Below are 112527 nucleotides of genomic sequence, written 5' to 3'. Positions count from 1 at the left end.
ATTGCTCGAGCCGTGCCTGGCGAGCAGATCCTTCAGCGCGAACATCTCCTCGACACCGGCAAGGTCGCCGGCGATCGCGCCGATGCGCTTGCCGTCGGTGCGCGCCGCCTTGGCGGCAATCGCAGCAAAGGCCTCGGGCCAGCTTGCCGCGCGCAGCTTGCCGGCCTCGCGGATATAGGGCCGGTCGAGCCGCTGGGTGCGCAGCCCGTCGACGACGTGACGGGTCTTGTCGGAGATCCACTCCTCGTTCACGGCCTCGTTGATGCGCGGCAGAATACGCATCACCTCACGGCCGCGCGTATCGACGCGGATCGCCGATCCCAGGCCGTCCATGACGTCGATCGACTGGGTCTTGCCGAGCTCCCACGGGCGTGCCGCGAACGCATAGGGCTTCGAGGTCAGCGCGCCGACCGGGCAGATGTCGACAAGGTTGCCCTGCAACTCCGACGTCAGCGCGTGCTCGAGATAGGTCGTGATCTCCATGTCCTCGCCGCGGCCGGTGGCGCCCATCTCGGGCGCGCCGGCAACTTCCGCCGAGAAGCGGACGCAGCGCGTGCACTGGATGCAGCGGTTCATCGAGGTCTTGACCAGCGCGCCGAGATATTTGTCCTCGACCGCGCGCTTGTTCTCGGCGAAGCGGCTGGTGTCGACACCATAGCCCATCGCCTGGTCCTGGAGGTCGCACTCGCCGCCCTGGTCGCAGATCGGGCAGTCCAGCGGATGGTTGATGAGAAGGAACTCCATCACGCCTTCGCGTGCCTTCTTCACCATCGGCGAACGCGTGGAGATTTCCGGCGGCTCGCCCTTGGGGCCCGGACGGCAGTCGCGCACACCCCAGGCGCAGCTCGCGACCGGCTTCGGTCCGCCCTTCACCTCGACGAGGCACATCCGGCAATTGCCGGCGATCGACAGCCGCTCGTGATAGCAGAAGCGCGGAATCTCGGCGCCGGCCGCCTCGCATGCCTGAAGCAGCGTGTATTCGGCGGGGACATCGATCTCTTTGCCGTCGATGATGAGCTTGGTCATGTCTCTTACTCCGCCGCGACCATGTTCACGGGATCGCGGACGCCGATATCGTCGATATCGGCCTTGTGCGAATACTGGTCGATGCGCGCTTCGATCTCGTGACGGAAATGCGCGATCAGGCCCTGGATCGGCCAGGCCGCCGCGTCGCCGAGCGCGCAGATGGTGTGGCCTTCGACCTGCTTCGTCACCTCGAGCAGCATGTCGATCTCGCGCTTGTGGGCGCGGCCCTCGGCCATGCGGGTCAAGACCCGCCACATCCAGCCTGTGCCCTCGCGGCACGGCGTGCACTGGCCGCAGCTCTCGTGCTTGTAGAAATAGGAGATGCGGGCGATGGCGCGGATCAGATCGGTCGACTTGTCCATCACGATCACCGCCGCGGTGCCGAGACCCGAGCGCAGCTTGCTCAAGCTGTCGAAATCCATCGGCGTGTCGATGATCTGCTCGGCCGGCACCATGCGCACCGACGAGCCGCCGGGGATCACGGCCTTGAGGTTGTCCCAGCCGCCGCGGATGCCGCCGCAATGCTTTTCGATCAGCTCACGGAACGGAATGCCCATGGCCTCTTCGACGTTGCAGGGCCGCTCGACATGGCCGGAGATGCAGAACAGCTTGGTGCCGACATTGTTCGGACGGCCGATGCCGGCGAACCAGGCCGCGCCGCGACGCAGGATGTCGGGAGCAACGGCGATCGACTCGACGTTGTTGACGGTGGTCGGGCAGCCGAACAGACCAACGTTCGCCGGGAACGGCGGCTTCAGCCGCGGCTGGCCCTTCTTGCCCTCGAGGCTTTCGAGCAGCGCGGTCTCCTCGCCGCAGATATAGGCGCCGGCGCCGTGGGCGACGTAGATGTCGAACGGCCAGCCATTGACGTTGTCCTTGCCGACCAGCTTGGCCTCATAGGCCTGGTCGATCGCGGCCTGGAGGTGCTCGCGCTCGCGGATGAACTCGCCGCGGACATAGATGTAACAGGCGTGCGCGTTCATCGCGCAGCTGGCGATCAGGCAACCCTCGATCAGGAGATGCGGATCATGCCGCATGATCTCGCGGTCCTTGCAGGTGCCGGGCTCGGATTCGTCGGCGTTGACGACGAGATAGCTCGGCCTGCCGTCGGTCGATTCCTTCGGCATGAAGGACCATTTCAGACCGGTCGGGAAGCCGGCGCCGCCGCGCCCGCGCAGGCCCGACGCCTTCATCTCGTTGATGATCCAGTCGCGCCCCTTGTCGATGATGGTCTTGGTGCCGTCCCAGGCGCCGCGGCGCCGCGCGCCCTCCAGCCCCCAGTCGTGGAGGCCGTAGAGGTTCTTGAAGATGCGGTCCTTGTCCTCGAGCATGTCAGTGCTTTCCGATCAACGATTGGACTGCTTGTAGGCAAGTCCGGCGGCGCAGATACCAAACGTCAGCGCCCAGAGCAGACTGGATTCCAGCGACGCATTCAGGCTGAAGCGTTGCAGGAGAAAGATGAAGGCAGCCGCCACGGCGGCATGCATCGCGATGAAGCCCCACTTCTTCATGGCACCGCTTCCCTCTCGTGCCGGCGACGAAAGATCACGCATCAGGTGATCTCCTTCAGCGTGGTCGGCCCTGATATCGGCGCCGAGAACTGGCGGCCGTTCTGGGGACCCGGCTTGGGCGGATTGCCCGAGGCGAAGCCGTCGAGCACCTTGCCGAAGCTTTCCTTGGTCAGGTCCTCGTAAGTGTCCTTGCCGATCAGCACCATCGGCGCGTTCACGCAGGCGCCCAGGCACTCCACCTCTTCCCAGCTGAAATTGCCGTCCTTGGACAGATGGAACGGCTCATGATGGATGCGGTGCTCGCAGACGTGGATCAGATCCTCGGCGCCGCGCAGGCGGCACGGCGTGGTGCCGCAGACCTGGACATGGGCCTTCTTGCCGACCGGCGCGAGCTGGAACATCGTGTAGAAGGTCGCGACCTCCAGCACGCGGATATAGGGCATGTCGAGCATGTCGGCGATGACGCGGATCGCGGCTTCCGACACCCAGCCCTCGTTCTGCTCCTGCGCCCGCCAGAGGATGGCGATGACGGCCGAGGCCTGGCGGCCGGCCGGATATTTCGCGATCTGCTGCCTGGCGAATGCGAGGTTCTCCTCCGTGAACGCAAAGCTCGCGGGCTGGACTTCCTTCGGTGCTAATCGGCGAACGGACATCTCTAATCTCTCACTGCATGCGGCGCGCGGACTTCGCATTCAAGTTCTTGGCATTCATGGCTTCGATCCTGTCCTGCCAGAATGCGCTTGCGGTGCCGAAAACGTTGTAGCCGACGTGGGTCGAGACCTTGATGCGGTCGAGGATCGACAGCTCGGTCACGGTCTCCATCCGGTTGCTGCGCGGATCGAACACGATCAGCTTCAGCGGGGTCTGCTCGAGGATGAAGCGCGACACGGCATGAGAGCGGTCGCTGCCGTGCTCCTCGCACATGATGACGCTGTCCGCCTGCAGCAGCCGGACGCCACCCTTGATCGCCTCGATCTCGACGCCCTCGACATCGAGCTTGATCAGATATTTCCCGGTGCTGGCGACCTTGCCGTCGTCGATCAGATCGTCGAGCGCAATGACCGGCACGTCCTCACCGCCCACCGACGAATCGCCGGCAATGCTGAAGGCCTCGTGCTTGGTGCCGGACAGCCGCGCAGTGCCGCGGGCTGCGCCGATGGCGCACTTCAAGGTCTCGAAGCGGCCACCGTTGACCCGCGCATTGTTGGCGAGTTTCGTATAGTTCTGCCCCGACGGCTCGATTGCGATCGCCTTGTGCGCGCCGAACGGCTTGCTCGACACCAGCACCGACCAGTAGCCGTAATTGGCGCCGCAATCGAGCAACGTGTAGTCGACGTCGATGGAGTCGGCGAACAGCAGCTCGAGTTCGTCCTCGTAGTTGTAGGAGCGGTTGAGCAGCTTGCTCCAATAGCCGTCGCCGTAGGGGAATTCGAACACGGCGTCGGGATTGAGCCTGATCGCGATGTTGCGCTCCGGCAGCGTCCTGCGCAGCAAATTGGCGCAGGCGATGTAACCCATGTGCGAGAAGTGGGACGAAATCTTCGATCCCGTCACCAGCGCCAAGGCAGCCGTCCGCTCCCACAGGCTGGCCCCTTCAAGGGCCCCCGAGGCGCGGTCAAACTGGATTGGCGCCTGCGCCATCACCGATCGACCTCTCCGAACACGATGTCGAGCGAGCCGAGGATCGCCGAAACGTCGGCGAGCAGATGGCCGCGACAGATGTGATCCATGGCCTGCAGATGGGCAAAGCCCGGCGCGCGGATCTTGCACTTGTAGGGCTTGTTGGTGCCGTCGGAGACGAGATAGACGCCGAACTCGCCCTTGGGCGCTTCGACCGCGGCGTAGACTTCGCCGGCCGGCACGTGAACGCCTTCGGTGTAGAGCTTGAAGTGGTGGATCAGCGCTTCCATCGAGCGCTTCATCTCGCCACGGCGCGGCGGCGCCACCTTGTTGTCGGCGACGACGACGGGCCCCTTCCCGTCAGGCGCGTTCAGCTTCTCGATGCACTGCTTCATGATGCGCACGGACTGGCGCATCTCTTCCATGCGGATCAGGTAGCGGTCGTAGCAGTCGCCGTTCTTGCCGATCGGAATGTCGAAATCCATCTCGGCGTAGCACTCATAGGGCTGCGACTTGCGCAGGTCCCAGGCCGCGCCCGAGCCGCGTACCATCACGCCGGAGAAGCCCCACTCCCAGGCTTCCTTGAGCGGCACCACGCCGATGTCGACGTTGCGCTGCTTGAAGATGCGGTTGGCGGTAAGCAGGCGGTCGAGGTCGTCCACCACTTTCAGGAACGGATCGCACCAGGCTTCGATGTCGTCGACCAGCTTCTGCGGCAGGTCCTGATGCACGCCGCCGACGCGGAAGAAGGCTGCGTGCATGCGGCTGCCCGAGGCGCGCTCGTAGAACACCATCAGCTTCTCGCGCTCTTCGAAGCCCCACAGCGGCGGGGTCAGCGCGCCGACGTCCATCGCCTGCGTGGTGACGTTGAGCAGATGCGACAGGATGCGGCCGATCTCGCAATAGAGCACGCGGATCAGCTGGCCACGGCGCGGCACCTCGATGCCGAGCAGTCTTTCGGCCGCGAGGCAAAAGGCGTGCTCCTGGTTCATCGGCGCGACGTAGTCGAGCCGGTCGAAATAAGGGATCGCCTGCAGATAGGTCTTCTGCTCGATCAGCTTCTCGGTGCCGCGATGAAGCAGGCCGATATGCGGATCGACGCGCTCGACGACTTCACCGTCGAGCTCCAGCACCAGCCGCAACACGCCGTGCGCAGCCGGATGCTGCGGGCCGAAATTGATGGTGAAGTTTCTGAGGTTCTCAGGTTGTTCATTCATGATCAGACCTTCGGCCCCGCCTTTTCGTCGCCAGGCAGCGGATAGTCCGCACCCTCCCACGGCGACAAGAAATCGAACTTGCGGAATTCCTGGTTGAGCCGGACAGGCTCATACACCACGCGCTTCTCCTGGTCGTCGTAGCGGACCTCGACGAAACCGGTCGTCGGGAAGTCCTTGCGCAGCGGATGGCCCTCGAAGCCGTAGTCGGTAAGGAGGCGGCGCATGTCGGGATGACCGACGAAGAACACGCCATAGAGGTCGTAGGCTTCGCGCTCGAACCAGTCTGCGCCCGGGAATACGTCGATCAGCGATGGCACCTGCGTGGTCTCATCCGCCTGGGCCCGGAGCCGGATCCGCGTGTTCAGCGTCGGCGACAGGAAGTGATAGATCACGTCGAAACGCTTCTCACGATCGGGATAGTCCACCGCCGTGATGTCGGTGATGTTGACGAAACGGCAATTCGGGTCATCGCGGAGGTACTTGACCACCTCGACGATCTTGACGGCCTCGACATCAACCGTGAGCTGGTTGAAGGCCACCGAATGACCGGTGGCGGCGCCCGGAAGCGCGCTAACGATCGTCTGCCCCAGTGCGTCGAGCTTGGCGTCGTCCATGACGTAAAACCTTAGCGTTCGATGGTGCCGGTGCGCCGGATCTTCTTCTGCAGCAGCAGCACGCCATAGAGCAGCGCTTCCGCCGTGGGCGGACAGCCCGGCACGTAGATGTCGATCGGCACGATGCGGTCGCAGCCGCGCACGACCGAGTAGGAATAGTGGTAGTAGCCGCCGCCATTGGCGCAGGAGCCCATCGAGATGACGTAGCGCGGCTCGGGCATCTGGTCGTAGACCTTGCGCAGCGCCGGGGCCATCTTGTTGGTCAGGGTTCCCGCGACGATCATCACGTCGGACTGGCGCGGCGAGGCACGCGGCGCGAAGCCGAAGCGTTCGACGTCGTAGCGCGGCATCGACACCTGCATCATCTCGACCGCGCAGCAGGCGAGACCGAAGGTCATCCACATCAGGGAGCCGGTGCGCGCCCAGGTGATGAGATCGTCGGTCGCGGCCACGAAGAAGCCCTTGTCGGACAGCTCCGAATTGACCTCGAGGAAGAACGGATCATTGGACCCGACCGGCTTGCCGGTCGACGGATCAAGGATGCCCTTGGGGGCCGGCGCGACAACCGGGCCGGCGGACGGTGCAGGGTTCAATCCCATTCCAGTGCTCCCTTCTTCCACTCATAGGCGAACCCGACCGTCAGCACGGCGAGGAACACCACCATGGACCAGAAGCCGGTCGCGCCAAGCTTGCCGAACGCCACCGCCCAGGGAAACAGGAACGCCACTTCGAGGTCGAAGATGATGAAGAGGATGGCGACCAGATAGAAGCGGACGTCGAACTTCATGCGGGCGTCGTCGAAGGCGTTGAAACCGCACTCATACGCCGACAGCTTTTCCGGGTCCGGCTGCTGAAACGCCACGATGAAGGGCGCAATCAGCAGCACCAGGCCAATGAGGCCCGCTACCCCTATAAAGACGACGAGTGGTAGATAGTTCTGAAGAATGCCGCTCATTGACGAGCCCTTTTTCCCGCAGCCTCGGGACAGCCACGGATTCGTCCGATTTGGAATTATTCTGAGCCTTAGCGCAGTGCACCAATGGGCGCAAGACACGCTCTTTTCAGGCCCTTTGCCGCTCCCAGAACGGTGGAAATCCCGGAATCGCCCCGCGCTGGTATGGAGCAGATCAGCTGACCCAGCAAGGGCGCTCCCGATCAGTCCAGGCGCGCTCGGCCGTGACGTCCGCTGTTGGGAAGCCGCACTTTATCTAGGCTGAGGCGCAGCAAAGTCCAGATTACGACCAGGACAGGCGCTCCCACCGTCACCCAGGCGACATATTGGCCGGCCTTGCCCCAGAGCAACGCGGCCAGCAAGCCGGTGATGGTCGCAGCCGAGAGCAGGATAGGTGCGGCAAAGACACGTATCCACAGCCGCGAGCGGTCGGGCGAGCCATGCATCACGACGGGACCGGGGCTCGTCTGGCGAATGCGTCGGCGCGGGCGGAGGTCCGCTTCCGCCACCGCGCCAGCCAGAGATAGAGGCCGCTGCCGATCACGACGATCGTGAGCACGTCGAGCGCGGCCCAGATCACCTTGAGCGGCATGCCGCCGTAGTCGCCGAAATGCAGCGGCTGCGAGATCAACAGGGCCTGGAGATAGAGCGGCAATGCCCGGCTGTCGGCCACCTCCCCGCTTTCGCCATCGAGGAGGACGGGCTTGAGCAGCCGCGCCGTCAGCGCCGTGTCACCGCGCATGAAGGCGGCAAAGTGATGCGAGGAGGTGAATGGCGTGCCCGGGAATGCGATGAAGGCGACGTCCATGCCGGGTGCCGCCCTCTTCGCGCGCACGACCACATCGTCGAGCGAGGCCAGGTGCACGGGCGGCGGCTTGCCGACATAGGGCGCGACCATGCTGGCAAGCTCCGTCGTCTTCCACTGGTTCAGCATCAGCTCGGCCCAGGTGTTGACGACGCCGGTCAGTCCGGCCACCAGCGCCCAGGCCACCGTGACCACCCCGATCAGATTGTGCCAGTCGAGCCAGCGCACGCGACGGGACGCATGATCGCGGATGGTGGCAAAGCGCAGGCGGCGCGTGAACGGCCAATACAGCACCACGCCCGAGACGATGGCGACGGCAAAGAGCAGACCCATCGCACCGAGAAACAATTTTCCGGCCTGGCCAGCGAACATGTCGGTGTGCAGCTTGAGCACGATCAGCATCGGCCCGACGCCGACCGGCCCGAGCAGTTTTGCCGAGACCGCGTCGAAGGCCCGCACCGTCGCATTGTCGGGCAACCCGTCACGCGCGTCGTTGGTGAAGGCCGTCACGATCCCGGGCTCGTCCCTGTCCCAGGAGATATATTGCATGACCCGGCCGGGATCGGCGGCGAGCGCGGCGTCGGCGACGGCTTGTGGCGTCGCGCGCGCCGCGCTCGCATGAGCTTCGGGCTGGGGGGCATAGCCCAGGAGCTCATCGATCTCGTGATGGAAGACCAGCGGCAGGCCGGTCAGGCAGAGCAGCAGCAGGAACACGGACGAGACCAGGCTGGTCCAGGTGTGGACCACGGACCAGAGCCTGACCGTGCGCGCCTTCACGACCGCCTCCCCTCGCCTGCGCTTACCATTTGTAGGAGACGCTGGCGGTCACGCGCCGGCGGTCGCCGTAGAAGCAGGACGTGGCCGTCGCGCAGCTCGCGACGTACATCTTATCTGTCACGTTGATTACGTTGAGCGCCGTGCGCCAGTTCTGCCATTCATAGTGGACCGCGAGATCGCCGAGCACTACTGCGGGAACTTCGAGGGTATTGGCCTGGTCGGCCCAGGACGCGCCGATGTAGCGTACGCCGCCGCCGAAGCCGAACCCTGCGAGCGGCCCGTCCTTGAATGTGTAGTCGGCCCAGCCCGAGACCAGGAGTTCAGGCGTGTTGGTCGGCGTCTTGCCGACCAGCGCCGGATCGAGGTCCTTGCTGTTGAAGAGATGATAGGCCGTGAAGGAGCCAATCAGCTTCAGCTCCCTTGTGGCATTGGCCACCGCTTCGAGCTCGATGCCGCGCGAGGTCACCTCGCCGGTCTGGTTTTGCAGCACGGGCACGCTGCCCGGCAATGTCGTCACGACATTCTGCCGGACCAGATCGAAAGCCGAGACCGTGAAATAGCCGTCGAAGCCTTTTGGCGCAACCTTCACGCCGATTTCGGCCTGCTTGCCGATCTCCGGCAGAAACAGCTGGTTCTGGGCGTTGAGGCCAATGATCGGATTGTAGCTTGTCGAATAGGAGATGTAGGGCGCGATGCCATTGTCGAAATTGTAGATCAGCCCGGCGCGGCCGCTGAACCTGCTGTCGTCGCGGCTGGCGACCAGAGCGCCGGTGTCGCGCGCTTCCTGCGTCGTCTCGACCCAATCATTGCGGCCACTCAGCACCAGCGTGAAGTTGCCGAGCTTCATCTGGTCCTGAAGATACGTGCCCGCCTGCTTCTGCGTGATCAGGAAGTTCCGGAACGGAGCGCTCGGTAATGGAACCTCGGCTGATCCATAGACGGGATTGAAGACGTTGATCGCAGGCACGCCGCCCCCGAAGGCCTGATAGTCGTCGATCTGGTAACCCCTCAGGTCGACCCCGAAGAGCATCGTGTGCCTCACCGGGCCGGTGTCGAAGCGGTACTCAAGCTGGTTGTCGAGATTGGCCTGATTGGCAGTATTCTTCGCATACCAATTGTACCGATTGAGAGTGGCCGTGTTGATGTCGGCCCAACCGTTGCCAACATAACCGCGGTAGGTGATGTCGACATGTGCAAAGCGGGCGTTCTGACGGAACGTCAGGTCGTCGGTGAGATTGCGCTCGAACTGGTAGCCGAGCATCTCTTGCTCGCGCGTGAACTTGTCGACGCTGGGATCGCCGACGAAGAAGCTGGTCGGGATCTTGCCGAAGGGCGCGCTGGTCACCGTGCCCTGATAAGGCAGGAAGTTGATGCCGCGAGTGTCCTGCTTCGAGGCCGAGGCCAGCACTGTCAAGGTCGTGTCGGCATCGGGCTTCCAGGTGACCGACGGCGCGATGAAATAGTTGTTGTCCGGCGTGAAGTTGACCTGCGTGGGGCCGTTCTGGACCTGGCCGACCACGCGGGCGAACAGCTTGCCGTTCTCCGGGCTCGTCGCGACCGGTCCGCCGAAATCGAAGCCGACATAGGCATTGCCGAAATTGTTGACCCCGGTCTCGATGTAGCGGATCGGCTCGGCCGGCGGCATCTTGCTGATGACGTTGACGATACCGCTCGGGCTCGATCCGCCGTAAAGCACGGCCGAGGGACCGCGCAGCACCTCGACGCGCTCCATGTTGAACGGCTGCAGCTTCCAGCTCGCATAGGACGTGTAGAACAGTTGCATGCCGTCGAGGAACAGTCCGATGTCCTCGGACTTGAAGCCGCGGATCAACCACCAGTCGTTGCGGGTATCTGTGCCAAACGTTCCGGCGCGCACGCCGGCCGTGTAGCGCAGCACCTCGTCGAGCTTGTTCGGCTTCTGGTCGCGTATCTGCTCGGCACCGATCACCGACACGGCCTGCGGCGTCTCCATGATCGGCGTGTTGGTCTTGGTGCCCGAGGAACTGCGGCCGGCGACATAGCCGTTCACCGGACCGAGCGGCGTCTCGACGAAGCCGACGTTGCGCTGCGGCTGCGGTCTATTCCTGTTGGCGGTCTGCACGGACGATCCAGGCGCACGGCGCCGAGGGGTCGCGGCCGCGCGGCGCCGAGCTTCCGGCGCGGTGACGGTCACCGACGGCAGGTTCTGCGCGCCACTCTGCGCGGAAGATTGTGCGAGCGATGCCTGCGGCATCAAGACCCAAGCGGATGCGGTCGCCAACACCGCCGACCGCAGCATTCCAAGACTGTTCAACGCGCACCCCAAAGCTGCATGTATCGATGCATCATGCCGCCCGTCCCGGAACGGCATGCGCTTGAAGGTGACGCTTATGTGAGGGCGCGCGATTTCCCTAATTGAAGGCTTCTTAGAAAGACTCTTGGAAGCGTTCCAACGTTTCCGCTGTTGCAGCGAGATCAGCTTCTCGCGGCCGTATTCGGATTTACAGATTTTGCATGAGCTTGCGCGACAACCGATTGCGAACGCGCGGCTGATCTGTTCGCTGTCCTGATCGACGGCCTCGGCGCCGCGCCGCGCTGTTCGTCCGGGCCGTCGCACAATCCGGATCGACTTCGACCGGGGACCGCCTCAGGCCGGCCGCTTCCGTCCCCGGACGAAATCCGCCGGGCGGGGAGATGAAACCATTTTGCGGAACCCGCGAAACCATCCGGAAACAGATGGTCCTTAAGACAACAGCCCATAGACGGCGGCAAAGCCCGTCGGGAGGCTCAGATGAACCACTCAATCCACTCTGCCGATCGTGCGACCCACCTGAAGATCGTGGTGGTGGCGCTGGTGGCCGGCATCATGGTGGCCGGCTTCGGAATCGCAGCCCGCACCAATGCCGACTACAATCAGACGGCCCAATCGACGCATGTGATCAAGGCCGGCAAGCCGGTGGCGGTGACGAGCGCGGCTGGGTCGGAGATTCGCTGATGGGCCCTCTTCCGGGCTGACCAATGGCCGCCTCCGGCGGCCGTTTTTTTTTCCAAAGCAATGCTTGGCCGGGACAGACTGGCAACGCGCAACGTCCTTGACTTCACCAAGCCCCGCCTTTAAGTCCCCCCTCGTTCCGCGCGCGTCGAGCGAACCACGCGGGAGTAGCTCAGTTGGTTAGAGCGCCGGCCTGTCACGCCGGAGGTCGCGGGTTCGAGCCCCGTCTCTCGCGCCACTTTTGGCAACAATCTCAAACACTTCTAGATCCTCTCCCGCCGCAGCTTCTTGCCGTTCCAACTTTCATGGCCGGCGCGTTCCAACTTTTGCGCCTGTTTCGTTCAGTCACCGAAGCACCCTCCGGCCCTGCTTTCGAGCCTCAAATACCGCCTGAATCGTCGCAATGTTGACCGGGACATAGGTCGCGAACAGCGCGTTCGAGGCGTCCAGGGTATTGCCCATCGCATGGGCAAGGGCGGCCGGCTCGGCCTTACCGGTGATCGCCTCTACGGCGCCCGAGCGGCGGAAATCGTGCCCGAGCATCCGTCGCTCCAAGGGGCCGAATTCGGCCGCCCTGACGGTCCTGAAGTCGTCTCCAAGGGTGTCCTTGCTGTAGGGCTGGCCGGACCGGTTGCGAAAAATGTAAGCGTCCCTGGTCAGCTCGATCCCCAGCTTTTCCAGATAGGCCGCCAGGAGCCGCAGAGAGCGGGCGCTGAGGACGCCGCCGACCGGGACGCCCGTCTTACCGCGTTCGGTGAAACAAAGCTGACGCTGGTCAACCCTGGCCATCTGCGATGCCCTCAGCCCGCGAACGTCGCCAGGGCTGAGCTGCGTATCCCACGCAACCCCGATCACCGCGGCCAGGCCGTGGAAGCCCATTCGCCAAGCGCGCTTGGCGAGCCGCGCAGCCTCGCCCTCGTGCCAGGTTGCCGATCGGCCCTTGGCAGCCGAGTTGCGCACTGCCAGCGACGGATCATTGTCGCGGACGCAATAGCCGAGCGCCGCCGCGACTTTCCACATCGCACGCCAGATCTTGAGGGCGCGATGGGCCTCGCGGAGCGAGACGTCTTCCTCAATCGCCTGGCGCCAAGTGGACAGATCGTCGAGCCGCACCGTCTTTGGATCACAATCTCCGAAGATCGGCTTGATTCGCTTCCAGCCTCGCCACCAATCCTCTCGCGTCCGAGGCGCCTTTCGGCGCCATTCCTCGGTCTGTCGATATCGACGGAAGGCTTCGCCAAGCGATCGGGGTGGATAGACCGTCAGCTCTTCGCTCCGATCGATCGAGAGATTGCTCGCGGCGACCATTGCCGGCGCAGGAGCCGCCCCCGTCCGGGTCGCGTCCCACCGTCTATTCCACTGCTCGGCAATCGCCCATGCTGACGGTCCATCGACACCGCACGGCACGTTCGCAAATCCGAGATCGCGCATCTTCTTTGTCGGCTCCCAAAAGCCGCGGCCGTTGCGGCGAACCGAATAGTGCCTGATGGTGCGCTTGCTCATGGCTTGCGCTGCCTCATCGCTTCAATGCGATCTTTGGCAACCGTAGAGGCATCGATGGGACCAAACTCGCCACCGGCAGTGAACAGATGCGGATGCCGGCGCCGCCGCCATGCGTCGATCGCCTCAAGGTCGATATTGCCGGTGTCAGGATCTGGCTTGGGGAAGCCGCGCACGATGAGGTTCGGGAGGGCCTTGTCGAAGTCTTCCAGCGACAGCCCCAGCCGGCGCGCGGCGTACTCGCGCGGCACATCGCCGGGGATGACGTGGAAACGGGGCATCGGTCCCTACAGACTTCCTTCGTCGGGCGCTCGGCCGGCCAGGCCACAGCGCGAGTGGTTCGCTATTTTTTGCGAAACCGAGGCCCGACGAAGAGGCAAAATCTGTTTCGCGCTTACCCCGCTGGCCGCGCGGGGGAATGCCAGTCGTTAAGAAACTTGGGACAAACCTTGGCAAAGCAAAGGCAGAGTGCCAAAGCCGCAGAGGAAAGGTCACACAAGGTTCTCGCCTAAGGTGTCTCGCCTCCGGATTCAAGGGATTGCCGGCCCTCATTCAAAAATGAAAAGCCCGGCACTAGGCCGGGCTTTGATGTCATGCCGCAACTAGGATGCGACCTTCGTGTTTTGGCTTGCTTGGTTTGACCTTAATTTCGATGTCGGACCCTAGAGCCCGCACGAACTTGAAAAGTCGTTCAAGGGAAATTCCCTCAAAGCGCCCTCTAAGGAGCTTGGAAACATCGGGTTGGCGTAGCCCCATTGCGGCGGCTGCCTGTGCCTGAGTGAGGCCCTGAGCCTCGATCATCTTGGTAATAAGAATTACGAGGTGGGCCTTCACATTGTGCTCTTCGGGAAGGTCGAGCCCCAAATCGGCAAAAATGTTCCCGCTGCTCTGTGTTATTCTTGCTTTCTTCGCCATCTCTCCACCTCGACTCTCATGACTTCTTTTTTGGCGCGTAGTTCTTTTTGTAGTGCTCCTCAGCTTCCTTTAGCCGCTTAACGATCATCTCCATATCGCGCGGAGGCGTTTTCGATCCCACCTTGGATTTCTTTTTGAAGGCGTGCAGAACATAAACCATGCTACCGAACTTTACGGTGTAGACGGCCCGGTACGCGTCTCCATCTAAGTCCTCCACGACCTCTACGACGCCCGCGCCCCCAAACCCAGTTAGGGGCTTCGCATCTGGATGCCTCATCCCGTTCTCGGCTAGAAGGAACGCAAAGCCGAAAACGGCTCTTGCGCCCTTCGGAAGGGACTTTACATCCTTACGACTAGTTCCAAGGAAATGGATGCTCTTTGGGCGTTTTGGCTTCGAGGGTTTGACCACCCTTCATCTCCATAGTAGAATTACTATACGCTTCATTGGTTCAAATTCAAGTAGACAAATTGCCGTGATAGACCACCCGGCCTGCGGGTGGCCTAAATCTTTGCAAATACAGGTTTAGACTTAGGTCTAAGGTTTTCCGCCCTGAATTACGGTGAGCATCCGGCGCTGGCCGCCGCGCTGCCTTACGGAGACCTAAAACTGGCGTTCATTCCGCCCTCCGCAGACCCTGTGAAAATAGGCTCTTCAGAGCGCTTTCCGATTCCCAAAGATTGATAAATTGAACTCTCGGCGGCGCTGCGCTTCGATGCCGGCATGCCTCGCCCTCCTCGACGCCACACACCCACGCACCCCAACGGCCGGCCGCTCAAGATCACGTTCGGCGAGATGCGCGAGATGGGGCTGCGGGGCGTCCTCGTCTTTTGCGCCGACTATCGGTGCAGCCATAGCCTCCGGCTGCCGGCCGATCGCTGGGCTGATGAGGTCCGGCTTTCCGATATCGAGCCACGCTTCGTCTGCGCCGGTTGCGGCAGCCGCGGAGCCGATGTCAGGCCGGACTTCGCGAGCGGCAAGCCACCGCAATTTGCGAAAGCGGCCGCCAACTGAGGCGGCCTTACAGTTGCGAAACCAAGAGGGTGACGCACGCGATCAGCGTTGCCGTACTGAGGGTCACCACGACAAGGGCTTGTTCACTGTGGGCCTTGAGCTCTTCGTCATCCATTGTGCCCAACGCCAGTACCGACCTCCGGTTTCGGTCTGAGCCGAACGTTTTGCCGGTAATTGGCGAGATGCGCGAGATTGGGGCTGCGCGGCGTCCTGGTCTACTGCCAACTGCGGGCACCATATCGCCCTAGATCGCTGGTCTGTTTCCGACTTAGTGGCCTAGTTTGAAAATATGCAGTGGCCTAATTAGCAACTTGAGCACTTTGAGCGGTTCCCAATGAGTTCCGCGCCTATGGGGAAACAAAGGACTCACTAACCTTTCCCACTCGGCGCACAATACGGAACATCACAGAACGGACCGTGGCTTTTATCTGTGACGAGAACGCCCATCACGCGCTCCCGCCTTCCTCTAAATGAAAGGAGCGCGCCATGGCGAAGCATCGGCGTCGTTTCAAACAATCGCAACCATTGAAAGCCCGTCTCGCCGCAGAGGCTGAGCGGCTTCGTGAGAAGGCCAAGAAGGCCGCCGCAGGTATCGAGCGGCAAACGCTGCTACGAAAAGCTGAGCAGTGCGAAACCGGCCTGCACATGAGCGAGTGGCTGCGGACGCCCGGCGCTGAGCTGGCGCCATGATGATCGAAGACCCTCAGGTCCAGGCCTACGCGTTCCAAGCTCGCGTCTGCCTTTGGATCGCGGCCGCTGGCTTCGTGATCTTCCTCGCCGGGCTGGCGATCAGTCTTTTCTAAGGCCGCCTCAGTTGGCGCCAAGGCCACCACGCTTTAAACTGGACCAATGATCTCCAAGGAACAGCCAGAGAAGCCAATCCCGCCGCCCGATCTAGATCGCGCTGAGGAGATTCGCCAGATGGTCCGCGAGGACATCGAGGAACAGCACAAGTTCATCGAGAAACTAAAGCGCAAGATGAATTGAGGCTGGGCACACGAAGGCCGCAGCGGAGGTTCATTCGCTGCGGCCCGCGTAGGTCAAACGATCCGGGTGAAAAGTTCTAAGTGAAGTATGAAGCCAGCCCCGGTGACATGAGCCTAATCGGGAAAAACCGGCAAAGCGAATCATTTCGCGAGTTCCGAAAATGAAACTCGCGTCTGCTGTAATATAGATTAAGTGCAAGCCGACTGCTGATGGCCGCGGCACTAGACGGTCTTTGACTTTTCGCAAAGCGGACGTGCTCACGTCGTCTAAAACCGCAAATGTAACCGAGCGGCAAGCCAGCCCGCCGTTGAGGTTATGGGCCCGGCCTCCTAGGCACACCGGGCCCACTCTGTTTTTAGAAGACAGGCCCGGCTTCAGGGGGGCCTTTGGGGACGCCGGAGCAGAAAGCCAATCCGTCAATTTGCCACTTGTTCCTGACTCGTAAAGCCAGCGAAAAGTCCTATCTTTTGGACCATGCTTATGGCGTACGAGCTTTGCCTGGCTACCACCGGCAAGCAGGTGCCGAACGGGCCCGACTGGATCCATGAAGTAAAGCACGACGGCTACCGAATGCTGGTCATCCGGGAGAACGAGCGCGTGCGTCTCCTCTCGCGCAACGGCACCGATTGGACCAAGCGCTACCCATGGATAGCCGAGGCGGCGCTGAAGAACGGACAGAAGCGCTTTGTGATCGATGGCGAGGCTGTGATCCTCGGGGTGGACGGCATTAGCGACTTCAACGCGCTGCATAGCCGGCGATACGATCACGAAGTGCAGCTTTACGCCTTCGATATTCTCGCGACGGGCGGCGATGATCTCCGTTCCCTACCCCTTCATATGCGGAAGGCGAGCCTTGAGCAGCTATTGGCTCACCGCCCCGACGGGATCAGCGTGGCGCCGTTCGAACGCGGCGAGATCGGGCCCGACCTATTTCAAGCGGCCTGCCGGATGGGGCTTGAGGGGCTCGTTTCCAAGCACCGCGATCGGCCGTACCGCGGAGGGCGCCAGAAGCATTGGATCAAGATAAAGAACCGGAGGCATCCCGCGATGGAGCGCGAGCTATAGCGCGAACCTGTTTACTGGCTTCGTCCCTGTTGTCCGCGGATGTGGTGCCTGGCGACGCAGACCAGGTCTTATAAGAGCGCGGGATGGAAGCCGCCTCCCTAGCGCGGTACTTTGTCTCTCGTCGCCTTTAGGTCAGACTTCACCTCTGGGACTATCCCTCGATCGACTGGCTCCCGACTTGGCGGCCTCTCATTGAGATCGCGAGCCCACGGTGCCCCGGACGGGCTCGCTGAAGATGACTGGTGACTTGCGCATGCGGAGATCAGAAGACCGAGGACGGTCAGCGAGCCTGCTGCCCATGTCATCGCCTGGATGCGCATTTCGGTCCAACTGATTGCCTTGAGAATGGATCCCGAATTATCGCAGCCTTTGGTGCCTACCTGCGTCGTCGGCGCCCATGAAAAAAGCCCGGCGCTAGGCCGGGCCTTGTCATGGGATAGGGGGATGCGGATCAGTCCCGCCCCGCGGTGTGCTCCAGCCTGTCGATGCGTTCGATCATGTCGTGCAGGCAGAAGGCCAGCGCCTCGGATGATTCTGCGTGGGATAGGTGGAATTGCTCGTCCATCCCTTCCAGCACTCGAATGCCGAGAATGGCCATGTGCCGAAGTTCGTACAGAAAGTCCGTGTCCGGTTGCCGGGTCTGGTTCTTGTTGATGCCGCCCTCGGGGATGTCCGCCTCGTCGACCGTCCCAGCGTCCGGCCCCGCCTCCAGGTTGGCCCTCAGTTTCCCGATCCGGTCCAGGACGTCGTGAACGCTGAACAACAGTATCGACGTCTCCTGCTCTGGCAGACGGTAGCAGCCGGAATCGTCTTCACAGAGCTGGAGATTCTGCGCTGCTCGGATCGCGACTTGTCCCATCACCTGAATGTCGGCGAGGCTTCGGTCGATCTCCTCAAGATGTTGATGTTTATTCATCAGACCCTCCCCTCCTGCCAGAGTTGCGGCAGCACCTCCGAGAGGTACTCCAGCAAGTCGCTGTTCCAGTACTCCGGCCAGCTGTGGAGGTCAGCTTCGGGCGCGATGGCGTGCTTGAGGAGGGCAAACAAGCCCTCTCTTGTGGTGGGGACGACTTCCAGGAGTGCGTATGCTGCGTCGAACTCCGCATCGCTGGTTAGGTCAACCTTTCGTTCCGCCTCGATCCAGCGAGGGTCATCCGTCGCGACGATGGTCTCTCCCCAGGCGCAGATGGAGGAGCGACGCTTTTCCTGCGGCAGCAAGGTTTCAAGTTCGCAGTAACGGGCGAGCCATGTCGATGTCATGGCGCGGGCGGCCTTGTGGGCCTCGATTGCGGCAAACATCGGATCCGTTGCCAGATCGGCGCCCTTGGCCGATCCGGGCAGCGGAAGTGCCGCGCCAAGGGCGACACCTCCAGCGGTGACGGCCGCAGCTTGGGCAAGGAATCGGCGTCGAGATGAGGTCTCGACGGGATCAATGGTTGTCGCCCTGGCGACATTGTTTGAGGACGAGTCTAGGTGTGGCGTGCTACGCACGCGGTCAGCTTCGGTCATGGGGTAACTGCCTCTCTTGATCGGGGTTAGAGCCGGCCAGGAGCTTCCACCTCTTGGTCGGCTCGCGAATTTATGCTAGCCATTATTTATGGAACGTCAAGAAAAAAGGCTAGCCAAAAAGAGCCGTGGTCGGCCCGCGACCGGCCGCGGCACTACCATTGGTGTTCGGTGTCACGACGAGATGCTGGCGGAAATCGATGATTGGCGCCGTAAGCAGCCAGACCTGCCAACTAGGGCCACGGCCATCCGTCGACTTGCCGAGATCGGGCTGAAGGTGAAGCGCCCATGAGATGCTTTTTTGGGCTGGCATCGCCCATAGCGGGATTACTCGCCCTCGGGTCAATGGTCTGGGCAGATTCCGTGCGGGCCGCCGAAGGCAAGATAACCTACGGCGCGGGCATGGTAAGCTGTGCCGAGTGGCAACAATCTCGATCGAAGGACAACAAATCTGCTGAGCTTCAACTTCAGGCTTGGCTAGATGGATTTTTCTCCGCTTATAACCTCGTCAGCGACGAACCCGATTTTCTTGCACCCAAACCACAGTCAGTTGCTTATTACGCTTGGATTGACAATTACTGCGCGCAGAACCCGCTCAATCCCGTTGTTCAAGCTGCCTTTGCGCTTCAGAAAGAATTGGTATCCAGGGCGCGGCGATGACGGAGCGACCATGTGAGCCGCCCGCGGCGAATTGAGTTTGTGATTGCAGCCGTGCTGCTGGCCGGTTGGGGGCTTTATCGCTGGCTTTGCTAAGGAACGCAGTCGCAATGCGGAAGGCCGCGCCTGAGTCGCGGCGGGTCAAAGGCTAAGCCGCGGCTATCCACTGGCTGTGAATAGGTGGGATAAGCGGGAGGCCTCGATCGAGCGCGCTCCCAACGTGTCATCCTCCTCGCATTTCCGAATCACGGAGAGGTGTGATGCCTGTCGAATGGTGGGTAGTTTTTGCAACTCTGGTCGGGCCAATTTTGGCCGTTCAGACACAGAAGTTCATCGAGAGGGCTGGAGATCGCAAGAAGCGAAGGGAAGCGATTTTCGTCGCCCTGATGGCGAATCGCGCGACGCGGATATCTCCCGAATTCGTGAAGGCGCTGAACCTGATCGATATTGAATTTCTGCCTGGGCGCATATCCGCAGCGAAGGACCGCAAAGTCATAGATGCTTGGCACGAATTTCTGGGCGAATTAACACATGGTGCTGGACCCGGCGCGGACCAGGCAGCAATCGCTGCATGGAATCAGCGATGCGAAGACAAGGTCGTCGACCTACTGGCCGCCATGTCGACTGCGCTCGGCTTTTCACTCACACGCGAGCAACTGCGGCGAGGCATTTACCATCCTCAAGGAGCGGTTGAGCGCGAGCAGGCACAGCTTGAGATCCTGCACGGGTTGAGGAGGCTTCTCAACGGATCGTCGATACCCATGGCAGTCAAAGAATTCCCCGCGAGTCCCGAGCTCGTTCAGGCTCAGGCCGATCTTGCGCGAAAAGCAGCTGGGGCCTACGACGAAAAGAACGGCGCCCTTCGCATCAAGGAGGTGAAGTAGCATGCCGCCGCTCGGCCGCGGCGTCGGCGTGGTCCAGACTGGTCCACGACCGCGGCAGCGAGGTCCTGGAACTGGCAAGTCCGTGGCCGGCGCCCTATGGGGCGATCTCCGCCCCCTCAAGCGCAAATTCATGCTGCGGGCTACCACCCTAGCCCAAGCGTCGGCAGGCCGCACGCAGACCCTATGAAAATAGGCATTTCAGGGCGCCTCGTCGGCGACCGAGGAAGGCGGCCCCCTTGATGCCCTGCACGCTCGAAAATCCCCGGGTAGCGGACCGGGGATTTCAGTCTGTCCACACCTACTAGCGGCCGTAGCTCGCGCGAGTCCCGAGCCACCAGGAATCGATAATTTGCGAGCTGCTTACAATGCCGCTTTGATGGCGGCATGTCTCGTTCTCCTCGACGCCACACGCCCACGCACGTTGACGGCCGTCCCATGAAGATCACCTTTGGCGAGATGCGCGAGATGGGGCTGCGCGGCGTCCTGGTCTATTGCCACTGCGGCCATAACCTTGCTGTCAGCGCCGATCGCTGGCCTGACGACATTCGCCTGTCTGATGTCGAGCCGCGCTTCGTGTGCGGCGGATGCGGCAACCGTGGAGCCGATGTCAGGCCGAACTTCGCGAGCGGCAGTCCACCCCAATTTGCGTCTCAGAAGCGCCTCTGAGCATCCCCGCCCTGCCGTGACCCTTCGGGACAAAAGGGGCGGCCTCAGCTGGGCGGCAGCTGAGGCCGTTGGGGTCTGCTCCGGCTTCAGGGGGGCTCTTGGGGTACACCGGAGCAAAGAAGGAATGCGCCAGATTGCCACTTGTTCCCGACTGATAGAAGGATCGTAGATCATAGCTCAGAGCCATGCTGCTCGATTCGCACGCGCGCTAACCCCACGCGTGCAAGGCGGCTGTGTCCTGGGCCCTGCATAACGTGCCTCAAGGTGGAAGGGTTAGCTCTCGCCGACCAGCACCCTGGACGGGCCTTGACCTTCAACAGCGATCGATTTCGAAACTGGTGCCGCCCCTTGATCTCGCGCGACAGTTGCGTTTTGATGCGCTTGTCGGGTCGGGGGATCCTCTATGCGTAGTTTGGGTATTTTAGCGCTTTGCACCCTCTTGGGCGGCTGTATGTCGACCGGCGAGACGGTTTCTTTCCGAGCGTCAAATCCGCAGCAGCAGGCCCTCATGCGAGACGGGCAGCCCGCCCTCGTCTCCACACAAAAGAGCTCGCTCGTCCTGGTGCGACCAGCGTCGCGTCAAATGCAAGCGAACGGACGGCCGGTGTTTGTCGTCGGCATCAACAATCTAAGCAAGCAGCCGGTCGACTTCCGCGTCGGGCAAGTCGAGGCTGTCCAGCACGCCGCAGCCTCTGATTTCGAGATGAAGGTCGTGACCTACGAGATGCTGGTCCAAGAGGAGCGAAACCGGCAGGTTGCCGCCGCCCTCCTCACTGGCTTGGCCGCGGGTGCCAACGCTTACAGCGCCGCGAACGCTGGTCATGGCAGCTACACCACCCCCAGCGGACGCACCGGAACGTTCTACAGCCCCACTGCGGCTGTGATCGCGCAGAACAATGCGGCCGTTCAAAACGAAGCGATGATCGCCGCCACAGTCGAGACGGGGCAGCGCAACATGGCGGCATTGGAGCAAGCGGTCATTAAGGACAACACCTTGATGCCGGGTGAATGGTACGGCGGGCAATTGCATCTGGCGCCACCAGTTGCAAGTGAGAGCGGAGGACCGAAGACGTACACTATCGTCATTACGGTTGGCACTGATCGGCACGTGATCGACATCGCGCAAGGACCGGCGGGAGCTTGAGGGAGAAACTCCGAATGAAGATCAGGCTGGTGCCGCTCTGCGCCGTAGCAGTCATAGGCGCTATCGCGACCACGCCTGCATGCGCCTGCGATGACGGACATTGGATACAAGAAGTCCTAGCTGATGGGCAGATTTTGAAGCTAGAGGACGGCAGTATGTGGAAGATAGACCCGACAGATACGCCCACGTCGTCGCTTTGGTTGGCTGTATCTGATGTAATTGTTTGCGACGATGAAATCGTCAACGTGGATGACGGCGAAAAGGTTCAGGTTACAAGAATAAGATAATCTGCTTGGCGATGGTTCAGGCCTACAATTTAGTTCGTTCCAAATCCGGAACGCGGGAAGCAAAAGCCGCAGGCGTTGCAGATTTACAACCCGCACGGCCATTCGAGACGCTAAGCTCGTCGAACGAAATGATGGAAGCGTATTTCATTCTTAGTTCAATATGATCAGCGGGGCGAAAGATGTTCGATGTCTATCGCAATCACAAGCGCGACTTGCTCGTTCTAAGTTCAGGCTCGCCCGTACCAGTGCTTTACTCCGTACATAAGTGGCGCAGGAGCAGGAAACGAGTTCTCAAGGTCAGCGACGAAATCAGGTCAGCCGTTCATGGACAGGGCTATTACGTTCGCAGCTTGGTTAGGTCTTCGCCGCACCAACCAGGTGCGCCAGCCCAGCCTCGATCACGATGATATCTTTCTCGATCTGTTGGATCGTACTCGTGCAGTCGATCCCGGTACAAGCATTGAGATCTGCGACAAGTGTGCGGCGCTGCGTCCGAAGCTCATCAAGCGCGGCTTGGTCCCTGAGGGAAACGTAACCCTCCACGATCAGCTCAATTGCACTCGCCACCTTCACTCCCCGCCTTATTCAACACTACTACCAAGCTGATTTTGAAGCGCGCCGATATTGATTACACGATTCAATCCCGCGCTCTGAGTTCGTCTAAAACAACGCGCCTCCGAAACTCGTGCGCAGTGGCCGTCAAATGGGACCCAACGATCAGCCCTAGCCACTTCAGCGAACCTGATTTGCCGCAGCACATCTGTGGCCGCGTCGGTGTACCGCCCGTTGGTTAGGTATCGATCCAGTTGCGCTGTACTAATCAGCGCCACAACTGCCGCCGTTAAGCCCTTAAACATTGGGCCTCTCCTGAAAGAGACCGCCAACCGGGCGTGTCGAAGTATTAAGCCGTTCTCAGAATGCTCGCCGCAAATGGCGGCGTAATACACAATGATGACATTGACTTGTAACCAGTTCCTTAATGGACGAACTGGGCGCCGTGGGAATGAGATGAAGCTCTGCACCTGCAGGATCGGGATCGACTGCTGGGCGATCAATCCGGGGCGCTGAAACACGCTGCTGTCTCAGAAAAACGTTAAATCAGGAACAGCGGGGATGCTCACTCCTGGGCCTTCGCGAGGCCCCGGCGCGCGCCCTCGATCTTGAATCAAGGCGAGCCTGTTTCCCCTTTAGATCAAGAGGTCATGCGGCGCGAAAATGAAATCCTGTGGCCTGAGCGCTTCCTCGCTGTGCACCACGACATCATTACCTGCACTGAATGTGATTGTGCTCTCGTGTGTCGTCAGATCGAATGCTGAGATGGTCAGACCGCTGAAGTTCACGATGCCTAGTGCCGAAACATCGATGTGGTCGGTTCCCAAGTTTGAGAGGCCCTGACCAAAATCCTCGATCTTGTCGTGACCGCTGTTTAAATTGAAGGCGAAGTAGTCGTTTCCTCCTTTCGCGAGGCCGAGCATTACTTGAGCGTCGCCCCACATGTCGTCGTTTCCGGTGCCGCTGATCAGCTTGTCATTGCCGCCGTGGGCTCTGTCGGCCATAGTCTGCGCATCGCCAACTAAAGTGCTGTAACCACCAGAAAAAACCCTGTCCGCTATAAGCGTATCGTTGCCGCCGGACGCATCGCCGGACATTGTCAGTGCATCACCATAAGCCAAGCATAAAGACGCGCTGGGGCCACCCACGAATTTGTCATCGCCACCGACCGAATGATCCCGCATATTTCCGCCGGCGTCACCAAAGAAGGTAGCTCTTCCGAAATCGTTTGCAGCGCTGTCCATCGTGTCGTTGCCGCCATGCGCGAATTCCAGCATGTCGCCGCCGGCATCGCCGTAGAAATAGCTGAAGTCGTTCATCGCGCCGCCAGGGTGGGGAAGAAAACTCAAGGTATCGTCACCACCCGAAGCATGACCAGACAAATTGCCGCCGGCGTCGCCATAAAAGAAGTAGTTGTCTTGAATGCCGCGCGTTGTAAACGCGTCGTTGCCGCCCTGAGCCCGGTCGGACATGTTTCCGCCGGCGTCGCCGTAATAATGGATGGTGTTGCTATGGCCATTCGTTGTTAGCGTGTCGTCGCCCCCTTTTGCGTGCCCAGACATGTTTTCGCCGGCGTCACCGAAGAATGTGGTCGGGGTCCCGCTATACCCACTCAGCGCAGGGCCTGTAGTGAATGTGTCTTGGCCGCCGCTTGCGTGGTCGGACATGCTGCCGCCAGCGTCGCCATAGAACGTATTGGTGGCCAAAATCCCAGACATGTAAGTGTCGTTACCGCCCCGAGCGTGGCCAGACATACTGTCGTAGGCATCACCGTAGGCGATGTTCGTGGAAGGAGGCTGTTGGAAGTGGCTGTCGCCACCCGAAAAGGTGTCATCGCCACCGGTGGCGTGATCGGACATGTTTCCGCCCGCGTCACCGATCAACGTGTTGATCGAGTCCGCCCCACCGCTGAATGTGTCGGCACCACCTCTCGCGTGATCGGACATGTCTCGACGCGCATCGCCAACGAAAAAGTTCGTCGAGTTCGTGCCGCCGGTAAAAGTGTCATTTCCTCCAATAGCGTGATCGAGCAGGCTTCCACCGGCATCCCCATATAGCAAGTTGATCACGTCCGCAGCGCCGACCAAAACGTCGTTTGTTCCGATGTCGTGATCTGTCAGATCACCTGCGGTAATCCGAACTCGCTTGACCATATCTCGCCTCCCCTTGCTGCATCCCCACGTAAGAAACGAATCACCAAGCCACGCTACGGCTCAAAAGGTCAGTGTTGTTGCTGCCGCTTGATCACTAGTTCAAGCGCAAGAGCCCTCAATTGCGAGTTCCTCTGCCAAGCGAAGGCAGCCTGCCTTGGTCAGCTCAAGAGGCGATCTTCTGCTCAGCCTCAAGAACGCGTTCGCGAAGCGCTCCCAACTCGGCAATCTGAGCAGCGAGCACTTCGAAGCGGTGCCGAAGAACAGCGGCCGCGGCATCCGCTCGACCGCCGAGATTGCCCGCCTCGGGCGGGTTGGCCCATTCTAAGGGAGCGGCCGATCGCATTGACGCTGGGGCTGGGGCTGGGGCTGGGGAATTCTGGAAATCATGGAGACCAGTCATGGCCGGACCTTCCGAGCGGGCGCAAGGGAATGGAGGGGAAGGCCGCGCCGCCCTTTTGCTAGCGAGGCAACAATTAAATCATGCACCGACCCAAAAAACTTAGATTAAGTTAATTCCAATTAATCACGAATTATAACACTCGCTCGGGAGGCTCTGTCGCGCCTTAGTGGTGCTTTTTCCCGGGTTCGTTCCAGTCTGCTCTCCGGCCGAGCTGATCAAGCCGCTCCTCAAGGTCGCGCTTTGCTGCGATCAGCTTGATGGTTAGGGCCTGATCGACGTCGGTGTGCAGCGCCCACAACTCATCGATGGACATCGCGTTAAGGAGATCTCGATCCATGCCACTTGGGTCTCCCTGCGCCGCTTGAGGGAAATGCCCGGCGTTTCAGGCTCCAAGCTCAGGCACGGGCACTATATAATCTAGGTTATTGCAACATTAAATAATATTAAATCGATATATCCAGTCAATCTAAATCGCAATAAAAAAGGTGGCCGCGGAGTGAACATTGCTCCCGTAGGGCTCGGAGAAGCGCCGCTCGCAAGAGGCGGCCGGCATCGCGGCATGCACGGCCGCCGGCAGGACGGCACCGATCCTGGCCCCGGCGCTGAACCATATGCCGCGTGGAGCCCCACTGCAGAACGTCCCTTAGCGTTGCAGCAACGATAGAAGCCGCTGTCGGTCCTGCTGACGCTGCCGCTGGTTCTCGCGCATGACTTCCAGTTCGGCCTGCGCGCTGCTGACATCCTGGTGTTGTCGTTTCAGGTGGACGATCATCGCCTCCTGCTCGGCCAGCCGTCGCTCAGCTTCGACGACATTGCGCTCCAGCTGCCTCAACTCATCGAAGAGTGCATCGTTAAACATGAACCAGCACACCAAGGGCAGAAAGAAAAACGGCCCCAGCACAACCCTAAATGCTGGAGCCCTTGGAAGTTGCCTAGCCTGGGACCAAGCACAAGCTAGCCTAGTCCCGTCCGGAAATTTATTATGTCCACTTTTGCACAGAGCTGGTTGGTAAGGCCTACGCGGCGCCTCCTGCGCGCGGGCAGCGAATAGACGATGATGCGATAGGACGCCCACGGCCCGGGTAGAGAGGAATGTCGTGAGGCCGGGGCCGCTGGAGGTCCTGATGCCCTTGCCGGTCCAGACGGCGGAGCCTGCGCTCAAAATCAGCGAGCGCGGATGATCTCTGCGCCGGTGACGCGCTCGCCTGCCGCTATCCTTGCCTCGGCCTTGCGGCGCAGCGCCGGTGGAGTCCCAGGTGCCGATAGCTCCACCAGCACAGGCCAAGTTGTGATGCGATAGAACTCGGGCCGATCGCCGTATATCCGCGCCACCCTCAGCATTTCCGCGGATTCCCGTTGCGGGAAGTCGAATTGCTTGGCGCGCAACCGGCCAAACTTTTTGTTGCATGGAGTCATGTCACGAAGCGCGGCCATCTGCCGGCCGATGTCGATATTGCGCTCGACGGTCGCAAGCCTTGCCGCGGCGGCACGCGCCTTGGCCGCGGCAAGGCGCTCTTGCTTCGTTGGCGGTGGCGCTAGCTCTGGCGCTGTTGGATCAAGGGCACGGCGCAGCTTGTGCCGCAAGATCCGCTCCAGCGCGTCCGTGGCCTCCTTCTCGTAGAAGTATTCCAGCGCGCGCATCTGCTCAAAGATGCCGACCAATGAGATTTGGTCAAATGCCTCGATAAGGGCGAGGCCGCGATCGGCATATGGCCCGATCGCGCCGGAGACCGCCCTGATATGCATCTCGGAAAGTGCGCCGGAGTTGCCCTCCGATTCCGTAATGCACCGCAAGGTCAAGATGACGTGCCCGGTGCGGTCTTCGTTAAACAGGGTCGCGATATAGAGCTGTCTTTGAAGGTACAGCCGCGAGCCATCGTCGAGCGCGTCAATCTCCAGCGCGTCCAGGATGGCTTGCAGCTTCCCAGGCCACGGCTCGCGTCCCCATGCGTGAGCTGATGCCGGAACGTCCCCAGCTTCGCAGCCGCTATTATCGTCGTCCTCGTCGTCCTCTAGTCGGCTGCGACGCTTTGCCATAACGATACCCTCCCTCCCTTGGGGGCCGTTTGATGCGGGGCTACCCACCTAGCCCGAATGTCAATCGGGCCTTCGCAGACACTACAAAACAAGAGGTCTGGAGCGGCCCCAGGGCGCGGTTACATCCGCCGTCGCCCATGGGGAATGGCGGGGGCGAAAGACCGGCCCCGCCAAAATGCTTCACATCCAGATCTGCGGCATCAGCACGTCCGTGCCGGAGGCGCCCTTGAAGGTCGCGGCGACCACGACATATTCGCCGGAGTCATTGGTCACAGTGCCCTGGATGGCAGTGTTCGCCGTCAGGATCTGATGGCCCCCACGGCTCCCCGTGTCTGGAATACGGCCATCACTGGTCCACGGCGAAGGAACGGCAAGAATTTCGACCGCAGAGCAGCCATAGACGACGGCGAACTCGTCGGCCGAGGCCAGCGTGCCCGTCGAGGATGTTGATACATCCCCGGACCCTGATCCGGTGCCAACCACGCCGGCATCAAGCACAGGGCTGGCGAGCCCTGAGAATTGCCACAGGAAGGCGTCGGCGAATGGAACCCCAGAGGCCCAGGTCAGCGTGACGCCAGTCCGTGTGTCACTGAGCGTGGGTAGGAAGTAGACAAAGTACCTGAATGAACTCGCGCTCGTGCCGGTGACGCTGGTCAGCGTGAAGGCGTCGCTACCTGTGCCGCCATCGGTAACGACTGAGGTCGGAAGCGGGCTGCCTTTGTCCTGCGATCCGATCAGGACCGCCGAGTTTCCGGCGGTCAGCGACAAGGTGATGCTGAATGATGACGCACCGCTGACCTGCCTTTCTGACCAGGAATTGATGAATGTTGCGCTCATTCCAAAAATGCCCTCCTGAGGGGTTGCGAGATTGATGCTTGTGTCAGTCCATCGTCACGGCGGCGTTCCGCCTGCACTCCACGAGCCGAATGTGGAGCCGGTCGACATATTTACGTTGTCGTGGAAGTTGCCGTCGGCTTCCGATCCTGGATAGTTGAACACGACGCCAGACCCTCCGAAACCGCCAGCTTTTAGGCGAGCGTAGTTGTCGTGGACGTCGATCAGTTGGCTCCCGGGCGTGTAGGGCGTCACGAAGAAGTTTATGTGGACGCTGTCGCCGCAATAGAACACGTTGTGGTGAATCGCGCCGCCGTACCAAGGCCCGCCGGGATCGCCGCAGACGCCCTGCACCGCGCCGCCGCCGGAGATTTCTGCGAATGTGTTGTATGAGAAGTCGATCTCGGTGATCGCTCCGCCGTAGGTCTGAACCCAGTCCGGGTGCCAACCTATCGCCGAGTTGTAACCGGAGTCGTTCATCACGTTGAAACGGCACGTCCACTTCGAGATTGTTCCGTCATCGTAATATTCGGAGATGCCGAATACATCGCACGCGACATTATGAACCCAATTATATTCGAAGATGTGGTCGCCGTTGGCTCGGTAATCGATGAGGAATTCGGGAGCGTTCGAGTCAACGCCCGTGACGCCGCCATCGAATTCGCAGTACCTGATTGTCGTGCCGGGATTTCCGGCGCCTGGCTGGTTGCGAATCCAAAGCGTGTTGTATCTGAATTTGCAGTTCGTGATGATGGCGTTGCTGCCGCCGATCTGGCTGCCGCTTCCGACGTGGAGAGACCAGCCGCCGCCCAGGCTGAAGTCGTAAGCGTCGATAATTACATTGTTCCCGAGAATCGTGACGACGCGCGAGCCGGTGTCCACGTCGACACCTGCGATGGAAATGGTGGCGGGATCTTTCAGCGTCACGCCGGTATTGATGCCGGTGCGATAGTCGACGCCGGCAACACTCCAGGGTGGACGCGCGGCCATTGCGTTAAGCAGACTCGGGAATTGGGCTGCTCCGGTAGGAGCATTCGCAGATCCATCTCCGGGGCTCGCAACGGCCGAGGCGACGATGCTAACGCTGCCAGTGTTGCTGCCGAGCGCGTTGGTCGCCTGCACCGTCAGGCCGTAGGTCTGAGCGGTCAGGCCCGACGCGCCGGCGGACGTGACGGTGATCAGGCCGGAATTGTCGATTGCGAAGTACCCGGCGGAATTGCCCGCGGTGATGGACCATGACGTCGGTGTGCCGCTGGTTGCCGTCATCGTGCCGACGTGCGCGCCAGACGTGGCCGGAAGTGACAGATTGAACGTCGTTCCCACAACGACCGGCGCCGCGCCGACCGACACGCCGATGGACTTGGCAGGACTCGTGCCGTAGCTGTTCGACGCGGTGACGGTCAAATTGTAGACGCCATCCGGTGGCGATGCCGAGAGGCCGGTGCGCAAATTGCCGGTGTTGTACAGAGCAAAATAACCCGACGGATTCCCCGCGGTGATCGCGTAGGAGGTCGGGCTGTTGGTGGCATCAATGTGCGCAATGAATGCATCGAAGCCGAGATTGGAGCCGGTCGATATCGAACTCGTCGTGATGATGGGGACGCTTCCGAGCGCAGAGCGGAATGCGAGGCGCGAGGCTATCTTGCCGGCCAGCGGCGTTTTGCCGATGGCGGCGGCCTTCACGCGACTGATGGAAAACGCCTTGCCGACAAGCGCGACGGCATTGGGAACGGGAAAACGGACTCCGACTCCAAAACGCATGGCTTATTCTCCGTGTTGCTCGGGAAACAGCCGCCCTGCCCGGCGGCGGCCATCCTTGGTCGGCCACTCTTCAAATTCGAGGCGCATTCCGATTTCTGGAACAATGCCGATCTTTTTGAAGGCCTTGATGTGAACGAAAAAATCAGAGTCGCCTTCGTCTGGTCGGATGAAGCCATAGCCCCGCACCTCGTCAAACTTCCTCAACGTTCCAATCTTCATTGTTGTGTAGCTCGTGCTATGTGCTCGACCATGTCGAGCATCCCGTCGAAAGACTCCTCCAACTCCAGTGCGGCCGTTTCAGCTCGCAGCGGATCTGGCGCGCTTGTTTCGAAATACGTGCAGGCCCGCAGCTCGCGCATCATCTCGGCGCGCAATGCATCGGGAATCTGCCGCAACAGCATGCCGAGCGACGTCGCAAACAACGCTTGAACGACCATGTTCCGCCGCGTCACGTCGTCGACGAGATACTCCAGCTCCTTCAGGCGCTCTTCCGTGCTGCGTCGTCGGGTCATGGCGCCAGATTCCAGGTTGAGTCTTGGCGTGGGTTGGACGGCGCGGCGGCGTCCGGACTGCTCTTGCCGGTAGAGCCTGGGCCGTTGCTGGAGATATGGCCCGCGAGGGCTATGACGGCTTCAGCGCGCCTTACCACTTCGATCAGCGACGAGCCGGCGTTGACGTTGATGTCAAACTTGCCGGTGCCGTGGACTTCCCCGGTGACCTGCGCCGTGACCTGGCTTGCGCCGGTGCCGTAGGTCATCGTTGGTGACACCTCGGGCGCCGGAAATGACGGCGGAGCGAGCATCCGATTGCCGCCGGTGCGCGGGTTGCCCGAGACCCAGCGGCCAGCGGCTGGCGAATACGTTGCGGCGTCGGACCCTTGCACGAACGGCACCGCATCTGTCGACGACGGCCAGCCCCTCCCGCCCCCGACTCGGGGATTGTTGTTGGCGCCAGATCGCGCGGCGCCTGCAATCCATGACGGCGCGTTTTCCATGAACTTGTCCGCCGCCACGATCGCGTTGCCGATGGCCTCGATGTCGCGTCCGGTGCCAGACATTGTACGGCCGGCCGCCGTCCCGAAATCGCTCAGAATTTTGAACAGTCCGGCGTGCTCGCCGCCTGATACCGCGCTGTTGAACTTCTGAAGCGCGCCCATCACGGTGTTGAGCGTGCCGATCGACGCTTCCGCAACTTTCGCATTCGAGGCGAGATTCGCCAGTTGCGTGCTGACTGCTTCGAGCGCGACTCCGACATCCTGACGGTGCAGGTTCTCCGCTCCGGACATGCCGGTGGCGCGCTCCTGCTGTTCACGCCGGCGCATGCGCTGCGCCTGGCCGCTCACCAGGTTTCCGGCAACGTCGGCTGCCGTCCTGTTGCTGAAGAACTTCGCGTTGAATGCCGCGACCGCCGCCGGGTCGCTGGTGTCGACCTTAGCCTTCTGCATCGCCGGGATAAAGTACTCGTCGAACCACTTATCGACGTCGCGAGCAAAGACGCCCTGCCCGACTAGTCCGGTGTCATTGCGCAAACCGACAGCACGTTGAAACGCATCAGCTTCCTTCTTCTGCCGTCCGCCGATCAGCGCGGAGTGCATCGAGGCTAGACCCGTGCCGGCTTGGGTGAAGCCCATGTCGACGCCTAGCGAAGGAAGCACCGATGCAATGAACCGATCGCTCTGCCCTCGCGTCATGTCGCGGCCGTAGCGGATGGCCGAGCGGAGATCCGCGGCCGAGTAGTCGGCGCCGCCCTCGACCTGCGAGGCCCGCAGCAGTGCATCCAACAGATTGTTTGCTCGTGCGGGGTCCGTAATCTGTCGAGCGTCTATGACCTGCAACGCCTTGCGCATTTGCTCGTCGATCTTATCCGAGCCCCAGAGCACTTTTCCGGATGTCATGAACCGCCCCAGGGTCGGCATCATCGCGAGGCCCGCTTCGGAGCTGCCAAGCTGCATCGTGGCTTCACGGCCCGCGGCTCGGAATTCCGTTCGCGATACGGATGGGTACAGCGCAGACTGCCTGTCGGCCTCCTCGCTGATTGCGTCGCTCTGCGCCTGAGTGAGACCGGCTTGGCGCTGCTTCGTGCTCTCGCGGCTCAGTTCCTTCGTTCTGTCGAACGTGAAGCGCGCGGCCCTGTTTGCCATGTACGCGGTGCTGCCGACACCTCCGGCGAGCAGGCCCCAGCGGAGCGCGGCGGCACCGGCAGTGGCGAAGAACCGCTTGCCAGACTTCTCGGCATCGTCCTGCGCATCGGCGATGGCTTGGTAGTGTCCAACGACTTGCGTTCGCCACTGGCGCAGCATCCGATTGTGCGCAGAGTTTGGATCGAACATGATCGACGGGCGCCGGTCCCGAGGCCCCGCGAACACCTTCTCGTAGAAATTGCCGTACTCCTTCGAGATTGCCGCGATGTCCTTCTCAGCGACCCGCAGGCGCCGCAGTTGCTTCTCCAGGTCGTCGCCCATTCCGGAAAACCGAACGCCTTCCAGCGCCTTCGCGGTTTTCTCAACGCTCTTGAATTTCGACGCGAGCTTGTCGAACGTGTCGCCAGTTTTGTCACTCGCGCTCAGAATCGCGCGGGCTTCAATAATCTTCGACATTTACCCGTTACCCTTTGAATTGATGGCGCCGCATGGTCCGATGAAAAACCATGCGGCGCCGGGACGCCGGCAGCTTCTAGGAGATGACTGTGCCAGCCGGCGGCGACTTGATGCTTTCGTGCTTGGCCTCGTCGACCGTGGGCACGGGACGCAATTCGATTTCGATCGGGCGCTCGTGCGGCTCCGCGGCGATCTCGCCCCTGGCCAATTCTGCCAGCACATCGTGCGGGTGATTGCAGCGCGTCCCGTCGTACTCGTAATGCGGGCCGCTCGCGCCAACCAACCGCATCTGCCACAGCGAGTGCGGTCGCTGGGCGGGCTCCTCCGGATGAAATTCGACTTCGTCGTACAGCGCGAGGTGGCATAGCGTCGTGTATGAGCCCTGCCCGATACGACCGCGGCCGCCGCCGTAGTCTCTCACGCTGTCTTGATCGCCGATCAGCATGCCGCCTTCCGTCGTCCACAACCATGTGCGCTTGCTCGTCAGATCCTGGCGAGGGAGCCCGGCACGAGTCCGCGCGATCGCTTCCGGCGGAACAAGCGGCTCAAGGCCATCTGGCAACTGAGCATTGACAGCGCCGGTGGCGATATCGGCTTGGGCGGTGTCCCGTAGGAGCGCGACCAGGATCGCGTTGGCCTTTTTCAAATCGCTCTTGATGCGGGCTGCCAACTTCTGATTTGCGGCCCTGCATTCATCGTAACGCTCGCGCAGCGCGACGGCCTCCGCCGCGGCCTTGGCCTCGCACTCCTCGTGCTCCAGCGTAACGATCAGCTCGCTAAGCCGCTCCCGCTCGGCATCGAGCGCATCGTGCTTGACGCGCCACTCCGCGAACGTTGCCGTGTTGCGGATCGCGGTCGGCTTGGCTTCGTCCAGCATCAACAGCGCGACCTCGACGGTCGCTAGATCGGCTTTGGCGCCGGATGAGTTGGACATGACGTTCTCCATTTTTCTTGCCTTCAATCTTTCCGGTTGTTGCTGCTGTTGAGTTGGGCGATCACATCGCTCCAGTCTGCGGCAACGTTCGCGGCGGTGGCGCTGGGGATGTTCTTGGCGGTGGCGGCACGCTGACCCGGTCGGGGGCTTCCTCCGCGCGCGGCTTCAAATTCGAAACACCAGTCATCGAGGAGAACGCGAGGCCAATGCCCGGCTCCGCCATTGGAGTACGCGGTGGGGGCGCTGCGACGACATTGGCGCTGGTAGTCGTAACTGGCGCCAGATCCGGTGATCATCCTCTCGGAAAATCGGCAATCGCCACAACGTCTGTTCTCTTGCGCCATGTCACCCTTCCATTCTGAAAACAGAAGAGGCGACACGGAATCGTTCTTGGAAGACCTTTTCCGTGCCGCCCCAGGTCCGCAACAACCCAGTTAGGCGCCGGCACCGCTGGCTGACGAGACAACCGCACCGGCAGAAGCATACTGCCCAAGCGCACTCACCCTCGCCACGCAGGAAAGGCGCAAACGCGCGCGCATCAGCGTCTAAAACGCGACAGCCCGTGTTGCTCGATGTGTTTGGTGTACTTGCCGCGATATATGCGCCACCGGCCGCCCAGCTTCACCGCGAAACCACCAAGATGCGTCTGATTGTTCGCGCAATCCTTTCTCACGGTGGTTTCATCGCGCCCGCAAATCCTTGTCGCTTCCCCTGGTGTTATGAGTGAGGAGTCGTCATCCCGCGCCGTCGCTCTGGCGCGCTCGCGGGCGATCAGCTCGGCCTCCAAGAGCGCGGCTGCGTTCTGGTGAATCGCAATGGCCTTGCGGAGATCGTCGTCGGTCATCGCACCAGCTCGTAATTGAAGCATCTGCGCTTGTGCGGGAAACGGCGGGACTTGCCACATGTCCTGACCTTGCCGGCAGCAATGAGATACCGGAGCGCGCGTCTGACCGAGACAACCTCAGCCTCGCGCGGCATGCGCCAGCCGGGGTTGCATCGCGGCCGGAACGAGAAACAGCAACCCGCAACCTCGTACGCGTTCATGGAACGGCCGGAATCGAGCATTCTCAGGATCGCCCGGCGCAGCGCCTTGGGGGCGAAAGGGAACATATTCCTATGCCTTCTGCCGTACATCACAGGCTTCTCTCCGACAAACAAACCGTGTTTTCCGAAATCCCAAATATGCTGAAATGCCGGAAGCGTCGCGCTCGCGCCCGGCCAGTCAAAAACAGGGTTCCTATGAAAGTTTGCGCCATTGCCCGATTGCTGAGGCTGGGGCGGCCCACGGCGCGTTGGTTTAGGTCGCGGGCGCGAAACTGTGTCCGCGACCGCAAACTCTCACCAGTGGGCTTACCAGTGGGCTTGCTGGCGGGGCGGGTCTGGGGGCGACGACAACTCGGTGTGGTGTCGTTGTGCTCGGCTTGCCCGGCTCTTTCAGCAACCTTCAGTGCGGGGGGGCGGGGGGGCGCACATGCGCCCCCAGGCGGAAGCAAAGCGCGAGCGTGTAGCGCTCGCCGAGAGAGCCTTGCGAAGCAATGCTCTCGCCTATGCCGAGCCAAGTGGTGTTGCGGCATGTTCGGTGTTGATGGTGTCATCATCACCCCGCCGCCGCTATGGTCTGAGTTGTTGTAGCTGTGCCCTCTCCTGCCCCGCCCTTCACATCGAAATGCAGGTGCGGCCGCGGACGCAGGATGACGAGAGCGTGGCCCGTCAGGGCGACGCTCTGGCCGAAGGCCGGCGCGATAGCGCCCCTCGTCGGCTTCACAAGATTGGGTCTGGCACGGACCTGAACTCGTGAGACTGAAATGCCGTCACGGTGTATATTCTTACTTATGTGGCGTGACGGCTTTTCGGTCTCATTTGTCGGCGATTTCGCCTCGTTTCCAAGCGATTTCCGGCGAAAATAGGTGGCTCGACTGATGCCCAGAAGATGCCATTGCTTCACCCCCGGCGACTTCGGACGTCCAGGTTTTGCACCCGTCGAATTCTTGGCACGGCACCGTCGAGATCGCTCGGCCGCCTTGGCGCGCGAGATGTTCAACCGGAATTCATACCCTGCGTCATCGCAAGCACCGATGAAACGAAATGAGAGCTTGTGGCGGTCGCGCACGGTGATGTTGAGAACGGCCGCGCACTGATCCGCCGCCCAACGTTTGTTTGATGTCTTGGTGTAGCGGATGATTTGATCTATGGCGGGCTCGTCCAGCCATGGCGCCCACCTCCTGCACCAGCGGCGGACGGATCGGCGCGGATCGCTTGGATCGGCCATGTGGGCATGGTCGGCGCCCCATCGCAGGATCGGCATCAGCCGGTCGTTCCTGGGAAGCGTCTTCCACCCGCAATGCTCAAACCATTGCCGAGCTTCTTTGAGGCGGCCGCGCGCTATCAGCGCACGATCGGTCTTGATGTCGGCGGTGGTTTGTGGTTTTGTACTGACTCGCATATAATACCTTTTGAACCGGCCGGGGCCTCCACTCCGCCGGTTCTTTTTTGGGTTAGACTGCTCCCCCGAGCTCGCTCGGCAAATCCTCGATCCCCACCGCCTCGATCGTCTCGGCCTCAAGCCGCAACTCGGCAACCATCTCGGCCAGCGTGCAGCCCTTCAGAATATGCTTGCGGACACACCGATTGATTGCCCACGCCGCCGCCTCGCGGCGCTTGTGGCGTTTCTCGGACTCCTCGAATGCGGCGGCATCGAAGTGCGGAAACCGGATAACGTTGTCGCTCATGCTCCTCCCTCCGTCCGGTGTTTGGAATTTTTCCGCAACCACGCGGTGCGCGCGAGCTGGTGGGTCGCGACGGCCACGGCGAATTGCCGCGTCTCGAATGGTCCAATCGGCTGGTGCAAGCCGACCTCGTACCAACCGTCATCACGCTGGAAGATTTCGGCTTCGGGCATCACGGTTCGACGTCCCCGCCGGTCCATAATTGATTGCGCGCCCGCAGCTCCGTAGGGTAGGCGCCGAGGATTGTTCTGTCGGGCAACACGGCCAGAAAGGAAGACTTGCCGCTGGGCACTTAGCCATCCCAGGTGGCGGCGACCGCTGTACGCCGATTTCGCGTTGTCGGGGATGCTGTCGAGCTTTTTGCCGGTCATCGGGCGGCGCTCCGCACGTCCGGGCTCGCCTCTCGATCGCACGCTGAAATAGGGGACAGCGGCGGAATGGGACGCGTTCCAACTTCGAGAGCTTTTCGGCGGCCCATAGGCTGCCAAAAGCTCGGAACAGTCCTTGATATTGCTAGATAAACCTCTGGCCTGTCACGCCGGAGGTCGCGGGTTCGAGCCCCGTCTCTCGCGCCATTTTGGTAATCCCTTCATAGTCTTAGCCCGAATTCCTCGACGCCTGTCGCATCTGCGCCGGTGATTGCCGATGTCCGGCGGGAACTCTCGGCATAGTCAGCCGACGCTCGAATCGTCTACGCCTTCCGGGACCTAGGGTGCCCCCTCGCGTTTCCGGCTTTTCCGGGGCTTCCCTGTCATTGGAATTGAGGAGGCCAGTCGTGGCTAAGAAGGATTCGGCGAAAAAGGCAGCCGCCCCCGCCACCATCACGCTCAAGCACCTCGCCGCAGACATCGCGGAGCGCCAGGACCTGTCGAAAAAGCACGCCGAGGCCGTCCTGACCGACATGGTCGACCTGATCGCCAAGCACCTCAAGAAGGGCGACCGCGTCCGCATCGTGGGCCTTGGCATCCTCCAGGTCCGCAAGCGGGCCGCCCGCACTGGCCGCAATCCCGGCACCGGCGAAGCGATCCACATCAAGGCCAGCAGGAAGGTCGCATTCCGTCCGGTGAAGGAACTGAAAGAGGCGATCTAGCACTTACGATTCATTAGGCCTGATCCGAGCTCGTTCTGGCCGCATCACGGCCCGCTTTTCTGATATACCGCCTTGCTTCCCCAAGACCTGCTCCCAAAGACCCGGCGGTTTGACCAGAAATGTCCTCCCTCATCTTTTCGCATACCGTGACCGAGCGCTTCCTGCGCTATGTCACAATCGACACCCAGTCCGACCCGGACTCTCCCAGCTCGCCCTCGACCGGGAAGCAGAAGGATCTCGGCCGCGTGCTCGCCGCCGAGCTGAAGGCCATGGGCGTCGAGGACGCTCATCTCGACGAGTACGGCTACGTCTACGGAACGATCCCCGCCAACACCGACAAGAAGGTGCCGGTGATCTGCTTCTGCTCGCACATGGACACCTCGCCCGATGTCACCGGCAAGGACGTCAAGCCCCAGGTCGTGAAGAACTATCGCGGCGGCGACATCGTGCTGCCGGGCGACACCAGCCAGGTGATCCGCCTTGCCGAGCATCCCGCGCTGAAGAACCAGATCGGCAACGACATCATCACCACCGACGGCACCACGCTGCTGGGAGCCGACAACAAGGCCGGTGTCGCCGAGATCATGGATGCCGCGCATTTCTTCATCGACAATCCCGATGTGAAGCACGGCACCATCAAGATCCTGTTCACGCCGGACGAGGAGATCGGCCGCGGCGTCGACAATGTCGACCTGAAGAAGCTGGGCGCCGATTTCGGTTACACCATGGACGGCGAGAGCGCCGGCTGCGTCGAGGACGAGACCTTCTCGGCCGACGGCGCCACCATCACCATCAACGGCGTCAGCGCCCATCCCGGCTACGCCAAGGGCAAGATGGAGCACGCGATCAAGATCGCGGCCGCCATCGTCGAGCGGCTGCCGAAGGAAGGCTGCTCGCCGGAGACGACCTCGGGCAAGCAGGGCTTCCTGCATCCGATCGGCATCGCGGGCGCGCTGGAGCAGGCGACGCTCTCCTTCATCGTGCGCGACTTCACCGAGGAAGGCTTGAGGGAGAAGGAAGTCCTGCTCGAGGCCATCGTCAAGGACGTGATGAAGGACTATCCGCGCTCGACCTACAAATTCGAGGTCAAGGAGCAGTACCGCAACATGAAGCAGGTGATCGACCGTCACCCGCACGTGCTGGAATACGCCATCGAGGCCATCCGCCGCGCCGGCCTGCGCCCGATGCGCACCGCGATCCGCGGCGGCACCGACGGCTCTCGCCTGTCCTTCATGGGACTGCCCTGCCCCAACATCTTCGCCGGCGAGCACGCGTTTCATTCGCGGCTCGAATGGGTCAGTCGGCAGGACATGGAAAAGGCGGTGCAGACCATCGTGCATCTGGCGATGATCTGGGAGGAGAAGGCCTGAGGCTTCTTCCTACAGGCGTCCGTTATGGCCGGGCTTGCGCCCGGCCGTCCGTTTTCGAGCTTACGGCACCGGCATTGCGCGCGGGCTGCGATGGAAGCGGTTCGAGCTTGCCATCCAGTTCGGCAACGGTTCACCATCGCGATGCCGTCCGCCGGCGACGGCTGCAGCCCAGGCCACTGCGGCACCGATCAGGGTCGCGGCGGCGATCGAGAACGCCACGATGATCGAGTTGCGGCGCGCGCGGCTGATGGCCGTCTTCGAGTCTGCGATCAGCGCATCGACCCGCCGTTCGGAGTCGGGAGCCGCCAGTCCCGTAACGGCGGCGACCTGTTGTACGAGATACGCCCGATCGTCGGTGCTGACGCCGCTGTGGCTGGACGACGTCATCAGGATACGCCCCGCTTCGGCGCGCACTTCCCTCAGATCGATATTTGGCGGGCGGCGCGGCGCGCGGAACAGCTTGTCGAGCTCGTAGCTCAACAGGGGCTCCGCCGTGGACGTGTTGCTCGCCGAGCTGCGCATCGGCGAACGGTCGATCGCAGCAGCGCCGAGGAGCGCGAGCAGAGCCGCGCCGGCCAGCACGGCCAAGGCCCAGGAGGTCAGCCCGTGCAGGCCGTCCCGGCGCTCGCCATCGTCTTCGGTCGTCGCCAGCGCGGGCGCCCGACGCGTCGTCCGGCCGGCGATGTAACCGCCGAAGCCGAAGCTGATCACCGCCTGGATGATTAGGTACAAGCCGGAGAGCAACGCCAGCGCCGCTGATGCATCGCGCCATGTCGGCGAGGCCGAACTGACACCGAGGCCGACGGCTGCGCCAAAGCCGACCAAGATGAAAGACATCGCGCCCGCGGCGAGCGCGCCGGCGAATACCGAGCTCCACTGGATGCTTCGGGGCGCCTCCCCCTCGAGGCCGCCCTCCGTGATTTCGTCCCGCATGAGCGTTTCAACCGTCATTGCGGCTCTCTCAACGCAGGCCGAAGAACGACAGGATCGCCATGATGACGACGATCAAGCCGATCAAATAAATCAGTCCGTCCATTGTCCGTCCTCCTTCGCTTCTTCTGCTCGCTAATCGCGGCGTATCAGGAATGTTCCAAATTCGACGGAGCGGTGGGAACGAACGGACGAGATGCGAATTGTTTGTGGGAGTCCCAAGGATGAAGATTGTGAGCACAAGGCCTCAGCCGGCCAGCGCTGGCTGGGGCCTTTCCGTTTCTGCAACGGCCGTTCCTGTCCTGTGTTCACGACGCCGTCGCGCCGCCGTCACCGCGCAAGGCCGACAATGGCGGTGGCGTTCCGGAGCCGCCCCGCACATCATCAAAACCTTCGTCCCGCATCGGCGCGTCACCGCCCGGCCGTGAGGAGCGGTCACGCCGCTGCGGCAATTGTTACAGGGACGTAACAATGTTGCGGGTCGACACTGTTCCCGCCGCCATGCTAGGCCGGGCATCTACCGCAACAGAGGACGTCGTGCCTGCGAACCGCCAGCCCTCAGCAACTTGCCGTCCGCGCAACTGGCGCGGGCTGCTGTCCGTGCTGATCGCGATCATCTACCTGCTCGCGGGTGCGCTGCACGGCTCGCACGACATCGACGTCACCACACCCGGGGGTGGCTCGGAGATCGCCGCAGTCCTCGACGGCGCCTCCGGTCACGGCGACCACAAGGCCATGGGCAGCCATCATTGCCATGGCTGCTTCTCGCTGACGCTGGCACAGCCGGCGCCATCGATCATCACGATCGCGCCTATGTCGACAACGAGCCCGCGGCCGGCCCCCCGGCTTGCCGGAATTGTCCCTGATACCGACTCTCCACCTCCCAAGCCTATTGCCTGAGCGGATTGGTCGGGCGTGCCGCGCCCATAGGTTCATCCTTCACAGGTCGGCTTCATGTTTTGCAGAGGAATGGCCGCGCGCCTGGCGTGCGCGGCGGCGTGTCTGATTGCCGGACTCGCGATTGCGCCGTCTCACGCCCAGACCTTGACGATGCGGAGCGCGTTGTCGCGCGCGCTGGCCGCAAGCCCGCGGCTGACCGCGGCGGAGCGCGACGTCGGCATCGCCACGGGCCAGCGCATCCAGGCGGGCGCCCTCCTCAATCCGGAACTGTCCTACGAACAGGACGATTCATTCGGCTCGGGCAAATATCGCGGAACGCGATCGGCCGAGACCACGCTCCAGATCAGCCAGGCCTTCGAGCTGTTCGGCAAGCGCGACGCACGGATTGCCGCAGGCGTCGCCGGCGTCGAGGTGGCCGCGATCCAGCGCAAGGCCGTCCGGCTTGAGGTGCTGTCGGAGACCGCGATCGCCTTCCTCAGCGTGCTCGGCGCGCAGCGGCGCATTCATATCCTCGACGAGCAGATCGCCGCCATCGACCGCCTGACGCCGCTCCTGCGCCGCCGCGTCGAGGCCGGCGCCTCCTCACCTGCCGAGACCGGCCGCGCCGAGGTCGCCTCCGCCCTGGTGAAAGCCGATCGCGAGCGCTTCAAGGCGACGCTGGCCAGCGCCCGGCGCGAGCTTGCGGTGCTGATGGGCGATCCCGCCGCAAAATTCGGCGAGGTCTCCGGCCGGCTCGACACCACAGGACGCCCGCCCTCGTTCCAGGCGGTGATCGCCGCCATCGACGCCAATCCGCAACTGGTGCGCTGGACCGCCGTTTACGCGCAGCGCAATGCCGAGCTGTTGCTGGCGCGGCTCAAGCCCTATCCCGACGTGCGGATCGCCGCCGGCTGGCGTCATTTCAGCGAGACCAATGACGACGCGGTTCGTCTCACCTTCTCCGTGCCGATTCCCGTGTTCGACCAGAACCAGGGCAACATCCTCTCGGCGCAGGAAAGCCTCGCCAGGACCCGCGCCGAGCGCGAGGCCAACCGCAACACGCTGATCGTGATCGCCGGCCGCGCCTACGACTCGCTCCGGGGCTCGCTGCGCGAGCTCGCGGTGCTGCGTGAGACCGCGATCCCCAAGGCCGTTGAAGCGTCGGAAGCGATCTCGCAGGGCTACGGCCAGGGCCGCTTCACCCTGCTCGAGGTGCTCGACGCGCAGGCGAGCGTCACCCAGGCGCGGCTGCGCGAGCAGGAGGCGCTGCAGAACTTCCACGTCGGCGTTGCGACCATCGAGGGCCTCGTCGGCAATCCCTTCACGCTGGCGCGGGAGAGCGCACGATGAGGACGGCCTCCACCATCCTGATCGCCATGATTGCCGCCGCCCTCGGCGCCTATGGCTATTCCCGGCTCGCGCCGGCAAAGCTCGCCCCCGCGGAGCATGTGGAACATTCTGAACAGAAGAAGCCGAACGACCATGTCGAGCAGGACGAGCACGGCGCCGACCGCATCCGGATCTCCGACGTCAAGCTCGCGGCCGCGGGCGTCACGCTGGCGGAAGCCGCGAGCGCAACGCTGACCGATACGCTCGCCTTCAACGGCATCCTGCGCGCCAACCAGGAGGCCGTGGTGCAGGTGACGCCGCGCTTTCCGGGCCTCGCCAAATCCATCCAGAAGCGCATCGGCGACAAGGTCGCCAAGGATGATCTGCTCGCCGCGATCGAAAGCAACCAGAGCCTCACGGTCTACGAGCTCAAGGCGCCGATCGCCGGCACCATCATCGAGCGTCAGATCTCGCTCGGCGAGTACGCCTCCGAGCAGAAGCCGGCTTTCGTGGTCGCCGACCTTTCCACGATCTGGGTCGATCTGTCGATCTACCGGCAGGACCTCCGCCGCGTACGCCTCAACGACGAGGTGCTGATCGATCCCGACGACGGCCGCGGCGAGATCAAGGGCACGATCTCCTACATGGCACCGATCGGCAGTAGCGAGACCCAGACCGCACTGGCGCGCGTGGTGCTGCCGAATCCGGACGGCCGCTTGCGTCCCGGCCTGTTCGTCACGGCGCGGCTGATCCTCGCGGCGCGCAACGTTGCCGTCGCCGTCCGACGCGGCGCGATCCAGACGCTGGACAACAAGACCATCGTGTTCGTGCGCGAGGACGGCGACAAGATCGAGGCACGCCCGGTCGAGCTTGGCGATTCCGATCCGAAGTTCGTCGAGATCAAGGCCGGTCTTGCGGCCGGCGAGCACTACGTCGCGGAGAACAGCTTCGTCGTGAAGGCGGAGATGGGCAAGGGCGAGGCCGAGCATGATTGAGCGCATCCTCGCCTTCTCGCTGCATCAGCGCTGGCTGGTCCTTCTGCTCGCGCTCGGCGCCCTCGCCTTCGGCGGCTGGAATTTCCAGCGCCTGCCGATCGATGCCGTCCCCGATATCACCAACGTCCAGGTCCAGATCAACACCCGCGCGCCCGGCTATTCGCCGCTCGAGACCGAGCAGCGCATCACCTTTCCCGTCGAGACCGCGATGGGCGGCCTGCCCAGGCTCGACTACACCCGCTCGCTGTCCCGCTACGGCCTCAGCCAGGTGACGGTCGTCTTCAAGGACGGCACGGACATCTATTTCGCCCGCCAGCTCGTCGGTGAACGCATCCAGCAGGTGAAGGACCAGCTCCCGGCGGGCGTCGAGGTCGCGATGGGTCCGGTCTCGACCGGGCTCGGCGAAATCTTCATGTACACCGTGGAGGCCAAGACGGACGCCAAGACTGACGTCAAGACGCAAGGCGGTCACGACTATTCGCTGACCGATTTGCGCACCGTGCAGGACTGGATCATCCGGCCGCAGCTTCGCAACGTGCCTGGTGTGATCGAGGTCAACACCATCGGCGGCTTCGAGCGGCAGTTCCACGTGCTGCCGGACCCCGGCAAGCTGATGGCCTACAAGCTCGGCTTTCGCGACGTCATGACGGCGCTCGCCGCCAACAACGCCAATGTCGGCGCCGGCTATATCGAGCGCAACGGCGAGCAATACCTAGTTCGCTCACCGGGCCAGGTCGGCAATATCGGTGAAATCCGGGATATCGTGATCGGCTCGCGCGGCGGCAATCCCGTCAGGATCAGGGACGTCGCGACCGTCACCGAGGGGCGCGATCTGCGCACGGGCGCGGCGACGCGAGACGGCGAGGAGACCGTGCTCGGCACCGCCATGCTGCTGATCGGCGAGAACAGCCGCAGCGTGGCCCGCCGCGTCGCAGCCCGGCTCGAGGAGATCGCCAAATCTCTGCCCGAGGGCGTCGTGACGCGGACCGTCTACGACCGCACCGATCTGGTCGAGGCCACCATCCGCACCGTCCGGAACAACCTGATGGAAGGCGCCGCGCTGGTCGTGGCCGTCTTGTTCCTGATTCTCGGAAACATCCGCGCCGCACTGGTCACGGCCTGCGTCATTCCTCTGTCCATGGCCATGACGATATCAGGCATGGTCGAGACCAAGGTCAGCGCCAACCTGATGAGCCTCGGCGCGATCGACTTCGGCATCATCGTCGACGGCGCCGTGATCATCGTCGAGAATTGCCTGCGCATGCTGGCCGCGGCCCAGCGCGAAAAAGGCCGGCTGCTGACGACCTCCGAACGGCTCGGCGCGATCCTCCGCGGGTCGAGCGACGTCATCAAGCCGAGCCTGTTCGGAACGCTGATCATAGCCGTGGTCTACCTGCCCGTGCTGACGCTGACGGGCGTCGAGGGCAAGATGTTCACGCCGATGGCGCTGACCGTGCTGATGGCTCTGGGCGCGGCCGTGCTGTTCTCCATCACCTTCGTGCCGGCGGCCGTTGCCATCGTCGTCACCGGCAAGGTGTCCGAGCATGAGAACCTGTTCATGCGGGCGGCGAAGCGCGGCTATCTCCCCCTGCTCCGCTTTGCCATCGACAATCGGGCCGCGGTCGCCATCATGGCCGTCGTCATCGTGGTTGCGAGCGGCATCGCCGCCGCGCGCATGGGCGGCGAGTTCATTCCGAGCCTCGACGAGGGCGACATCGCGCTGGCGTCGATCCGGATTCCCGGCACCAGCCTCACCCAGTCGCTGGACCTTCAGAAGGCGCTGGAGAAGCGCATCAAGCAGATCCCTGAAGTGAAGGAGTTCTTCACCCGCATCGGCACCGCCGAGATCGCGACCGACCCGATGTCGCCGGCACAGACCGACGGCTACATCATGCTGAAGCCGCGCGCCGAATGGCCCGACCCGGACAAGCCGAAATCGGAGGTGATCGAGGCCATAGACCATGCTGCTGACGAGATTCCCGGCAGCGCCTATGAGATCTCCCAGCCGATCCAGTTCCGTGTCAACGAGCTGATCTCCGGCGTGCGCAGCGACGTCGGCGTCAAGATCTTCGGCGATGACCTCGACATCCTGCAAAGCGCCGCCAGGCAGGTGGAGGCCGCGATCCGCGGCATCCGCGGCGCCAGCGACGTCAAGATCGAGCAGGTCGCGGGCCTGCCGATCCTCACCGTCCGCCTCGACCGCCAGGCGCTCGCCCGCTACGGCCTCAGCATCGGCGAGGTGCAGGGCATCGTCGAGATCGCAGTCGGCGGCAAGTCGGCCGGCAAGCTGTTCGAGGGCGACCGCCGCTTCGACATCGTGGTCCGCCTGCCGGAGCATCTGCGCGGCAATCTCGAGGCGATCCGGGCCATCCCGATCCCGCTGCCGCCCGGTGAGGAGGCCGGCTCCGGCACGGCGATTCGAACGGCGCTGTCCGCCTCCCCCCTCGCCCAGATGCGCTATGTGCCGCTGTCGTCGGTCGCCACCGTCGATGCGACGCCCGGACCGAACCAGATCAGCCGCGAGAACGGCAAGCGGCGCATCGTCGTCACCGCCAATGTCCGCGCCCGCGACCTCGGCTCCTTCGTGGCCGAGGCAGAGAGCGCCGTGGCCGAAAAGGTCAAGCTGCCGCCCGGCTACTGGATCGGCTGGGGCGGACAGTTCGAGCAGCTGGTCTCAGCCACCAAGCGGCTGACCATCGTGGTGCCGGTGGCGCTGCTTCTGGTGTTCCTGCTGCTGTTCATGGGGATGGGATCGGCGGCGGATGCGGCGCTGGTGTTCTCCGGCGTGCCGCTGGCGCTGACCGGCGGCGTCGCGGCGCTGCTGCTGCGCGACATTCCCTTGTCCATCAGCGCCGGCGTCGGCTTCATCGCGCTGTCGGGCGTCGCCGTGCTCAACGGTCTCGTCATCATCGCCTTCATCGAGCGGCTGCGCAGCGAGGGCCGATCCGTCGTGGAGGCCGTCCGCGAGGGCGCGCTGACGCGGCTGCGCCCGGTGCTGATGACGGCCCTGGTCGCCTCGCTCGGCTTCGTGCCGATGGCGCTGGCCACCGGCGCCGGCGCCGAGGTGCAGCGGCCGCTCGCGACCGTGGTGATCGGCGGCATCATCTCCTCCACGGTGCTGACGCTCCTGGTGCTGCCGGCGCTCTACGTGCTGTTCCGCCGTGACGTCGCCGGCGAAACGCCTACAATGGCGCCTGATTTGGCGGCTTCCGGGGAGCGCTAGAGGTGGGCAATCACAACCATCATGGTCATCACCATCATGATCATGACGGCCATTCGCATGATCACAGTCATGGTCATGCTCATGACCACGCGCATGTCCATGCGCCCGCCAATTTTGGCAAGGCGTTCGCGATCGGCATCACTCTCAATACCGCGCTGGTCGCCGCCGAGGCGATCTATGGCTATATCGGCAACTCCACCGCGCTGCTCGCGGACGCCGGTCATAACCTGTCCGACGTGCTCGGCCTCGTCATTGCCTGGGGCGCCTCGATCGCGGCAAAGCGCGCGCCGAGCGGCCGCTTCACCTACGGCCTGCGCGCCTCCACCATCCTTGCGGCACTTGCGAATGCGGTGTTCCTGCTGGTCGCGACCGGCGCCATCGGCTGGGAGGCGATCCTGCGCCTGCAACAGCCCGAGCCGGTCGCAGGCATCACGGTGATGGTGGTCGCAGGTATCGGCATCCTCATCAACGGTTTTACCGCCCTGCTGTTCGCGAGCGGACGCAAGGACGACATCAACATCGAGGGCGCCTATCTGCACATGGCGGCCGACGCTGCGGTCTCGCTCGGCGTCGTGGTCTCGGCGGCGCTGATCATCTGGACCGGCTGGCTCTGGCTCGATCCCGTCACCAGCCTCGTCATCTGCGCCACCATCCTCTGGAGCACGACGAGCCTCTTGCGCGGCTCGATCGACATGTCGATGGCGGCGGCACCCAAGGGCACCGACATCGCCGCGATCAAGGTGTTTCTGCTGGAGCGGCCTGGCGTGTCAGGGATTCACGACCTCCACGTCTGGCCGATCTCGACCACGGAGACGGCACTGACCTGCCACCTCGTGATGCCCGCCGGTACAGGCGACGCCTTCCTGATGGAGACCGCGCAGTTGCTGAAGACCTCGTTCCGCATCGGCCACACCACGCTCCAGATCGAGACCCATCCGGACAACGGCTGCGCGCTGGCGCCGGATGATGTGGTGTAGAATTCTCCGGCCTATCCACGTCGTCATTGCGAGCGTAGCGAAGCAATCCAGACTGTCTCCGAGGAGGCAGTCTGGATTGCTTCGTCGCAAGCGCTCCTCGCAATGACGCGGAGAGAGTGCGGGGCCTCACCCCGCCTTCGCCGTCACGATCCAGATCGCGCCCTGGAGTGTCACGCTCTGGTCCTTCAGGAACGGCGCGAGCATCTCGCGGATCGAAGCCTTGGCGGCCTCATAGGTCTCCGGCGGATGGCCTTGCAGGGCGCGGCTGGCCGGGCCGATCTGGAGCGCGCCGTCGACGGCGGCATCGAGCCCGCCGCCGATGGCGACGTCCATCGGCAGATTGTGCGGCTCCATCGCCACGTCGACGAAGCCCGCGCCTTTCAGGATGCGCGTCACGCGCTCCTCCGAGGCGAAGGCGAACGGGCCCGGTTCCTCCGGCCCGACCGGCGGCATCTTCGGAACGTGCTTGTAGACCGCCATCAGCGGCGCCATCATCCAGGGATTCTCCTTCGGCTCGCGCCAGCAGGCGAAGGCGAGCCGCCCGGATGGCTTCAGCGCGCGGCGCAGATTGGTGAAGGATGCGATTGGGTCGGCGAAGAACATCACGCCGAAGCGCGAGGCCAGCAGATCGAAGCTCGCGGGCTCGAACGGATAGACGGTCGCATCCGCCTGCACGAAATCGAGCGGCAGACCCTTTGGCGCGAACGCGCGCGCCTGCGACAGCATCGGCTCGGAGACATCGAGGCCGAGCGCGAACCCGTTCGGCGCCACAGCCTTTGCGAACGCCACCGTGGTGGCGCCGGAGCCGCAGCCGACGTCGATGACGCGCTCGCCCGGCTCAGGCTTGGCGCGATCGATCAGCACATCGGCAATGGGCCCGAGCAGCTTCTCCTGCACCGCATGGCGATCGGCCCAGCGCTGCCCGCTGGGGCCGTTCCAATAAGCGATCTGGTCGGCGTTCTGCTCGTGTCCGCTTGGCTGTTCCATCTGGTCTTTGATCCCTAGCATTTGTCGATCCGCCGCTCCCGCAATTGCGGGCGCGCCTGCGTCGGATCCCTGCCCTGATCGTAGCGCAACTTTCTGCAAAGATCACAGCCGCCGCTGCCGAGAATTGGCTGCGCTTCCGGCAGGAAGTGCTCGCATTGTGGCCGCATAGCTTTCACCGAATGGCCCCAACGGAAGCAGACGACAACCAGATTTCGAGGATAGCGTTTTCAGGTTGTTCACCTTGGAAAGGCATGACCATGCGCAGCTTCATGGCACCCCTCGTTATCGCAACCCTCTCCTTCGGGACGCCGACTTTCGTGCAGGCGCAAGGAACATCGTCGCAATCGGGAGCAGAATCGCCGACCGCTCAGAGCACCGTCATCCGCCAGATCCAGGTTGTCGACATTAAGGACCTGCAACCAGCCGTGCGCTCGAAGGTCGATGAAATCGTCGCACAGACAAGCGATGACGATATTCAATCGCTCCGGAAGACGATTGACGCGACTCCCCAGGCGGCATCCGCGCTCAAGGCGAAGGGTCTGACCTCGTCGCAGGTCGTTGCGATCAACATTGCCGAAGGCGTCCTGACACTATTCACCAATACGGCCTGATATTTCCACCAGGAATGACGACGTGCCACTGTGGGGCACGTGACCGCTCCACGGCGGCTGTCGGCATGCCCGGTCGAGGTTTACAGGGTGATATGCCCTACGAACCAGCCAGCCGCGACCGAATAGAGGTTTTGCGCTGATGCCATGCTCCAATTGGTTTCCCGGCATGGCAGCCTACTTGGCTCCGCAAAGCGAAGACTGGTGGGCGGTCACGGATTCGAACCGCGGACCCTCTCGGTGTAAACGAGATGCTCTAACCAGCTGAGCTAACCGCCCTCGCCGGCCTCTTTAGCCTCTCGCGCCCCGGGCGGGCAAGCGCGGATCGTCATTCCCGTCTCAATCCTGTGGCCGCCCCGGCAGCAGCGGCACCGCGTCGATCCAGACTGCCGCGGACTGGCACCAGATCTGCCGGGCGGGGCGCAATTTGTCGCGCTGGCGGATCGAGCCCCAGCGGATGCCCCAATCGTCGGCCTGGTCGCCCTCGCCGCTGGTGAACAGCGGGGAACCGCAATCGGCGCAGAAATGCTGGAAGCGCATCCGGCCGTTGTCGCCGCGCTTGCCGTAGAGCTTGGGCGTGCCGGCGGTCACGCGGACATCGGCCTTGGTGCAGATGGCCGTCACGCGGAACGGCGAGCCGGTCAGCGTCTGGCAATCGGTGCAATGGCAGACCGAGACAGCCTCAGGGTCGATCTCGGCCTCGAAGGTGATCTTCCCGCAGTGGCATCGCCCGTCGATGTGCATTGCCTCCTCCGCTTGCTCAAACAAAAACGGCGCCCGAAGGCGCCGTTTTATCATCTTTTCGAGCTGCGATCAGTGAGCGGTCAGGCCGCCAGCGGCCTCATCTCCGTCCGGCTTCACCGTCACCTTGGTGTCCTCTTCCCAGACGATCGGCACGGGCTTCCTCACCAGCGCCTTGGCGATGACGTCGTCGAGGCGCGAGACCGGGATGATCTCCATGCCGCCCTTGATCGCATCGGAAATCTCCGTGAGATCCTTGGCGTTGTCCTCGGGGATCAGCACCGTCTTGATGCCGCCGCGGGCCGCAGCCAGCAGCTTCTCCTTGAGGCCGCCGATCGGCAGCACGCGGCCGCGCAGCGTGATCTCGCCGGTCATCGCGACATCGTGGCGGACCGGGATGCCGGTCATGACCGAGATGATCGCGGTGGCCATGGCAACACCGGCGGACGGGCCGTCCTTCGGCGTCGCGCCCTCCGGCACGTGCACGTGGATGTCGCGCCGGTCGAACAGCGGCGGCTCGACACCGTAGTTGATCGCGCGCGAGCGAACGTAGGACGCCGCCGCCGAGATCGACTCCTTCATCACGTCACGCAGATTGCCGGTGACCGTCATCTTGCCCTTGCCGGGCATCATGACGCCTTCGATCGTCAGCAGCTCGCCGCCGACATCGGTCCAGGCAAGCCCGGTGACGATGCCGACCTGCGGCTCGCTCTCGATCTCGCCGAAGCGGTACTTCGGCACGCCGAGCAGCTCTTCCAGAGTCTTCTCGGTGACCTTGACCGACTTCTTCTTGGAGATCATCAGCTCCTTCACCGCCTTGCGGGCGAGTGTGGAGAGCTCACGCTCCAGGTTGCGCACGCCCGCTTCGCGGGTGTAGCGGCGGATCAGAAGCAGCAGCGCGTCGTCGTCGATCGAGAACTCCTTGGAGTCCAGGCCGTGCTTGGACACCGCGTTCGGGATCAGGTGCTTGCGCGCGATCTCGACCTTCTCGTTCTCGGTGTAGCCCGCGATCCGGATAATCTCCATGCGGTCCATCAGCGGCCCGGGAATATTGAGCGTATTCGCGGTCGTGATGAACATCACGTTGGACAGATCGTAGTCGACCTCGAGATAGTGGTCGTTGAAGGTCGCGTTCTGCTCGGGATCGAGGACCTCGAGCAGCGCCGAGGACGGATCGCCGCGGAAATCGGCGCCCATCTTGTCGATCTCGTCCAGCAGGAACAGCGGATTGGACGACTTCGCCTTGCGCATCGACTGGATGATCTTGCCGGGCATCGAGCCGATATAGGTGCGGCGGTGACCGCGGATCTCGGCCTCGTCGCGCACGCCACCGAGCGAGACGCGAACGAATTCGCGCCCCGTCGCCTTCGCGATCGACTTGCCGAGCGAGGTCTTGCCGACGCCCGGAGGCCCGACGAGGCATAGGATCGGCCCGGTCAGCTTGTTGGCGCGCGACTGCACGGCGAGATACTCGACGATGCGTTCCTTGACCTTCTCCAGCCCATAGTGATCGGAGTCCAGGATGGCCTGCGCGGCCTCCAGATCCTTCTTCACCTTGGACTTCTTGTTCCAGGGAATCGACAGCAGCCAGTCCAGATAGTTGCGCACGACGGTCGCTTCCGCGGACATCGGCGACATCTGCCGCAGCTTCTTCAGTTCGTGCTGCGCCTTCTCGCGCGCTTCCTTGGAGAGCTTGGTCTTGGAGATCTTCTCTTCGAGATCGGCGAGCTCGTCGCGACCATCGTCGTCGCCGAGCTCCTTCTGGATCGCCTTCATCTGCTCGTTGAGATAATACTCGCGCTGGGTCTTCTCCATTTGTCGTTTGACACGAGAACGAATCCGCTTCTCGACCTGCAGCACCGAGATCTCGCTCTCCATCAGGCCCAGCACCTTCTCCAGGCGCGTGGTGACCGAAAGCGTCTCCAGGATGCCCTGGCGATCGGCGATCTTGACCGCGAGATGCGAGGCAACCGTGTCGGCGAGCTTGGCGAAATCGGTGATCGCCTGCACGACGCCGACGACCTCGGCCGAGATCTTCTTGTTGAGCTTCACATAGCTCTCGAAGTCCGACACGACCGAGCGCGCCAGCGCCTCCGCCTCGACCGACTTCGCATCGGTATCGGCGAGCGCAACCGCAGTCGCCTCATAGTAGTCGGCGCGGTCGGTGTATTTCGACACGCGGGCACGCTCGAGCCCCTCGACCAGCACCTTCACGGTGCCGTCCGGAAGCTTCAAGAGCTGCAGCACGCTGGCGAGCGTACCGGTCTCGTAAATGGCATCGGGCGCCGGATCATCGTCGGACGCGTTCTTCTGCGTCGCGAGCATGATCAGCGCGTCGTTCTTCATCACCTCTTCGAGCGCGCGGATCGACTTCTCGCGGCCGACGAAGAGCGGAACGATCATGTGCGGGAAGACGACGATGTCGCGCAGCGGCAGCACGGGATAAGCGTGCGTTTCGCCATGGACGATGGTTGGCCGGGGTTTGGGATTGGTCATGGCCTTTTCCTTTTGCTTTGCCCCCTTGCACGCAGCCCGCTGATCATGCGCAACCGCCACAAGGTGCTGAGGTGATCCGCAGAACCGGTCGGTCCTCTACCAGTCGGACCGGCTCGCCGGATAGAACTGAGGCGAATCTTGAAGAGAATTTCCGCTCGCCGCCGACATTAGGTGGCTATCGACCCGGGGGGTGTCAAGTCATTGAAAAACGCGCGCCATCAGGCGCTTACGCAACGCGATAAGCGACGCAACATCGGCTGCGGAGATACAGTTCCGCAGCCCGACTTGAGGCGACAATTGAAGCGTTCCGGCGCCGCCGGATCAGGCGCTGGCGTTCTCGACGGCGCGATCGGATCGATCGGCGTAGATGTAGAGCGGACGCGCCGTACCTTCCACCACTTCGCGGGAAATCACGACTTCTTCCACACCTTCCAGGCCCGGCAGGTCGAACATGGTCTCGAGCAGGATCGCCTCGAGGATCGAACGCAGGCCCCGCGCGCCGGTCTTGCGCTCGATCGCCTTGCGGGCGACCGCGCCAAGCGCCTCGTCGGCGAAGGTCAGCTCGATGTTCTCCATCTCGAACAGCCGCTGGTACTGTTTCACCAGCGCGTTCTTCGGCTCCGTGAGAATCTTCTTCAGCGAGGTCTCATCGAGATCCTCGAGCGTTGCCACGACCGGCAGACGGCCGACGAACTCGGGGATGAGGCCGTACTTCAGGAGGTCCTCAGGCTCGACGTGACGGAAGATCTCGCCGGTACGGCGGTCCTCCGGCGCGAGCACCTGGGCGCCGAAGCCGATCGAAGTCGACCGTCCGCGCGCCGAGATGATCTTCTCGAGGCCGGCGAAAGCACCGCCGCAGATGAAGAGGATGTTGGTGGTATCCACCTGCAGGAATTCCTGCTGCGGATGCTTGCGGCCGCCCTGCGGCGGGACCGAAGCCACCGTGCCTTCCATGATCTTGAGCAGCGCCTGCTGCACGCCCTCACCCGACACATCGCGCGTGATCGAGGGGTTGTCGGACTTGCGGCTGATCTTGTCGATTTCGTCGATGTAGACGATGCCGCGCTGGGCGCGCTCGACATTGTAGTCGGCGGCCTGGAGCAGCTTCAGGATGATGTTCTCGACGTCCTCACCGACATAGCCGGCTTCGGTCAGCGTCGTCGCGTCCGCCATCGTGAACGGGACGTCCAGGATGCGGGCGAGCGTCTGCGCGAGCAGCGTCTTGCCCGAGCCGGTCGGACCGATCAGCAGGATGTTCGACTTCGCGAGCTCGACGTCGTTGTGCTTGGTCTGGTGGTTGAGGCGCTTGTAGTGGTTGTGCACCGCGACCGACAGGACCTTCTTCGCATGGCTCTGGCCGATCACGTAATCGTCCAGCACCTTGCAGATTTCCTTCGGCGTCGGAATGCCGTCGCGCGACTTGACCAGCGAGGACTTGTTCTCCTCGCGGATGATGTCCATGCAGAGCTCGACGCACTCGTCGCAAATGAAGACCGTGGGACCCGCGATCAGTTTGCGGACTTCGTGCTGGCTCTTGCCGCAGAACGAGCAATATAGCGTGTTCTTGGAGTCGCTCGTGCCGACCTTACTCATTCCTGTCTCCGTCCGCGGTTCGATCCCGTTCCGCTCGATCGCTCCATTCCGACACGATGGCCGGTATGAAGCTTAAGTAGAGCAAATTCCGTACCAAAAAAGACCCTACGCGTTATATCCCGTGCGAATCACGCTCACTCGATTCTGCCGCGATCATAGCCGATCAATCGTAGCCAACCATGCTGTCACCCGACTATCAAGAATTCGCTAATCGGGGCTCGCCGGCTACCCGTGACAATACCGTGATTTCCGGTCTTGGCACGGACGAAGTGATGGAAATCACCCCCGGCGTTGCTGGATTGCCACGAAAAACAAGCACGAAAGCGGAACTTTCTGCTTGTCGCAGCGCGCAAAACGCGTTTTGCGACGCGCGCACGCGCGCCTGGCGTGAACGCCGCCCCGACGGGACCGCAGCGATCCGAGGATCGCCGCGAACCCCGTAGTGCTACGGAGCCTTCGCCGGCGCCGGCTCCTCGGCGCGCTTGTCGATGACCTTGTCGACCAGGCCGAACTCCTTGGCGTCGTTCGCCGTCAGGAACTTGTCGCGTTCCAGCGCATCCTCGATCGACTTGTAGGTCTGGCCGGTGTGCTTCACGTAGATCTCGTTGAGCCGCTTCTTCAGGTTCAGGATTTCCTGGGCGTGCAGCATGATGTCGGTGGCCTGGCCCTGGAAGCCGCCGGACGGCTGGTGCACCATGATACGCGCGTTCGGCAGCGAGAAGCGCATGTCCTTCTCGCCGGCCGCGAGCAGCAGCGAGCCCATCGAGGCCGCCTGCCCCGTGCAGAGCGTCGAGACCGGCGGGCGGATGAACTGCATGGTGTCGTAGATCGCAAGGCCCGACGTCACCACGCCGCCCGGCGAGTTGATGTACATCGAGATTTCCTTCTTCGGATTTTCCGCCTCGAGGAACAGGAGCTGCGCGACGATGAGCGTCGACATGCCGTCCTCGACCGGGCCGGTCACGAAGATGATGCGCTCCTTCAGGAGGCGCGAGAAAATGTCGTAGGCGCGCTCGCCACGGTTGGTCTGCTCGACCACCATGGGCACGAGGTTCATGTAGGTTTCAACCGGATCGCGCATGAGTCACCTAGGGTTTTTGAGAGGCGGACATCGCCAGTCTTGGCTGCCAGTCGGGCTGGATCTGCCGGAAGGCGGATGGACGTCCCGTGATGCAGGAACTTGGTAGAGGTAGAAGGCGTAGCGACAGATATAGCCCAATTCGCGCCTGACAAGTGCGGAGCGCATTAAGGCTTAATCCGTCAGGGAGTTGAAGCTGATTCGTACAATGAGGCCCAGCCGGCCATCTGGCTAGCTGGGCCTCTTCGCCGATCATCCTTAATGGAAGACTGTCTCGGAGACCCATTCCGATGGTAGCGGAACGGGCCCCTGGATTCTGGTTTTGACGCGTTTTCTTTGCGCGAACCGGTATCCGCTTCGCTCGAAAACGCTACAGACCCATCAGGCTGCGGTCTTTTCCGCCTCGTCGTCCTTGTAGAGGTCCTCGCGCGAGACCTTCTTCTCGGTCACGTTGGCGAGTTCGAGGATGAAGTCGACGACCTTGTCCTCGTAGATCGGTGCACGAAGCTGGGCCAACGCCTGGGCGTTGTTGCGATAGAAATCCCAGACTTCCTTCTCGCGGCCGGGCATCGAGCGCGCGCGCTCGATCACGGCACGGCCGACCTCGTCGTCGGTCACGGTGATCTTGTTCTTCTCGCCGATCTCGGAGAGCACGAGGCCGAGCCGCACGCGGCGATCGGCGATCTTGCGGTACTCTTCCTTGGCCTTGTCCTCGGTGGTGTCCTCGTCGGCAAAGGTCTTGCCCGCGGAGTCCATCTCGGCCTTGACCGAGTTCCACATCAGATTGAACTCCTCGTCGACCAGCGAGGGCGGCGCCTCGAAGCGATGCGCCTCGTCGAGGCGGTCGAGCAGAGCGCGCTTGACGCGCTGGCGCGTCGCGGTCGCGAACTCGGCGGACAGACGCTCGCGCGCGGCTTCCTTCAGCTTGTCCAGCGATTCCAGGCCGAGCGACTTGGCGAACTCATCGTCGATCGCAAGGTCCTGCGGCGCCTCGATCAGGGTCGCGGTGGTCTCGAACTCGGCCGGCTGACCGGCCAGCTTGTCGTTCATGTAGTTCTTGGGGAACGACACCTTCAGCGTCCGCGTCTCGCCCGCGCCGATGCCGACGAGCTGCTCCTCGAAGCCCGGAATGAAGGTGTTGGAGCCGATCACGACCTGGATGCCTTCGCCGGTGCCGCCCTCGAAGACCTCGCCGTTGATGCTGCCCTTGAAGTTGATGGTGACGCGGTCGCCGGAGGCGGCCTTTTCGCCCTCGCCCTTCGCCGCATAGGTGCGGTTGGAATCGGCGATGCGCTTGATCGCCTCGTCGACGTCGGTGTCGGAGACGTCGGCGACGGGCTTCTCGACCTGGAAGGTCTTGAAGTCGGCCAGCGCGATCGCCGGCACCACCTCGATCGCGACCGTGTAGGTCAGATCGGTCTTGCCGCTCAGCAGCTCCTCGACCTCGGCCTGCTCGCTCGGCATGGTGATCTTCGGCTCGGTTGCGAGGCGAAAGCCGCGCTCGGAGAACAGCTGCGTGTTGGTGTCGCGGATGGTCTGGTCGATGGTCTCGGCCATCACCGAGCGGCCGTAGACCTTCTTCAGGTGCGCGACCGGCACCTTGCCCGGACGGAAGCCGTTGATGCGGACCTTGTCCTTGAGGTCGACGAGCTTGGCACCGGCCTTGGCGTCGAGATCAGACGCGGGAACGCTGATCTTGAACTCGTGCTTCAAACCTTCCGAGAGGGTTTCTGTGACCTGCATGGCGTCCAATCTTCTTTTCGCTCGGTCCCGGCGCGCATGCGTCGGGACGCTGTCATTAATCGATCCGGCGCGAGGCAAACGCCTCCACGCCGGTGGTTCATCGGACCGGCTCCGGACGGATGGTCATCCGCGCGGAAGCAGGTCTCGTAATCCGTGCAAACGCGATCAGCGCTTGGTGCGGGCGGAGGGACTCGAACCCCCACAACTTTCGTCACTGGAACCTAAATCCAGCGCGTCTACCAGTTCCGCCACGCCCGCGTTAATCTGCATCAAGACCGGCCGCGATGCCGCGGGCGGCCGGGCTTATAGCATGTGCCTGACTGTTCGCAGCAAAAAAATGGCCGGTTGGAGGCACGCTTAAAGTAGGCACGATGGCTGGACTTATCCAGCACGACATGGTCCGGATCGCTGCATGAAACCGCGGATCTTCGACCCGACCAGACGCGGGATTTTGGCCGGCCTCGGAGCTGCGCTCGGCGCGTCCACGGCCGGATTGATGGCGGGTGGGGCGACCCCGGCCGTGACCGCCCAGATCGCCCTCCAGGGACGGGCGGCAAGCCTTGCTCTGAAGCCGGGTCAGCCACCTACACCAATCTGGGAGCTGGCCGCGGTAAGCCATCTCGGGGACGTCCGTCTCAAGCGGGGCGACCGTTGCGAGCTGGTGTTTCGGAACGACCTGCCTGTGCCACTTGCGCCAGTCTGGTACGGCCTCAATGGCCCGGCCACGATCGACCCGCTACGGGGGCGCGCCCCTACACCGCCCAATGCGGTTGAAACATCAATTATTTCAATACCAAGCGCGGGAACCCTGCTGGCGGACTTCCGTCTCTTCGAGGGCGGCCTGAAGCAGCCTGCACGGCCGCTCCCGATTGTCGCGGTCGAGCCCAGCCGGGTTGCCGTCGATCGTGACGAGGTCCTGTTGATCGAGGAATGGCGCCTGCGGCCGAACGGCACCGCGGTCCCGCCGGGCCAGGACCCGCAGGACGCGACGCCGCTCTACACGGTCAATGGCAGAACTTCATTCGAACTCTCAGCTGCGGTCAATGAGCGGCTCCGGCTGCGCTTCATCAATGGCTCCCAACGTACTGTTTTGGCAATCAAATTGGAAAACCATGAGGTCCGGGTCATGGCCCTGGACGGACAGCCGGCCGAGCCGTTTGCCGCGCGCAATGGCGCCCTTGTGCTGGCCCCCGGCGGACGTGCCGACGCGTTCGTGGACACTGCCACATCGGCCGCATTCCTGCTGCATGACGGCAAGGAGGCGCGCCAAGTAGGGCGCCTCACCATCTCGGCGAAGCTTGAGCGTGCGCCGCTGTTGCCGCCGCAGCCGCTCCCTTCGAACGACCTTCCCGAGCAGCTCGATCTGAGAGGCGCCCTGCGGTTCGATGTCGCGCTCGGCGCACCCGACACCGCCTGGACGCGGCCCGCGAACTTCTCCACCGCCTCCGCCCCCGCCTTCCGGGCCAGGACCGGCCGCACCGTCGTGCTGGCCCTGAAGAACCCCGCCCCTGTCACCACCGTGTTCCACCTGCACGGCCACCCGTTCCGCCTGCTCGACAAGCTCGACGACGGCTGGAAGCCCTATTGGCTCGACACGCTCGCGATCGAGCCCGGTCAGGCCCAGCGCGTCGCCTTCGCGGCGATCTCACCCGGACGCTGGCTGATCGAGTCCGTGGCAACCGATTGGGCCGCGCCACGGCTGGTGCGGTGGTATGCGGTGGAGTGAGCTCTTGTAGGATGGGTAGAGCGCACGCTCTACCCATCCTACCCGCCATAGCGGGCGGATCAGTACTCCACCCCCAGCGCATCATAGATCCGCCGGTGCACCGCCGGCAGCGTCTCGGTGAGATCTTCCGCAATCAGTCCCGGACCCGCTTCGCGTGCCGCCTCGCCATGCATCCAGACACCGATGCTGGCGGCCTCGAACGCCGGCACGCCCTGCGCCAGCAGCCCCGCGATGATGCCGGAGAGCACGTCGCCGGCACCGGCGGTGGCGAGCCAGGGCGGCGCGTTGGCGGCGATGGCGGCGCGTCCGTCGGGGGCGGCGATCGTGGTGTCCGGCCCCTTCAGGAGCACGACCGCGCCGGAGCGCTCGGCGGCGGCGCGGACGCGCTCGAGCTTGGAGCGGCCGGGATGCTTGTTGCTGAGGTCGGAGAACAGGCGCGGAAACTCGCCCTCATGCGGCGTCAGCACCACCGCATTGTCGTGTGACGACTTGATCGATTCAAACAGACGTTCGGGCGTTGCGGCAAAGCTGGTCAGCGCATCTGCGTCCAGCACGAGATGCCGCTGCGCCGACAGCGCGGTGTGAACCAGATCGCAGGTGCGCTCACTGACGCCCGCGCCAGGGCCGATCATGCAGGTATCATAACGCTTGTCGCCGAGCAGCTCGCCGAACTCGATCGCGGTGTCGACGGGGCGGACCATCACCGCCGTCAGCGCAGCCGCGTTGATCGCGAGCGCATCGCGCGGGCTCGCCAGCGTCACGAGGCCCGCCCCTGCCCGCAGCGCGCCGCGCGCGGCGAGCCGCGCGGCACCGGTCGCGGCCGCATCGCCGGAGACCGCCAGCACATGGCCGCGCGCGTATTTGTGGCCGTCGATGCGCGGCACCGGAAAGGCGGCGCCCCAGAGGTCCGGATCGTTCTCGAAGGTCTGCGGCGCGATCTCGTCCAGCACCTGCGCATCGATGCCGATGTCGGCGAGGCGCACGCGGCCGCAATGCATCCGCCCGGGCAGAAGCAGATGCGCCGGCTTCTTGCGGAAGAAGGTGACGGTCTCGGTGGCGTTCACCGCCGCACCCATCACGGCCGCGCTGGTGCCGTTGATGCCGCTCGGCAGGTCGACCGCGAGCACCGGGGCACCGTTGGCGTTGATCGCCTCGATCATCGCGCCAGCCTCGCCGTCGACGGAACGGCTGAGGCCGGCGCCGAACAGCGCATCGACGATCAGCGCCGGCCTTCCGATGGCCTGGGGATTGAACGGAAGCAGCGGATGCTTCCAGCCGCGCGCCGCGGAGGCCGCATCGCCCTGGAGCTGGTCGCGCTCGCACATCGAGATCACCGAGACCTCCCGCCCCTGGGCGGCGAGCTCGGCGGCCGCGACGAATCCGTCGCCGCCATTGTTGCCGGGGCCGGCCACGATCAGGATCGGCCCTTCCTCCACCAACGCATGGGCGGCCTCGGCGACCGCCTGGCCCGCGCTCAGCATCAGCTCGAAACCAGGCGTGCCGGCCGCGATGGTGAGCTGGTCGGCGCGCTGCATTTCGGCATTGGTCAGAACTTCCATGCCACTTCCTAGTACAAACGCCTCTTCAACAGGCATCTTCCTTGCCGATCCGACGGCGGGGACGTCGATTTGCACATATATTGAACCATTTGCCTATTTCGTGGTCTTCGGTATTTTGTGCAGATCGGCGCCACCGGTCAGAGATGCTCGTTAAAAGGCTGATAACGCTCCAATAATCAGGGCATTTGCAACTTGGCATAGACCCTGCTTTCGAGGAAGCCGCTTCGGTTTGTCGTGCTCACTGGCATCTTACAGGGGGTGGCCGGCCGTCGTTGCCGGACTGGTCAGGGATCCCGGCATAGAGAAGACTAGATCGTGCGTTGAGAAATGCGCATCCTGACGAAGACGTTGCTATTTGATCGAAAGGCCGGGAGTCGCGCAGTGAAGAAAATCGAAGCCATCATCAAGCCATTCAAGCTCGACGAGGTGAAGGAAGCGCTTCAGGAAGTCGGTCTTCAGGGCATCACCGTCACCGAAGCCAAGGGCTTTGGCCGGCAGAAGGGTCACGCCGAACTTTACCGCGGCGCAGAATACATCGTCGACTTCCTGCCGAAGGTAAAAATCGAGATCGTGATCGGCGACGATCTGGTCGAGCGCGCCATCGACGCGATCCGCCGCGCCGCGCAGACCGGCCGTATCGGCGACGGCAAGATCTTCGTCTCCAACATCGAAGAAGCGATCCGCATCCGGACCGGCGAATCCGGGCTGGACGCTATCTGAGCCGGGTGCTATCCCGCATTTTGCGACACTCTGACAAGAAATAAGGCTGCTTCGGCGGCCTGATTTCGTTTGTGCGGTCGCGCAAAACTCGCCCAAAGCGAGAATAATTTTGCTCATCTGGAAACCGATCCGCAGAGCCAAAAGGGGTATGCATGAAGACCGCCAAAGACGTCCTGAAATCGATCAAGGACAACGACGTCAAGTACGTCGACCTGCGCTTCACCGATCCGCGCGGCAAGTGGCAGCACGTCACGTTCGACGTCAGCATGATCGATGAAGACATCTTCGCCGAAGGGACGATGTTCGACGGCTCCTCGATTGCCGGCTGGAAGGCGATCAACGAATCCGACATGTGCCTGATGCCCGATCCGGTGACCGCGACGATCGATCCGTTCTTCGCAGAGACCACCATGGTCATCACCTGCGACGTGCTCGAGCCGACCACCGGCGAGCCCTACAACCGCGATCCCCGCGGCATCGCCAAGAAGGCCGAGGCGATGGTGAAGTCGATGGGCGTGGGCGACAGCGTGTTCGTCGGTCCCGAAGCCGAGTTCTTCGTGTTCGACGACGTGCGCTTCTCGGCCACTCCCTACAACACCGGTTTCCGTCTCGACTCCTCGGAGCTGCCGACCAATTCCGACACCGAATATGAAGGCGGCAATCTCGGCCACCGAGTCCGCACCAAGGGCGGCTATTTCCCGGTTCCGCCGCAGGACTCCGTGCAGGACATGCGCTCGGAGATGCTGGGCGCCATGGCCAAGATGGGCGTCAAGGTCGAGAAGCATCACCACGAGGTCGCTTCCGCCCAGCACGAACTCGGCATGAAGTTCGACACGCTGACGCTGATGGCCGACCACCTCCAGATCTACAAATACTGCATCCACCAGGTCGCGCACATCTACGGCAAGACCGCCACCTTCATGCCGAAGCCGGTCTATGGCGACAACGGCTCGGGCATGCACGTGCACCAGTCGATCTGGAAGGACGGCAAGCCGGTGTTCGCCGGCAACAAATATGCCGACCTGTCGGAGACCTGCCTCCACTACATCGGTGGCATCATCAAGCACGCCAAGGCGATCAACGCCTTCACCAACCCCTCGACCAACTCCTACAAGCGTCTGGTCCCGGGCTATGAGGCCCCTGTGCTGCTCGCCTATTCCGCGCGCAACCGCTCGGCCTCCTGCCGCATCCCCTACACCGCTTCGCCGAAGGCCAAGCGCGTCGAGGTGCGCTTCCCCGATCCGCTCGCCAACCCCTATCTCGGCTTCGCCGCGATGCTGATGGCCGGCCTCGACGGCATCAAGAACAAGATCGATCCGGGTCCGGCGATGGACAAGGATCTCTACGATCTGCCGAAGGAAGAGCTGAAGCAGATCCCGACGGTGTGCGGCAGCCTGCGCGAGGCGCTCGAAAACCTCGACAAGGACCGCGCCTTCCTCAAGGCCGGCGGCGTGTTCGACGACGACTTCATCGACGCCTATATCGAGCTGAAGATGACCGAGGTCGAGCGCTTCGAGATGACCCCGCACCCGATCGAGTTCGACATGTACTATTCGGGCTGATCGGCCCGCACAGGACGAGATAGGCAGAAGGCGCTTCCGGAAGGAGGCGCCTTTTCGTTTGGCATCGTAGGATGGGTAGAGTGCAGCGAAACCCATCAAACTTTTTGGCGTGGCGACACGATGGGTTTCGCTGCGCTCTACCCATCCTACAGGCCAACCGCCGCTACGGGTTATTTGGCCGTGGCATGAAATGGTCGAGCAAGCCCGTCGGCAGCGGAAAGACGACGGTCGAGGACCGTTCGCCGGCGATGTCGTGCAGAGCCGCGAAGTAACGCAGTTGCATGGCCTGAGGCTCCTGCGCGAGGATCCGGCCGGCTTCGACCAGCTTTTCGGCCGCCTGCTGCTCGCCCATCGCGTTGATCACCTTGGCCCGCCGCAGGCGCTCCGCCTCGGCCTGTTTGGCAATCGCGCGAACCATGGTTTCGTCGATATCGACGTCCTTGATCTCTATGCCGGTGACCTTGATGCCCCAGACGTCGGTCTGCTTGTCGAGGATCTCCTGGATGTCGGCGTTCAGCCTGTCCCGCTCGGCAAGCATCTCGTCGAGCTCGTGCTTGCCGAGCACCGAACGCAGCGTGGTCTGGGCGAGCTGGCTGGTCGCCGCCATGTAGTCGCCGACCTTGATGATGGCCCGTTCGGGATCGACGATGCGGAAGTACAGAACGGCGTTGACCTTGACGGACACGTTGTCCCGCGAAATCACGTCCTGCGGCGGCACGACCTGCACCATGACCCGCAGATCGACCTTTACGAGCTGCTGCACGATCGGCACGAGGATGATGAGGCCCGGGCCCTTCACACCGGTGAAGCGGCCGAGCGTAAAGATCACGCCGCGCTCGTATTCGCGCAGGATTCGAATGGCCTGGGACAGAAACACGATGACGAGCAGCGCAAGCGCCGCATACGTCAGATATTCCAGCATCATGATGCACCTCCCTAGCTTGTCCGGGCGGCTGTGCGTCGTATCAGCAGCGTCAGGTCGACGACGTTCGCGACCTCCACCGTCTCTCCGGGCTTGAACGTTTCGGCGCCGCGCGCCTGCCAGCGCTCACCATGGGCGAAGACATGACCTTCGTTCCCGTTCCAGTCGAGAACCTCGGCGGGCAAGCCGCGCATGGCCTGTGCGCCGACCAGCGCAGGAGCTTTGCGGACGCGCCGGAGCGAACCAAGCACGATCAGGGCAAAGCTGCTGAACACTGCCGCAGTGATGCCGATCACCCACCACGACAGGTGGTAGCCAGGCGCCTCGCCTCTGAAAAGCATCATGGCTCCCAGCACGAAGGCGATGATTCCTCCGATGCCGATCACCACCGTCGGATTGAAGGCTTCGACGGTGAGAAGCACGAGTCCGACCAGCATCAGGGCGAGACCGGCATAGTTGATCGGCAGCAAATTGAGCGCATAGAGACCAATCAGCAGGCAGATCGCGCCGACGACTCCCGGCGCGACCGTACCGGGAAACATGAACTCGAAGATCAGGCCGTAGATGCCGATCATCAAGAGAATGAACGCCACGTTCGGATCGGTGATGACCGCGAGGAAACGGGATATCCATCCCGGCTCGATGGCTTCGACGACCGCATCCTTCGTCGCGAGGCGTTGCGTCCTGCCGCCGGCAACCTCGACCACACGGCCATCGAGCTGCCGCAGCAATTCAGCCTGATCGCGCGCGACGAGATCGATGGCATGTGCCTTCAGTGCGCCGTTGGCAGTGAGTGTTGCAGCCTCGCGGACCGCCTTCTCCGCCCAGTCCGCATTGCGGTTGCGCAGCTCGGCGAGGCTGCGGATGAAGGCGACGGCATCGTTCGTGGCCTTCGCCGTCATCGCGTCCTTCGGCTCATCCTTCTTGTCCTTGCCATCCTTGTCCGGTGTACCGCTCGGCAGGCCCGGCAGCGGCCCGCCGATCTGGACCGGCGTCGCCGCACCGATATTGGTGCCTGGTGCCATCGCCGCGATGTGGGTCGCATAGAGAATATAGGTCCCGGCACTCGCCGCGTGGGCGCCGGAAGGAGCGACGTAGCCGATGACGGGGATGGGTGATGCGAGCACATCAGCGATGATCTCGCGCATGCTGGAATTGAGACCGCCGGGGGTGTTCATTCTCAGAAGCACGACCTCGGCGCGCCGTTCGCCCGCCTTGGCCAACGCCTCCCGCACGTAGCTGGCCGACGCCGGGCCAATCGCCCCGTCGATCGTAACAACAAGTGCAACATGGCCGCTCTCCTCCGCTGAGCTGGGAAGGATGCAGCAGATCAAAGCCACGGCGGTGATCGCCGCAACGAGGGCCGCCTTCATGGTCTGCACGGCAAGGGCTCCCTTTCAGAACATATTGGTGTTCCTCCCTTCAACCTCAATGCTGTGTGAGGAGGCCAACGTCACGATTGTGCAACGCAATGGAAATGGCCGTTGAGGACGCACCCGCGCCGCGTCTCGAGCGTCGGGCAAAACACCCTGGTCAAGCCCCGGGTCCAAAAATATTCCACTTTTCCGAATTTCGGATTTGTGGCATACACGCGACATCCCGGCCCTTGCCAGAGGGGCGCTTCGCGATCGTCACGAAATGCGGGCCGGGTGGCGGTGGACGCGGCAGCGCCGGCGCGGATCAGCGGGAAGACAGGGCGGGCAACCGTGAGTCCTCACGCGACGCGGCACGACACGGCGCCGTAAGAGCGGTCTCGTTGAGCTCGGGGGTGAGCACGCGCCAGCCCCCGACGCTCCGGCGCCCCCCCCCCCCCCCCCCCCCCCCCCCCCCCCCCCCCGACCGTCCGCGGACGGAGAAGTCGTGTGGTCCTGGCGCCCGGGGTCTGTGCGTCAAGGCTTGCGGTGATGTGGCGGCCAACCGGCGCGCGCATCAGCTATCCGCAAGGCGACGGGGGCAATAGTGCATCGCTCCCCGGGGAGAGCACGAAGGACACCGTTAAAACCAGCCGCGCAGGGAAGGCCGGGCGTTCGGCCAACCCGTGATCCACCCCGTGTGCACTTCTGTCGCGCACGGATCTGCGGGTGCCGCCGGCGCCCGGCCTTCCCTGCGCCCTTTGGCCTTCAAGGGGCGTGAACGAAACCGCAAAGCTCGGGCGAAACGCGCCGCGAGAATGCGAAGGCGTGTCTGCTGATTGAAAAAACCAAGCGAGAGACCGATGCAGTTGCCCAGTCCCCGTCATTACGAGCCGACGGGGCCGCGCAATCCGTCTACGCCGCCGCCTTTTGCCGCTCGACCAGGGCTTCGCCAAAGGCCTCGAACAGCTTGCGGTTGATCGGGTTATGCTGCGGATCGTACTCCGCATGCCATTGCACACCGAGCGCAAAGGCCGGGGCTTCAGCGATGCGGATCGCCTCGATGGTGCCGTCCTCGGCGACGCCCTCGATCAGGACGCGCTTGCCGGGATCGAGGATGCCCTGGCCGTGCAGCGAATTGACCCTGATCTTCTCGCATCCCAGAATCTTTGCGAAGGCGCCTCCCGGCGTCAGGTCGACGTCATGGCGGTCGGCGAACACCACGGTCGGATCAGGGTGAATCTCGCCATTGTCGAGCCGGGGCATGCGGTGATTCATGCGGCCCGGGATTTCGCGGATTTCGGGATGCAGCGAGCCGCCAAAGGCGACGTTCATCTCCTGCAGGCCGCGGCAGATGCCGAACAGCGGGATGCCGCGCGAGACACAGGCAACCGAGAGCGCCAACGCGACCTCGTCGCGGTGGATGTCGTAGGGCTCGTGCTTCTCGCAGGGGTCGACGTTGAAACGGGTCGGGTGCACATTGGCGCGGGCGCCGGTGAGGATGATGCCGTCCACGCTATCGAGCAGCGCCGCGATATCGGTGATATCAGGCGAGCCCGCGAACATGACCGGCAAGCCGCCGGAGACCTCGGCCACCGCGCGCAGGTTTCGCTCGCCGACCATCTGGACCTGAAATCGATTTTCGACGCGATGGGAATTCCCGATCACGCCGACGACCGGCTTTCTCATCTGTCGTTCCGTGCCTCCAGGTAAGAAGATTCTGCAAAGATGCCCCTCCGATGGAACAAATTCAACAGAAGGGATCGCGGGACGGCAATGCTATTTTCGCGCAAATGCCCGGACCGCCGTGGCAGGCCGGGCGGCGGCGAGTCCGATCACTCGGAAGGGGCCCGCGGCCCCGCAGCGACGACGGGCGCGCCAAACCGGCGCGCGCCCGGCTTGATCCCCGGCGCGATTTCGCGAAAGAGTGCGCTTGGCGCCGCCTCCCTCGAAAAGGACCCAATGTGACGATTCCCAGAGATGAACGTCCCCGGACCCGCAGCGACCTGGCGCGGGATCAGGCCTGGGCGATTTCCGTCGGCGGCATCGGCATCGTGCTGTTCACCGCGCTGCTCGCCTTCACCTGGTATTTTGCGGCCACCCTGTTGCTGATCTTCACCGGCATGCTGCTCGGCCTCGGCCTCAACGCGCTGGTCAATGCGCTCGGCCGCCGGGTCCACCTGCCTCACACGGTCCGACTTGCGATCGTCTGCGTCGCGCTCGCTTTGCTTCTCGCAGGCATCGCCTATCTCGGCGGGGCCACCATCGCCGAACAAGCCTCGGTGCTGAGCAAGACCATCAAGTCGCAGATCACGAATGTCAGGTCCTTGCTCGAGAACCACGGCATCGACACCAGCTTCTTCGATCTCGGCAATGGTGCGTCGGGCTCCTCGGACACGACGTCGCCGGACGCGACGCCCGCGCCGGCGGCGCCCTCGCGCGGTCCCCTGCCCGGTCCCTTGCCCGGCGCCGGCGCGCTCGCCTCCAGCGGCGGGGCGATCGTGAGCCAGACCTTGAAGCTGCTGCTCGGCACCATTCACGGCGTGGGCAACGTCTTCATCGTGCTGTTCCTCGGCCTCGCCTTCGCTGCCCAGCCGGGCGTCTATCACGACGGCCTGCTGTTCCTGGCACCGGCGAGACACCGCACCCGTGTCGCCCTCGTCATCGACCGCATCAGCGAAACGCTGGAGCGCTGGCTGATCGCCCAGATCGTCGTCATGATCGCGGTCGGAATCGTGACCTGGATCGGGCTTGCGATCATCGGCATCCCCGGCGCGTTCATCCTGGGAATCCAGGCGGGCTTGCTCGCCTTCATCCCCACCGTCGGCGCCATCATCGCCGGCGTCATCGTGGTGCTGGCAAGCCTCGCCTCGGGCTGGATCCCCGCCTTGTCGGCCTTTCTCCTCTTCATGGGCGTGCACGCCATGGAGAGCTACGTGCTGACGCCGATCCTGCAGCGGCAGGCGCTCGACATCCCGCCGGCCACGCTGTTCGCGTTCCAGATCCTGCTCGGCGTCGTGTTCGGCATCTGGGGCCTCGCGCTGGCGCTGCCACTGGTCGCCATCGCGAAGGTCATGATCGACCATTTCAAGACGTATGAGGCGCCGCCGCTGGCCGAGGCGGCCTGACGTCGCTCGGGCCGTCAGGTCGTCAGCACGGTCTCGGTGTGCTCGACCTCGGGGGGCGAGGCAAAATACTGGCCGACGAGACCACGCCATTCGGTGAAATTCTCCGAGCCGCGGAAATCGACGGTGTGGTTCTCCAGCGTCGCCCACTTCACCATCAGCCGGTAGCGCTGCGGCTTCTCGATCGATTTGTGCAGCTCGAAGCCGTGAAAGCCCTTTGAGCGCCCGAAGGCGGCCTTGGCCTTGGCGACGGCGGCCTCAAAGTCCTTCTCGCTGCCCGGCTTGACGTCGATTTGCGCGATCTCGGTGATCATCGGTTTTCCACCCTTTTTGTTCGATCGGCGTGTCTACCGCAGCCGGCAAAAAAGAAAAAGGCGCCGAAACGGCGCCTTGTTCCTGCTCAGGCCGTTGCCGGCCGTGGCAGCGGTGCGCGCGCCGCGCTCTGGCGGCGCCAGTTCTCCAGCGAAAGCGGCAGCTCCTCGGCCGCCTCGACCCGGTTGCGGCCGCCGCGCTTGGCCTGGTAGAGCGCGGTGTCGGCCGAGGCCAGCAGCACCTCGAGCTCGGTGCCGGCCGGACCGCCGGCGACGCCGATGCTGACGGTGGTGTCGACCGGACCTTCATCGACCACGACGCCGGAGGTCTCGAACGCCTCGCGCACGCGCTCGGCGACCAGCACGCCCTCCTCCAGCGAGCACGGCAGGAGCGCGGCGAACTCCTCGCCACCGATGCGGCCCGAGAGGTCGGAGATGCGCAAGTTGCTGACCACGACGGTGGAGAACAGCTTCAGCATCTCGTCGCCGGCGGGATGGCCGAAGCGGTCATTGATCGACTTGAAATGGTCGATGTCGAAGATCATCACGGTCACGGGCCGCCCGGCCTTGGCCTCGCGTTCGATCACGCGGCTGCAGGCTTCCGAGAAGCCGCGGCGATTGAGCATGCCGGTCAGCGGATCGGTCGACGCGGCGGTCCGGTGCGCGGTCACCGTGCGCTCGGACACCAGCATGAAGATCACGAACACGGTACCGACCGCATAGAGTATGAGCTCGACTGCGAACACGGTGACCCAGATGCTCGAGGAGAAACCGGCATCGTGCGGGCGCAGGAAGCTGCCGAGCAGGATCGGCAGCATCAACACGCAGCCATGCAGCACCGGCACCACGAAGGCGGGCCAGCGCCGTTGCAGGCTCTTGCGCCGTTCGGTCCAGAGCTCGCTCGCAGTCAGCGCCGCATAGACCGAGACGATGCCGGCACCGATGAGCATGCGCAGCATCGATGCCGCGGGATCGAGCAGCGTCGCAGCAGTGACCCAGGCCAGCGCGCCAAGCACGAGGCCGGGCCAGTTCGGCTTGCGGCCGTGGAAGACGCGCGCCGCGTTCCACACCATGCCGCAGGCGACGAAACCGATGGCGTTCAGCGCAAGGTAAATGTGGGGGCCCAGCCTGTCGCCCGCCGCGGTCCACAGCGCGACCGAGGCGGCACCGAGGAGATAGGCGGAGCCCCACCATTTCAGCGCCGGGCTGCTCTCCTGCCGGCCGAAAAACACCATCATGGCGCCGAGCAGTGCGGCAACCATGGTGGCGACCAAATAGAGCGTGATGCTATCGAGCGACATCATGTCGGCCCCCTCTAGAACATAGCAGTTACGCGATCGGTACATCCGACTTGCGCGCCCTTCCGAATGCGACGCTATGTCCCGCGGGTTCCATTCAGGTTTTCGCGCGAGCCCAAGTTTTCGGGAAACACGCCATCAATTTGCATACAAACGAGCAGCAAAAAGGGCGCTGAAATCAGCGCCCTTTTGCATCTCATTGAAGCCGCTTTCGCGGTGAATGCGACAGAAGCGATTAACGCTTCGAGAACTGGAAGGACCGGCGGGCCTTCGCCTTGCCGTACTTCTTGCGCTCGACCACGCGGGAGTCGCGGGTGAGGAAGCCACCCTTCTTGAGCACAGAGCGCAGCTCCGGCTCGAAATAGGTGAGCGCCTTGGAGATGCCGTGACGGACCGCGCCGGCCTGGCCGGACAGACCGCCGCCGGCAACCGTGCAGATCACGTCGTACTGGCCGGAACGCTGCGCCACCGAGAACGGCTGCTCGATCATCATGCGCAGCACGGGACGGGCGAAATAGACCTCGACCTCGCGCGAGTTGACGGTGACCTTGCCGGCGCCCGGCTTGATCCAGACACGGGCGACCGCGTCCTTGCGCTTGCCGGTGGCGTAGGCGCGATTGAACTTGTCGACCTTCTTCTCGTGCTTGGGCGCCTCGGGCGCGGCCGCCGTCTTGAGCTGCGAGAGCTGGTCGAGCGACTGGATGGATTCGGCCATGTTATGCGGCCCTCGTGTTCTTGCGGTTCAACTTGGCGATATCGATCTTCTCGGGCTGCTGCGCCTCGTGCGGATGATCGGCCCCGCCATAGACGCGGAGGTTGCCCATCTGCACGCGACCGAGCGGGCCGCGCGGGATCATGCGCTCGACGGCCTTCTCCAGCACGCGCTCGGGATGACGGCCCTCGAGGATCTGGCGCGCGGTGCGCTCCTTGACGTGGCCGACATAGCCGGTGTGCTTGTAGTAGGTCTTCTGCTCGCGCTTGCGACCGGTGAGGACCGCATGCTGCGCGTTGATGATGATGACGTTGTCGCCGCAATCGACGTGCGGGGTGTAGGTCGGGAGGTGCTTGCCGCGGAGCCGCATGGCGACGATGGTGGCGAGACGGCCGACGACCAGACCCTTGGCGTCGATCAGCACCCACTTCTTCGTCACCTCGGCCGGCTTTGCCGAAAAGGTTTTCATGTCAGAATTTCCGTGAGGGAGACATCGGCGCGAACACCGCACCGGACTGCGCGGCTTTCTAAAGAAGAGACGCACAATGGTCAATGTCCAAAGAAGTAAATTATATCTATAAAATCAATGACTTAAAAATATGGTGCCATATTACCTGCAAAAAGCTCAAACAGTTGGAATGGAATAGGTCGAGGTGACATGAGCGATCGGATCGGGTGATGTGCCGGACAAAAGGTTCACCTCCCCGACCGCCAGCCGCTTGCCGAGCTTGAGCAGCCGCGCCTCAGCCAGCACATCCTGCCCGGGCTGGCCCTTGCGCAGGAAGTTGATGTTGAGATTGGTCGTGACCGCAAGCCCGATCGGCCCGATCGCGGACAGCAGCACCACGTACATCGCGAAATCAGCCAGCGCCATCAGGGTCGGGCCCGACACGGTTCCGCCCGGCCGCAGCATCCTTTCGCTATAGCGCTGACGCAACAGGCTGGTCTGGCCGTCCGCGCTCTCGATCGTGATGTCGTCGCCACTGAAGGCCTGGGGAAATTCCTCACGGAGGAACTGCTCGAGCTCCGCCACGCTCATTTTCGCTAACGCCATGCCGTTCCCCACCCTCGCTTCGCTTGCCCTGTTACATTAAGTTATCCGTGTCATCCAACTGCAATCATTCCACGGAAATCGCGTCAATGCCTGCCCCGGCCGCCCGCGCCCCCTCCCCGCAACCACAGATCCTGCTGCGCGAGACCGCAGGCCCCATCGCGGTCCTGACGCTGAACCGCCCGGCCGCGCGCAACAGCCTGTCGGAGGCGATGATCGCGAGCCTGCATGCCGAGCTCAACGATATCCGCGACGACAAGGCCGTCCGCGGCGTCGTGATCGCGGCCAACGGTCCCGCCTTTTCCGCCGGCCACGACATGAAGGAACTGACCGCGCGCCGCAGCGATCCGGACCGCGGCCGGGCCTTCTTCGCCGAGATGATGACCGCCTGCAGCGCGATGATGCAGGCGGTCGTGCACCTGCCAAAGCCGGTGGTCGCTGCCGTCCAGGGCATTGCGACGGCGGCTGGCTGCCAGCTCGTGGCGAGCTGCGATCTCGCGATCGCCTCCGAGGCTGCAAGCTTTGCTACGCCCGGCGTCGACATCGGCCTGTTCTGCTCGACGCCCATGGTGGCGCTGTCGCGCAACGTCCCGCGCAAGCAGGCGATGGAGATGCTGCTGACGGGCGAGCCGATTCCGGCCGCGCGTGCCCGCGAGATCGGGCTCATCAATCGCGTCGTCCCCGCCGGCACCGAGCGCGATGCAGCGATTGCGCTGGCGCAGAAAGTGGCGTTGAAATCCGCCTACACGATCAAGCTCGGCAAGGAGGCCTTCTATCGCCAGGCCGAGATGAGCCTTGCAGACGCCTATCGCTATGCGGCAGAGGTGATGACCGAGAACATGATGGCGCGCGACGCCGAGGAAGGCATCGGCGCCTTCATCGAGAAGCGCATGCCGACATGGCGGGATGAGTGAAATCGTCATTGCGGGCAGAGCGAAGCAATCCAGAAATCCCTCCGCGGAAACAGACTGGATTGCTTCGTCGCTTCGCTCCTCGCAATGACAAGGAAGAAGAACGACGAATGAACCACGACGCCTATCCCGACAATTACATCCGCGGCATCCTCAACAGCGTGAAGTCGATCGGGATGGTCGGCGCATCGCCGGTCAACGTGCGGCCGAGCTATTTTGCTTTCAAGTATCTGGCGCAGCGCGGCTACGACATGATTCCGATCAACCCCGGCCATGTCGGCAAGGAGCTGCTTGGAAAGCCGTTCGTCGCCTCGCTCTCCGACATCGGCCGTCCCGTCGACATGATCGACATTTTTCGCAACTCCAGCCACATCATGCCAGTGATCGAGGAGGCGCTGACGCTCGATCCGCTGCCGAAGGTGATCTGGATGCAGCTCGGCGCGCGCGACGATGCGGCGGCGGCAAAGGCAGAGTCGGTCGGTATCAAGGTGGTGATGAATCGCTGCCCCAAGATCGAATACGGCCGCTTGTCGTCGGAGATCTCCTGGATGGGCGTCAATTCGCGGACGCTGAGCTCGAAGCGTCCACCCGCGCCGACGCAAGGCATGCGGTTATCCCTCAATCGGATGAGCGTCGGCGGCGGCGATACCGCAGCATCCGATCGCGCCGCGAAAAACAAGAGCGAGCAGAGCTGACGCAGTTGCGAAGGATTTCTTTCGCGAACGCGACAATGCGTAGCACGATCATTCCGATGTGAGGCCGCGCCTTGACGGCGAGCGCGGCGCCGATCAGCATGCCGCACGATTTCAGACCACAAGACATAGGACGCCCAAATGAGCGATCGCCTTCCGGGATTTTCAACCCTTGCCGTGCATGCCGGTGCACAGCCCGACCCCACCACCGGTGCGCGCGCAACTCCGATCTATCAGACGACGTCCTTCGTCTTCAACGATGCCGACCACGCCGCTTCGCTGTTCGGCCTGCAGGCGTTCGGCAACATCTATACCCGCATCGGCAACCCGACCAACGCCGTGCTGGAAGAGCGCGTCGCCGCGCTCGAAGGCGGCACGGCCGCGCTGGCGGTGGCCTCGGGCCATGCCGCGCAGGTCGTGGTGCTGCAGCAGCTGCTTCAGCCCGGCGACGAATTCATCGCCGCGCGAAAGCTCTATGGCGGCTCGATCAACCAGTTCACGCACGCGTTCAAGAGCTTTGGCTGGAACGTGGTGTGGGCCGATCCCGATGACGTCGCAAGCTTCGAGCGCGCGGTGACGCCGCGCACGAAAGCCATCTTCATCGAGTCGATCGCCAATCCCGCCGGCAGCATCACCGACATCGAGGCGATCTCGACGGTGGCGCGCAAGGCGGGCGTGCCGCTGATCGTCGACAACACGCTGGCCTCGCCCTACCTGATCCGTCCGATCGACCACGGCGCCGACATCGTCGTGCACTCGCTGACGAAATTTCTGGGCGGCCACGGCAATTCGCTCGGCGGCATCATCGTCGACGCCGGCACCTTCGACTGGTCCACGGGCGGAAAATATCCGATGCTGTCGGAGCCGCGCCCCGAATATCACGGCATCCGCCTGCAGGAGACCTTCGGCAATTTCGCCTTCGCGATCGCCTGCCGCGTGCTGGGCCTGCGCGATCTAGGCCCCGCGCTGTCGCCCTTCAACGCCTTCATGATCCTGACCGGCATCGAGACGTTGCCGCTGCGCATGCAGAAGCACTGCGACAATGCCAAGGCGGTCGCCGAATTCCTCGCCGGCCATCCCGCGGTGGCCTCGGTGAGCTATGCGGGCCTGCCGAGCGACAAGTACCACCAGCTCGCGCGCAAATACGCGCCGAAGGGCGCAGGCGCGGTGTTCACCTTCAGCCTGAAGGGCGGCTATGACGCCGGCGTCAGCCTGGTGTCGAAACTGCAGCTGTTCTCGCACCTCGCCAATGTCGGCGACACTCGCTCGCTCGTCATCCACCCCGCCTCGACCACGCACAGCCAGCTCGACGACGACGCCAAGATCAAGTCCGGCGCCGGCCCCGACGTGGTGCGGCTCTCGGTCGGCATCGAGGACAAGGAAGACCTGATCGCGGACTTGGAACAGGCGCTGGGAGCGTAGTCCCTCCGGTCGTTCCGGGGTGGTGCGGAGCACCGAACCCGGAACCTCGAGGTCATTTGCTCACCTTTGGATTCCGGGTTCGGTCGTGGCGGACCGCCCCGGAATGACGACGCCGGTTAATACTCATTAACCATACCCGCCCCATACATCGTCCTTGGATCGCCCCTTTGATTCGGAGCCGACGATGCTGCGCTGGATGGTGCCTGCCCTTGCGGCGATGCTGACGGTCTCAAGCGTGCTCGCCGCCGATCTGCCGGCGACGGCGAAGCGGCGCGTTGTCGTGCCGCAGGACCCGCCACAGGTCTATGTCGAAACCGATCCGGATGCGCTGATCTCGCCGGCCTATGGCATCGGCAGCTACATCCGCAACCTGCCGGGGACGCCGCTGCTGCCCGGCTCCCACGCGCTGCCGGGCTATTATGGCCGCCCCTGGAGCTACGATTATCAGGGCGCGTATTACGGCGGGAAGCAGGTCGACTATTTCTGGCGCCTGCCCTACGCGTGCGGCGTTTACGGCTATTGCTAGCCGGGCTGATGGTGATCAGCCAGGCTGATGGTGATCAGCCGGGCTGACTGACCGGAACCGCGCGCGGCTGTGCTTCCGCAGATTGTCGCGAGGCCAGCCGTTCGACCTGCATCACCGCAAGCGTCAACACCACGATCGCGACTGCCTGGTGGGCGAGCGCGAGATCGATCGGCACCTGGTTGAGCAGCGTGAGAATGCCGAGCACCGCCTGCAGGCTCACTGCCGCAAACAGCCACAGCGCGCCGGTCGCTGCCGACCCTGCGCGCGAGCGCGCCGCGTCGATCGCGTGCAGCGCCGCCAGCATGAACAGCGCATAGGCCGTCATGCGGTGTTCGAACTGCACCGTCAGCACATTGTCGAACATGTTGCGCCACCACGGCGTCTCGAACCACAGCCGGTCCGCCGACGGGATGAACGCGCCATCGATCTGCGGCCACGTGTTGTAGGCACGCCCGGCGCGCAGGCCCGCGACCAGCGCGCCGAAATAGATCTGCACGAAGGTCACGACGAGAAGCAGCGCGCTCGTGAACCGCAGCCGGGCCGGTGCTGCGATCTGCGGCCGCTCTTTGAGCCGCCGCACCGTCCAGACGATCCCGGCGAAGATCAGCAGCGCGAGCACCAGATGTGTCGCCAGCCGATATTGCGAGACCTCGACCCGCTCGGTCAGGCCCGAGGCCACCATCCACCAGCCGACCGCGCCCTGGAGGCCGCCAAGCGCGAAGAGCAGCCATAGACGCCGCTTCAACTCGCCGGGGAGGCCGCCGCGCCACAGGAAGAACAGGAACGGCAGGAGATAGGCGACGCCGATGAAGCGGCCGAGAAGCCGGTGGCTCCACTCCCACCAGAAGATCTCCTTGAACTCGGACAGGCTCATGCCCGCGTTGAGCTCGCGATATTGCGGGATCTTCTTGTAGGCCTCGAACGCCTCGGTCCACTGCGCCTCCGATAGCGGCGGAACACTGCCCGCGACCGGCTTCCATTCGACGATCGAGAGGCCGGATTCCGTCAGCCGGGTCGCGCCACCGACCAGCACCATCAGCGCGATCAAAGCGGCCACGGCGATCAGCCACCAGCGCACGGCGCGATGCGGGTTGATTGGAGCGGAAATCGTCGTCATTTCAGGGGCAAAACCAAGCCTTGGACCCAGGAGACTTGAACCGGACTGCGTGCCCCTTATAGTCCCCCGCTCCCTCAGTGCAAGTTACGCGAAAGCAGCAAGCTCCCGCCATGACGATCCGCACCCGCAAGTTCCTCGGCGCCATCCTGCTCCTGGTGCTGGCCACCGTCTGGGCCCTGCTCGGAATGGCGGCCGCGCAGATGCCGTGGATCGCCGAGTCCGGCTGGCGGCAGGCGATCTACTACGTGGTGGTCGGCATGGGCTGGGTGCTGCCGGCGATGCCGATCGTGAGCTGGATGCAGCGGCCCGACCGGGTCAAGTCTGGCTCGTAGCGGTCGGCTTCACCGGCGCAAAGGCAACACCCGACACCAGCACGCGCAACATGCGCAGCGAGCGCACCCGGCCGTCCCAGGAGATCCGCGGCAGCGCGCGCAGATTGGTCCGCCCCTCTGCATCCACGATGCCTGATATCGTCGACACCGCGCTGGCAAAGCCGGCCTCCTCCGCCATCACGACGTGGCTGCGCCGAAACGAAGAGCGATCGCCGAACGGGAAGGCGAAATGCCTGATCTCGCGGCGGAAAGCCGCTTCCGCCACCGCCTTGCCCATCGTCATCTCGCGCAGCGCGGCGGCGTCCTTCATGTTGGCGAGGACGGGATAGTTGACGGTCGCGCTGCCGATCGTCACGAGCGGATCGGCGGCCAGCGTCGCCAGATCCTCCCAATCCATCGACGCCTCGCGCGAGAGCGCGGCGAGGTCGATCCGGTAGCGCGTGCAGAGATCGGCGATCGCGGCCGACAAATCCGCCGGCGGCAGCGAACGCAGCCAGCTCTCGAGATACGAAAACAGCGCCTGCTTCTCGGCATTGTCGGTGACGGTGAAGCGCTGCTCCTTCTCGCCCATCATCAGGCTGATGCGGCCCTCACGCGCGATCACATGTTCGAGCCCGAGCCACCAGGCCTCGCCGACGCCGTCGGGAAAGGCGGTGGGCACATAGATCGAAAAAGGTACGGCATGGCGCTTCAGCACCGGATAGGCGAAATTGATCAGATCCTTGTTGGCGCCATCGAAGGTCAGCGCCACGAAGCGACGCTGCTCCGACAGCGTCACCGCGCGCCGGCAGACCTCGTCCATGCCGAGGAAATCGTATTTCCACCGCTTCAGCGCGCCAATGGCGCGGTCGAGAAATTGCGGCGTGATCTCGTGCGCGCGCAGCGGCTGAAATCCGCGCCGCCGCGGCCGCACATGCGCAAAGCGCAGGATGGCGCCGGCACCGCGACTGCGCAGCACGGCCTGACCGGTGAACCAGGCTAGCTCGAGCCGCAGCCGTTCCAGCCATCTGTCGTCGGATGCCAAGATCCCACCCTTCGCGCTCGACGGCGCCCGTTGGCTCTTCCATCGTCATTACCCTTTGTTGACCTTTGTTTGCAAAGGTCGACCACAGGCCGAAATACGTATTTTCGATTTCTCGACAGGTTCCGCGAATGACCATGGCTGCGGCGTTGCAAAGCCGGACGGCAGAAGCGCCAGCGCGGTCGAAAGCGAGCCGTATCGCGCAGGTTGATATCATCACCGATCTCGCCGAGGCCGAGGCGATCTGGCGTGCCTTCGAGGCGAACGGCCATCTCTTCACGCCCTACCAACGCTTCGATCTGCTCGGCCCGTGGCAAAGCCTGGTGGGCGCCCATGAAGGTGCCCGGCCGTTCATCGTGATCGCGCGCGATGCCGAGCGCCAGCCGCTGCTTCTGCTGCCGCTCTCGCAGCGCCAAAGCCACGGCGTACGCATGGCCTGCTTCATGGGCGGCAAGCATACGACCTTCAACATGGGCCTGTGGAATGCCGAGTTCGCGACGCAGGCCGCCAGCGCCGATCTCGACGAACTGCTTGCGCCGCTGCGCGAGCATGTCGACGTGCTCATGCTGACGCAGCAGCCGCTGCGCTGGCACGGCCAGCAGAACCCGTTTGCGCTACTGCCGCGACAGAGCGCGATCAACGGCTGTCCACGGCTGGTGATGGAGCCGGGCGAACCGCCGGCATCGCGGATCAGCAATTCGCTCCGCCGCCGACTCAAGAGCAAGGAAAAGAAGCTTCAGTCACTCGCCGGCTATCGCTATCACCTGGCCACGTCAGACGCAGACATCACCCGCCTGCTCGACTGGTTCTTCCGCGTCAAGCCGGTGCGGATGGCAGAGCAGAAACTCCCGAACGTCTTCGCCGAGCCCGGCGTCGAACAGTTCGTCCGCGGCGCCTGCCTTGCGCCGCGCGGTGAAGGCCGCGTCATCGACATCCATGCGCTGGAATGCGACGACGAGGTGATCGCGATCTTCGCCGGCGTCGCCGACGGCGAGCGCTTCTCGATGATGTTCAACACCTATACGATGTCCGAACACGCCCGCTACAGCCCCGGCCTGATCCTGATGCGCTACATCATCGATCACTGCGCCGAACGCGGCTACCGCTCGCTCGACCTCGGCATCGGTTCGGACGACTACAAGCGGATGTTCTGCAAGGACGACGAGGACATCTTCGACAGCTTCGTGCCCCTGACCTCCCGCGGCAAGCTCGCGGCAATGGCGATGTCCTCGCTCAGCCGCGGCAAGCGGCTGGTGAAACAGAATCAGATGCTGTTCGATATGGCCCGACGGCTGCGGCAGGCGTTCGGGTAAGTATTCTCCACCAGGGAGTTGCTCTTACCCTCCCCTGGAGGGGGAGGGTCGTTACGCATGCAGCGAAGCGAAATGCGTAACGGAGTGGGGTGACGGTCTTCCCACTCCCAACAGAACCCGTGGGGAGAGATCAGCCCACCCCGCTCGCGCGGCGCGCGATCGACCCTCCCCCTCCAGTGGAGGGTAAGAGAGACGCTTCACGGAAACTGAAGGAGACCGACGAAGACTTCTCTCGCCTACGCCGCCACCACGCGTGGCGCTTCCACCGCATCCGACGGCTGCACCGGCTTGCTCAGCATCGTCACTTCGCTGAAGCCGACAGCCTTCAGCTGCTCGCACATCAACGTGCGCGCATCGGGTGCCATCGAGGCATCGGGCACCACGACGGCACGGGCATGCGCCGTCAGCAGTTCGGCCGGAAGGTCGGAGGCGCTGCCGGCGTCGATCAGCACGTGATCGTAGGCGCGCAGCAGCGCGTCGATCGCGAGCGCCACACGCGGCGATTGCAGCAGGCTGCGGTCGAAGCCGGGACGCCCGGCCATGACCAGATGCAGCCGCGACAGCTTGTCCCGGGTGATGATTTGCGTGAACGACGCCTCGCCTTGCATCAGTTCGGCAAGGCCCGGAGCCGACGGATCGACGGACACCGCGGCAATGGTCGGCGAGGACGCCGCGAGATCGACGACGACGACGCGGGCATCGCGCGCCAGGTGCCGGGCGAGCGTCAACGTCGACAGCGTGATGGCTTCGCCGGGCGCCGTGCCGAGCACTGTGACCTTCTTCGCCGCCGCGCCCGCGGCACGCAGGCCGTCGGCGAGATGCTCGATCTCGGTAAACTCCGTCACACCGGCGTCGGCCGCCATCTCCGGCTGAAGCGGCGCAGGCTTCTCCATGACGGGTTCGACGGCGGGTTCGACGGCCAGCTCGACCACCGGCTGGACGAATGGTTCCTGCCGAACCCCCGCCTGGGCTTGCGCCCGTGCCGGCGTGAACACAGCCGCCGCGCGCGGCGCGGTCTGACGCAACAGCTCCCCGGTGACGACGACACCGGACGAGAGCAGCAGCGTCGCGATGGTCGCGATCAGAACGATCGGCAGCTTCTTCGGATAGGCCGGCGTGTTGGAGACGATGGCGCGCGAGATGATGCGGCCATCCGTCGGCGCAGTGTCGATGGTCTCGCGGGTATTGGCCTCGCGATACTTGGCGAGATAGGTCTCGAGCAGATCGCGCTGCGCCTTGGCTTCGCGCTCCAGCGCCCGGAGCTGGACATCCTGGCCGTTGGTCGAGGCCGCCTGCTTCTTGAGCTGCTCGAGGCTCGTCGTCAGTCCGTCGACCCGGCCGCTGGCGATCCGGGCGTCGTTCTCCAGCGAGCGCGAGATCTTGGCCGCCTCATCGCGAATTTGATTGTCGAGGTCGCCAAGCTGCGCCTTCAGCTCCTTGATCCGCGGATGATTGCCGAGCAGCGTCGATGACTGCTCGGCGAGCTGCGCGCGCAGCGTCACCCGTTGCTCCGACAGCCGCCGCATCAATTCGGAGTTCACGACCTCGGATGCCTCGATCGGCTTGCCACTCTGGAGCATCTCCTTGATTAGCCGCGCCTTCGATTCCGCATCCGCCTTCATCGAACGCGCGTTGTTGAGCTGGGTGTTCACCTCGCCCATCTGCTGGTTCGACAGCGTGGTGTTGTTGGTCCCGACGAACAGGCTCGACTTGGAACGGAAGTCCTCGACCCTGGCCTCGGCCTCGGACACCTTCTTGCGCAAGTTCTCGATCTCGCCGGCCAGCCACTGGCTGGCGTTCCTGGCCTGCTCCTGGCGCACGCCCTGCTGGAGCACGAGATAGCCGTCGGCGATCGAATTGGCGACGCGGGCGGCAAGCTCGGGATCGGCGGACTGGAATTCGACCACGATCACGCGCGACTTGTCGACCGCATAGGCCTGGAGGCGTTCGTAGTAAGCATCGAGCACGCGCTCTTCCGGCGTCATCGAGAACGGATCGCGGGCGATACCGATGAGCGCGGCAAGCGACTTCAGCGGCGAGACGCCCTGCAGCACCGGGTCGAATTCGGGGCGTTCCGCGAGCTTGTTCTTTTTGATGATCTCGCGCGCGAGATCGCGCGACAACACCAGTTGCACCTGGCTGGTGACGGCCTCGGCGTCGAGCGCCTGCCGCTCCTCGGTGCGATCGCTGTTCGGGCGCAGGAACACGTTCTCGCGGCCGTCGATCAGGATGCGGGCTTCAGACTTGTAGCGCGGCGTGACGAGATTGACGACTGCGAGGGACGCAACGAGCGCCAGCACCGTCGGCACGATAATCCAGCCGCGCTTGCGCGCCAATGCCGCGCCGAGCGCGTGCAGGTCGATGTCGCCGGATTCGACTTGCGCCTGCTTCGCGATGACGGGCGCAGGGCTTGCTTCAACCTTGGCTTCGATCTCGACTTCGATCTTGGGCGCGGGTTTGGGCTTCGGCTTGGAGACAGCCCGCTCGATCACCGCCTTGTCCTTGCCGGCACGCCAGAACGCTAAACGCATCGAACACTCCCGCAGGGCAACGCTGCGACTCTACCTCAATCGGGGCGATTACACTCCATTAAGGTTGCCGCTGGGTTAATCGCGACGACCGGCGCACGCGCGCTCGTCACCTTTTGTTAACCACGAAGGCCCTTAATCCTCCTCGATTATTTCGTGAGAATTGTTCGGCAGTCGCCGTCGAGCTGGTTTTGATCATGCCCCCCTCTCCCGACCGGCCGCTTCGCATCCTGCACGCCGTGCGTGCTCCGGTCGGCGGCATTTTCCGCCACATCCTCGACGTCGCCAACGGCCAGGTCGATCGCGGCCATCATGTCGGCATTCTCGCCGACAGCCTGACCGGCGGCGAGCGCGCCGACAAGGCGCTTGCCGAGCTCGCACCGCGGCTGAAGCTCGGCGTGCACCGAATGGCGATCCGCCGCGAGCCATCGCCCGACGATGTCCTGGTGTGGTTTCGCATGCGGCGCCTGATCGCCGCGCTCAAGCCCGACGTGATGCACGGCCACGGCGCCAAGGCCGGCGCCTTCATCCGCATGCGGCGGCGCTCCGACGACACCATCCGCATCTACACCCCGCATGGCGGCTCGCTGCATTATCCCCTCAACACCTTCAAGGGCGAGTTCTACGCGCGGCTCGAGCGCGCGTTGATGGATTCGACCGACCTGTTCCTGTTCGAGAGCGCATTTGCCCGCGACACCTATCAACGCATCGTCGGCACGCCCAAGGGCGTGGTGCGCTGCGTCTTCAATGGCGTCACTCCCGAGGAATTCGAGCCCGTCGTGACGGCCGACGACGCCACCGACCTCGCCTATGTCGGCGAGTTCCGGCACATCAAGGGCGCGGATCTGCTGGTCGATGCCGTGGCGCAGCTGCATGCCGGCGGCAAGAAGATCACGCTGACGCTCGGCGGCGACGGCGAGGAAACGGCGGCGCTGAAAGCGCAGGTCGAGAGGCTCGGCCTCACCAGTGCCATCCGCTTCATCGGTCATGTCAAACCGCGCTACGGCTTCTCCAAGGGGCGGCTGCTGGTCGTCCCCTCGCGCGGCGATTCCATGCCTTACGTCGTGATCGAGGCGGGTGCCGCCGGCATTCCGATGATCGCGTCCCGCATCGGCGGCATTCCCGAGATCTTCGGCTCCGACAGCCCCGCTTTGTTTGCGCCGAGCGACCCCGAGGCCATGGCGGAGGCGATCGCCGCTGCGCTGGACGATCCGCAAACGACGGCAAAGCGCGCGGCGTCCTTGCGCGAGCGCATCTCGGCGCATTTCTCGCAAGCCGCGATGGTCGAGGGCGTGCTCGCCGGCTATCGCGACGCATTTGCCAATCATTAACCATCCTTGAGCCCGCTTTAGAAAATCTTCCGATTTGTTCGATAATCGAAGCGCCAGGGGATGCTTGCCCGGGCGCGCAAGGCCGTGCCGCGGGCTTCTGGAATGGACGTGGACGCCGGTGGAACCGCTCAACGCACGCTCGATGCTCGATGCCGCGACCAGCGCCGCGGCAAAACCCGCTGACCAGCCCTTCGTGGAGCGCCGCCGCCGGCTCTCGCCTGCCGCGCTCGAAGTGGTCAACCAGAAGGTCGCCCGCGCCTATTCGCCGATCGTGATCGCCGGCTTCGTTCGCCTGGCCGATTTCGCGCTGCTGAGCCTCGTCGGCATCGCGCTCTATGTCGGCTATGTCATGCCGCTCTCCGGCGCCTTCAGCTGGATTTATCCCGCCGAGGTCGTCGCCGTCGCGGTCGCCGCCGTGGTCTGCTTCCAGGCTGCCGACATCTACCAGGTGCAGCTGTTCCGTGGTCAGCTCCGGCAGATGACGCGCATGATCTCGTCCTGGTCGTTCGTCTTCCTGCTGTTCATCGGCATCTCCTTTTTCGCCAAGTACGGCAGCGAAATCTCGCGGCTGTGGCTGGCCGCCTTCTACTTTCTCGGGCTCGCCGCGCTGATTGCCGGGCGTCTGGTGCTGCGCTCGCTGGTGCGCGGCTGGGCGCGCCAGGGCCGGCTCGATCGCCGGACCATCATCGTCGGCTCCGACAGCAACGGCGAGCAACTGGTCGAGGCGCTGAAGGCGCAGGAGGATTCCGACATCCACGTGCTCGGCGTGTTCGACGACCGCAACGACAGCCGCGCGCTCGACACCTGCGCCGGCGCCCGCAAGCTCGGCAAGGTCGACGACATCGTCGAGTTCGCCCGCCGCACCCGCGTGGACCTCGTGCTGTTTGCGCTGCCGATTTCGGCGGAAACGCGCATCCTGGAGATGCTGAAGAAGCTCTGGGTGCTGCCGGTCGACATCCGCCTTTCCGCGCACACCAACAAGCTGCGCTTCCGCCCCCGTTCCTATTCCTATCTCGGCGAGGTGCCGACGCTCGACGTGTTCGAGGCGCCGATCACCGACTGGGACCTGGTGATGAAGTGGCTGTTCGACCGCGTCGTCGGCAGCCTCGCGCTGCTGGCAGCCTTGCCGGTGATGGGACTGGTGGCGCTGGCGGTGAAGCTCGACAGCCCCGGCCCCGTGCTGTTCCGCCAGAAGCGCTTCGGCTTCAACAACGAGCGGATCGATGTCTACAAGTTCCGCTCGATGTACCACCATCAGGCCGATCCGACCGCCTCGAAGGTCGTGACCAAGAACGATCCGCGCGTCACCCGCGTCGGCCGCTTCATCCGCAAGACCAGCCTCGACGAGTTGCCGCAGCTCTTCAACGTGGTGTTTTCAGGCAATCTCTCCCTGGTCGGCCCGCGCCCGCATGCGGTGCAGGGCAAGCTCCAGAGCCGTCTGTTCGACGAAGCCGTCGACGGCTATTTCGCCCGCCACCGCGTCAAGCCGGGCATCACCGGCTGGGCCCAGATCAACGGCTGGCGCGGCGAGATCGACAACGAAGAGAAGATCCAGAAGCGCGTCGAGTTCGACCTCTATTACATCGAGAACTGGTCGGTGCTGTTCGACCTGTACATCCTCCTGAAGACGCCGATCTCGCTGCTGACCAAGAACGAGAACGCGTATTGAATTTGCGACCCCCGAGTCACGCTGTCATCGCCCGGCTTGACCGGGCGATCCAGTAATCACCGGCAGCGCGAACTGCCACGAACGGCTCGGAATACTGGATGCCCCGCCTTCGCGGGGCATGACGGCGGAAGTTGTGTCTAACAGTTGCGTAAGCGTATGAGCATCTGATGGTGTATGCGACGACAGCCGGGGAGATGAATGCAGCGGTCCGTGCTGCGCCCGGCGTGCTGGCGCTGCAGCGCGCGCTGGTGTGGCTGGTCGGCGCCTCCGGCGCGATCGTCTTCATCGAGCCGAGCCCCTATGAGGTCGCGACGCTGCTCGCGACCGTCACCTTCTTCGCCACCGGCCTGCGGCTGAAGCTCGTACTGATGCCGCTGGCTGCGATGCTGGTCCTGCTCAATATCGGCTACACGATCAGCGCAATCCCGCTGTTCGAGCAGTCCGAGGTGGTGAGCTGGATCGCGACCTCCTGGTACATGGGCGTGACCGTGGTGTTCTTCGCGATGGTCACCTCGGAGGACACGGCGGCCCGGCTCGACATGCTCCGCCGCGGGCTCGTGGTCGGCGCGATGGTTGCCTCGCTGTCGGCGGTCGCCGGCTACTTCCACCTGGTTCCCGGCGGCAACGACCTCCTGACGCTTTACGGACGTGCGCGCGGCACGTTCAAGGACCCGAACGTGCTCGGCGCCTTCCTGATCCTGCCGGCGCTGTTCGCGCTTCAGAGCGCGGTCTCGGACAGGCTGGCCAAGGCCTTCCGCAACGTCATCGCCTTCGGCATCATGTCCCTGGCGATCCTGCTCGCCTTCTCCCGTGCCGCCTGGGGCGGACTGGTGCTGACCTCCGCCTTCATGCTGGCCCTGATGGTGTTGACCAGCCGCACCAACGCGCAGCGCTCGCGCATCATCATCATGGCAATCGTCGCCGCGGTGCTGGGCCTCGCTCTGATCGCGGTGCTGCTGTCGCTCGATTCCACCGCCGAGATGTTCAAGCAGCGCGCGAGCTTCGACCAGAGCTATGACGAAGGCCGCTTCGGCCGCTTCGGCCGCCACATCCTGGGTGCGCAGATGGCGCTGGATCTGCCGTTCGGCATCGGTCCCCTGCAATTCCACCGCTTCTTCCCCGAGGACACCCACAACTCCTACCTGAACGCCTTCATGTCCGGCGGCTGGCTTTCCGGCGTGTGCTATCCCGCGCTGGTCTTCACCACCGTCATCATGGGCTTCCGGCACATCTTCATCCGTGTGCCGTGGCAGCGCGCCTATCTCGCGATCTTTTCCGCCTTCCTCGGCACCGTCGGCGAAAGCTTCGTGATCGACACCGACCACTGGCGGCACTTCTGGATGATGCTGGGCGCGATGTGGGGCATGATCGCCGCAGCGCAGGTCTACAAGACGGCTAGCGACGAAGCTTCTTCAGCTTGAGATCGGGACGCTTTTCCGGCGGCGTATCGAGCAGTCCCTTCAAGGCCTCTGTCGCCGCGAGCACGCCCTTGTAGCCCTCGTTGGCGAAACGCAGCAGCAGGCGCAGTTCCTCGTCGGAATAGGCGCCGAAAACCTTCTCCATCGCCTGCTGCATCGGCACATAGAGCTCACCGATCTTCATGGCCTTCTCCGGCACGACGGAAATAAACACCTTGCGGCGGTCTTTCTCGTCCCGCTCACGCCGCACCAGTCCCGCCTTCTCGAGCCGGTCGATCACGCCGGTGATGGCGCCGGTCGTGAGGCCCGTGACTTCGGCGAGCCTCCCTGCGGTGACGCGGCCTTCGAGATACAGGATGTCCATGCATTCGAGGTCGGAATTGGCAATTCCGGCAACGTTGGCAACGGTCTGGCCGTAGAGCACGCCCTGCGCGGACGACCTGCGCATCGCCTCTTCGAGTTCCTGCAACAGCGCAGCGCGCGCCTTCGTCCTTGACAAGGCCGACCTCTTCTCTTACTCGATATATATCTTAGCCACTAAGAGATTTAGCGACCGTAATTTCTCCTAGCACCACGGAAACGTCGCGAGCAAGCCATGTCCTATCGTCCCCGCAAGGCCCTGATCATCGGCGCCGGCATCGCCGGGCCCGTCGTCGCGATCCTGCTGCGCCGCGCCGGCATCGAGTCCGCGATCTACGAGGCCTCGCCCCATTCGAAGGGCATCGGCGGCGGCCTCCAGATCGCGCCGAACGGCATGCATGTCTTGGACGAGATCGGGCTTGCGAACGAATTGATCAGCCGCGGCTCGGTCGCGGAGGCCTTCGACTTCTATTCGCAGGGCGGAGAGAAGCTCGGCTCGATCAACCGCGACATGGCCCGGCGCTTCGGCCAGCCGGCCGTCAACATCTCACGCGCCACGCTGAACGAGATCCTGATCGACAAGGCCTGGTGCGCCTGCGTCTCGCTCTATTTCGAGAAGCGCCTGATCAAGATCGAGGATCGCGGCGACCAGCCGATCATCGCCTACTTCGCCGACGGCACCACCGCCGAAGGCGACTTCCTGATCGGCGCCGACGGCGTGCACTCGGTGGTGCGCCGCCAGGTGGTTCCGGACGGGCCGCAGCCGTTCGACACCGGGCTGGTCGGCTTCGGCGGCTTCGTGCCGCACGCCGTGCTCGACGGCAGGCCGATCGGCCGGCGCGTCGAGACCACGTTCGGCCAGAGCGGCTTCTTCGGCTACGGCTATTGCAGCCCCGATCCGACCGACGGCGTGATGTGGTGGAGCACCCAGCCCGCGCACGGCATGGACGCGGCGATGTTCCGCGCGCTCGACAAGGCCACGCTGAAGCAGCATCTGCGCGGCTTCCATCACGGCTGGCACGATCCAATCCCTCATATCATCGAGGCCGCCGAGAACATCGTGGTGACCGACACGCTCGACGTCGCGACCCTGCCGACCTGGTCGCGCAAGCGTTCGCTCTTGATCGGCGATGCCGCGCACGCGACCAGTCCCCATGCGGGCCAGGGCGCCTCGCTCGCGCTGGAGGACGCGATGCGCCTCGCGCGGCTGATCCAGGAGGGGCAGGAACTCGGCGCCATCTTCCAGGCCTTCGAGGCCGAGCGCCGCTCTCGCACCGAGAAGATCGTCGCCATGGCCCGCCGCAACGGCAACAGCAAGCGCGAGTTCAGCGCCACCGGCGCGTGGATGCGCAATCAGATGCTGAAATGGCTGCTGCCGATGGGATCGAAGAGCATGGAGTTCATGTACGCGTACGACGCGCGGGCGGTGTAGCCACGCACGCCCCTGTCATGCCCCGGGACCGGGGCATCCAGTACGCCGCAGCCTCTCGACTCAATCACTGCCGCCTCTGGAATACTGGATCGTCCGCTTTCGCGGGCGATGACACCGTCATTGGTGCGCATTGCGCGCTCAGCTCTCCACGCCGAATGTCAGCCCCGCATTGTCCTGCAGCCGCTTGATCAGCTTGTGCTGCATCGCTGCGCCCGGCGTCCAGAAGCCGCCCGGAACGTCCGTCGCATCGCGCAGCAGGCAGATCGCGCATTCGGAGATCATCTTCGAGGTCGAGCCGTAGCCGGGATCGCGGTCGCCGGTGACGCCGGCGCGGACCTGGCGGCCGTCGGGCGCGATCGCGACGTACAGCAGATTGAAGAGGCCCTTCTCGCGCTCCTCCTTCGAAGGCCCCTCGCCCGGCTTCGGCGCGTTCGGTCCGGTCTTCTCGGCGTTCGCCGCCATCACGCGCCTGGCATTGGCCTCGCCCTTCTCGCCGGGACCGGTCAGGACCATCTCGTCGTAGACGAACTCGCGGCCATAGGGGAAGCCCATCAGCATGTTGGAGCGATGAACGTTGCGCGTGTTGATCAGGGCCATCATGAACGGCGCGGCCCAGGATTGCAGATCCTCTTCGTAAACCGCCCGGTTGCCCTTGGGCTGCTTCGGGCCGGTGAAATCAGGCGTCAGCGCGAAATGATCGTTGAGAATGGCGACGAGGCTGAGATCCTTGGCGACCGCATCGAAGGTCGCTTTCGCGCTCGCCGCGGTGCCGCCTGACAACGTGCCGCGCATGTCGCGCACGCGGCCCTTCACGCGCGCAGCCGGCGCGCCGAACACGCGCCTGGCCTCTTCCTGCACGAAGAACGTGCCGAGCTCGAACGGCACGGAATCATAGCCGCACGAGAACACGATGCGCGCGCCGCTCGTCTTGGCCGCCGCTTCGTACTTGTCGATCATCTGCCGCATCCAGACCGGCTCGCCGCAGAGATCGAAATAATCCGCACCCGCAGCGACGCAGGCCGCGAGCAGCTCCTCACCGTAGAACTGATACGGACCAACCGTTGTGATCACCGATTTGGCCTGCGCCACCATCGCCTTCAGCGACGCCGCATCCGATGCATCCGCCACGATCAGCGGCGTGTCGGCAGGCGCGCCGATGGCATCACGCACCGATTTCAGCTTGTCGAGGCTGCGGCCCGCCATCGCCCATTTCAGCGCCTTGTCGTCCTTGTAATGCGCCGCCAGATATTCGGCGACGAGCTGGCCGGTGAAACCGGTCGCACCGTAGACGACGATGTCGAATTCTCGAGAGCTCATGGTCGTCCCTTACTTTTTCGCGTAGCTCACGCCCATGCCGGCACGGACGTCGCTTTGAATGCCATAGGGCGGGATCGGATAGCGCAGGCCATTTTTGGCCAGCGCCTTCATGCCTTGAACGGCCTTGGCGAGATGCGAAGGCTTCAAGGCCATCAGCATCTCCTCGTCCGGCACGCCGCCATAGCGCCGTTCGGCATAGCATGGCAAGGACAGGCTGGGCTCCCCGGTCTTGAGCGCCCGCCCCCATGAATCCGCGCACGCGGTCTCGCCGACGACGCCCCATTCGAACTTCTTGTAGCCGGTATATTGCAGCCCGTTGATCAGGATGATCATCTGCCCCGGCGTCGCATAGACGAGGCAGATGTCGGGCGGATCGAGCCGGCCGCTCGCCAGCGGGCTGACGGCCAGCGCCTGATACTGCCCGAACGGCACCACGTCCAACGCCTCCTGGCGCTTGCGCGCGTCTTCCGCCGTGCCGTGCCAGACCCCGACATAGTTTTCGCCGGCGAGCCATTTCTCGTCCTGCGGCGCAAGGCCGATCACCGCGCGACACTGGCTGCCTACGAGATCGTCGGCGGTGATGCCGACGGTCCAGCCGAGGCGCGCGGCCATGCTGACGATCTGGTCGGTGGTGTGAATTGCGTTCGGACGCCGGATCTTCGAGATCGCCTCCATCTCGGCCGCTTGCGCGAACAGCTTCATGCCGATCACCGTCGTCTTCAGCCGCAGCAGGCTGTGGAGGTCGGCGACGAGTCCGGCAAGATCGATCCTCTCTGCGCTCTGCTCCTGCATGGCGGTCCCTCCCGGCCGGCGATCGCGCGCCGTGTGTTGTTGTTTTGCGACCCTCGTTCTAGTCCTTACCCGGTCCCGGAAGCAACTCGCCGGTCCTGCCCGTCAGACGGTAAGCCACGAGGCCGATCCACTCGCGCACGGCCACATCAGTTCGGCGGAGCCCATCCGCGCCGATATTGGTGAAGGAAAAAAGATCGTCGCGTCCCCCCATCCGCCAGTCCACGGGATAGGCCTCGACGTCAAATCCGGCCGTGCGGAAGATCCCCATCGAGCGCGGCATGTGGAAGGCCGACGTCACCAGGAGCCAGCGCTCGCCCGGCTTTGGATCCACCATTTGCTTTGTGAAGATCGCGTTCTCCCAGGTGTTGCGGGAATTGCGCTCGAGGATCAGGCGCTGCTTCGGTATGCCGAGATTCTCCAGGATCGGTGCGGAGTAGTCGGCCTCCCTCGCCTCGGTCGAAACCAGGTTCGCTGAGCCTCCGGTGAAGACGATGCGCGCGTTCGGATAGCGCCGCGCGAGCTCGGCCGGCGCAAACAGACGATCGGCCGCGTGCGCGACGACCGGCGTGCGGTGTGCAGCCGACAGATCGGTGTCGACCGAGCCGCCGAGCACGATGATGCCGTCGGGCGCGCCGCGCGAGGCGTCCCACGCCGGAAAGCGCGATTCAAGCGGGTAGATCAGCAGATTGCCGAGCGGCGAGAACGCAGCGAGCCCCAGCACCACCAGCGTGATCACCGCGAGCCTGCGGCCGAGCGCGGCAAAGCGCGTCGCCATCAGCACGACGGACAGGATTCCGAGCTCGACCAGGAGATTGATCGGCAGCAGCGCGGTGCCGAGGGTCTTGGAGAGAACGAAAAACAGGAGAGCCTCGCTGAAATCATCGTGCCTGTCTGTGCAGGGCTTGACCGGCCCCGCCATCTTCAGAAATCTTCTTGAAAGAGGATCGATCGTTGGGTCAAGCCCGCGGCCGATGAAACCGAGCGGACCTGGCAAATGACCCATCATCACCTGCATTCCAGCCCCGAAACCTGCCATTGGGGCTTCTTCGAAGCCGCGCTTCAGCCTGTCCTCACCATTGCCAGCGGCGACGAGGTGACGGTCGACACCATCAGCGGCGGACCCGACATGCTGCCCGACCGCGACAAGTTTCACATTCCGCCCGAGATGCACGAGGTTCATGCGAAGAACGAGCGCATGCTGCCCGGCCACATCCTCACCGGTCCGATCGCGGTCGAAGGCGCCGAGCCCGGCGACGTGCTCGCGGTCGAGATCCTCGACGTCCAGCTCCGGCAGGATTGGGGCTGGAACATGATCAAGCCGCTGTCCGGTACCCTGCCCGACGATTTCCACGAGACTCGCATCCTGAACATCCCGCTCGACCGGGCGCGGATGGTCGGCCGCATGCCGTGGGGCCTCGACCTGCCTCTGAAGCCGTTCTTCGGGGTGATGGGCGTATCGCCGCCCCCCGCCTGGGGCCGCATCTCCTCGCTGATCCCGCGCGCGATGGGCGGCAATCTCGACAACAAGGAGCTCGGTGCGGGTGCGACGCTCTATTTGCCGGTGTTCGTGCCGGGCGCGATGTTCTCCTGCGGCGACGGCCATGGCGTGCAGGGCGACGGCGAGGTCTGCGTCACCGCGATCGAGACCGCGCTACAGGGCCGCTTCCGCCTGACGCTGCGCAAGGACTTCAGGCTCGACTATCCGCGCGCCGAGACGGCGACGCACTACATGACCATGGCGATGGACCCCGATCTCGACCAGTGCGTGGTGCACGCGCTGCGCGACATGATCGCGCTGCTCGGCGAGACGCGGAATCTGTCGCGCGAAGACGCCTACACGCTGTGCAGCCTGGCCGCCGACCTCAGGGTGACCCAGACCGTCAACGGCGCCAAGGGCATCCATTGCATGATCGAAAAGGCGATCGTGCACGGCTGAGCCGGCCCCGTCCCTCCTGCGCTGCACGCGCCACGCCGCCGCCCGGTCTTCCGCGCGGCGCGCCGCCGTGCGCCAATTTTCCCGAATGATTCCAATGCGCTGAGCTGCGGCCTGTGACCGCATTTGACTTCCGCCCCCGAACCTAAATAGAGTCTTAATCGTTACTTTTATGTACCCGAGTAAGAGGCTAGCGTTCGGGCCATGGCCACCGAAAAAGCCGAGACTGACCGTATCCCCGTAACCTTGGCGCTCTCGACCATCGCCTATCTGGAGAAGCTGGTGAGACAGGGCACCCACGGCACCAGCGTTCCCGGCGTCGCACGGACATTGATCGAGGAAGGCATCCGTCTCGCCATCAAGGACGGGCTTCTGTCGATCCGCGACAATGGCAGGACGTGAGCGCGCGCCGGACGTGGAGCGGACGGATCTCGAGCGGGCGGATGGCCGACATCTGCAACCTGGGACTGCACCACATGCCTGTTCTCTCGCCAATCTCTTCACGAACCTGGACCGACGAACGCATTGAACTGTTGAAGCGGCACTTCGAGGCCGGCCTCTCCTGCAGCGAGATCGCCGCCGACATCGGCGTCAGCCGCAACGCCGTGATCGGCAAGCTGTCCCGGCTGAATCTGACGCGCGGCCGGACGGTCGAGGACAGAGCCTTTGCGCCGCCGCGGGCCCCGCGGGCCGTGCCTCGGCTGCAATATGAGATGCTCGCCACGATCTATGGCGAGACCGACGCGCCCGCGGTCGCAGGCCCCATCGACGAGACCAATCGCTGCTCGCTGCTGGAGCTTGCCGAGAACCGCTGCCGATGGCCGATCTCGACGCCGGGCGAAGACGATTTCTGCTTCTGCGGCAACACCGCTCCCGACGGCCAGCCCTATTGCGCCGGTCACAGCCGCCTCGCCTACCGGCCGCACACCCGCGCTCGCGCGATGCGCGGCTGATGCTGCGCCGTTCTCCAAAAACAAAAAACCTCCGGCGGGGCATCACCGGAGGTTTCTGGAGGCTTAGCATGAAGCTAAGAGCCGCAACTTTCGTATCTGGCTGAAAGCTATATAGCTTAGTAACTCAGGTAAGTAAATAAATTTGAGAGCGATCGAATCGCATGGCTCGTCTTCGTCCCCTGCAAAGGCCGCCGGATTTTCCGAACGTCCTTGCGGAAAAAAGCCCCGGCGGTTTCCCGCCGGGGCTGCTTCATGTCCGAAGACCGCGCTTACCAGTTGCGCTGGGCGCGCAGCAGCAGGCTGTAGGTGTCCTGGTCCTTCAGCTCGTAGGTCGCCGCGGGCTTGGCCACGCTCGTCAGTGCTCCGGTCGTGATTGCGCCCGAATACTTCTGATCGAGATGGCTGTAGGTGAAGTCGGCCGAGAAGGTCAGGTTCTTCACCGGCGTCCAGCGGGTGATGACACCGACCTGGCCGATGTTGAAGTCCGGGTTGCAGGTGCCGGTCAGGGTGGCGAACGCGGCGCTGCCGCAGATCAGGCCCTTCGCGGTGCTGCTGTAGTTGACCGCGGCCCACGCACCATAGAGCGCGGTGTTCCAGTACGGGCTCCAGTTGTGGGTGTAGGCACCGCGGAAGCCGTAGGTCTTGGTCAGCTCGAGGTTGCCGCCGGGGCCGAACACCGCGTCAGACACGCCGGCGAAGCCGATGCTCTGATACGCCGCGTTCGAGCTGCCGAACATCGAGTAGCTGGTCGCTGCCAGCGACTGGAAGTTGTAGCGGCTCGCGCCGTCGGTGTAGACGCCCGAGATGTTGATCACGTCGCCTGCGCCGGTCGGAATGTTCTTGATCGACAGAGCGAGCTGGACGGCCCAGCCCCACTTGTCTTCCGGATGGCCGGTGGTTTCGGTGGCGCCGTAGTAGCCGACGTGATTGTCGTGCGCAGCGACCGACGCCTGGAACAGGCCCCAGGCCTGGTCGACGCGGACCATGCCGACAAGGTCGGGCGACCGGGTGCCGCCGATGTCGTTGGAGCCGTAGGCGCCGCCGAGGACGCCGGTGGTGCTCATGCCGGCGGTGTTCCAGAGGTTGGTCGTGAAGAACTGAGTCTGGTCCTGCGCCGAAATCGCGGCCGTCACGCCCTGGCCGAAATCGGCCGTGTAAGTGAACTGGGTGACGCCGTTGGTCGAACCGCTGCCGCCGACCAGCTGGTCGAAGTTGTTGCCGGGATAGTTGATCCAGGGCGCGTCGAACTGCGACACCGACTTACCCATGGTGAAGCCGGCGAATTGGATGAAGGCATAGTAGACGCCGAGCGCACCGCCCGAGACCGAGCCGTTACCGCTCGTTCCGGCCGGAGCTGAATCGTAGGCGGTGGTACCCGTGCCGGCACTGGCATAGCTGCCGGTCGTCCAGGTGAAGACCGCGTCGAAATAGGTGCGGACCACGCCGTACTCGGTCGCGGTGCGCGTATCGATGTTGAGATCTTCACGAGCGCGCATCGAGTAGTAGTTCGTCAGGCGGTTGTTGGCCGCGGACACGCCGTTGTACTGGGCGCTGTAGTTGCCGCCGGCGTTGAGCGCCACTTCGGCACGCAGATAGCCGCCCAGCTTGATGCAGGTGTCGCTGCCCGGGATGTAGTAGAATCCGGCGCCGTAGAGCGAGCAGATCTTGACGTACTCGACCGCCTTGGCCTTGACCGGAAGATCGGCCGCCTGCGCTCCGCCGACGGCGATCAGACCCGCCGCAGTGCCGAGCAAAAGGCTCTTCACCATTCTCATTTAAAACCTCCAAGTTGCTCATTTTGCGGAGACTGGACCGTGAGGCCCCCCAGATCCCCGTCTCTCTCAAATCCGCTCGGCCGCTTTGCGCTTTCGGACACACCCGCTTTCGACGCGAGGGACGTGAGCGAACCACCTGCAACGGGACGATCGAGTACCCCCCACCGTCACGAAGCAATATGCCTGCGCCGTTCCGCTAATCAAAATACTTTATTAGATCAGCTTTCTGGTTTCGCCGAGCCTGTGCCCCGCGCGCAACACCGTGCCGGGCCCAATCTGCTGAGCTGATCATCTTTGTAGTTTTAGTGACAAAATTACCCTGCTCTGCACTTGCGTCAGAGCAGGCTTGCGTGGACTATGGCATTCCACGAACACTGACCTGAACAATCGGTTCACGGAGTGATGCTGTGTCCGCGACGAGGAAAGAGGGAGCGCGCCTGCGCACCATCGGCAACCTGGATATCATCAGGCGCTTCACCTGGGAGATATCGTCGATCAACATGTATCTCGAGGAGCTGCGCCAGTTCTGGGCGAGGACGCTCGGCATCAGCGGGCCGCAATGGCTGATCCTGATGGCCATCTCCGACCTCGACAAGGACGACGGCATCCCGGTCAACGTCGTGTCCAAGCTCCTCCACGTCGATCCGTCCTTCGTCACCACCCAGTCCAAGCTGCTCGAAAAGAAGGGCCTGCTGCGCCGCCGCCCCTCGCCGACCGACGCGCGCGTGGTCCGGCTGTCCCTGACCGAGAAGACGCAGAAGCACCTGGCGAGCCTCAACGAGCAGTACAAGACCATCAAGGAATTCGTCTTCCAGGAGTTCGACGAGGCCGAGCTCACCGAATTCACCACCAAGCTCGCGACGCTGAAGACCCGTCTGGAAAAGGCCTGCGTCCGCCTCACTCTCGACTTCTGACGCGAAGCTAGATTCGCCCGGCGGCGCCGAGCCGCGATTCGAGCCAGTCGAAGATATATTCGTTGGCGAGGCTCGGATTGTCCGCATGGGCCTGCGCCGCGCCCGTCTCCGCCGCGGTGAACACCTTCAGCATGACATCCGAACTGCCGAGCCGGGAGCTCTGGACCAGCTGACGCACCCGATCGGCCTTGAGCCAGCCGTCCTCGCCGAGCGTGATCAGCACCGGACAGTCGGCGCTGGAGGCCATCAGCGGCGCATGCGGCACCGGGACGATGCTGACGTCGCTCATCGCGAATCGGCTGGCAAAGAAGGCCCGCTCGTGCAGGTCCCACAGGCCGCCGTCGCAGACGGCGGCGGCGAGCCGCGGCTCCTGCAGCACCGCGCGCGCCACGAAGGACGAGCCCCAGCCGTCGGCGATGATCCCGACCCGCGCGAAGTCGACGTCACCGCGCGTCTCCAGATAATCCATGACGCCGGGGATCGCGCTCTCGAGATCCCGGCGCCGCAACAGCGCGTCGAGATAGTCGTCGCGCTGTTCGCCGAACAGGTCGAGCGCCAGCAACGAGAAGCCGCGCTCGCGCGCATGCGGCACCAGCTTGAACAGGAACTCCTCCTTGCGGTGGCCGGGCTCGCCGATGCAGATCACGGTCGGAGCCCGCCCGCTGGCTGACGGCGCAGGAAGGAAGTAGCCCTGCAGCGAATGCCCATCGAGCCAGGGTATCGTCACCACTTCGCCGGCCGGGCTGCGCGCGGCCAGGTAGCGGCGGGCGCAGTCCTGCATCGCCAGCACCGCAACCCAGCGGCGCTCGTCCGCCGGGGCGAGCGGCATCGCCGCGGCACCATAGTAGTTCATCGCGCGCAGCCAGTTGCGCTGCGCGCTCGCCAGATGGCCCTCCGCGAACGCGACCTCGGCGCGCTGCCGATTGGTCTGTGCCAGCCTCTTCCACTCGCGATGCCAGGACCGGTCGTCGCCGCGCCTCAGCTGCCGCGCGATCATGAGGCATTCCGCGATCGTGGCGCCCCCCTCCTGGGCCGCAGTGAGCAGCCGCGTGAACTCAGCGGAAATATCCTCTCGTTCCGGGCAAAGGGTCCAGTCGTCGGAGAGGCATGCGGGTATCATCGGGAGCTACGCTCTATCATCGCGTTACCCCCTGATGATTAAACCATTTCACTTCGCCAACCAAGCGGCCGCGCGCCCGGTGGGAGGCGTTTCAGATCACCATCGCTTGAACATCGTCACGTCACATGCGTGACATTCCGATGGGTCATGGAGCGGGCGATCATTGGCAGGAGATGGCACGCGATATTGCTTGCGGATCCCTTGCCATGACGATCATCATATCCATATTTTCGCCCGCCTTGGAGGCGGTCTCAACCAAGCCGCCAGCCGACCTCCTGCGTGAAGCTTTCGTAGAAGGAACGTTCATAAGCCTGCTCCGGCGTAGCACGAACGCGTTCGTCGAGGCGCTTGGCGTCCTCGCCGACGAGAATGCGCCAGCGCTCCGCCCTGACCCCGTCGAGAATGATCTTCGCCGCCTCTGCCGCCGTCGTCGGCGCATCCTCCAGGAAGCTGCGGGCGCGCTCGGCGAACACCGCCTGGATGTCCTCGTCCGACATCCCGTCGGCATCCGGCACGCCGGCCGCGACCATGCGCTTGCGGGTCAGCGCGACCTCGTCGGCGTTGAGTCGCTCCGAACCGTCCGCGCTCTGCACCTTGCGCGAATTGGAGACGATCGAGGTGCCGATGTGACCGGGCATCACCACCGAGCATTTGACGTGCGGGGCGTGCAGGCGGAGGTCGTTGATCAGCGCTTCGGTAAATCCCTTCACGGCGAACTTGGCCGAGCTGTAAGCCGTGTGCGCCTGGTTCATGCCGATCGAGGCCCAGAAGCCGTTGACGCTGGCGGTGTTGACGATGTGGGCCTCGTCCGCCGCCACCAGCATCGGCAGGAAGGTGCGTACGCCGAGATAGACGCCGCCCCAGCAGATGTTGAAGGTGCGCTCCCACTGCTCGCGCGTGTTGGTGAACAGGCTGCCGCCGCCGCCGATGCCGGCATTGTTGAACAGAAGATGGATCCTGTCCGTCTTGTGCTGCTCGGCGAGCTCGTCACGAAACCGCTTCAGATGATCCTCGATCGCGACATCGGCGACATGCGTCGTGACGCGCAGCCCCTGCGGCAGTTTCTCGACCTCGCACAGCCGCCTGGTCTCGGCCATCGCCGCTTCCGAGACGTCGCACATCGCGACGTTGCAGCCTTCGGCAACGAGCTGCCGCGCGAGCTCGCGCCCCATTCCCGTGCCGCCGCCGGTGATGACCGCGATCTTTCCAGCAAAATCTCTCATGGGACTTCGGTCCCTCCCCTTGTCGGTATGTTTCTTCGTCACCGCGCCGCTCGGCGGGGCGCGCGCGAAACTGTAGCAGCGCCGCATCCGCAGGTAAAAGCGGATCGGCGATACCATGTTCGGCATTATTTCGGCGCGCGGACTATGGTCGCTCCGGTGCGGTCGCGGTCCGTACGGGTGAGGCAGCTTCGCCCGTGGCGCACCTTCGAGACGCCCGCCGTTGGCGGGCCCTCAGGATGAGGGCGGAGTGCGCGGCCGCCGTTTCAACGAGCACCGATGCGCTTAGCCTCATCCTGAGGAGACCGCTGAAAGCGGTCGTCTCGAAGGACGAGGCGCTTGCTCCGTCTTCGCAGGGAAGCACCGTTGCAAGGCGCGCCGGCGGCGCGGGCTCATTATTTACCGCGGTTCCCGTATTTGTCCGGCTTCGGGTGAAGCGCAATCTTTTTACAATCCGAATCGCCAAATGGGGGTGGACGCTGGATCGAGTCGGCCAGGCCAGCGCGTGTTGTTTGCGTGTCACAGGCTCTGGCACTCCGCTTGCATCCTCATCGTGGTCAGAAACAACCGATGAGGTGACAGGAATGTTCGTGACCGTCGTTGCCGTGCTCTGCCGGCTTAGCGCAGCCAGCTCAGGCAGTTGCGTCGAGGAAATCGTGACCGACAGCAACATGACGCCCGAGATCTCGATGATGCAGTGCGCGGTCGGCGCACAGGCACCCCTTGCGAAGTGGATGGGCGAACATCCGATCTATCACGCCAATTGGCGCCTCGAGCGCTACAAATGCGTCCCGGGTCACTACGAGATCAAGGGGCACGCCTAAGGCCCCGCAAAACGACTGATCCGGACACGACGGATCGAGGAAACGCCCCGGAGGCCGCCTCCGACGGGCCCAGCAAGCGCCAGTCCGATGCGACGGCGCGTCCTGTGACAACGGTCACATCCGCTAAGTCACCGCCCGCTAAGTCACCGCCCGCAAGATCATCGCCCGCGCGCGCCGTCCCTCCGGCGTCGGCATCAGCGCATAGTTGTGCGGCTGGTCGCGCAGCAGGTGCAACTCCACCGGCACGCCCACCGCCCTCGCCCGCTCCGCCAGATCGACGCTGTCGGGGTAGAGCAGATCGCGAGTCCCTGCGAATATCGTCATCGGCGCCAGGAAACGGAAGGTGCCGTTGAGCGGGCTGACGAAGGGATGACCGATATCGAGCTCGCCGGCATAGAGCCGCCCCGCTTCCACGATCCCCGGAATGTCCTGGATCGGATCGCGCTTGGCGATCGCAACCTGCTCCGGCCGGCTGACCGACGCATCGGCCGCGGGCGAGATCAGCACCAGTCGCGCCGGCTGCCGATGGCCGCGATCGCGCAGCCACTGACACGCGGCGAGCGCGAGCCCCGCGCCGGCCGAATTGCCGACCACCGTGACCTTTGCGTCGCCTGCGTCTTCCAGCAGCATGCGCAGCAGCTCGCCCGTCGCCGGCACGACGTCCTTCGCGGTCGCGCGCGGCGCCAGCGGATAGATCGGCACGACGCACGAGATGCGCGCCTTGCGCGTCATCTGGCCAATGAAGCGCCAATGCGCCGGCACGATCTCGTTGATGAAGCCGCCGCCATGCAGGAACATGACGTAGTTGCAGCCTTCGTGTCCTGACGACGGCGCGGTGTAATAGACCGGCCATCCGCCCATCTTCGTCAGCGTCGCCTCGACATCGCGGCCGAGCCCCGTCGGTTCGAACGATGCCGGCCGCAAGGCGAGCTTCTGCACGTGTGCCTGCACCGCCTCGGCGGACGCAAGTTGCCGCTTGTACGGAAGCAGCCCGAGCAGCAGGTTGAAGGCGCGGCTGTGCAAGCTCGGCGCGGGATCGCGCGGCGCCCGCGTGCCGAACACACAGCCGCCCGGGCAGAGCTGAAAGGCCGACACAAGTCTTGCAACGCTCATCGCCACATCCCCATCCGGCTCTTTTCGATGCGGCGACCAAGAGGCTTGCCGACCCACCGCCGCGCGCCGATATAATGCGAGCATTCACTCGCTTTTCCTACTCGCATTCAGATCACAAGACCGTGGTCCGCAAACCGCCCACAACACCTCGGAAAAACGCCTCGCAGGAGCGATCCCGCGCCATGGTGGACGCGCTGGTCGAGGCAACTGCTCGCATTCTGGTCAAGGAAGGCTTTGAGAAGGCCAGCACCAACCGCATCGCCGAGATCGCCGGCGTCAGCGTCGGCTCGCTCTATCAATACTTTCCGAGCAAGGAGGCCCTCGTCGCCGCCGTGATCGACCGTCACAACGAGGAGATCATGGCCATCGTCCGCACGGCGCTCACGGAGGTCGCCGACCTCCCGATCGAGAAAGCCGTACGAAAACTCGTCACCGTCGCAATCGAAGCCCACCGCATCAACCCGAAACTGCATCGGGTGCTTGCCGAGCAGATCCCCCGCACCGGCCAGCTCAAAGACGTCGAAGCCTTCAACCGCGAAGTCCACGCGTTAGTGCGCGCCTATCTCGAAAGCCGCCGCAAGGAGATGCGCAAGGTCGACCCGGGACTAGCGACGTTCATTTGCGTCAGCGCGATCGAGGCGGTCGCGCACAACACGGTGCTGAACGGCGCCGAGATGCTGTCGGAGAAGACGGTGAAGGTGCTGGTGGACGAGACGACGCGGTTGGTGGTGGGATATTTGAGGTAGACAGAATAGTGCCCGAGGCTGAGCCGCAGAACAGGTTAAGCTTCATAGCGCAGGAGAAGACATCTTGGCCCGACCTCGCCGTTGCCAAGCTGGATGCGCAATGAACTATGAGGAGATCCGACGCACGATGCGCGCGACCAGGATAGCCTAGACGACACCGCGAACGGTAAAGAGGCCAGCCAAGAAACGTGCCTGTCGCGCAAACTCGAGACAGGCCTTTGAGACAGCCTCGTCTTTGCCCCGCGCCTCTTGCTCCCAAACAAGCGCGGTCTGGTGAAGCTTGGCGGCCTTATCAAGTTTGCGCTGGCCCTCCAAACGGGCTTTAACCTCCGGCGCCGTGACGCGACTTTCGCTTACATCTGCACTATCGGGAGGATGATTCACTGTAACCGGAAACTTAGTCGTGAGATGCTGAAAGGCGATGTTCTTCAGCAAGTAAAAGAGCCTCTCAACGCGCGGATATTCGGCACTTTCTAGGCCGGTAATACCGCGACCAGTGTCGCTGTTGTCGAGTTTGATATGCGCACAGAGGTCGCGAACCTCATGAATATAGTTTTCCAATGTTCGGTTGGAGATGTTTAATGCACGATACTCATCCTCAAAGCGCGCCAGAAGCTCGCCGAGCGTCGGCCATTTTTTTCCAACCTTGAACTCAAGCTCAAGCGCCTTGTAAATAGAGAGATACCGATACGAGATCGGCAGGTGCGGTTGCTGGGAGTCGCTCAGTAGTTTGAAGAGAGGCTGATGATCAATCGTTCTTTCAAATAGCAACCTCGCGTTCTTCATCTCTCGTTCATAGTCAGAGTCCGAGATAGGCGATATTGTGGCCGAGAACCTCGGCTTCGTTTCATCTTGGTTGCCCTCGGTATCGAGCCAGATTCGGCCATGTCCCAACCAAAGGTATTCAATCTGCTGGTCGGTAGTCAGGCGATACACAGAAAGCAGATGCTCGACTAAACGCGCTTCCTCCCATGCTTGCACTTCATTGAAGCCTTCCTTGTCGGCACCAACGAGTTCAGTCCTAATCAAGGCGGGATGTGAAGGTCTTCCGACGACAGCTATTTTGAAATGGCCTACGTCGGGTATGTGACGCTCTACCGTGAGCAGATCACTCTTCCGGTCATCAACGTAGACGTCCATCAATGGCGCCAGCGGCGTATATCTAAAAAACGACATTAGCGAACCAAAAGTGGTGTTCGATACCTGAGCATCGTACGCGCGCAGCCAACCCTGTGTGCCCCCGTCCGAGACCGGATATCGGGGTTGCCACAGAACCTGCTTCAAACTGACGCCATACTAACGTTGGAAAGCTGAGACAGAGCATAGAAGACAACTCCGCTCCAGACTTCGCGCGCTCAATCCTTGTGAAGCAACGCGCCGGAGCAGTTGCAGGAGCTACTTTCTCTACCCAGGCATGATGACATCATGTCCCCGGCTTGTCCGGCCCGTCAAATCCATTCAGAAAAACATCATTCTGTCAATGACTTCGCTACTGTGCATGGGGTTGTTTTCGGCATTTTGAGTGACCGACCACCGCAGCAGCCCCCCGCCACCGGCCGTCGCGCACGCGTCCGGCGGGAGCAGGCTCCACGCCGACGTTCATCCACCCGACAAATGTTGGAAAAAATGGTCGGAGCGAGAGGATTTGAACCTCCGACCCCTAGTCTCCCAGACTAGTGCGCTAACCGGGCTGCGCCACGCTCCGAATGCCGTTCCATTAGCTAGGATCGCCGCGTTGCGCAAGGCGAGGCCGCAGCATTTTGGTGTATCCGCCCTAAGCGCCCGGAACTGCCCGCAAGGCCGGCCTGATACCGCCCCTACCCGTCCTTCAGCGCCTGATCCAGCATTTCCCGGCAGGCCACGAGGTCGGCGAGTGCCCGGCCGAGACGTTCCCGGTCCAGCGCGCTGGGGCCGGCGGGCGCAGCAGTGGCGCCGCCCTTGCGGAAGGTGGTGAGGATCTCCTCGTCGTCGACCTCCGTGAAGCGGAAGTCGATGCCTTCCTCTTCGTCGCCCTGGTAGTCGTCATCGTCGGTGTCGGTGACGCCCTTGATGGGCGCCTCGTCCTCGGGCTCCATCAGGCTCGCGCCGATGGCGTCCTCGATGGCCCCGAACGAGACCGCGGCCGCGCTGTCGGCGAGGCCCTGCACCGATTTGACGCCGTGCTCTTTCAGGATCCGCTGCACGCCGCGGATGGTGTAGCCCTCGCCGTAGAGCAGCCGGCGGATGCCCTTGAGCAGGTCGACGTCGTCGGGGCGGTAATAGCGGCGGCCGCCGCTGCGCTTCATCGGCTTGATCTGGGAGAACCGGGTCTCCCAGAACCGCAGCACGTGCTGCGGAATGTCGAGTTCCTGCGCTACTTCGCTGATGGTTCGGAACGCATCCGGCGCCTTGTCCAAATGCCAAATCCTTTGCGAGAGGCGTTACGCCTCTTGTGGAGCCTTGCTGGCGTCGCCGTTGGCGCGGTGCTGGCCGTTGATCCGCTGCTTCAGGATCGCCGACGGCTTGAACACCATGACCCGGCGCGGCGAGATCGGCACCTCGGTGCCGGTCTTCGGGTTACGGCCGATGCGCTGACCCTTCTTGCGGACCATGAACGACCCGAAAGAGGACAATTTCACCGTCTCGCCCTTCTCCAGGCAGTCGGTGATCTCCTTCAGCACGAGTTCCACGAAGGCGGACGATTCCGTCCGCGACAGGCCTACCTTCTGGTAGACGGCTTCACAGAGATCAACACGCGTTACGGTTTTACTTTGATCGGTCATCGCCCTGCCCCACATCACGGCGAACAATTGTTGTCTGAAATTATGAGGTTACGATACGACGGTCAACAGCGCTCATCAATGCCGACGCATCGATAATCGGTGCTGATTCGGGCAGAATTCGATCGACTGTGGCTTACCAGCGCACCAGCGCCGAGCCCCAGGTGAAGCCGCCGCCCATCGCCTCCAGCAGAACCAGGTCGCCCTTCTTGATGCGGCCGTCCCTGCGCGCCACCGCCAGCGCCAGCGGGATCGAGGCAGCGGAGGTATTGCCGTGACGGTCCACCGTCAGCACCACCTTTTCCGGCGCGATGTGAAGCTTGTGGGCGGAGGCGTCGATGATTCGCTTGTTGGCCTGGTGCGGCACGAACCAGTCGATGCTGTCGGCATTGAGCCCGGTCGCCTGGAAGGCGTCGACGATCACGTCGGTGATCATGCCGACCGCATGCTTGAAGACCTCGCGGCCTTCCATGCGCAGATGGCCGACGGTCTGGGTCGAGGACGGGCCGCCGTCGACGTACAGCTTTGCCTTGTGGCGGCCGTCGGAGCGCAGGTGCGTGGTCACGACGCCGCGGTCGGTCGTGGCATTGCCCGGCTGCTCCTGCGCCTCCAGCACCACGGCGCCGGCGCCGTCGCCGAACAGCACGCAGGTGCCGCGGTCGTTCCAGTCGAGGATGCGCGAGAAGGTCTCGGCGCCGATCACCAGCGCGCGCTTGAAGGCACCCGTGCGCAGGAAATTATCGGCGGTGGCGAGCGCGAACACGAAGCCCGAGCACACCGCCTGGAGGTCGAAGGCCGCGCCATGATTGATGCCGAGCCCGTGCTGCACGGCGACGGCGGTCGCCGGGAAGGTGTTGTCCGGTGTCGAGGTCGCCAGCACGATCAGGTCGATCGCCTGCGCGTCCAGGCCGGCATCGCGGAGCGCGGCCTGCGCCGCCTTGATCGCCAAGTGCGAGGTGAACTCGCCCTCGGCCGCGATGTGCCGCTCGCGAATGCCGGTGCGCTGCACGATCCACTCGTCGGAGGTGTCGATGCGCGCCGCCAATTGGGCGTTGGTCACCACCTGCTCCGGCAGATACGAGCCGCAGCCGAGCACGACCGAACGAATTTGAGTCACGAAACAGCCTCCTGCGCGGCCTGCACGGAACTGAGTGCACCACCCTCGCGGTTGAGCATCTGATTGATCTTGTTCAGGAGATCGTAGTGAGCCATCTCATAGCCAACATCGATCGCATAGGCAAAGCCTTCGGCGTTGGTTCCGCCATGGCTCTTCACCACCACCCCCCTCAGTCCCAGCAGCACGCCGCCATTCGACTTGTTGGGGTCCATCTTGTCGCGCAGGGCCTGGAAGGCGCTGCGGGCGAAGACGTAGCCGAGCTTGGAGAGCCAGCTCCGCTGCATCTCGTTACGGAGCAATTCCGCCATCTGGCGCGCGGTTCCCTCGGCAGCCTTGAGCGCGATGTTGCCGCTGAAGCCCTCGGTCACGATGACGTCGGCCAATCCCTTGCCGATTCCGTCGCCCTCGACGAAGCCGATATAGTCGAGCTCCGGCAGGTTTCTCGCCCGCAGGATCTCGCTGGCCTCGCGGATCTCCTCGTGGCCCTTGATCTCCTCGGCGCCGATGTTGAGCAGCCCGACCGTCGGCCGCTTCTTGTTGAACAGCACGCTCGCCTTGGCCGCGCCCATCACCGCCATCGACACCAGATGGTGGGCATCGCCGCCGAGGGTGGCGCCGAGATCGAGCACGACGGACTCGCCGCGCATGGTCGGCCAGATCGCCGAGATCGCCGGGCGGTCGATGCCCGGCAGCGTCCGCAGGTGGAAGCGCGCCATCGCCATCAGCGCGCCGGTATTGCCGGCGGAGATTGCGACATCCGCCTCGGCCTTCTTGACCGCATCGATCGCGAGCCACATCGAGGAGGTCTTGCGGCCGTGCCGCAGCGCCTGGCTCGGCTTGTCCTCCATGCTGACGGCGACGTCGGTATGGACAATTCTGGAGGCGGCTTTCAGCTTCGGGTGTTTCTCGAGCTCGGGCTCGATCCTGGCGCGGTCGCCGACCAGCAGGAACTCGGTATCGCGATGCCTGCCAAGCGAGATGGCTGCGCCCGGAATGACCACGGCGGGGCCGACATCGCCCCCCATGGCGTCCAGCGCGATGCGAACCTTGCTTGGCATGAAAGTCCTGGAAACCTGGTCTGGTGCGGTCTTGAGCTAGCGGGGCTGCAAAATGGGTTCGCCATGGACATGACGAACGGCCAAGCGCCACGCCGCACCCGGACCGGGGCGCGACAATAGCGTTTTGTTACCCCGAAACAACCTCTTGCCCCCAGCCTTTTGCATTCAGGGCGATCTTGCCGCGAAGCGCGAAATTTGCAAGAAACATATTGAAATCAGTCGGATAGAGACCGCCTTGAAACCATCCCGGGAAATGCCTCGCACGCCCTTGCAAGGCGATCTGCCGTGGAAGGCCCGCTACCGGCCCTTCTTGTTGTCCTGCAGCGCCTTCAACGCCGCGAATGGATGGTCCTCCGGATCGGGGGCGGTGACCTCCGCCTCGAACACGGCCCCCTCCTTGCGCGGATAGGGATCGATCGCCAGGAACAGGGCATCGGTGGCGAGCCGGCCGAGGTCGATGATGCCACCAAGGATCGGCTCCGGAGGATCGGCGACCTCAGGCGGCCCCTCCTCGTCCTGCCCCTCCTCGATCAGATCGGCCAGGCGGCGCGCCTCGGCCTCGGGGGCGAACATCAGGTCCACCTCCTCCTCGATCTCGCTCTCGATCGGATCCAGCGTGACCACGCAGGTCTGGCCGACCCTGGCCCGGACGGTGCCGGTGACCTGAACCCGGCCGCCGCTCTTGGGCACCACGTCGAACTCGGCCCGGGCGGACAGGATCTCGCGGAGGCCTGCGACCTCCGCCATGGCCTGCCGCTCGGCCGCTGATGCCTCGAGCTCGCGATGCAGGCCGGCATCGGGGATCTGCGCAACGATGACGGGCACCCGCCAGGGATCGGGCTGGGATCCGGCATTCGGTCGGGTCATGGCGTGACATCCTCAGGGAGCGCTGGAGGAAACTTGAAGGAAGCGCGCAACAGCGCGCCCTCGTCGGTCCGGCCAAGATCGGCCTCGCTGGCCCAGGCATAGGCCGCAAGCCGCTGCGCCTGATCGAAGCCGGTCCCATTCAAGATATTCTTGCAGATCGCCGATGCCAGCGCCTCGCCGCCGGCCTCCATGGCCTGGTCATAGGCCTGGACGCGACCGTAGAACGCCTCGCCGAAGGCCCGCATCCGCTTCGGCACGGTCTGGTCGCCGACCCCCATCTCGCGCAGATTGTCGTCCATGTCCTCGCAGAAGCGGTCGAACAGCGCTTGGGACAGCTCCGTGGCGCTTTGGACCGTGCGCAGGCGGCGCAGCAGCAGCCAGAGATGCAGCAGCAATAGGTCGAAACGCCCGTTAACCGTGTCGGGCACGCCCAAGCCCCGGTAAAATATGGGTTCTCGCGCCTGCGTCACGATCATGCCATAGATGGCTTCAATGGTGCCCGGCGGGGTTAGTCGGGGTTTCCTGAAGTGGTTGAACGGCCAAAGCATTGTGGTTTCCGCAAGCGGGCGCGCGCGTGTTGCATTCAGACGCCCAGCCCGGTACTTCAGCGCCTCGCGCGACGCAAGGGGACGGAATCAGTTCCGCTATGACCACAACCAAGCAGACCAGCCTGCGCGCAGGTAAGCGGCGCGGCCTTCACGCATGCTGGCGCGGCTTGCGCATGCTCGCCGCCGCGGCCGTCGTCGGCGCGGCACTTGCGGGCTGCACGGGCGAGCAATTCCAGAAGGGTTACATCCTGCCGCCCGGCGCGCTCGAGCAGATTCCGATCGGCGCAAGCCAGGACCAGGTGCTGATCGTGATGGGCACGCCCTCCACGGTCGCGACCCTCGACGGCGAGGTCTTCTATTACATCTCGCAGCGCTCGGAGCGCCCGGTCGCCTTCATGAACCAGAAGGTGGTCGACCAGCGCGTGATCGCGATCTATTTCGACAAGAGCCGGCGCGTGCGCCGGCTTGCGAATTACGGCCTCCAGGACGGCAAGATCTTCGACTTCATCAGCCGCACCACGCCGACCTCGGGCCAGGAGATGAGCTACCTCGCGCCGCTGTTCAAGCTGCTCAGCTTCAACTGAGACTCCAGAGCGCTTTCGCGCGGATTCGATAGCGGCTTGCGCAAAAGAAAATGCGTACAACGCCCTTCCAATTCCGTCGGAAGGCAAATGGCTCTGAGCTGCGGCGTCGTGCCGCTCTGCGCGCGCCACTTGTCGTCGCATGCGACTTGCGGTCACACGATCGGTTCCGTACGGTCCCTGCAAAGAAAGAAGCAGGGAGTGGATTCGTGCCTAAGCCTTTGTTGTCCCGCCGTCGCGTGCTCACCGGTGCTGCCGGCCTTTCGGCTGCAGCCATACTGCCGCGATCGAGCCTCGCCGACTGGAAGCCCACCGAAAACGTTCGCCTCGTCGTGCCGGCTGCGGCCGGCGGCTCGACCGACGTGATGGGCCGGCTTCTGGCCGCGCATCTGCAAACCGCCTGGGGACAATCGGCGGTGGTGGAAAACCGCTCGGGCGGCGGCGGCACCATCGGGACTGCCGAGGTGGTTCGCGCCAAGCCTGATGGACACACCATCCTGATCGGCAATCCCGGTCCGAACGCGATCGCCTACAGCATCTTCAAGAATCTCACCTACAAGCCCGACCAGCTGCAGCCGGTCTCGAACATGATCCGGATCCCGAACATCGTCTCGGCGCATCCGAAGACCGGCATCAAGTCGATCCCCGAGCTGATCGCCTATCTCAAGGCCAATCCGGACAAGCTCAGCTACGCCTCCTCGGGCGTCGGCCAGAGCCCTCACCTCACCGGCGCCTGGTTTCTCCAGCTCACCGGCCTGAAGATGACGCACATCCCGTTCCGCGGCGCCGGACCCGCACTCCAGGCGGCCCTCGCCGGCGACATCCAGATCCTGTTCGACAATCTCTATCCGAGCCTGCCTCAGGTGCAGAACGGCACACTCAACGGTCTCTGCGTCACCACGACCGAGCGTAGCGACCTCGCGCCGAACCTGCCGACGATGCGAGAGAGCGCGCCGGAGCTGGCCAATTTCGACGTCTCGTCCTGGTTCTCGGTGTTCCTGCCGAAGGGGGTCTCACCCGAGGTGCTCAACGCGCTCAATCTCCAGGTCAAGGCGATGCTGGAGCGCGAGGAGATCAAGAAGCAGATCGCGGCCATGGGCGCCCGCGCCGACTACGGCACCCCGCAGCAATTTGCGGCCTTCTTGGACGCCGAGACGAAGAAGTTCGCCGGCATCATCCAGAAGGAAGGGCTGCAGATGGACGTGCAATAGTTCTCGTATCCCGGATGCCGCCCGCGGCATCCGGGACTTGAGCGACTGCTATCCGGTCGTGACCCCGTCGATCGGACTGATCTCTCCGACGAAGCGCAAGAGATCGCTCATCAGGAAAGTGCCCGGAGTCTTCGCCGGCAGCGTCGGTTTCCAGTTCTGCTGGCTGAGATAGGATTGGTTATCGCCAGCGACGATGCCAATGAACACCTCGGCCACGATACGCGCGCCGACCGGACCGAGCCGAAGACCGCCGGTCTTCACCTGGGCCTCCTTGAGGATGTAGTACCAGAGCGGCGTCTTTCGATCGAAGCCCTGGGCGGCCGCAACGGCGCCGTCCGTACCGGTTGCGATCTCCGCTGGCTTGAGCACTGGAATCCCCATCGCACGAGCCACGTCCTGCCCCGACGGCAATCCGAGATTGACTCCGCGCTGCAGGTTGCGGAACGGAAGGCTGCCGCCGCCACCCGGGAGATCGTGCAATTTCGGAATGAGGAATGGATCGATCTTGCGCGAATGGTTGAACAGGAAGTTCGGCGTCGGCGGAATCGCAGGATCGAATTCGTAAAAGCGGCTCCAGTCGATGATCCAATCCGTGGGCAAGGTGCTGACGTTGGGCGGGGAATTGGGTGCGTTGGGAGTGGTACCGGCGATTTCGCCCAGGATGCGGCCGGAGAGCCCGGAGAAGAAGAACTCGAGGCTGAGGGTCGCCGCAGTGAAGCCGCCGGGCTGCGTGAACACACGGTTGTGGCTGTATGTTTCGCGAACCATGCTGTGTCCGAGCCGGTAGGCGGCCGCCGAGAACTCGACCGGCATATAGGGCACCTTCTGGAATCGATAGAACTTCCGGCCCTCGTGCAGAATCCTGGCGACGATGCCCTTCTCCGTCAGACGCTCGACGAAATCGTGCAGCACCATCCATTGATAGTGCCAAGTCACCAGCTTTCGTGCTTCAGAGAAGAGCTTGTCGGGCGCCGGCGCGCTGGGACCGGCCGCGAGCATGTCGACGACCTTGTTGTGGAATTTCAGGAACGCAAGGTGCGTCTGTGCGACCAGCAGATTCTCGTCATTGCGGTGGTCGCCGATCAGGGCTCGCCCTTCCGAATTCCTCGTCAGATCATTCGGAAAGACGCCGGCCGCGCGCGGCGTGGGCGCTGTCTTGCCGAGCAGGAACTTCGGCCCGGGCTGTGTGATGTTGTTGGTGTCGCGAGCGTAGAGTTGGGGGCTGCCATCCGGTCCCAGACCGTAAATGCTGTCCAGATCCAGCCTCGGCGTGCGGAAGTTGGTGGTGGCGTTGGGATCCTCCTGCTTCTCGGCGAGCGAGGTGAGATCGAGCGTGATGTCGTGATCGACGAATTGGCCGAGATAGGTAAAGCCCGACGGAATGTTGGAATTGTCACCGGTCACATCGTCCGGACTGGCGTCCTTCATCGCGGTGGCAAGCGCCTGCAGCGCGGCCTCCGGCGCCGTGAATGCCGGCAGGTCGAACATCCGGCCGAACAAGCCGGGGTCTGCATTGGCGCTGGGCAGTTTCAAGCCGGCTCTGGTCGGCTGGCGTCCGGCTTTCCCGTGTCTTGGATTCAGGTTTGCAGCTTGCGTCATTCTTCCCTCCAGTGGGTGAAACAGCGGCTGCACGGTAGTCCCCGGAGGGAAGACACTTTGTAATTGAGGTCACAGTTCCCCTGCGACAAAGCATGCCGGGAAGGAACGATATCGTGAAAACAAAGGCCCCGCGGCTCACGCCGCGGGGCCTGTCCTGCAAACGCGTGACGCCGCTCAGTGCGCCAAAATCGCCAGCAGCAGCAAGGCCACGATGTTGGTGATCTTGATCATCGGGTTCACCGCGGGGCCCGCCGTGTCCTTGTAGGGATCGCCGACGGTGTCGCCGGTCACCGCCGACTTGTGGGCATCGCTACCCTTGCCGCCGAAATGGCCGTCCTCGATGTACTTCTTGGCGTTGTCCCAGGCGCCGCCGCCGGAGGTCATCGAGATCGCAACGAACAAGCCCGTCACGATCACGCCGAGCAGCATTGCGCCCACGGCCGAGAACGCCGCCGACTTCCCAGCCGCGCCGCCGCCCGCGATCGCATAGATCAGGAAGTAGACCACGATCGGTGACAGCACCGGGAGCAGCGAGGGGATGATCATCTCCTTGATCGCCGCCCGGGTCAGCAGGTCGACCGCCTTGCCGTAGTCGGGCTTGTCGGTGCCCTGCATGATGCCCGGCTTCTCGCGGAACTGACGCCGCACCTCCTCGACGATAGCGCCGGCGGCGCGGCCGACGGCGGTCATGCCCATCGCGCCGAACAGATACGGCAACAGGCCGCCGAACAAGAGGCCAACCACCACATAGGGGTTGTTGAGCGAGAAGTCCGGATTGACGCCCGCGAAGTAGGGATGCTGCGCGGAGCCGGCGACGAAGAACTTGAGGTCCTGGTTATAGGCCGCGAACAGCACCAGGGCGCCGAGACCGGCGGAGCCGATCGCGTAGCCCTTGGTCACCGCCTTGGTGGTGTTGCCGACCGCGTCCAGCGCGTCGGTCGACTTGCGCACCTCCTTCGGCAGGCCCGCCATTTCGGCGATGCCGCCGGCGTTGTCGGTGACGGGGCCGAAGGCGTCGAGCGCGACGACCATGCCGGCCAGCGCCAGCATGGTGGCGGTCGCGATCGCGATGCCGAACAGGCCGGCGAGGCTGTAGGTGACCAGGATGCCGGCGATGATCACGAGCGCGGGCAGTGCGGTCGCTTCCATCGAGACGGCGAGGCCCTGGATCACGTTGGTGCCGTGGCCGGTGACCGAGGCCTGGGCGATCGACTTCACCGGACGGTAGTCGGTGCCGGTGTAGTATTCGGTGATCCAGATGATCAGCGCGGTGACGACGAGGCCGACCACGCCGCATTCGAACAGCGCCATGCCGGTGTAGTCGACGCCCTCGAGCTTGCCGAAGCCGATCAGGTAGTAGATCACCAGCGCGATGCCGATCAGGGACAGGATGCCGGTCGCGATCAGGCCCTTGTAGAGCGCGCCCATGATCGACTGGCTCGGCCCGAGCTTGACGAAGAACGTGCCGATGATCGAGGTGATGATGCAGATGCCGCCGATCGCGAGCGGCAGCGTCATCATGTTGGCGAGGATCGGCGTCTTGGCGAAGAAGATCGCAGCCAGCACCATGGTGGCGACCGCGGTCACCGCATAGGTCTCGAACAGGTCGGCGGCCATGCCGGCGCAGTCGCCGACATTGTCACCGACGTTGTCGGCGATGGTCGCGGGGTTGCGCGGATCGTCCTCGGGAATGCCGGCCTCGACCTTGCCGACGAGGTCGCCGCCGACGTCCGCACCCTTGGTGAAGATGCCGCCGCCGAGACGGGCGAAGATCGAGATCAGCGAGGCGCCGAAGCCGAGCGCCACCATGGCGTCGACCACGGTGCGGCTATCGGGCGCGAGCTTCAGCGAGTGGACCAGGAAGCCGAAATAGAGGGTCACACCGAGCAGCGCGAGACCGGCAACCAGGAGGCCGGTGATGGCGCCCGCCTTGAAGGCGAGCTCGAGCCCGCCGGCAAGCGACGTCGTCGCGGCCTGGGCGGTACGCACATTTGCGCGGACCGAGACGTTCATGCCGATGAAGCCGGCAGCGCCGGACAGGATGGCGCCGATGGCAAAACCGATCGCGACATAAAGGCCGAGGAAATAGGCAAGCAGCACGAAGATGACGATGCCGACGAGACCGATCGTGGTGTACTGGCGCCGCAGATACGCCTGTGCGCCTTCGCGCACGGCTCCTGCGATCTCCTGCATGCGCGGCGACCCCGCATCCGCGCTCAACACCGAAGACGTCGCCCAAATCGCGTAGACGACGGAAAGCACTCCGCAGAGCACTATCAACCATAATGCTGTCATGTGATTTTTGCCTCAGATCCTTGATGTACCCCCGGCGCCTTTGTTGTCCGTCGTGCGGTGCGGCGCCTTGATTTCGAACAAGGCCGCCCCTTGCCCAAAAGGGGCGGCCTTAGTCGGTCGCAAGCTTGCCAAAATCAAATTGAGGGTGCAACGCCGGATGAGGCCGAAAACGCCGATCTCGGCAGGTATTTAGGCCAAGTGCCGAGAACCAGGATGCCGGTTTGGAGCGATTCTCACAGCATGATCCGGAAAAGTGCACAGCGGTTTTCCGAAAAGATCATGCTCAAACAGTGACCTGAAGCGCGATGACGATTCATCCTGATCGTATCGCGCTTTGGAAGTGGCTGTAGGACAGCCGCGTCAAGAGCAGTTCCTGGCCCTGCCCGTCCAGGAAGCGCGGCCGCTCGTACCCCTCCACGATCGTACCGATCGCGGTCACGGCAACGCCCATGGTCCGCCCCGCGGCAATCAGCGCGTCGCTTTGCGCTGGCGGAACGGTACACAGCACCTCGTAGTCATCGCCCCCCGCAAGCAGCGCCTCGATGCCGACGACGTTGCTTGCGAGCAGTCCGGCCGCCGCGGCCGAGAGCGGCACGCTCGTCACGTCGACCGAAGCCGAGACCCCGGACGCTGCACAGAGCTTGGTCAGGTCGCCAGCGAGGCCGTCGGAGACGTCCATCGCCGCGGTCGCGTGATCGCGCACCGCGCGCGCCAGCACGTTGCGCGGCTGCGGCACCCGATAGCGTGAGACCAGAAAATCCCGTGCAGCGGGATCGGATGTCAGCGCTCCGGCCGCAGCGCCGCCGCGGAGCACGTCGAGGCCGAGCCCGGCATCGCCGATTGTCCCCGTCACCAGGATGCGGTCGCCCGATCTTGCCCCGGTCCGGCCGACCATCCGCCCCCGAGGCACGCGGCCGAAGGCGGTGATCGAGATCATCTGCGGGCCTGGCGTCGACACCGTGTCGCCGCCGAGCAGAGGACAAGCGAAGTTCTTTGCGTCCGCGCCCAGCGCGTCGGCAAAGGGACGGAGCCAGGCATCTTCCTGGCTGCGCAGCGCCAGCGTCAGCACGAATCCGGCTGGCATCGCGCCCTTGGCGGCGAGATCGGACAGGTTCACCCGCAGCGCCTTGCGCGCGATGGTGTCGGGCGGATCCTCGGCAAGATAGTGCACGCCCTCGACCACGGCATCGGTGGTGACGACGATGTCGTCGCCGGATGAGGACAGGA

The 112527-nt window shown here is 63.6% G+C and carries 112 protein-coding genes and 4 tRNA genes (2 of these 116 running past the window's edge); 42 read left to right on the top strand and 74 right to left on the bottom strand.

Annotated elements, in window-relative coordinates; genetic code table 11:
• The 12 genes from nuoG to XH87_RS35395 form a co-directional block, all read right to left on the bottom strand.
• Nucleotides 1–1026: the 5' portion of an NADH-quinone oxidoreductase subunit NuoG gene (nuoG, locus tag XH87_RS35450; protein ID WP_271590769.1), read on the bottom strand. The gene continues 1050 nt to the left of window position 1, outside the view; 1026 of the gene's 2076 nt are visible here — the first part of the coding sequence; its start codon is at nt 1024–1026; the stop codon falls past the left edge of the window.
• A 5-nt stretch (nt 1027–1031) separates the two neighbouring features.
• A complete protein-coding gene (nuoF, locus tag XH87_RS35445) occupies nt 1032–2357 on the bottom strand; it encodes an NADH-quinone oxidoreductase subunit NuoF (RefSeq protein ID WP_035703995.1) in 1326 nt (441 codons plus the stop codon).
• Nucleotides 2358–2372: 15 nt separating this feature from the next.
• On the bottom strand, nt 2373–2579 hold the full coding sequence (locus XH87_RS35440; protein ID WP_081492416.1) for a hypothetical protein: 207 nt from the start codon (nt 2577–2579) through the stop codon (nt 2373–2375).
• Nucleotides 2579–3190, bottom strand: coding sequence for an NADH-quinone oxidoreductase subunit NuoE (gene nuoE / locus XH87_RS35435; RefSeq protein WP_035704001.1), 612 nt, complete (start codon nt 3188–3190; stop codon nt 2579–2581). The genes XH87_RS35440 and nuoE overlap by 1 nt, the downstream gene beginning before the upstream one ends.
• 10 nt (nt 3191–3200) lie before the next feature.
• Nucleotides 3201–4178, bottom strand: coding sequence for an FkbM family methyltransferase (locus XH87_RS35430; protein ID WP_271590768.1), 978 nt, complete (start codon nt 4176–4178; stop codon nt 3201–3203).
• Complete coding sequence (locus XH87_RS35425) at nt 4178–5374, bottom strand: NADH-quinone oxidoreductase subunit D (RefSeq protein WP_035704004.1); 1197 nt, start codon at nt 5372–5374, stop codon at nt 4178–4180. The genes XH87_RS35430 and XH87_RS35425 overlap by 1 nt, the downstream gene beginning before the upstream one ends.
• A gap of 2 nt (nt 5375–5376) precedes the next feature.
• Nucleotides 5377–5988: an NADH-quinone oxidoreductase subunit C gene (locus XH87_RS35420; protein ID WP_158669240.1), complete on the bottom strand. Its 612-nt coding sequence runs from the start codon at nt 5986–5988 to the stop codon at nt 5377–5379.
• A gap of 11 nt (nt 5989–5999) precedes the next feature.
• Complete coding sequence (locus XH87_RS35415; protein WP_442868339.1) at nt 6000–6581, bottom strand: NuoB/complex I 20 kDa subunit family protein; 582 nt, start codon at nt 6579–6581, stop codon at nt 6000–6002.
• Complete coding sequence (locus tag XH87_RS35410; protein ID WP_008136158.1) at nt 6578–6943, bottom strand: NADH-quinone oxidoreductase subunit A; 366 nt, start codon at nt 6941–6943, stop codon at nt 6578–6580. The genes XH87_RS35415 and XH87_RS35410 overlap by 4 nt, the downstream gene beginning before the upstream one ends.
• Before the next feature lie 200 nt (nt 6944–7143).
• Nucleotides 7144–7389, bottom strand: coding sequence for a hypothetical protein (locus XH87_RS35405; protein WP_157460952.1), 246 nt, complete (start codon nt 7387–7389; stop codon nt 7144–7146).
• Complete coding sequence (locus XH87_RS35400) at nt 7386–8522, bottom strand: PepSY-associated TM helix domain-containing protein (RefSeq protein WP_271590766.1); 1137 nt, start codon at nt 8520–8522, stop codon at nt 7386–7388. The genes XH87_RS35405 and XH87_RS35400 overlap by 4 nt, the downstream gene beginning before the upstream one ends.
• A 22-nt stretch (nt 8523–8544) precedes the next feature.
• Nucleotides 8545–10800, bottom strand: a complete 2256-nt coding sequence (locus tag XH87_RS35395; protein WP_271590940.1) for a TonB-dependent siderophore receptor — start codon at nt 10798–10800, stop codon at nt 8545–8547.
• A gap of 492 nt (nt 10801–11292) precedes the next feature.
• Here XH87_RS35395 and XH87_RS35390 point away from each other — a divergent pair, with 492 nt between their 5' ends.
• Both XH87_RS35390 and XH87_RS35385 read left to right on the top strand, forming a co-directional pair.
• The gene (locus XH87_RS35390; RefSeq protein ID WP_271590765.1) at nt 11293–11496 is read left to right on the top strand and encodes a hypothetical protein; all 204 of its coding nucleotides are present in this window, start codon (nt 11293–11295) and stop codon (nt 11494–11496) included.
• Nucleotides 11497–11654: 158 nt separating this feature from the next.
• A tRNA-Asp gene (locus XH87_RS35385) sits at nt 11655–11731 on the top strand.
• Between the two features lie 107 nt (nt 11732–11838).
• Here XH87_RS35385 and XH87_RS35380 read toward each other — a convergent pair.
• From XH87_RS35380 to XH87_RS35365, 4 genes are all read right to left on the bottom strand, one after another.
• Nucleotides 11839–12606, bottom strand: coding sequence for a tyrosine-type recombinase/integrase (locus tag XH87_RS35380; RefSeq protein WP_271590764.1), 768 nt, complete (start codon nt 12604–12606; stop codon nt 11839–11841).
• Between the two features lie 386 nt (nt 12607–12992).
• Nucleotides 12993–13274 carry a hypothetical protein gene (locus XH87_RS35375; protein ID WP_271590763.1) on the bottom strand — a complete coding sequence of 94 codons (282 nt, stop codon included), beginning with the start codon at nt 13272–13274 and terminating at the stop codon, nt 12993–12995.
• Between the two features lie 310 nt (nt 13275–13584).
• Nucleotides 13585–13908: a helix-turn-helix domain-containing protein gene (locus tag XH87_RS35370; protein ID WP_271590762.1), complete on the bottom strand. Its 324-nt coding sequence runs from the start codon at nt 13906–13908 to the stop codon at nt 13585–13587.
• 16 nt (nt 13909–13924) lie between these two features.
• A complete protein-coding gene (locus tag XH87_RS35365) occupies nt 13925–14317 on the bottom strand; it encodes a type II toxin-antitoxin system RelE/ParE family toxin (protein ID WP_271590761.1) in 393 nt (130 codons plus the stop codon).
• Between the two features lie 1089 nt (nt 14318–15406).
• Here XH87_RS35365 and XH87_RS35355 point away from each other — a divergent pair.
• The 3 genes from XH87_RS35355 to XH87_RS35345 all read left to right on the top strand — a co-directional run bounded on the left by XH87_RS35355 (nt 15407) and on the right by XH87_RS35345 (nt 16972).
• Entirely contained in the window at nt 15407–15610 is a 204-nt protein-coding gene (locus XH87_RS35355) for a hypothetical protein (RefSeq protein WP_271590759.1), read from the top strand.
• Between the two features lie 159 nt (nt 15611–15769).
• A complete protein-coding gene (locus XH87_RS35350; RefSeq protein ID WP_271590758.1) occupies nt 15770–15907 on the top strand; it encodes a hypothetical protein in 138 nt (45 codons plus the stop codon).
• A 480-nt stretch (nt 15908–16387) separates the two neighbouring features.
• Nucleotides 16388–16972 carry an ATP-dependent DNA ligase gene (locus XH87_RS35345; protein ID WP_442868333.1) on the top strand — a complete coding sequence of 195 codons (585 nt, stop codon included), beginning with the start codon at nt 16388–16390 and terminating at the stop codon, nt 16970–16972.
• A 451-nt stretch (nt 16973–17423) separates the two neighbouring features.
• Here XH87_RS35345 and XH87_RS35340 read toward each other — a convergent pair whose 3' ends face one another.
• Complete coding sequence (locus tag XH87_RS35340; protein ID WP_271590756.1) at nt 17424–17888, bottom strand: hypothetical protein; 465 nt, start codon at nt 17886–17888, stop codon at nt 17424–17426.
• Entirely contained in the window at nt 17888–18481 is a 594-nt protein-coding gene (locus XH87_RS35335; RefSeq protein WP_271590755.1) for a twin-arginine translocation signal domain-containing protein, read from the bottom strand. The genes XH87_RS35340 and XH87_RS35335 overlap by 1 nt, the downstream gene beginning before the upstream one ends.
• A gap of 285 nt (nt 18482–18766) precedes the next feature.
• Between XH87_RS35335 and XH87_RS35330 the strand changes: the two genes are divergently transcribed.
• The 6 genes from XH87_RS35330 (at nt 18767) to XH87_RS35305 (ending at nt 22523) form a co-directional block, all read left to right on the top strand.
• Nucleotides 18767–19138 (top strand): hypothetical protein, encoded by a 372-nt coding sequence (locus tag XH87_RS35330; protein WP_271590754.1) that lies wholly within the window; start codon nt 18767–18769, stop codon nt 19136–19138.
• A gap of 257 nt (nt 19139–19395) precedes the next feature.
• Nucleotides 19396–20019 (top strand): DUF6680 family protein, encoded by a 624-nt coding sequence (locus XH87_RS35325; protein ID WP_271590753.1) that lies wholly within the window; start codon nt 19396–19398, stop codon nt 20017–20019.
• A gap of 384 nt (nt 20020–20403) precedes the next feature.
• The gene (locus XH87_RS35320; RefSeq protein ID WP_035715040.1) at nt 20404–20685 is read left to right on the top strand and encodes a hypothetical protein; all 282 of its coding nucleotides are present in this window, start codon (nt 20404–20406) and stop codon (nt 20683–20685) included.
• Nucleotides 20686–21088: 403 nt separating this feature from the next.
• Entirely contained in the window at nt 21089–21829 is a 741-nt protein-coding gene (locus XH87_RS35315; protein ID WP_271590752.1) for a hypothetical protein, read from the top strand.
• A 14-nt stretch (nt 21830–21843) separates the two neighbouring features.
• The gene (locus tag XH87_RS35310) at nt 21844–22116 is read left to right on the top strand and encodes a hypothetical protein (RefSeq protein WP_271590751.1); all 273 of its coding nucleotides are present in this window, start codon (nt 21844–21846) and stop codon (nt 22114–22116) included.
• 179 nt (nt 22117–22295) lie between these two features.
• Nucleotides 22296–22523 (top strand): hypothetical protein, encoded by a 228-nt coding sequence (locus tag XH87_RS35305; RefSeq protein WP_271590750.1) that lies wholly within the window; start codon nt 22296–22298, stop codon nt 22521–22523.
• On the opposite strand, the gene XH87_RS35300 is transcribed toward XH87_RS35305, so the two are convergent.
• Nucleotides 22471–22683 (bottom strand): hypothetical protein, encoded by a 213-nt coding sequence (locus tag XH87_RS35300; RefSeq protein ID WP_271590749.1) that lies wholly within the window; start codon nt 22681–22683, stop codon nt 22471–22473. The genes XH87_RS35305 and XH87_RS35300 overlap by 53 nt on opposite strands.
• Nucleotides 22684–23303: 620 nt before the next feature.
• Nucleotides 23304–24821, bottom strand: a complete 1518-nt coding sequence (locus tag XH87_RS35295) for a calcium-binding protein (RefSeq protein WP_271590748.1) — start codon at nt 24819–24821, stop codon at nt 23304–23306.
• 154 nt (nt 24822–24975) lie between these two features.
• On the opposite strand from XH87_RS35295, the gene XH87_RS35290 reads away from it, so the two are divergent.
• Nucleotides 24976–25146: a hypothetical protein gene (locus tag XH87_RS35290; RefSeq protein WP_157461155.1), complete on the top strand. Its 171-nt coding sequence runs from the start codon at nt 24976–24978 to the stop codon at nt 25144–25146.
• Nucleotides 25147–25384: 238 nt separating this feature from the next.
• Here the strand turns inward: XH87_RS35290 and XH87_RS35285 are convergent, their stop codons facing one another.
• From XH87_RS35285 to XH87_RS35220, 14 genes are all read right to left on the bottom strand, one after another.
• Nucleotides 25385–25558, bottom strand: coding sequence for a hypothetical protein (locus XH87_RS35285; protein WP_271590747.1), 174 nt, complete (start codon nt 25556–25558; stop codon nt 25385–25387).
• A 306-nt stretch (nt 25559–25864) separates the two neighbouring features.
• The gene (locus tag XH87_RS35280; protein WP_271590746.1) at nt 25865–26080 is read right to left on the bottom strand and encodes a hypothetical protein; all 216 of its coding nucleotides are present in this window, start codon (nt 26078–26080) and stop codon (nt 25865–25867) included.
• A gap of 305 nt (nt 26081–26385) precedes the next feature.
• Entirely contained in the window at nt 26386–27258 is an 873-nt protein-coding gene (locus tag XH87_RS35275) for a hypothetical protein (protein WP_271590745.1), read from the bottom strand.
• 180 nt (nt 27259–27438) lie between these two features.
• Nucleotides 27439–28095, bottom strand: coding sequence for a hypothetical protein (locus XH87_RS35270; protein WP_271590744.1), 657 nt, complete (start codon nt 28093–28095; stop codon nt 27439–27441).
• A 54-nt stretch (nt 28096–28149) separates the two neighbouring features.
• Nucleotides 28150–29853, bottom strand: coding sequence for a cadherin repeat domain-containing protein (locus XH87_RS35265; RefSeq protein WP_271590743.1), 1704 nt, complete (start codon nt 29851–29853; stop codon nt 28150–28152).
• A 3-nt stretch (nt 29854–29856) separates the two neighbouring features.
• A complete protein-coding gene (locus XH87_RS35260) occupies nt 29857–30072 on the bottom strand; it encodes a cold-shock protein (protein ID WP_271590742.1) in 216 nt (71 codons plus the stop codon).
• On the bottom strand, nt 30069–30365 hold the full coding sequence (locus XH87_RS35255; protein ID WP_035715011.1) for a hypothetical protein: 297 nt from the start codon (nt 30363–30365) through the stop codon (nt 30069–30071). Before XH87_RS35255 ends, XH87_RS35260 begins: the two co-directional genes overlap by 4 nt.
• On the bottom strand, nt 30362–32449 hold the full coding sequence (locus tag XH87_RS35250) for a hypothetical protein (protein WP_271590741.1): 2088 nt from the start codon (nt 32447–32449) through the stop codon (nt 30362–30364). The genes XH87_RS35255 and XH87_RS35250 overlap by 4 nt, the downstream gene beginning before the upstream one ends.
• Before the next feature lie 76 nt (nt 32450–32525).
• Nucleotides 32526–33383: a hypothetical protein gene (locus tag XH87_RS35245; protein WP_271590740.1), complete on the bottom strand. Its 858-nt coding sequence runs from the start codon at nt 33381–33383 to the stop codon at nt 32526–32528.
• A gap of 23 nt (nt 33384–33406) precedes the next feature.
• Complete coding sequence (locus XH87_RS35240; protein ID WP_271590739.1) at nt 33407–33727, bottom strand: hypothetical protein; 321 nt, start codon at nt 33725–33727, stop codon at nt 33407–33409.
• Between the two features lie 194 nt (nt 33728–33921).
• Nucleotides 33922–34227: a hypothetical protein gene (locus tag XH87_RS35235; protein WP_271590738.1), complete on the bottom strand. Its 306-nt coding sequence runs from the start codon at nt 34225–34227 to the stop codon at nt 33922–33924.
• A gap of 753 nt (nt 34228–34980) precedes the next feature.
• Nucleotides 34981–35826, bottom strand: coding sequence for a hypothetical protein (locus XH87_RS35230; RefSeq protein ID WP_271590737.1), 846 nt, complete (start codon nt 35824–35826; stop codon nt 34981–34983).
• A gap of 52 nt (nt 35827–35878) precedes the next feature.
• Nucleotides 35879–36112, bottom strand: coding sequence for a hypothetical protein (locus XH87_RS35225; RefSeq protein WP_271590736.1), 234 nt, complete (start codon nt 36110–36112; stop codon nt 35879–35881).
• Complete coding sequence (locus XH87_RS35220; protein WP_271590735.1) at nt 36109–36480, bottom strand: hypothetical protein; 372 nt, start codon at nt 36478–36480, stop codon at nt 36109–36111. The genes XH87_RS35225 and XH87_RS35220 overlap by 4 nt, the downstream gene beginning before the upstream one ends.
• Before the next feature lie 404 nt (nt 36481–36884).
• Here XH87_RS35220 and XH87_RS35215 point away from each other — a divergent pair, with 404 nt between their 5' ends.
• Both XH87_RS35215 and pepT read left to right on the top strand, forming a co-directional pair.
• Nucleotides 36885–37199 (top strand): HU family DNA-binding protein, encoded by a 315-nt coding sequence (locus XH87_RS35215; protein WP_035704017.1) that lies wholly within the window; start codon nt 36885–36887, stop codon nt 37197–37199.
• 119 nt (nt 37200–37318) lie between these two features.
• The gene (gene pepT, locus XH87_RS35210; protein WP_271590734.1) at nt 37319–38569 is read left to right on the top strand and encodes a peptidase T; all 1251 of its coding nucleotides are present in this window, start codon (nt 37319–37321) and stop codon (nt 38567–38569) included.
• Nucleotides 38570–38629: 60 nt separating this feature from the next.
• Here the strand turns inward: pepT and XH87_RS35205 are convergent, their stop codons facing one another.
• Nucleotides 38630–39520: a hypothetical protein gene (locus tag XH87_RS35205; protein WP_271590733.1), complete on the bottom strand. Its 891-nt coding sequence runs from the start codon at nt 39518–39520 to the stop codon at nt 38630–38632.
• Nucleotides 39521–40036: 516 nt separating this feature from the next.
• Between XH87_RS35205 and XH87_RS35200 the strand changes: the two genes are divergently transcribed.
• The 5 genes from XH87_RS35200 to XH87_RS35180 are packed head-to-tail and all read left to right on the top strand — an operon-like array spanning nt 40037 to nt 46902.
• Nucleotides 40037–40399, top strand: a complete 363-nt coding sequence (locus XH87_RS35200; RefSeq protein WP_271590732.1) for a hypothetical protein — start codon at nt 40037–40039, stop codon at nt 40397–40399.
• A 54-nt stretch (nt 40400–40453) separates the two neighbouring features.
• A complete protein-coding gene (gene ihpA, locus XH87_RS35195; protein ID WP_271590731.1) occupies nt 40454–41728 on the top strand; it encodes a divalent metal ion exporter subunit IhpA in 1275 nt (424 codons plus the stop codon).
• Nucleotides 41725–42702, top strand: coding sequence for a divalent metal ion exporter adaptor subunit IhpB (ihpB, locus tag XH87_RS35190; protein WP_271590730.1), 978 nt, complete (start codon nt 41725–41727; stop codon nt 42700–42702). The genes ihpA and ihpB overlap by 4 nt, the downstream gene beginning before the upstream one ends.
• The gene (locus XH87_RS35185) at nt 42695–45925 is read left to right on the top strand and encodes an efflux RND transporter permease subunit (protein ID WP_271590729.1); all 3231 of its coding nucleotides are present in this window, start codon (nt 42695–42697) and stop codon (nt 45923–45925) included. The genes ihpB and XH87_RS35185 overlap by 8 nt, the downstream gene beginning before the upstream one ends.
• 2 nt (nt 45926–45927) lie before the next feature.
• Nucleotides 45928–46902 (top strand): cation diffusion facilitator family transporter, encoded by a 975-nt coding sequence (locus XH87_RS35180; RefSeq protein WP_271590728.1) that lies wholly within the window; start codon nt 45928–45930, stop codon nt 46900–46902.
• 126 nt (nt 46903–47028) lie between these two features.
• On the opposite strand, the gene XH87_RS35175 is transcribed toward XH87_RS35180, so the two are convergent.
• Nucleotides 47029–47889: a class I SAM-dependent methyltransferase gene (locus XH87_RS35175; protein WP_271590939.1), complete on the bottom strand. Its 861-nt coding sequence runs from the start codon at nt 47887–47889 to the stop codon at nt 47029–47031.
• Between the two features lie 251 nt (nt 47890–48140).
• Between XH87_RS35175 and XH87_RS35170 the strand changes: the two genes are divergently transcribed.
• Complete coding sequence (locus XH87_RS35170) at nt 48141–48500, top strand: hypothetical protein (protein WP_271590727.1); 360 nt, start codon at nt 48141–48143, stop codon at nt 48498–48500.
• 199 nt (nt 48501–48699) lie between these two features.
• Here XH87_RS35170 and XH87_RS35165 read toward each other — a convergent pair.
• The 7 genes from XH87_RS35165 to XH87_RS35135 form a co-directional block, all read right to left on the bottom strand.
• Nucleotides 48700–48776 (bottom strand) — tRNA-Val (locus XH87_RS35165).
• A gap of 60 nt (nt 48777–48836) precedes the next feature.
• Nucleotides 48837–49241 (bottom strand): GFA family protein, encoded by a 405-nt coding sequence (locus XH87_RS35160; RefSeq protein ID WP_271590726.1) that lies wholly within the window; start codon nt 49239–49241, stop codon nt 48837–48839.
• Nucleotides 49242–49310: 69 nt separating this feature from the next.
• On the bottom strand, nt 49311–51734 hold the full coding sequence (gene lon, locus XH87_RS35155; protein ID WP_271590725.1) for an endopeptidase La: 2424 nt from the start codon (nt 51732–51734) through the stop codon (nt 49311–49313).
• A gap of 321 nt (nt 51735–52055) precedes the next feature.
• A complete protein-coding gene (clpX, locus tag XH87_RS35150) occupies nt 52056–53327 on the bottom strand; it encodes an ATP-dependent Clp protease ATP-binding subunit ClpX (RefSeq protein WP_008547851.1) in 1272 nt (423 codons plus the stop codon).
• A 445-nt stretch (nt 53328–53772) separates the two neighbouring features.
• A complete protein-coding gene (locus XH87_RS35145; protein WP_027559514.1) occupies nt 53773–54408 on the bottom strand; it encodes an ATP-dependent Clp protease proteolytic subunit in 636 nt (211 codons plus the stop codon).
• Between the two features lie 378 nt (nt 54409–54786).
• On the bottom strand, nt 54787–56148 hold the full coding sequence (tig, locus tag XH87_RS35140) for a trigger factor (protein WP_035704047.1): 1362 nt from the start codon (nt 56146–56148) through the stop codon (nt 54787–54789).
• Nucleotides 56149–56321: 173 nt separating this feature from the next.
• Nucleotides 56322–56406 (bottom strand) — tRNA-Leu (locus XH87_RS35135).
• A 154-nt stretch (nt 56407–56560) separates the two neighbouring features.
• On the opposite strand from XH87_RS35135, the gene XH87_RS35130 reads away from it, so the two are divergent.
• Nucleotides 56561–57874, top strand: coding sequence for a multicopper oxidase domain-containing protein (locus XH87_RS35130; RefSeq protein WP_271590724.1), 1314 nt, complete (start codon nt 56561–56563; stop codon nt 57872–57874).
• 59 nt (nt 57875–57933) lie between these two features.
• Here the strand turns inward: XH87_RS35130 and XH87_RS35125 are convergent, their stop codons facing one another.
• Complete coding sequence (locus XH87_RS35125; protein ID WP_271590723.1) at nt 57934–59433, bottom strand: NAD(P)H-hydrate dehydratase; 1500 nt, start codon at nt 59431–59433, stop codon at nt 57934–57936.
• Between the two features lie 381 nt (nt 59434–59814).
• Here XH87_RS35125 and XH87_RS35120 point away from each other — a divergent pair, with 381 nt between their 5' ends.
• Together XH87_RS35120 and glnA are read left to right on the top strand one after the other, a co-directional pair.
• Entirely contained in the window at nt 59815–60153 is a 339-nt protein-coding gene (locus XH87_RS35120; RefSeq protein WP_007603495.1) for a P-II family nitrogen regulator, read from the top strand.
• Nucleotides 60154–60305: 152 nt separating this feature from the next.
• Nucleotides 60306–61715 carry a type I glutamate--ammonia ligase gene (gene glnA, locus XH87_RS35115; RefSeq protein ID WP_035704055.1) on the top strand — a complete coding sequence of 470 codons (1410 nt, stop codon included), beginning with the start codon at nt 60306–60308 and terminating at the stop codon, nt 61713–61715.
• A 163-nt stretch (nt 61716–61878) separates the two neighbouring features.
• Here the strand turns inward: glnA and XH87_RS35110 are convergent, their stop codons facing one another.
• The 3 genes from XH87_RS35110 to XH87_RS35100 form a co-directional block, all read right to left on the bottom strand.
• Nucleotides 61879–62640 (bottom strand): slipin family protein, encoded by a 762-nt coding sequence (locus XH87_RS35110; protein ID WP_035704072.1) that lies wholly within the window; start codon nt 62638–62640, stop codon nt 61879–61881.
• Between the two features lie 11 nt (nt 62641–62651).
• On the bottom strand, nt 62652–64019 hold the full coding sequence (locus XH87_RS35105; protein ID WP_271590722.1) for an NfeD family protein: 1368 nt from the start codon (nt 64017–64019) through the stop codon (nt 62652–62654).
• An 885-nt stretch (nt 64020–64904) separates the two neighbouring features.
• On the bottom strand, nt 64905–65678 hold the full coding sequence (locus XH87_RS35100) for a gamma-glutamyl-gamma-aminobutyrate hydrolase family protein (protein WP_035712940.1): 774 nt from the start codon (nt 65676–65678) through the stop codon (nt 64905–64907).
• Nucleotides 65679–65953: 275 nt separating this feature from the next.
• On the opposite strand from XH87_RS35100, the gene XH87_RS35095 reads away from it, so the two are divergent.
• Nucleotides 65954–67117, top strand: coding sequence for an AI-2E family transporter (locus XH87_RS35095; RefSeq protein ID WP_271590721.1), 1164 nt, complete (start codon nt 65954–65956; stop codon nt 67115–67117).
• Between the two features lie 14 nt (nt 67118–67131).
• Here the strand turns inward: XH87_RS35095 and XH87_RS35090 are convergent, their stop codons facing one another.
• The 5 genes from XH87_RS35090 to XH87_RS35070 all read right to left on the bottom strand — a co-directional run bounded on the left by XH87_RS35090 (nt 67132) and on the right by XH87_RS35070 (nt 70489).
• Nucleotides 67132–67428, bottom strand: coding sequence for an antibiotic biosynthesis monooxygenase family protein (locus XH87_RS35090; RefSeq protein WP_035673823.1), 297 nt, complete (start codon nt 67426–67428; stop codon nt 67132–67134).
• An 86-nt stretch (nt 67429–67514) separates the two neighbouring features.
• Nucleotides 67515–68729 carry a GGDEF domain-containing protein gene (locus tag XH87_RS35085; protein ID WP_271590720.1) on the bottom strand — a complete coding sequence of 405 codons (1215 nt, stop codon included), beginning with the start codon at nt 68727–68729 and terminating at the stop codon, nt 67515–67517.
• A 229-nt stretch (nt 68730–68958) separates the two neighbouring features.
• Nucleotides 68959–69438, bottom strand: coding sequence for a 30S ribosomal protein S9 (gene rpsI, locus XH87_RS35080; RefSeq protein WP_018642439.1), 480 nt, complete (start codon nt 69436–69438; stop codon nt 68959–68961).
• Nucleotide 69439: 1 nt separating this feature from the next.
• On the bottom strand, nt 69440–69904 hold the full coding sequence (rplM, locus tag XH87_RS35075) for a 50S ribosomal protein L13 (RefSeq protein ID WP_018642440.1): 465 nt from the start codon (nt 69902–69904) through the stop codon (nt 69440–69442).
• 156 nt (nt 69905–70060) lie between these two features.
• Nucleotides 70061–70489, bottom strand: coding sequence for a PaaI family thioesterase (locus XH87_RS35070; RefSeq protein WP_035712932.1), 429 nt, complete (start codon nt 70487–70489; stop codon nt 70061–70063).
• An 86-nt stretch (nt 70490–70575) separates the two neighbouring features.
• Between XH87_RS35070 and XH87_RS35065 the strand changes: the two genes are divergently transcribed.
• From XH87_RS35065 to XH87_RS35050, 4 genes are all read left to right on the top strand, one after another.
• The gene (locus tag XH87_RS35065) at nt 70576–71400 is read left to right on the top strand and encodes an enoyl-CoA hydratase (RefSeq protein WP_271590719.1); all 825 of its coding nucleotides are present in this window, start codon (nt 70576–70578) and stop codon (nt 71398–71400) included.
• Between the two features lie 107 nt (nt 71401–71507).
• Nucleotides 71508–72092: a CoA-binding protein gene (locus XH87_RS35060; RefSeq protein WP_271590718.1), complete on the top strand. Its 585-nt coding sequence runs from the start codon at nt 71508–71510 to the stop codon at nt 72090–72092.
• Nucleotides 72093–72230: 138 nt separating this feature from the next.
• Nucleotides 72231–73511, top strand: a complete 1281-nt coding sequence (locus XH87_RS35055; protein ID WP_271590717.1) for an O-acetylhomoserine aminocarboxypropyltransferase — start codon at nt 72231–72233, stop codon at nt 73509–73511.
• A gap of 184 nt (nt 73512–73695) precedes the next feature.
• Nucleotides 73696–74037, top strand: coding sequence for a hypothetical protein (locus tag XH87_RS35050; protein ID WP_035712919.1), 342 nt, complete (start codon nt 73696–73698; stop codon nt 74035–74037).
• A gap of 34 nt (nt 74038–74071) precedes the next feature.
• Here XH87_RS35050 and XH87_RS35045 read toward each other — a convergent pair whose 3' ends face one another.
• Nucleotides 74072–75154, bottom strand: coding sequence for a COX15/CtaA family protein (locus tag XH87_RS35045; RefSeq protein ID WP_158668124.1), 1083 nt, complete (start codon nt 75152–75154; stop codon nt 74072–74074).
• 110 nt (nt 75155–75264) lie between these two features.
• Between XH87_RS35045 and XH87_RS35040 the strand changes: the two genes are divergently transcribed.
• The gene (locus tag XH87_RS35040; protein WP_018320088.1) at nt 75265–75486 is read left to right on the top strand and encodes a DUF2842 domain-containing protein; all 222 of its coding nucleotides are present in this window, start codon (nt 75265–75267) and stop codon (nt 75484–75486) included.
• Here XH87_RS35040 and XH87_RS35035 read toward each other — a convergent pair.
• Entirely contained in the window at nt 75470–76510 is a 1041-nt protein-coding gene (locus XH87_RS35035; protein WP_271590716.1) for a polysaccharide deacetylase family protein, read from the bottom strand. The genes XH87_RS35040 and XH87_RS35035 overlap by 17 nt on opposite strands.
• Nucleotides 76511–76638: 128 nt before the next feature.
• Here XH87_RS35035 and XH87_RS35030 point away from each other — a divergent pair, with 128 nt between their 5' ends.
• Nucleotides 76639–77820: a GNAT family N-acetyltransferase gene (locus XH87_RS35030; RefSeq protein WP_271590715.1), complete on the top strand. Its 1182-nt coding sequence runs from the start codon at nt 76639–76641 to the stop codon at nt 77818–77820.
• Between the two features lie 236 nt (nt 77821–78056).
• Here XH87_RS35030 and XH87_RS35025 read toward each other — a convergent pair whose 3' ends face one another.
• Nucleotides 78057–80351: a GumC family protein gene (locus tag XH87_RS35025; RefSeq protein ID WP_271590714.1), complete on the bottom strand. Its 2295-nt coding sequence runs from the start codon at nt 80349–80351 to the stop codon at nt 78057–78059.
• Nucleotides 80352–80545: 194 nt separating this feature from the next.
• On the opposite strand from XH87_RS35025, the gene XH87_RS35020 reads away from it, so the two are divergent.
• The 3 genes from XH87_RS35020 (at nt 80546) to XH87_RS35010 (ending at nt 84769) form a co-directional block, all read left to right on the top strand.
• Entirely contained in the window at nt 80546–81679 is a 1134-nt protein-coding gene (locus tag XH87_RS35020) for a glycosyltransferase family 4 protein (RefSeq protein ID WP_271590713.1), read from the top strand.
• Nucleotides 81680–81797: 118 nt separating this feature from the next.
• Nucleotides 81798–83348 carry an undecaprenyl-phosphate glucose phosphotransferase gene (locus XH87_RS35015; RefSeq protein WP_271590712.1) on the top strand — a complete coding sequence of 517 codons (1551 nt, stop codon included), beginning with the start codon at nt 81798–81800 and terminating at the stop codon, nt 83346–83348.
• Nucleotides 83349–83515: 167 nt separating this feature from the next.
• A complete protein-coding gene (locus XH87_RS35010) occupies nt 83516–84769 on the top strand; it encodes an O-antigen ligase family protein (protein ID WP_271590711.1) in 1254 nt (417 codons plus the stop codon).
• Here the strand turns inward: XH87_RS35010 and XH87_RS35005 are convergent.
• Nucleotides 84744–85214, bottom strand: a complete 471-nt coding sequence (locus tag XH87_RS35005) for a MarR family transcriptional regulator (protein WP_050991142.1) — start codon at nt 85212–85214, stop codon at nt 84744–84746. The genes XH87_RS35010 and XH87_RS35005 overlap by 26 nt on opposite strands.
• 147 nt (nt 85215–85361) lie before the next feature.
• Here XH87_RS35005 and XH87_RS35000 point away from each other — a divergent pair, with 147 nt between their 5' ends.
• Complete coding sequence (locus XH87_RS35000) at nt 85362–86558, top strand: FAD-dependent monooxygenase (protein ID WP_271590710.1); 1197 nt, start codon at nt 85362–85364, stop codon at nt 86556–86558.
• 138 nt (nt 86559–86696) lie between these two features.
• Here the strand turns inward: XH87_RS35000 and XH87_RS34995 are convergent, their stop codons facing one another.
• From XH87_RS34995 to XH87_RS34985, 3 genes are read right to left on the bottom strand one after another with little or no spacing between them, the layout of a single operon-like run.
• Entirely contained in the window at nt 86697–87875 is a 1179-nt protein-coding gene (locus XH87_RS34995; RefSeq protein ID WP_271590709.1) for a saccharopine dehydrogenase family protein, read from the bottom strand.
• Nucleotides 87876–87884: 9 nt separating this feature from the next.
• On the bottom strand, nt 87885–88667 hold the full coding sequence (locus XH87_RS34990) for a DUF169 domain-containing protein (RefSeq protein ID WP_271590708.1): 783 nt from the start codon (nt 88665–88667) through the stop codon (nt 87885–87887).
• Nucleotides 88668–88725: 58 nt separating this feature from the next.
• On the bottom strand, nt 88726–89493 hold the full coding sequence (locus XH87_RS34985; RefSeq protein ID WP_271590938.1) for a YdcF family protein: 768 nt from the start codon (nt 89491–89493) through the stop codon (nt 88726–88728).
• A gap of 168 nt (nt 89494–89661) precedes the next feature.
• Here XH87_RS34985 and XH87_RS34980 point away from each other — a divergent pair, with 168 nt between their 5' ends.
• From XH87_RS34980 to XH87_RS34970, 3 genes are all read left to right on the top strand, one after another.
• On the top strand, nt 89662–90603 hold the full coding sequence (locus XH87_RS34980; RefSeq protein ID WP_271590707.1) for an acetamidase/formamidase family protein: 942 nt from the start codon (nt 89662–89664) through the stop codon (nt 90601–90603).
• 201 nt (nt 90604–90804) lie between these two features.
• Nucleotides 90805–91002, top strand: a complete 198-nt coding sequence (locus XH87_RS34975; protein WP_024341172.1) for a hypothetical protein — start codon at nt 90805–90807, stop codon at nt 91000–91002.
• Between the two features lie 74 nt (nt 91003–91076).
• Nucleotides 91077–91553: a GcrA family cell cycle regulator gene (locus XH87_RS34970; RefSeq protein WP_271590937.1), complete on the top strand. Its 477-nt coding sequence runs from the start codon at nt 91077–91079 to the stop codon at nt 91551–91553.
• Nucleotides 91554–91822: 269 nt separating this feature from the next.
• Here the strand turns inward: XH87_RS34970 and XH87_RS34965 are convergent, their stop codons facing one another.
• Nucleotides 91823–93328 (bottom strand): porin, encoded by a 1506-nt coding sequence (locus XH87_RS34965; RefSeq protein WP_271590706.1) that lies wholly within the window; start codon nt 93326–93328, stop codon nt 91823–91825.
• Nucleotides 93329–93735: 407 nt separating this feature from the next.
• Here XH87_RS34965 and XH87_RS34960 point away from each other — a divergent pair, with 407 nt between their 5' ends.
• Nucleotides 93736–94242 carry a MarR family winged helix-turn-helix transcriptional regulator gene (locus tag XH87_RS34960; RefSeq protein ID WP_035712871.1) on the top strand — a complete coding sequence of 169 codons (507 nt, stop codon included), beginning with the start codon at nt 93736–93738 and terminating at the stop codon, nt 94240–94242.
• A 7-nt stretch (nt 94243–94249) separates the two neighbouring features.
• Here the strand turns inward: XH87_RS34960 and XH87_RS34955 are convergent, their stop codons facing one another.
• Nucleotides 94250–95362, bottom strand: coding sequence for an alpha/beta hydrolase family protein (locus tag XH87_RS34955; RefSeq protein WP_271590705.1), 1113 nt, complete (start codon nt 95360–95362; stop codon nt 94250–94252).
• Nucleotides 95363–95613: 251 nt separating this feature from the next.
• A complete protein-coding gene (locus XH87_RS34950; RefSeq protein ID WP_271590704.1) occupies nt 95614–96585 on the bottom strand; it encodes an SDR family NAD(P)-dependent oxidoreductase in 972 nt (323 codons plus the stop codon).
• Nucleotides 96586–97166: 581 nt separating this feature from the next.
• On the opposite strand from XH87_RS34950, the gene XH87_RS34945 reads away from it, so the two are divergent.
• Nucleotides 97167–97406 carry a hypothetical protein gene (locus XH87_RS34945; RefSeq protein WP_015685698.1) on the top strand — a complete coding sequence of 80 codons (240 nt, stop codon included), beginning with the start codon at nt 97167–97169 and terminating at the stop codon, nt 97404–97406.
• Between the two features lie 138 nt (nt 97407–97544).
• On the opposite strand, the gene XH87_RS34940 is transcribed toward XH87_RS34945, so the two are convergent.
• The gene (locus XH87_RS34940; RefSeq protein WP_271590703.1) at nt 97545–98519 is read right to left on the bottom strand and encodes an alpha/beta hydrolase fold domain-containing protein; all 975 of its coding nucleotides are present in this window, start codon (nt 98517–98519) and stop codon (nt 97545–97547) included.
• A 182-nt stretch (nt 98520–98701) separates the two neighbouring features.
• On the opposite strand from XH87_RS34940, the gene XH87_RS34935 reads away from it, so the two are divergent.
• Nucleotides 98702–99265 carry a TetR/AcrR family transcriptional regulator gene (locus XH87_RS34935; protein WP_271590702.1) on the top strand — a complete coding sequence of 188 codons (564 nt, stop codon included), beginning with the start codon at nt 98702–98704 and terminating at the stop codon, nt 99263–99265.
• Between the two features lie 147 nt (nt 99266–99412).
• On the opposite strand, the gene XH87_RS34930 is transcribed toward XH87_RS34935, so the two are convergent.
• From XH87_RS34930 to XH87_RS34895, 8 genes are all read right to left on the bottom strand, one after another.
• On the bottom strand, nt 99413–100405 hold the full coding sequence (locus XH87_RS34930; RefSeq protein ID WP_271590701.1) for a hypothetical protein: 993 nt from the start codon (nt 100403–100405) through the stop codon (nt 99413–99415).
• 487 nt (nt 100406–100892) lie between these two features.
• Nucleotides 100893–100970 (bottom strand) — tRNA-Pro (locus XH87_RS34925).
• A 112-nt stretch (nt 100971–101082) separates the two neighbouring features.
• Nucleotides 101083–101661 (bottom strand): MerR family transcriptional regulator, encoded by a 579-nt coding sequence (locus tag XH87_RS34920; RefSeq protein WP_271590700.1) that lies wholly within the window; start codon nt 101659–101661, stop codon nt 101083–101085.
• 24 nt (nt 101662–101685) lie between these two features.
• Nucleotides 101686–102027, bottom strand: a complete 342-nt coding sequence (locus XH87_RS34915) for an integration host factor subunit alpha (RefSeq protein WP_026202294.1) — start codon at nt 102025–102027, stop codon at nt 101686–101688.
• Nucleotides 102028–102160: 133 nt separating this feature from the next.
• The gene (locus XH87_RS34910) at nt 102161–103141 is read right to left on the bottom strand and encodes a beta-ketoacyl-ACP synthase III (protein ID WP_271590699.1); all 981 of its coding nucleotides are present in this window, start codon (nt 103139–103141) and stop codon (nt 102161–102163) included.
• Nucleotides 103138–104199, bottom strand: coding sequence for a phosphate acyltransferase PlsX (plsX, locus tag XH87_RS34905; protein WP_035712818.1), 1062 nt, complete (start codon nt 104197–104199; stop codon nt 103138–103140). Before plsX ends, XH87_RS34910 begins: the two co-directional genes overlap by 4 nt.
• Nucleotides 104200–104496: 297 nt before the next feature.
• Complete coding sequence (locus XH87_RS34900; RefSeq protein WP_271590698.1) at nt 104497–105066, bottom strand: YceD family protein; 570 nt, start codon at nt 105064–105066, stop codon at nt 104497–104499.
• On the bottom strand, nt 105063–105614 hold the full coding sequence (locus XH87_RS34895; RefSeq protein WP_271590697.1) for a ubiquinol-cytochrome C chaperone family protein: 552 nt from the start codon (nt 105612–105614) through the stop codon (nt 105063–105065). Before XH87_RS34895 ends, XH87_RS34900 begins: the two co-directional genes overlap by 4 nt.
• Nucleotides 105615–105712: 98 nt before the next feature.
• Between XH87_RS34895 and XH87_RS34890 the strand changes: the two genes are divergently transcribed.
• Nucleotides 105713–106198 carry an outer membrane protein assembly factor BamE gene (locus XH87_RS34890; RefSeq protein ID WP_271590696.1) on the top strand — a complete coding sequence of 162 codons (486 nt, stop codon included), beginning with the start codon at nt 105713–105715 and terminating at the stop codon, nt 106196–106198.
• 206 nt (nt 106199–106404) lie between these two features.
• Nucleotides 106405–107406: a Bug family tripartite tricarboxylate transporter substrate binding protein gene (locus XH87_RS34885; protein WP_035712811.1), complete on the top strand. Its 1002-nt coding sequence runs from the start codon at nt 106405–106407 to the stop codon at nt 107404–107406.
• A 48-nt stretch (nt 107407–107454) separates the two neighbouring features.
• On the opposite strand, the gene XH87_RS34880 is transcribed toward XH87_RS34885, so the two are convergent.
• The 3 genes from XH87_RS34880 to thiL all read right to left on the bottom strand — a co-directional run.
• On the bottom strand, nt 107455–108939 hold the full coding sequence (locus XH87_RS34880) for a peroxidase family protein (RefSeq protein ID WP_271590695.1): 1485 nt from the start codon (nt 108937–108939) through the stop codon (nt 107455–107457).
• 240 nt (nt 108940–109179) lie between these two features.
• Nucleotides 109180–111300, bottom strand: coding sequence for a sodium-translocating pyrophosphatase (locus XH87_RS34875; protein WP_271590694.1), 2121 nt, complete (start codon nt 111298–111300; stop codon nt 109180–109182).
• A 313-nt stretch (nt 111301–111613) separates the two neighbouring features.
• Nucleotides 111614–112527 carry the 3' portion of a thiamine-phosphate kinase gene (gene thiL / locus XH87_RS34870; RefSeq protein WP_271590693.1) on the bottom strand. 106 nt of this gene lie beyond the right edge of the window, so 914 of the gene's 1020 nt are visible here — the last part of the coding sequence; its start codon lies beyond the right edge, outside the window; its stop codon occupies nt 111614–111616.

The organism is Bradyrhizobium sp. CCBAU 53415, assembly GCF_028128735.1.
GTDB lineage: Bacteria > Pseudomonadota > Alphaproteobacteria > Rhizobiales > Xanthobacteraceae > Bradyrhizobium.
Note: the sequence above shows the minus strand (reverse complement) of the source record. Positions and strands in the feature narration are given on the sequence as shown.

Bases quoted from the DNA above. Each gene is read 5' to 3' on its own strand.
- XH87_RS35325 (WP_271590753.1), top strand. From the start codon at position 19,396: ATGCCTGTCGAATGGTGGGTAGTTTTTGCAACTCTGGTCGGGCCAATT.
- XH87_RS35375 (WP_271590763.1), bottom strand. From the start codon at position 13,274: ATGCCCCGTTTCCACGTCATCCCCGGCGATGTGCCGCGCGAGTACGCC.
- XH87_RS35240 (WP_271590739.1), bottom strand. From the start codon at position 33,727: ATGGCGCAAGAGAACAGACGTTGTGGCGATTGCCGATTTTCCGAGAGG.
- XH87_RS34995 (WP_271590709.1), bottom strand. From the start codon at position 87,875: ATGAGCTCTCGAGAATTCGACATCGTCGTCTACGGTGCGACCGGTTTC.
- XH87_RS35270 (WP_271590744.1), bottom strand. From the start codon at position 28,095: ATGAGCGCAACATTCATCAATTCCTGGTCAGAAAGGCAGGTCAGCGGT.
- XH87_RS35335 (WP_271590755.1), bottom strand. From the start codon at position 18,481: ATGACCGAAGCTGACCGCGTGCGTAGCACGCCACACCTAGACTCGTCC.
- XH87_RS35085 (WP_271590720.1), bottom strand. From the start codon at position 68,729: ATGATGTCGCTCGATAGCATCACGCTCTATTTGGTCGCCACCATGGTT.
- XH87_RS35045 (WP_158668124.1), bottom strand. From the start codon at position 75,154: ATGACGACGATTTCCGCTCCAATCAACCCGCATCGCGCCGTGCGCTGG.
- XH87_RS35340 (WP_271590756.1), bottom strand. From the start codon at position 17,888: ATGAATAAACATCAACATCTTGAGGAGATCGACCGAAGCCTCGCCGAC.
- XH87_RS35130 (WP_271590724.1), top strand. From the start codon at position 56,561: ATGAAACCGCGGATCTTCGACCCGACCAGACGCGGGATTTTGGCCGGC.
- XH87_RS35020 (WP_271590713.1), top strand. From the start codon at position 80,546: ATGCCCCCCTCTCCCGACCGGCCGCTTCGCATCCTGCACGCCGTGCGT.
- XH87_RS35295 (WP_271590748.1), bottom strand. From the start codon at position 24,821: ATGGTCAAGCGAGTTCGGATTACCGCAGGTGATCTGACAGATCACGAC.
- XH87_RS35250 (WP_271590741.1), bottom strand. From the start codon at position 32,449: ATGTCGAAGATTATTGAAGCCCGCGCGATTCTGAGCGCGAGTGACAAA.
- XH87_RS35185 (WP_271590729.1), top strand. From the start codon at position 42,695: ATGATTGAGCGCATCCTCGCCTTCTCGCTGCATCAGCGCTGGCTGGTC.
- XH87_RS34975 (WP_024341172.1), top strand. From the start codon at position 90,805: ATGGCCACCGAAAAAGCCGAGACTGACCGTATCCCCGTAACCTTGGCG.
- XH87_RS35065 (WP_271590719.1), top strand. From the start codon at position 70,576: ATGCCTGCCCCGGCCGCCCGCGCCCCCTCCCCGCAACCACAGATCCTG.
- XH87_RS34890 (WP_271590696.1), top strand. From the start codon at position 105,713: ATGACCACAACCAAGCAGACCAGCCTGCGCGCAGGTAAGCGGCGCGGC.
- XH87_RS35110 (WP_035704072.1), bottom strand. From the start codon at position 62,640: ATGATGCTGGAATATCTGACGTATGCGGCGCTTGCGCTGCTCGTCATC.
- XH87_RS34930 (WP_271590701.1), bottom strand. From the start codon at position 100,405: ATGGACGTCTACGTTGATGACCGGAAGAGTGATCTGCTCACGGTAGAG.
- XH87_RS35005 (WP_050991142.1), bottom strand. From the start codon at position 85,214: ATGCGCAGGTCGTCCGCGCAGGGCGTGCTCTACGGCCAGACCGTTGCC.
- XH87_RS35275 (WP_271590745.1), bottom strand. From the start codon at position 27,258: ATGGCAAAGCGTCGCAGCCGACTAGAGGACGACGAGGACGACGATAAT.
- XH87_RS34945 (WP_015685698.1), top strand. From the start codon at position 97,167: ATGTTCGTGACCGTCGTTGCCGTGCTCTGCCGGCTTAGCGCAGCCAGC.
- XH87_RS35160 (WP_271590726.1), bottom strand. From the start codon at position 49,241: ATGCACATCGACGGGCGATGCCACTGCGGGAAGATCACCTTCGAGGCC.
- XH87_RS35345 (WP_442868333.1), top strand. From the start codon at position 16,388: ATGGCGTACGAGCTTTGCCTGGCTACCACCGGCAAGCAGGTGCCGAAC.
- XH87_RS35245 (WP_271590740.1), bottom strand. From the start codon at position 33,383: ATGTCCAACTCATCCGGCGCCAAAGCCGATCTAGCGACCGTCGAGGTC.
- XH87_RS34990 (WP_271590708.1), bottom strand. From the start codon at position 88,667: ATGCAGGAGCAGAGCGCAGAGAGGATCGATCTTGCCGGACTCGTCGCC.
- XH87_RS34970 (WP_271590937.1), top strand. From the start codon at position 91,077: ATGCCTGTTCTCTCGCCAATCTCTTCACGAACCTGGACCGACGAACGC.
- glnA (WP_035704055.1), top strand. From the start codon at position 60,306: ATGAAGACCGCCAAAGACGTCCTGAAATCGATCAAGGACAACGACGTC.
- XH87_RS34900 (WP_271590698.1), bottom strand. From the start codon at position 105,066: ATGACCCGACCGAATGCCGGATCCCAGCCCGATCCCTGGCGGGTGCCC.
- XH87_RS35145 (WP_027559514.1), bottom strand. From the start codon at position 54,408: ATGCGCGATCCGGTTGAAACCTACATGAACCTCGTGCCCATGGTGGTC.
- XH87_RS35040 (WP_018320088.1), top strand. From the start codon at position 75,265: ATGACGATCCGCACCCGCAAGTTCCTCGGCGCCATCCTGCTCCTGGTG.
- XH87_RS34935 (WP_271590702.1), top strand. From the start codon at position 98,702: ATGGTGGACGCGCTGGTCGAGGCAACTGCTCGCATTCTGGTCAAGGAA.
- XH87_RS35430 (WP_271590768.1), bottom strand. From the start codon at position 4,178: ATGGCGCAGGCGCCAATCCAGTTTGACCGCGCCTCGGGGGCCCTTGAA.
- XH87_RS35225 (WP_271590736.1), bottom strand. From the start codon at position 36,112: ATGAGCGACAACGTTATCCGGTTTCCGCACTTCGATGCCGCCGCATTC.
- XH87_RS35060 (WP_271590718.1), top strand. From the start codon at position 71,508: ATGAACCACGACGCCTATCCCGACAATTACATCCGCGGCATCCTCAAC.
- rplM (WP_018642440.1), bottom strand. From the start codon at position 69,904: ATGAAAACCTTTTCGGCAAAGCCGGCCGAGGTGACGAAGAAGTGGGTG.
- XH87_RS35320 (WP_035715040.1), top strand. From the start codon at position 20,404: ATGTCTCGTTCTCCTCGACGCCACACGCCCACGCACGTTGACGGCCGT.
- XH87_RS35230 (WP_271590737.1), bottom strand. From the start codon at position 35,826: ATGCGAGTCAGTACAAAACCACAAACCACCGCCGACATCAAGACCGAT.
- XH87_RS35255 (WP_035715011.1), bottom strand. From the start codon at position 30,365: ATGACCCGACGACGCAGCACGGAAGAGCGCCTGAAGGAGCTGGAGTAT.
- XH87_RS35220 (WP_271590735.1), bottom strand. From the start codon at position 36,480: ATGACCGGCAAAAAGCTCGACAGCATCCCCGACAACGCGAAATCGGCG.
- XH87_RS35315 (WP_271590752.1), top strand. From the start codon at position 21,089: ATGCGTAGTTTGGGTATTTTAGCGCTTTGCACCCTCTTGGGCGGCTGT.
- XH87_RS35260 (WP_271590742.1), bottom strand. From the start codon at position 30,072: ATGAAGATTGGAACGTTGAGGAAGTTTGACGAGGTGCGGGGCTATGGC.
- XH87_RS35125 (WP_271590723.1), bottom strand. From the start codon at position 59,433: ATGGAAGTTCTGACCAATGCCGAAATGCAGCGCGCCGACCAGCTCACC.
- XH87_RS35390 (WP_271590765.1), top strand. From the start codon at position 11,293: ATGAACCACTCAATCCACTCTGCCGATCGTGCGACCCACCTGAAGATC.
- XH87_RS35170 (WP_271590727.1), top strand. From the start codon at position 48,141: ATGACCATGCGCAGCTTCATGGCACCCCTCGTTATCGCAACCCTCTCC.
- XH87_RS35000 (WP_271590710.1), top strand. From the start codon at position 85,362: ATGTCCTATCGTCCCCGCAAGGCCCTGATCATCGGCGCCGGCATCGCC.
- XH87_RS35070 (WP_035712932.1), bottom strand. From the start codon at position 70,489: ATGGCGTTAGCGAAAATGAGCGTGGCGGAGCTCGAGCAGTTCCTCCGT.
- XH87_RS35285 (WP_271590747.1), bottom strand. From the start codon at position 25,558: ATGGATCGAGATCTCCTTAACGCGATGTCCATCGATGAGTTGTGGGCG.
- nuoF (WP_035703995.1), bottom strand. From the start codon at position 2,357: ATGCTCGAGGACAAGGACCGCATCTTCAAGAACCTCTACGGCCTCCAC.
- XH87_RS35370 (WP_271590762.1), bottom strand. From the start codon at position 13,908: ATGGCGAAGAAAGCAAGAATAACACAGAGCAGCGGGAACATTTTTGCC.
- XH87_RS35235 (WP_271590738.1), bottom strand. From the start codon at position 34,227: ATGACCGACGACGATCTCCGCAAGGCCATTGCGATTCACCAGAACGCA.
- XH87_RS34940 (WP_271590703.1), bottom strand. From the start codon at position 98,519: ATGAGCGTTGCAAGACTTGTGTCGGCCTTTCAGCTCTGCCCGGGCGGC.
- XH87_RS35310 (WP_271590751.1), top strand. From the start codon at position 21,844: ATGAAGATCAGGCTGGTGCCGCTCTGCGCCGTAGCAGTCATAGGCGCT.
- XH87_RS35090 (WP_035673823.1), bottom strand. From the start codon at position 67,428: ATGATCACCGAGATCGCGCAAATCGACGTCAAGCCGGGCAGCGAGAAG.
- clpX (WP_008547851.1), bottom strand. From the start codon at position 53,327: ATGAGTAAGGTCGGCACGAGCGACTCCAAGAACACGCTATATTGCTCG.
- XH87_RS35425 (WP_035704004.1), bottom strand. From the start codon at position 5,374: ATGAATGAACAACCTGAGAACCTCAGAAACTTCACCATCAATTTCGGC.
- XH87_RS35010 (WP_271590711.1), top strand. From the start codon at position 83,516: ATGGTGTATGCGACGACAGCCGGGGAGATGAATGCAGCGGTCCGTGCT.
- ihpB (WP_271590730.1), top strand. From the start codon at position 41,725: ATGAGGACGGCCTCCACCATCCTGATCGCCATGATTGCCGCCGCCCTC.
- XH87_RS35175 (WP_271590939.1), bottom strand. From the start codon at position 47,889: ATGGAACAGCCAAGCGGACACGAGCAGAACGCCGACCAGATCGCTTAT.
- XH87_RS34895 (WP_271590697.1), bottom strand. From the start codon at position 105,614: ATGCTTTGGCCGTTCAACCACTTCAGGAAACCCCGACTAACCCCGCCG.
- XH87_RS35050 (WP_035712919.1), top strand. From the start codon at position 73,696: ATGCTGCGCTGGATGGTGCCTGCCCTTGCGGCGATGCTGACGGTCTCA.
- XH87_RS35030 (WP_271590715.1), top strand. From the start codon at position 76,639: ATGACCATGGCTGCGGCGTTGCAAAGCCGGACGGCAGAAGCGCCAGCG.
- tig (WP_035704047.1), bottom strand. From the start codon at position 56,148: ATGCAGGTCACAGAAACCCTCTCGGAAGGTTTGAAGCACGAGTTCAAG.
- XH87_RS35265 (WP_271590743.1), bottom strand. From the start codon at position 29,853: ATGCGTTTTGGAGTCGGAGTCCGTTTTCCCGTTCCCAATGCCGTCGCG.
- XH87_RS35100 (WP_035712940.1), bottom strand. From the start codon at position 65,678: ATGAGAAAGCCGGTCGTCGGCGTGATCGGGAATTCCCATCGCGTCGAA.
- XH87_RS35440 (WP_081492416.1), bottom strand. From the start codon at position 2,579: ATGCGTGATCTTTCGTCGCCGGCACGAGAGGGAAGCGGTGCCATGAAG.
- ihpA (WP_271590731.1), top strand. From the start codon at position 40,454: ATGTTTTGCAGAGGAATGGCCGCGCGCCTGGCGTGCGCGGCGGCGTGT.
- XH87_RS35395 (WP_271590940.1), bottom strand. From the start codon at position 10,800: ATGCTGCGGTCGGCGGTGTTGGCGACCGCATCCGCTTGGGTCTTGATG.
- nuoE (WP_035704001.1), bottom strand. From the start codon at position 3,190: ATGTCCGTTCGCCGATTAGCACCGAAGGAAGTCCAGCCCGCGAGCTTT.
- XH87_RS35280 (WP_271590746.1), bottom strand. From the start codon at position 26,080: ATGTTTAACGATGCACTCTTCGATGAGTTGAGGCAGCTGGAGCGCAAT.
- XH87_RS34955 (WP_271590705.1), bottom strand. From the start codon at position 95,362: ATGATACCCGCATGCCTCTCCGACGACTGGACCCTTTGCCCGGAACGA.
- XH87_RS35355 (WP_271590759.1), top strand. From the start codon at position 15,407: ATGGCGAAGCATCGGCGTCGTTTCAAACAATCGCAACCATTGAAAGCC.
- XH87_RS35055 (WP_271590717.1), top strand. From the start codon at position 72,231: ATGAGCGATCGCCTTCCGGGATTTTCAACCCTTGCCGTGCATGCCGGT.
- XH87_RS34980 (WP_271590707.1), top strand. From the start codon at position 89,662: ATGACCCATCATCACCTGCATTCCAGCCCCGAAACCTGCCATTGGGGC.
- plsX (WP_035712818.1), bottom strand. From the start codon at position 104,199: ATGCCAAGCAAGGTTCGCATCGCGCTGGACGCCATGGGGGGCGATGTC.
- lon (WP_271590725.1), bottom strand. From the start codon at position 51,734: ATGACCAATCCCAAACCCCGGCCAACCATCGTCCATGGCGAAACGCAC.
- XH87_RS35025 (WP_271590714.1), bottom strand. From the start codon at position 80,351: ATGCGTTTAGCGTTCTGGCGTGCCGGCAAGGACAAGGCGGTGATCGAG.
- rpsI (WP_018642439.1), bottom strand. From the start codon at position 69,438: ATGGCCGAATCCATCCAGTCGCTCGACCAGCTCTCGCAGCTCAAGACG.
- XH87_RS35205 (WP_271590733.1), bottom strand. From the start codon at position 39,520: ATGACGGTTGAAACGCTCATGCGGGACGAAATCACGGAGGGCGGCCTC.
- XH87_RS35305 (WP_271590750.1), top strand. From the start codon at position 22,296: ATGTTCGATGTCTATCGCAATCACAAGCGCGACTTGCTCGTTCTAAGT.
- XH87_RS35410 (WP_008136158.1), bottom strand. From the start codon at position 6,943: ATGAGCGGCATTCTTCAGAACTATCTACCACTCGTCGTCTTTATAGGG.
- XH87_RS35420 (WP_158669240.1), bottom strand. From the start codon at position 5,988: ATGGACGACGCCAAGCTCGACGCACTGGGGCAGACGATCGTTAGCGCG.
- XH87_RS35330 (WP_271590754.1), top strand. From the start codon at position 18,767: ATGAGATGCTTTTTTGGGCTGGCATCGCCCATAGCGGGATTACTCGCC.
- XH87_RS34915 (WP_026202294.1), bottom strand. From the start codon at position 102,027: ATGACCGATCAAAGTAAAACCGTAACGCGTGTTGATCTCTGTGAAGCC.
- XH87_RS34875 (WP_271590694.1), bottom strand. From the start codon at position 111,300: ATGACAGCATTATGGTTGATAGTGCTCTGCGGAGTGCTTTCCGTCGTC.
- XH87_RS34965 (WP_271590706.1), bottom strand. From the start codon at position 93,328: ATGAGAATGGTGAAGAGCCTTTTGCTCGGCACTGCGGCGGGTCTGATC.
- pepT (WP_271590734.1), top strand. From the start codon at position 37,319: ATGTCCTCCCTCATCTTTTCGCATACCGTGACCGAGCGCTTCCTGCGC.
- XH87_RS35350 (WP_271590758.1), top strand. From the start codon at position 15,770: ATGATCTCCAAGGAACAGCCAGAGAAGCCAATCCCGCCGCCCGATCTA.
- XH87_RS34950 (WP_271590704.1), bottom strand. From the start codon at position 96,585: ATGAGAGATTTTGCTGGAAAGATCGCGGTCATCACCGGCGGCGGCACG.